Annotated in this window: 73 protein-coding genes and 1 pseudogene (1 of these 74 running past the window's edge); 42 read left to right on the top strand and 32 right to left on the bottom strand. The window is 71.5% G+C overall.

Annotated elements, in window-relative coordinates:
- Positions 1-157: 157 nt before the first annotated feature.
- From ACFYW7_RS04060 to ACFYW7_RS04040, 5 genes are all read left to right on the top strand, one after another.
- Positions 158-1078, top strand: coding sequence for a DUF6891 domain-containing protein (locus ACFYW7_RS04060; RefSeq protein ID WP_389497546.1), 921 nt, complete (start codon positions 158-160; stop codon positions 1076-1078).
- Between the two features lie 162 nt (positions 1079-1240).
- Entirely contained in the window at positions 1241-1363 is a 123-nt protein-coding gene (locus ACFYW7_RS04055) for a hypothetical protein (protein WP_389497544.1), read from the top strand.
- Between the two features lie 118 nt (positions 1364-1481).
- The gene (locus tag ACFYW7_RS04050; RefSeq protein WP_389497542.1) at positions 1482-2075 is read left to right on the top strand and encodes a winged helix-turn-helix domain-containing protein; all 594 of its coding nucleotides are present in this window, start codon (positions 1482-1484) and stop codon (positions 2073-2075) included.
- Between the two features lie 149 nt (positions 2076-2224).
- Positions 2225-3229 carry an NAD-dependent epimerase/dehydratase family protein gene (locus tag ACFYW7_RS04045; RefSeq protein ID WP_389497540.1) on the top strand — a complete coding sequence of 335 codons (1005 nt, stop codon included), beginning with the start codon at positions 2225-2227 and terminating at the stop codon, positions 3227-3229.
- 594 nt (positions 3230-3823) lie between these two features.
- Positions 3824-5386 carry a DUF1996 domain-containing protein gene (locus ACFYW7_RS04040; protein ID WP_389497538.1) on the top strand — a complete coding sequence of 521 codons (1563 nt, stop codon included), beginning with the start codon at positions 3824-3826 and terminating at the stop codon, positions 5384-5386.
- 123 nt (positions 5387-5509) lie between these two features.
- Here the strand turns inward: ACFYW7_RS04040 and ACFYW7_RS04035 are convergent, their stop codons facing one another.
- A complete protein-coding gene (locus ACFYW7_RS04035; protein ID WP_389497536.1) occupies positions 5510-5974 on the bottom strand; it encodes a hypothetical protein in 465 nt (154 codons plus the stop codon).
- A 156-nt stretch (positions 5975-6130) separates the two neighbouring features.
- On the opposite strand from ACFYW7_RS04035, the gene ACFYW7_RS04030 reads away from it, so the two are divergent.
- The 3 genes from ACFYW7_RS04030 to ACFYW7_RS04020 all read left to right on the top strand — a co-directional run bounded on the left by ACFYW7_RS04030 (position 6131) and on the right by ACFYW7_RS04020 (position 9446).
- Positions 6131-6649, top strand: a complete 519-nt coding sequence (locus ACFYW7_RS04030; protein ID WP_389497534.1) for a tetratricopeptide repeat protein — start codon at positions 6131-6133, stop codon at positions 6647-6649.
- 50 nt (positions 6650-6699) lie between these two features.
- Entirely contained in the window at positions 6700-8628 is a 1929-nt protein-coding gene (locus ACFYW7_RS04025) for a hypothetical protein (protein WP_389497532.1), read from the top strand.
- A 116-nt stretch (positions 8629-8744) separates the two neighbouring features.
- Positions 8745-9446 carry a TetR/AcrR family transcriptional regulator gene (locus tag ACFYW7_RS04020; protein ID WP_389497529.1) on the top strand — a complete coding sequence of 234 codons (702 nt, stop codon included), beginning with the start codon at positions 8745-8747 and terminating at the stop codon, positions 9444-9446.
- Positions 9447-9502: 56 nt separating this feature from the next.
- Here the strand turns inward: ACFYW7_RS04020 and ACFYW7_RS04015 are convergent, their stop codons facing one another.
- The 7 genes from ACFYW7_RS04015 to ACFYW7_RS03985 all read right to left on the bottom strand — a co-directional run bounded on the left by ACFYW7_RS04015 (position 9503) and on the right by ACFYW7_RS03985 (position 22890).
- Positions 9503-9868, bottom strand: a complete 366-nt coding sequence (locus ACFYW7_RS04015) for a 5-carboxymethyl-2-hydroxymuconate Delta-isomerase (RefSeq protein WP_389497526.1) — start codon at positions 9866-9868, stop codon at positions 9503-9505.
- A 139-nt stretch (positions 9869-10007) separates the two neighbouring features.
- Positions 10008-15407, bottom strand: coding sequence for a pullulanase-type alpha-1,6-glucosidase (gene pulA / locus ACFYW7_RS04010; protein ID WP_389498564.1), 5400 nt, complete (start codon positions 15405-15407; stop codon positions 10008-10010).
- A 144-nt stretch (positions 15408-15551) separates the two neighbouring features.
- The gene (locus ACFYW7_RS04005) at positions 15552-16934 is read right to left on the bottom strand and encodes an alpha-amylase family protein (protein ID WP_389497524.1); all 1383 of its coding nucleotides are present in this window, start codon (positions 16932-16934) and stop codon (positions 15552-15554) included.
- Between the two features lie 731 nt (positions 16935-17665).
- Positions 17666-19345, bottom strand: coding sequence for a glycoside hydrolase family 13 protein (locus ACFYW7_RS04000; RefSeq protein WP_389497522.1), 1680 nt, complete (start codon positions 19343-19345; stop codon positions 17666-17668).
- Between the two features lie 246 nt (positions 19346-19591).
- Positions 19592-20500, bottom strand: a complete 909-nt coding sequence (locus ACFYW7_RS03995) for a sugar ABC transporter permease (protein ID WP_389497520.1) — start codon at positions 20498-20500, stop codon at positions 19592-19594.
- Positions 20501-20513: 13 nt separating this feature from the next.
- A complete protein-coding gene (locus tag ACFYW7_RS03990; protein ID WP_389497518.1) occupies positions 20514-21518 on the bottom strand; it encodes a carbohydrate ABC transporter permease in 1005 nt (334 codons plus the stop codon).
- A gap of 94 nt (positions 21519-21612) precedes the next feature.
- Positions 21613-22890: an extracellular solute-binding protein gene (locus ACFYW7_RS03985; protein WP_389497516.1), complete on the bottom strand. Its 1278-nt coding sequence runs from the start codon at positions 22888-22890 to the stop codon at positions 21613-21615.
- A 469-nt stretch (positions 22891-23359) separates the two neighbouring features.
- Between ACFYW7_RS03985 and ACFYW7_RS03980 the strand changes: the two genes are divergently transcribed.
- The gene (locus ACFYW7_RS03980) at positions 23360-24394 is read left to right on the top strand and encodes a LacI family DNA-binding transcriptional regulator (protein WP_389497514.1); all 1035 of its coding nucleotides are present in this window, start codon (positions 23360-23362) and stop codon (positions 24392-24394) included.
- A 109-nt stretch (positions 24395-24503) separates the two neighbouring features.
- Entirely contained in the window at positions 24504-25364 is an 861-nt protein-coding gene (locus ACFYW7_RS03975; protein WP_389497512.1) for a phosphatase PAP2 family protein, read from the top strand.
- Between the two features lie 243 nt (positions 25365-25607).
- On the opposite strand, the gene ACFYW7_RS03970 is transcribed toward ACFYW7_RS03975, so the two are convergent.
- Positions 25608-28604, bottom strand: coding sequence for a bifunctional [glutamine synthetase] adenylyltransferase/[glutamine synthetase]-adenylyl-L-tyrosine phosphorylase (locus tag ACFYW7_RS03970; RefSeq protein ID WP_389497510.1), 2997 nt, complete (start codon positions 28602-28604; stop codon positions 25608-25610).
- Between the two features lie 147 nt (positions 28605-28751).
- Between ACFYW7_RS03970 and ACFYW7_RS03965 the strand changes: the two genes are divergently transcribed.
- The 4 genes from ACFYW7_RS03965 (at position 28752) to ACFYW7_RS03950 (ending at position 32537) form a co-directional block, all read left to right on the top strand.
- Positions 28752-29189, top strand: a complete 438-nt coding sequence (locus ACFYW7_RS03965; protein WP_389497508.1) for a VOC family protein — start codon at positions 28752-28754, stop codon at positions 29187-29189.
- Positions 29190-29309: 120 nt separating this feature from the next.
- Positions 29310-30197, top strand: coding sequence for an alkaline phosphatase family protein (locus tag ACFYW7_RS03960; RefSeq protein WP_389497506.1), 888 nt, complete (start codon positions 29310-29312; stop codon positions 30195-30197).
- 1 nt (position 30198) lies between these two features.
- Positions 30199-31509, top strand: coding sequence for an MFS transporter (locus ACFYW7_RS03955; RefSeq protein ID WP_389497504.1), 1311 nt, complete (start codon positions 30199-30201; stop codon positions 31507-31509).
- Positions 31506-32537, top strand: coding sequence for a TolB family protein (locus ACFYW7_RS03950; protein ID WP_389497502.1), 1032 nt, complete (start codon positions 31506-31508; stop codon positions 32535-32537). The genes ACFYW7_RS03955 and ACFYW7_RS03950 overlap by 4 nt, the downstream gene beginning before the upstream one ends.
- Before the next feature lie 75 nt (positions 32538-32612).
- Here the strand turns inward: ACFYW7_RS03950 and ACFYW7_RS03945 are convergent, their stop codons facing one another.
- Positions 32613-33167, bottom strand: a complete 555-nt coding sequence (locus tag ACFYW7_RS03945) for a YciI family protein (protein ID WP_389498562.1) — start codon at positions 33165-33167, stop codon at positions 32613-32615.
- A gap of 332 nt (positions 33168-33499) precedes the next feature.
- Positions 33500-34861, bottom strand: coding sequence for a type I glutamate--ammonia ligase (gene glnA / locus ACFYW7_RS03940; protein WP_389497500.1), 1362 nt, complete (start codon positions 34859-34861; stop codon positions 33500-33502).
- A gap of 329 nt (positions 34862-35190) precedes the next feature.
- Between glnA and ACFYW7_RS03935 the strand changes: the two genes are divergently transcribed.
- Positions 35191-36396 (top strand): globin domain-containing protein, encoded by a 1206-nt coding sequence (locus ACFYW7_RS03935; protein ID WP_389497498.1) that lies wholly within the window; start codon positions 35191-35193, stop codon positions 36394-36396.
- Between the two features lie 316 nt (positions 36397-36712).
- Here the strand turns inward: ACFYW7_RS03935 and ACFYW7_RS03930 are convergent, their stop codons facing one another.
- A complete protein-coding gene (locus tag ACFYW7_RS03930) occupies positions 36713-37147 on the bottom strand; it encodes an RrF2 family transcriptional regulator (RefSeq protein WP_389497496.1) in 435 nt (144 codons plus the stop codon).
- 159 nt (positions 37148-37306) lie between these two features.
- On the opposite strand from ACFYW7_RS03930, the gene ACFYW7_RS03925 reads away from it, so the two are divergent.
- The 4 genes from ACFYW7_RS03925 to ACFYW7_RS03910 all read left to right on the top strand — a co-directional run bounded on the left by ACFYW7_RS03925 (position 37307) and on the right by ACFYW7_RS03910 (position 43162).
- Positions 37307-37969 carry a DUF3105 domain-containing protein gene (locus ACFYW7_RS03925; RefSeq protein ID WP_389497494.1) on the top strand — a complete coding sequence of 221 codons (663 nt, stop codon included), beginning with the start codon at positions 37307-37309 and terminating at the stop codon, positions 37967-37969.
- Positions 37966-38589 (top strand): DUF305 domain-containing protein, encoded by a 624-nt coding sequence (locus tag ACFYW7_RS03920; protein ID WP_389497492.1) that lies wholly within the window; start codon positions 37966-37968, stop codon positions 38587-38589. Before ACFYW7_RS03925 ends, ACFYW7_RS03920 begins: the two co-directional genes overlap by 4 nt.
- 451 nt (positions 38590-39040) lie before the next feature.
- Positions 39041-40981: a protease pro-enzyme activation domain-containing protein gene (locus tag ACFYW7_RS03915; protein WP_389497490.1), complete on the top strand. Its 1941-nt coding sequence runs from the start codon at positions 39041-39043 to the stop codon at positions 40979-40981.
- 135 nt (positions 40982-41116) lie between these two features.
- A complete protein-coding gene (locus ACFYW7_RS03910) occupies positions 41117-43162 on the top strand; it encodes an NAD(+) synthase (protein WP_389498559.1) in 2046 nt (681 codons plus the stop codon).
- 4 nt (positions 43163-43166) lie between these two features.
- Here the strand turns inward: ACFYW7_RS03910 and ACFYW7_RS03905 are convergent, their stop codons facing one another.
- On the bottom strand, positions 43167-44390 hold the full coding sequence (locus tag ACFYW7_RS03905) for an MFS transporter (protein ID WP_389497488.1): 1224 nt from the start codon (positions 44388-44390) through the stop codon (positions 43167-43169).
- 458 nt (positions 44391-44848) lie between these two features.
- Between ACFYW7_RS03905 and ACFYW7_RS03900 the strand changes: the two genes are divergently transcribed.
- A complete protein-coding gene (locus ACFYW7_RS03900) occupies positions 44849-45907 on the top strand; it encodes a hypothetical protein (RefSeq protein ID WP_389497486.1) in 1059 nt (352 codons plus the stop codon).
- 82 nt (positions 45908-45989) lie between these two features.
- On the opposite strand, the gene ACFYW7_RS03895 is transcribed toward ACFYW7_RS03900, so the two are convergent.
- The 3 genes from ACFYW7_RS03895 to ACFYW7_RS03885 all read right to left on the bottom strand — a co-directional run bounded on the left by ACFYW7_RS03895 (position 45990) and on the right by ACFYW7_RS03885 (position 49548).
- Positions 45990-47027 carry an endonuclease/exonuclease/phosphatase family protein gene (locus ACFYW7_RS03895; RefSeq protein WP_389497484.1) on the bottom strand — a complete coding sequence of 346 codons (1038 nt, stop codon included), beginning with the start codon at positions 47025-47027 and terminating at the stop codon, positions 45990-45992.
- Positions 47028-47226: 199 nt separating this feature from the next.
- Entirely contained in the window at positions 47227-47847 is a 621-nt protein-coding gene (locus ACFYW7_RS03890; RefSeq protein ID WP_389497481.1) for a TetR/AcrR family transcriptional regulator, read from the bottom strand.
- A 99-nt stretch (positions 47848-47946) separates the two neighbouring features.
- Positions 47947-49548, bottom strand: a complete 1602-nt coding sequence (locus ACFYW7_RS03885) for an MFS transporter (RefSeq protein WP_389497479.1) — start codon at positions 49546-49548, stop codon at positions 47947-47949.
- Between the two features lie 238 nt (positions 49549-49786).
- Between ACFYW7_RS03885 and panB the strand changes: the two genes are divergently transcribed.
- The 3 genes from panB (at position 49787) to ACFYW7_RS03870 (ending at position 52887) form a co-directional block, all read left to right on the top strand.
- Positions 49787-50671, top strand: coding sequence for a 3-methyl-2-oxobutanoate hydroxymethyltransferase (gene panB, locus ACFYW7_RS03880; RefSeq protein ID WP_389497477.1), 885 nt, complete (start codon positions 49787-49789; stop codon positions 50669-50671).
- 309 nt (positions 50672-50980) lie between these two features.
- Complete coding sequence (locus tag ACFYW7_RS03875; RefSeq protein WP_389497475.1) at positions 50981-52015, top strand: ATP-binding cassette domain-containing protein; 1035 nt, start codon at positions 50981-50983, stop codon at positions 52013-52015.
- Positions 52012-52887: an ABC transporter permease gene (locus ACFYW7_RS03870; protein WP_389497473.1), complete on the top strand. Its 876-nt coding sequence runs from the start codon at positions 52012-52014 to the stop codon at positions 52885-52887. Before ACFYW7_RS03875 ends, ACFYW7_RS03870 begins: the two co-directional genes overlap by 4 nt.
- Before the next feature lie 49 nt (positions 52888-52936).
- Here ACFYW7_RS03870 and ACFYW7_RS03865 read toward each other — a convergent pair whose 3' ends face one another.
- Both ACFYW7_RS03865 and ACFYW7_RS03860 read right to left on the bottom strand, forming a co-directional pair.
- Positions 52937-56401 carry a BTAD domain-containing putative transcriptional regulator gene (locus ACFYW7_RS03865; RefSeq protein WP_389497471.1) on the bottom strand — a complete coding sequence of 1155 codons (3465 nt, stop codon included), beginning with the start codon at positions 56399-56401 and terminating at the stop codon, positions 52937-52939.
- A 14-nt stretch (positions 56402-56415) separates the two neighbouring features.
- On the bottom strand, positions 56416-56574 hold the full coding sequence (locus ACFYW7_RS03860) for a hypothetical protein (RefSeq protein WP_389497469.1): 159 nt from the start codon (positions 56572-56574) through the stop codon (positions 56416-56418).
- A 189-nt stretch (positions 56575-56763) separates the two neighbouring features.
- On the opposite strand from ACFYW7_RS03860, the gene ACFYW7_RS03855 reads away from it, so the two are divergent.
- Positions 56764-57561, top strand: coding sequence for a site-2 protease family protein (locus ACFYW7_RS03855; RefSeq protein ID WP_389497467.1), 798 nt, complete (start codon positions 56764-56766; stop codon positions 57559-57561).
- A gap of 7 nt (positions 57562-57568) precedes the next feature.
- On the opposite strand, the gene ACFYW7_RS03850 is transcribed toward ACFYW7_RS03855, so the two are convergent.
- The 3 genes from ACFYW7_RS03850 to ACFYW7_RS03840 form a co-directional block, all read right to left on the bottom strand.
- Entirely contained in the window at positions 57569-57763 is a 195-nt protein-coding gene (locus ACFYW7_RS03850) for a hypothetical protein (RefSeq protein ID WP_389497465.1), read from the bottom strand.
- Between the two features lie 62 nt (positions 57764-57825).
- A complete protein-coding gene (gene npdG / locus ACFYW7_RS03845) occupies positions 57826-58530 on the bottom strand; it encodes an NADPH-dependent F420 reductase (protein ID WP_389497463.1) in 705 nt (234 codons plus the stop codon).
- A 68-nt stretch (positions 58531-58598) separates the two neighbouring features.
- On the bottom strand, positions 58599-59774 hold the full coding sequence (locus ACFYW7_RS03840; protein ID WP_389497461.1) for an exo-alpha-sialidase: 1176 nt from the start codon (positions 59772-59774) through the stop codon (positions 58599-58601).
- Between the two features lie 116 nt (positions 59775-59890).
- Between ACFYW7_RS03840 and ACFYW7_RS03835 the strand changes: the two genes are divergently transcribed.
- Entirely contained in the window at positions 59891-60493 is a 603-nt protein-coding gene (locus ACFYW7_RS03835; protein WP_389497459.1) for a hypothetical protein, read from the top strand.
- 62 nt (positions 60494-60555) lie between these two features.
- Complete coding sequence (locus ACFYW7_RS03830) at positions 60556-61872, top strand: MFS transporter (RefSeq protein WP_389497457.1); 1317 nt, start codon at positions 60556-60558, stop codon at positions 61870-61872.
- A gap of 126 nt (positions 61873-61998) precedes the next feature.
- Here the strand turns inward: ACFYW7_RS03830 and ACFYW7_RS03825 are convergent, their stop codons facing one another.
- Positions 61999-62235, bottom strand: coding sequence for a hypothetical protein (locus ACFYW7_RS03825; RefSeq protein ID WP_389497455.1), 237 nt, complete (start codon positions 62233-62235; stop codon positions 61999-62001).
- 58 nt (positions 62236-62293) lie between these two features.
- On the opposite strand from ACFYW7_RS03825, the gene map reads away from it, so the two are divergent.
- Together map and ACFYW7_RS03815 are read left to right on the top strand one after the other, a co-directional pair.
- Positions 62294-63151 (top strand): type I methionyl aminopeptidase, encoded by an 858-nt coding sequence (gene map, locus ACFYW7_RS03820; RefSeq protein ID WP_389497453.1) that lies wholly within the window; start codon positions 62294-62296, stop codon positions 63149-63151.
- 196 nt (positions 63152-63347) lie between these two features.
- Complete coding sequence (locus ACFYW7_RS03815) at positions 63348-64043, top strand: heme oxygenase (biliverdin-producing) (protein ID WP_389497451.1); 696 nt, start codon at positions 63348-63350, stop codon at positions 64041-64043.
- Positions 64044-64146: 103 nt separating this feature from the next.
- Here ACFYW7_RS03815 and ACFYW7_RS03810 read toward each other — a convergent pair whose 3' ends face one another.
- On the bottom strand, positions 64147-64791 hold the full coding sequence (locus tag ACFYW7_RS03810; protein ID WP_389497449.1) for a PhzF family phenazine biosynthesis protein: 645 nt from the start codon (positions 64789-64791) through the stop codon (positions 64147-64149).
- A 388-nt stretch (positions 64792-65179) separates the two neighbouring features.
- Here ACFYW7_RS03810 and efeO point away from each other — a divergent pair, with 388 nt between their 5' ends.
- Genes efeO through ACFYW7_RS03790 form a run of 4 tightly spaced genes read left to right on the top strand, consistent with a single transcriptional unit; the run spans position 65180 to position 69515 of the window.
- The gene (efeO, locus tag ACFYW7_RS03805; protein WP_389497446.1) at positions 65180-66328 is read left to right on the top strand and encodes an iron uptake system protein EfeO; all 1149 of its coding nucleotides are present in this window, start codon (positions 65180-65182) and stop codon (positions 66326-66328) included.
- Positions 66329-66338: 10 nt separating this feature from the next.
- Positions 66339-67667: an iron uptake transporter deferrochelatase/peroxidase subunit gene (efeB, locus tag ACFYW7_RS03800; protein ID WP_389497443.1), complete on the top strand. Its 1329-nt coding sequence runs from the start codon at positions 66339-66341 to the stop codon at positions 67665-67667.
- A gap of 2 nt (positions 67668-67669) precedes the next feature.
- Positions 67670-68545, top strand: coding sequence for an iron uptake transporter permease EfeU (gene efeU, locus ACFYW7_RS03795; protein ID WP_389497441.1), 876 nt, complete (start codon positions 67670-67672; stop codon positions 68543-68545).
- Entirely contained in the window at positions 68502-69515 is a 1014-nt protein-coding gene (locus tag ACFYW7_RS03790) for a hypothetical protein (protein WP_389497439.1), read from the top strand. Before efeU ends, ACFYW7_RS03790 begins: the two co-directional genes overlap by 44 nt.
- 43 nt (positions 69516-69558) lie before the next feature.
- On the opposite strand, the gene ACFYW7_RS03785 is transcribed toward ACFYW7_RS03790, so the two are convergent.
- Positions 69559-70290: a bifunctional DNA primase/polymerase gene (locus ACFYW7_RS03785; protein ID WP_389497437.1), complete on the bottom strand. Its 732-nt coding sequence runs from the start codon at positions 70288-70290 to the stop codon at positions 69559-69561.
- Positions 70291-70631: 341 nt separating this feature from the next.
- Here ACFYW7_RS03785 and ACFYW7_RS03780 point away from each other — a divergent pair, with 341 nt between their 5' ends.
- The gene (locus ACFYW7_RS03780; RefSeq protein ID WP_389497435.1) at positions 70632-71822 is read left to right on the top strand and encodes an NAD(P)/FAD-dependent oxidoreductase; all 1191 of its coding nucleotides are present in this window, start codon (positions 70632-70634) and stop codon (positions 71820-71822) included.
- Positions 71823-71832: 10 nt separating this feature from the next.
- Entirely contained in the window at positions 71833-72771 is a 939-nt protein-coding gene (locus ACFYW7_RS03775; protein WP_389497433.1) for a sigma-70 family RNA polymerase sigma factor, read from the top strand.
- A 42-nt stretch (positions 72772-72813) separates the two neighbouring features.
- Here the strand turns inward: ACFYW7_RS03775 and ACFYW7_RS03770 are convergent, their stop codons facing one another.
- The 3 genes from ACFYW7_RS03770 to ACFYW7_RS03760 form a co-directional block, all read right to left on the bottom strand.
- Entirely contained in the window at positions 72814-73809 is a 996-nt protein-coding gene (locus ACFYW7_RS03770; protein ID WP_389497431.1) for a small ribosomal subunit Rsm22 family protein, read from the bottom strand.
- Between the two features lie 310 nt (positions 73810-74119).
- Positions 74120-75301 (bottom strand): serine hydrolase domain-containing protein, encoded by a 1182-nt coding sequence (locus ACFYW7_RS03765; protein ID WP_389497429.1) that lies wholly within the window; start codon positions 75299-75301, stop codon positions 74120-74122.
- Positions 75247-76689, bottom strand: a complete 1443-nt coding sequence (locus tag ACFYW7_RS03760; protein WP_389498556.1) for a Bcr/CflA family efflux MFS transporter — start codon at positions 76687-76689, stop codon at positions 75247-75249. The genes ACFYW7_RS03765 and ACFYW7_RS03760 overlap by 55 nt, the downstream gene beginning before the upstream one ends.
- On the opposite strand from ACFYW7_RS03760, the pseudogene ACFYW7_RS03755 reads away from it, so the two are divergent.
- Together ACFYW7_RS03755 and ACFYW7_RS03750 are read left to right on the top strand one after the other, a co-directional pair.
- Positions 76573-77133 (top strand): annotated as a pseudogene (locus ACFYW7_RS03755) (Gfo/Idh/MocA family protein); the annotation flags it as partial. The gene ACFYW7_RS03760 and the pseudogene ACFYW7_RS03755 overlap by 117 nt on opposite strands.
- Before the next feature lie 57 nt (positions 77134-77190).
- On the top strand, positions 77191-77838 hold the full coding sequence (locus ACFYW7_RS03750; RefSeq protein ID WP_389498554.1) for a Gfo/Idh/MocA family protein: 648 nt from the start codon (positions 77191-77193) through the stop codon (positions 77836-77838).
- Between the two features lie 10 nt (positions 77839-77848).
- Here the strand turns inward: ACFYW7_RS03750 and ACFYW7_RS03745 are convergent, their stop codons facing one another.
- On the bottom strand, positions 77849-79495 hold the full coding sequence (locus tag ACFYW7_RS03745) for an alkaline phosphatase D family protein (protein ID WP_389497427.1): 1647 nt from the start codon (positions 79493-79495) through the stop codon (positions 77849-77851).
- Positions 79496-79640: 145 nt separating this feature from the next.
- On the opposite strand from ACFYW7_RS03745, the gene ACFYW7_RS03740 reads away from it, so the two are divergent.
- Complete coding sequence (locus ACFYW7_RS03740) at positions 79641-80426, top strand: SDR family oxidoreductase (RefSeq protein ID WP_389497425.1); 786 nt, start codon at positions 79641-79643, stop codon at positions 80424-80426.
- A gap of 272 nt (positions 80427-80698) precedes the next feature.
- Here the strand turns inward: ACFYW7_RS03740 and ACFYW7_RS03735 are convergent, their stop codons facing one another.
- Positions 80699-81895 (bottom strand): D-alanyl-D-alanine carboxypeptidase family protein, encoded by a 1197-nt coding sequence (locus tag ACFYW7_RS03735; RefSeq protein ID WP_389497423.1) that lies wholly within the window; start codon positions 81893-81895, stop codon positions 80699-80701.
- Positions 81896-82277: 382 nt separating this feature from the next.
- Between ACFYW7_RS03735 and ACFYW7_RS03730 the strand changes: the two genes are divergently transcribed.
- Both ACFYW7_RS03730 and ACFYW7_RS03725 read left to right on the top strand, forming a co-directional pair.
- The gene (locus ACFYW7_RS03730) at positions 82278-83741 is read left to right on the top strand and encodes an ABC transporter permease (protein ID WP_389497421.1); all 1464 of its coding nucleotides are present in this window, start codon (positions 82278-82280) and stop codon (positions 83739-83741) included.
- Between the two features lie 91 nt (positions 83742-83832).
- Positions 83833-84603, top strand: a complete 771-nt coding sequence (locus ACFYW7_RS03725; RefSeq protein WP_389497419.1) for an ABC transporter ATP-binding protein — start codon at positions 83833-83835, stop codon at positions 84601-84603.
- 109 nt (positions 84604-84712) lie between these two features.
- Here ACFYW7_RS03725 and ACFYW7_RS03720 read toward each other — a convergent pair whose 3' ends face one another.
- A complete protein-coding gene (locus tag ACFYW7_RS03720; protein WP_389497417.1) occupies positions 84713-85720 on the bottom strand; it encodes an aldo/keto reductase in 1008 nt (335 codons plus the stop codon).
- An 89-nt stretch (positions 85721-85809) separates the two neighbouring features.
- Positions 85810-86136, bottom strand: coding sequence for a nuclear transport factor 2 family protein (locus ACFYW7_RS03715; protein WP_389497415.1), 327 nt, complete (start codon positions 86134-86136; stop codon positions 85810-85812).
- 133 nt (positions 86137-86269) lie between these two features.
- Between ACFYW7_RS03715 and ACFYW7_RS03710 the strand changes: the two genes are divergently transcribed.
- The 3 genes from ACFYW7_RS03710 (at position 86270) to ACFYW7_RS03700 (ending at position 88978) form a co-directional block, all read left to right on the top strand.
- Positions 86270-86815: a DoxX family protein gene (locus ACFYW7_RS03710; protein ID WP_389497413.1), complete on the top strand. Its 546-nt coding sequence runs from the start codon at positions 86270-86272 to the stop codon at positions 86813-86815.
- A 164-nt stretch (positions 86816-86979) separates the two neighbouring features.
- Entirely contained in the window at positions 86980-87441 is a 462-nt protein-coding gene (locus tag ACFYW7_RS03705; protein ID WP_389497410.1) for a MazG-like family protein, read from the top strand.
- A gap of 184 nt (positions 87442-87625) precedes the next feature.
- Entirely contained in the window at positions 87626-88978 is a 1353-nt protein-coding gene (locus ACFYW7_RS03700; RefSeq protein ID WP_389498552.1) for a hypothetical protein, read from the top strand.
- 181 nt (positions 88979-89159) lie between these two features.
- Here the strand turns inward: ACFYW7_RS03700 and ACFYW7_RS03695 are convergent, their stop codons facing one another.
- A protein-coding gene (locus ACFYW7_RS03695) for a hypothetical protein (RefSeq protein WP_389497407.1) crosses the window boundary here: on the bottom strand, positions 89160-90784 show its 3' portion. The gene runs 49 nt beyond the window's last position; the window shows 1625 of its 1674 coding nt (coding positions 50-1674); its start codon lies off the right edge, out of view — the gene reads right to left on this strand; the stop codon is at positions 89160-89162.

The raw sequence follows: 90784 nt of genomic DNA, 5'->3' as shown, positions 1-90784 counted from the left end.
CAAGCCCCAACGTGTTGTGTGGCCGGCTCCACTTCCACCACCCCGGCCCCCCCCCAGTCGTTCCGCCGGCCCCCCCCCCCCGGGGGCCGGGGGGGGCCCCCCCCCCGCCGGGGGGCCCCCCCCTCGCGTTGTCGGTGGGTGGTGTCACAGTGGGGGCATGGAGATCGACGAGAGCCTGGCCGTCAGGATCGAGACGGAGAACGGGCGGACCCACACACGGATTTCGGCACCGGCCCTGCGCGAGCTGGTCGCACGGATCGGGGGCCGCGATGACCGGTTCCTCGTCGTACAGCGGATACCCGACATCCCCGACGTGTTCGCCCAGGTCTGGCACGAGACGGACGGGGACTACCGGCTGGAACACCGCCTGGGCGAGGAGGAGTTCTCCGGTACGAACCTCATGGACCGGGAACGGGTGGCGGACCTCCTGACCGGCTGGGCGCTGCGGCGCGAGGGCTGGGACGCGGGCGTGGACTGGCGGCCGGTGGACCTCGGACCGCGCGAGGAGGTGCCCGAACTGCCCGACGAGGTACGCGAGAAGGTCGAGGAGCGGGTACGGCTGTCGCTGCGCTGCGGCTACGACTCCCGGAAGGCGCTGGCGGAGACCGCCGAGGACTTCCTGGTCACCGCGGAGGAACGGCCGGTGTCGGGAGCGCAGGCCCGGCGGTTGACGGACCGGCTGTGGCGGGAACGGCTGGCCGAGCAGGAGACCTGGCAGGGGGTCACCGACCCCGAGCGGCTGACACTCGCCTTCGGCGCCCTGGAGGAGACCGGCATCACCGCCCGCGAGCACTTCACCTGCTGTCACAACTGCGGCATGACCGAGATCGGCGCCGAGCGGGAGGACGCCCGCGGTTTCGTGTTCTTCCACCGGCAGTCCACGGAGTCCGCCGCCGAGGGGCACGGACTGAGCCTCCACTACGGCGGGTTCGACGGCTCGGCGCGGACCACGACGGACGTCGGACACGAGGTCGTCGCCGCCCTCGTCGGCGCCGGACTGTCCGTGACCTGGGACGGCGACCCGGACCAGGCGATCGACGTGGCGCCCCTGGTCTGGCGCAGACGTCTGACGGGCTGACGGGGGCGAGGTCCTGTCGTCACCTTCCCGTCGTCGCCCGGAGGGCGGTCGCGGGGCAGGCGGGAAAGTGACGACAGGGCCTGGGCCGACTTCCCGCCAACGAGGTGTCCGAGCAGTGAGAGGAGGCTCCTGTCACGGGGCCTTGTCTGCTTCAATGGGGTCATGGCCATCTTCCAGAAGTGCACCGCGACGGGTCGCCATGACCTCGAGCCCTTCTGGCCCTCCCGTCAGCACCACGACTTCGACCGGGTGTGTTGCGGCGCGACGAACGCGCCGGCCCTCTAAAGCCGTACACCCCGGCCTTCGGCCAGCGCGCACGACGTACGTCCTCGACGGCTCCGACCACGAACTCGCGGTCGTCGAACCTCCCGACGAACTCCTCGCGCGAAAGAGCTGACCTCTCATGGCGATCACTCGTTCCCTGTCCTCCGTCCAGACAGCCTCCACCCCCGTGTCCTCGACCGCTCCGGGACGGCACCGACTGCGTGCCGTCGACCGGGACGAGGTGGTGGACGTCTCCGCCTTCCTGCCCCCCGGCGCCACGTGGCTGCCCGCGCCCCAGAACACGCTGCCCGTCCTGCCGGGGCAGCCGCCGATGATCGGCTACCTGGTGCTCGTACCGGCGGACCAGCAGTCCCTGGTACCGGTCGCCGTGACGGACCGGGCCGAGCCGCCGACCGCCGGAGCCGGTGACGACGGCGCCGAGCCGCTGGTCCGCGTCGACACCGTGCAGCGCACCGCCGAGGTGGACGGGCAGCCGCTGGACCTCACCTACCTGGAGTTCGAGCTGCTCGCGCATCTCGTCCGGCATCCGCACCGGGTGCACAGCCGCGACCAGTTGGTCTCCACCGTGTGGGGCTACGGACACGTCGGGGACGGGCGGACCGTCGACGTCCATGTCGCGCGGCTGCGCCGCAAGCTCGGCGCGCGACACCGGCAGGTGATCCAGACGGTCCGCCGCGTGGGCTACAAGTACACGCCCCCGACAGGCCGTTGACACCCGCGGACCTCCGCTGAACTCCCCGCCCGGCCACAGGACGACACCCGCGGCCGGGCGGCCGCGTTCCCGGCGGGCGCGCACCCGGCGGATCTTCTGTCAGCAGATTCCCGTGCGGCCGGACGGGTTTCCCGTGCAGAGTCGTCCCCATGACACGGAGACTTCTGATGCTGGGCGGTACGGAGTTCGTGGGACGCGCGGTCACGGAGGCGGCGCTCGGCAAGGGGTGGGAGGTCACCGTCTTCCACCGCGGACGGCACGAACCCCCGCCCGGCGTACGGTCGTTGCTGGGCGACCGCACCACGCCGGACGGGCTCGCGGCGCTGGCCGACGGCACGGGCGAGTGGGATGCCGTCGTGGACACCTGGTCGGGGGCGCCGCGGGCCGTCCTGGACGCGGCACGTCTGCTGGCCGGGCGGGTGGCCCGCCATGTGTACGTGTCCAGCAGTTCCGTGTACGCGTGGCCCGCCCCCGCCGGGTACGACGAGAACACGCCGCTCGTGGAAGGCGCGTCGGCCGAGGCGGACGGGACCGACTACGCCAGGAACAAGCGGGGCGGCGAACTGGCCGCGCTCGACGCCTTCGGCACCGGACGCTCGCTGTTCGTGCGGTCCGGGCTGATCCTCGGACCGTACGAGAACATCGGGCGGCTGCCGTGGTGGCTGAACCGGATCGCGGCGGGCGGACCCGTGCTCGCTCCGGGGCCGCGGGATCTGCCGCTCCAGTACATCGACGTCCGGGACCTCGCGGACTGGACGCTCGGGGCGGTGGAGGCGGAGCTCGACGGGGCGTACAACCTGGCGAGCCCCTCGGGGCACAGCACGATGGGGGCGCTGCTCGACGCGTGCGCGCGGGTCACCGGGGCGCGGGCCGATCTCCGCTGGACGGAGCCCGAGACCGTCCTGGCCGCCGGGATCGAACCGTGGACGCAACTGCCGGTGTGGGTACCGCCGGGAGGCGAGTACGCGGCCGCGCTGTACTCGGCGGACGTGTCCCGGGCCGTGCGCGCGGGGCTCCGGTGCCGGCCCGTCCAGGAGACCGTCGCCGACACCTGGAGCTGGCTCCGGTCACGCGGCGGCGTGGCGCCCGTGCGGGCCGACCGGCCGACGGTGGGACTGGATCCGGCGGTGGAGGCGAAGGTTCTGGGGATCTGAATTCCGGCAATTCCCGGCCCTGTCGACGTTCCGGCCCCCGAGCCCGCCCGCGCCCTGCGCGAGGGCCCTGCGCCGTGAGCGGCTTCTCCGGCCGGCGGACCCTTTCGCGGGTGCGCCGGCCGGCTCCGCACACCGGGGACGTACGACGCCGGGACCGTCTCCGTCAGCGGCTGCCACCCTCGCGGGTGGAGGCGCCCGGCGGGCCGCTCCGGGAGCGGGCCGGACCGGCGCCGGATCGACGGTTCCGCTCCAACTCCCTTGGCAGAAAAGGGCGATCGAGGTACACACCCGTCATCGGCCTCGGCAGGCGGGAGGTCCCGGACGAAGTCGGCCCGAGCGCCCCGGCGGCGGCTCGGGATGTCCGCCCGTCCGGCTTGCTGAATTTCAGTCAAAAAGCGCCGTCAAACCTGAATTCCGAGATCAACTCTCGTGAATTCGCGGGCTTCTGAGCCTATTGTGCCCGAATTGCTCTCATGGACTTCCAAGTTTTTTTCTGAGGCCCCTGAACACCCCACCCGCCACGTGCGTATGGAACGGAGCCGCTTCACTCCTGTCGGGCGCCTCGCTGCCCCGCAAGGAAGTCAGAGGAGTTCCATGGGACGCAACATACGAAAACGACGTTCGCCGCTGGCCGTTCGGGCCATTGCCGCGTCGGCAGCGCTCGCGATCGGTGGGGGTGGGCTTGTCTGGGCGAATTTCTACGCCTCGGCACACGAGAAGAACTCGACCACCAACACCACCAAGGCCGCCGGCGCACAGGTGGCGACCATCACCTGTCCGGACGTCGGGCAGAAGCTGTCCAACGTGCCCAAGCAGGCACGGGGTGAGGTCGACGGAGAGCTGGCGACGCTCGACCAGCAGATCACCGCCGCCTACCAGCGGCTGGCCACCACCCGGGACGCGCAGACGAGGGACGCGAGTTTCGTTCAGAACTCCATCCTCACGCCGCTGAAGCAGAACCGGTCGGTGATCCTCGACCGGATCAAGCTGGAGATCAACCGGGTCGGCGGAAAGGCTCCGGGCTGGCTCGACGGTCTCTCCAACTGCACGGGGACCCCCGCCGACCAGACGAACGCCGGTGGGCAGAACAACGGCGGCGGCGCCGCGGCCAGTCCGTCCGCCAGCGCGTCCGCCGGTGCGGGTGCCGGAGCGGGTGCGGGTGCGGGTGCCGGAGCGGGTGCCGGCGCGAGCGCGAGTGCCCCCGCCGGTGGCGCTCAGGCGGGCAACGGCGGCCAGGCCGGCAACGGTCCGGTGGCGGCCGACTTCGTGGACATCACGAAGGTCCAGGCGAACGTGCCCGCCAAGGCCCGGACGCAGGCGGCCGGTTCCGCGGGGACGTTCACGTCGTCCTGCGGTGTCAACGCCAACAAGAAGTTCAACACCGACAACGTGATCGTGGCGCCCGGTGTCACCAACGGCGCGCACCACCTGCACGACTACGTCGGCAACCAGTCGAACGACGCCTTCGCCAACAACGACAAGTTCGCGGCGGCCCAGACGTCCTGCGCCAACCAGGGCGACAAGTCGTCGTACTACTGGCCGGTCGTGCGTATCCAGAACGGTACGCAGGACTTCGACCAGAACAACGACGGTGGCGGCAAGGAACTGAACGTCGGCCAGATCCAGCAGGTCCGGCAGGCGCAGATCAAGTTCGTCGGCAACGCGAAGAGCAAGGTCGTCGCGATGCCGAAGTTCCTGCGGATCATCACCGGTGACGCGAAGACCACGACCAACGGTCTCGCCAACGCCAACGCCCACTGGAGCTGCACCGGCTTCGAGAACAAGGTGCAGCTGACGGCGCAGTACCCGATCTGCCCCCGCGGCAGCAACGTGGTCCGCACCTTCGCCTTCCAGAGCTGCTGGGACGGCGTGAACGCCGACAGCGCGAACCACCGTACCCACGTGGCCTTCGCCGACGCCCAGGGCAACTGCGCGAACGGCTTCAAGGCCATTCCGCAGCTGACGATGAAGCTGGTCTACGGCTTCCGGGCCCCGACCCTCACCAACGGGCAGATCAAGAACGCCTACGCGGTGGACGGTTTCCCGGAGCAGCTGCACAAGCCCACCACCGACCACGACGACTTCATCAACGTCTTCGACGACGCCCTGATGAACAAGATGGTCACCTGCATCAACAGCGGCAAGCGCTGCAAGTAGCCCCCATGAGAAAGGCCGGTGGCGGGATCTCCCGCCACCGGCCTTTCTTTTGTCTCCTCTTTCGTTCCCGGTCCTCCGGCTCCCCGGCTCCCCGGCTCCCCGGCTCCCCGGCTCCCGCCCGGTCTAGCCGCTGTGGTGACCCGAGTGCCCCGTCTCGGTTCCCGCGCCGTCGCCGCCTCCCGCGTGGTGCGAGACGCCCTGCTCCAGGTTCCCGCCGAGCCGGCCGCGCAGGCTCGTCACCATCTTCTGGTCCCCGACGGCGACCCACTTGGCGCCCACCAGGTACGACCCGCCGTAGTCCTTGGCCCCGTCGAGCCACTCGCGCTGGCCGCGGTCGGTGGCGAACGTCGCCAGGATGAACTTGCCCGAGCTGATCTTGCAGACGCCCTGGCGGATCTCGTCCGCGTCGGTCTGGATGTCCGGCTTGCACTTCACCTCTGCCGCGAGGTCCTCCAGGCTGCCGGTCGCCGTGGCCGGGACGGTCTCCTTCGCCGCCCCGCCCTCGTCGTCCGAGCCTCCGCAGCCGGTCAGTGCCAGCAGGACGGCCACGGCCGCCCCGGCCAGAAGCTTCTCGCGTGTCAACCTCATACGTTCCTCCGGTACCTGTCGGCGTTCACGCCGAGGAGAGCCCCGGCGAGGGCTCTGCCTTCGATACGGCTCCCGGCGGCGCCGTGCTCAATCGGCCACCGCCCCAGGCGGTGAACCCGATACCGCGAGGGGCACAGCCGTGCGAGGGTGTCACCCGTGAACGAAGACTGGGAAGAGCGTACGACGGCGGCCTGGGCCCGCTTCGACGACTACGAGGAAGAGCGGGCCGCGGAGTTCCGGGCGGTGATCGACTCCCTCGTCTCCGAACTGCCCGCGGACAGTCCGCTGGCCCCCTTCGAGCGGGCCTGCGCCTGGGACTCGACGGGCCACTCCGACCTCGCCGTGCCGCTGTACCGGGAGGCGCTGGCCCGCGGCCTGAGCGGGTACCGGGGCCGGCGCGCGAAGATCCAGCTCGCCAGCTCGCTGCGGAACCTCGGGCAGCCGGACGAGGGCGTCAAGCTCCTCGCCCCCGAACTGGTCGCCCCCTCGGACGAGTTGGACGACGCCGTACGGGCCTGTCTGGCGCTCTGTCTCGCCGACCTCGGCCGTGAACGCGAGGGCCTCTCCCTGGTGATCGGCGCGCTCGCCCCCCATCTGCCGCGCTACCAGCGGTCGATGGCCAACTACGCGCGGCTGCTCGTGGAGCCCCGGGACCCGGAGGACCCCGGGCACTGAGCCGCCGGGGCGGCCGGTGACCATCCGACGATTCGCTCGTTCTGCTGAACGTGCAGTCACAGGATGTAGCCCCGCGCCCCGCAGCCTCCTCCGGAGCGGTCGTCGACGTCGAGCAGGCCGAGGCCGCGCTCGTCGAGCACTACCCGCGGCTGGTCCGGCTCGCCTATCTGATCCTTCCGCCGAGCCTCGGCCGCAACCGCCGGGTGCTGACCGCGCACGCCCTCACCCAGCGGGCGCTGCCGCGCGGCCGGACCTCGGGCGACGCCTCGGTCATCCCGGCGCAGCAGAGCGGCGGCGGCCGCGAGAGCGACCCGGGCTACGCCTTCGTACGCCTCCAGGTGGTGCGTACGGCGCTGGAGGCGGGACTGCCGTTGCGGCGGCGGGCCTGGCCCAAGCGGTCCCAGCTGCCGCCCCTGCTCCCCCACGTGTGGGGTCTGCGGCTCTTCCCGCGCTCGGGCGGAGCCGACGAACTGGCCCTGGACCAGCGGCTGTCCGCGCTCTCGGGGCCGGCCCGCGCCGGGTACGTGCTGCGCGGTCTGGAGAAGCTGTCCGACGCGAACCTGTGCAGGATGCTGGCCGCGGCGGGTGTCGCGAACCCGGCCGCCGCGCTGAAGGAGGCCTCGGCCGTCGAGCCGCGGGACGCCCTGCTCGGATCGCCCGAGTTCGACCCTTGTTCGCTGCACGCCCGGCCCACCGACCTGATGCGGCGCAGGCAGCATCTGAAGGCGGCACTCGCCGCCACCGCGGCCGTGGTCGTGTGCGGCGCGCTGCTCGGGCTGCCGGGCGACGGCTGGGGCCCGGACGGCGCGGCGGCGCCCTCCTACGCGCAGAACCCGGCTGCCGAGGCCGCCCTCGACCCGGCCCGTCTCGAGCGGGTGCCGGCCACGGCCTGGGAGTCGTCCGCGCGCACCGACTTCTCCGTGTGGCCGGCCCGCGGCGGCCTCGTCAAGGACACCGCGCTGCTGCGCCGCGCGCTGGCCGTCTGGGCCAGGCCCGGCGAGTCCGTGCAGGTCTCGGCGACGCCCGGGACCCCTTCGGGCGCCCCGCCCGGACCGCCCCAGCTGCTGTACGCGGGCGAGGTCGACCAGGCGCGGGTGGTGCTGCTGCACGACGGTCTGCGCATCGCCCGCTACGCCGAGCCGAAGGACGGCACGGGCGGCGCCGCCCTCGACTTCGCGCGGGTCGACGGGGCGCGCGGGGCCGAGGCGAGCGCTGTGGTGCTGGGACGGGCCGACGGCAACGTCCGTTATCTGACCGCCCCCTGGGTGAAGCGGGCCGCCGAGCGCGATCTGCTGAAGCCGTCGGCGGGGGCGATGGACCTGACCCTGTCCGCGGACGGCGCCACCTCCCCGCTGGCCGGCCCGCCGCAGTCCGGCACGTGCACCTCGTGGAACGTGCTCCAGATCAAGGACGGTTCCGGCAGCCGTCTGCTGACCGACCTCGGCGAGCTGATCCCGGCCCACCTCACCTCGGGTCGGCCCGGCGCGCCCCGGGAGGCGGCGGGCGCCGCGGATCTGCGCGACTGGGCACCGTTCGCGTGCTCGCTGGCCTCCGTGCGTTCGGGGGGCGTGCGCACCGTGAACGCCTGGCGGTTCGCGCGCCAGCCGCTGCCCGACGGGAGCGGACCGGCGGACTGGGTGTGCACCCGGGCCGACACCTGGCGGGGCGGCGGCACCCGGGTGCAGGCACAGTTCCGCACTCCGGGCGGACCGTACGGGGCGGTCGCCGCGAAGGCCGAGAACTCCCCGGCGTGCGGCTCCCGCGATCCCCATGTGCTGGCCGGGGTGCTGTGGAAGTCGGGTGCGGGGGCCTGGTACCTCCTCGCGGCCGGGAGCGCGGACACGGCGTCGGTCGACGCGACGGGCGGGGTGCGCGGGTCGGCGCGGGGCCCCCTCCTCACCGTACGGACGAAGCAGGGGGCGCAGGCCGAACTGAAGGGGACGCTGGAGGACGGCCGGGGCATCACGGGGCTGCGCTGAGCGGTGCGGCCGTTCCGTGTTCCGCGGAGGTCCTGTGGGCGAATCGTGCCCGCCAGGTGAACATCGACCCTCGGGCCGGCCCGTTCGGGGCCTGATCCGATCGGTAAGGTGTTCGCATGACTACCGGGGTTCGCCGCAGGATGGGTGTCGAGGAGCGACGGCAGCAGTTGATCGGCGTCGCCCTCGATCTGTTCAGCCGACGCTCGCCCGACGAGGTCTCCATCGACGAGATAGCCTCGGTCGCGGGCATCTCACGACCACTCGTGTACCACTACTTCCCCGGCAAACTCAGCCTGTACGAGGCCGCGTTGCAGCGCGCCGCCGACGATCTCGCGGGCAGGTTCGTGGAGCCCCGCGAGGGGCCGCTGGGGGCCCGGCTGCTGCGGGTGATGCGCCGGTTCTTCGACTTCGTGGACGACCACGGCCCCGGTTTCGCCGCGTTGATGCGGGGCGGCCCGGCCGTCGGCTCGTCCACCACCAACGCCCTCGTCGACGCGGTGCGGCAGGCCGCGTACCTCCAGGTCCTGTCGCACCTGGAGATCGAGGAACCGCCCGCCCGGCTGGAGCTGGTGATCCGCTCCTGGATCTCGCTCGTCGAGTCGACCGCGCTGATCTGGCTGGACGGGCGGCGGATTCCGCGCCGCGAGCTGGAGGTGCAGCTCGTGCAGGACTTCGCGGCCCTGGCGGCGGTGAGCGCCGCCCACGACGCGGAGGTCGCCGAAGTGCTGCGCGGGGGTCTCAGGAACGAGCCGGGCGACGGGCCGTTCACCGACCTCGCCGTCCGGCTGCTCGCGCTCGCCTCGCCGCCCGCGCCGTAGGAACGGTCGCGGGCCCCGGCCCCGCACGGTCCGCGCCCCGTCCCCGGGCCGGGGGACTACGCCACGAACTTGCGGTACGACGGGTCGAGGTCGCGCACCTCGGCGGACACGTACAGAGTGACCCCGTCCGTGGGCTCGATGTGTTTGCGCAGCAGGTCCAGCGTGGCCTCGGAGAGCTCAGCCTTGGTCTCCTCGCTGCGGCCGGCCAGCAGTCCGATGGTGACGTGGACGATGGCGGGACCACCCGTGCCCGTGGCCACCGCATCCCCCACAGCCTCGTACTCGCCCCGCAGGGTGAGCAACTTGCACGCCTCCAGCCGCGCGTCCGCGATCTCGACGATCAGGGGGTGCAGCGCGAGCGCGAACGCGCCCCATTCGACGTGGTCGAGGGCTGGGGAGGTCTCGACGATGATCTGCGGCATGGGCGCTCCTGTTCCCTGGAAGGTCCCGGTCAGCCTAGCCGCAGGGCCGGAAAGACGGCGGGGGCGGATCCGGTCCCGAATGTGTTCCGGGTGTCCGGCTCCGCCCCCACCGGGTCAGGCCGCTGTCACGGGGTCGCTGTCACGAGGTCCGGGTGAACACCGCCACCGTGCGGGCCGGGACGGTGAAGGAGCCCGTGCCCTTCGTGTAGGACGAGGACTTGACGACCGGGTCCGCGCCCGCCGCCTGCACCGGGTGCAGCTTGTACCCGGTACCGGCCAGGGAGCCGACGGCCTGCTTCTGCTTCTCCGGGGTCGCGTTGAAGACGATCACGAGGTCGCCGAGGCGCACGGTGATCACTCCGGCCGTCTCTTCCTTCCCGGACAGCGGGAAGGAGAGCTTCGACTGCACCTCGCCTGCCGTGGAGAGCGAGAAGACCTTCTCGTTCGTACGGATGCGCTGCAGGTCCTGGTACGCGGCCGAGGCGCCGCCGATCTGGGCGCAGCCCACCGAGACGGTCGTCAACAAGGGCTTCGCGTAGGGCCACTTGGAGGTGTTGTCGGCGGCCGGCGGCAGTCCGCGACCGAATCCGTTGCCGTCCTGGCAGTTCCAGTGGATGGCGTTGAACCAGTCACCGCTGTCGAAGGAGTTGCGGTCCAGGGACTTGGAGCGCAGCAGGTCGGAGCCCGCCTGGGAGAGGGACGGACCCTGCGAGAGGGTGGCCGTCGCCATCGCCAGGACCTGCATCCGGGCCCGGTCCGCGGCGCTCGTCGTCGCGGGCAGCTTGTACGTCAGCGCGTCGAAGAGCGACTCGTTGTCGTGGGCGTCGGCGTAGGCGAGCGCGTCACCCGGCGCGGCCGCGTAACCGGCGGGCTGTCCGTTGTAGTCGACCTCGGAGCCCTTGACCTCCTTGCCGGCGGAGTCGGTGAAGCGGTACGCCGCCAGGTTGCCGCTCAGGCCGACCTTGATGAGGTCCTGGTAGTGCAGCAGGCGGGCCTTCTGCTCGGCCGTGGTGCCGTTGGCCGTGGAGGAGTTGGGGTCGGTGTACAGGCCCGAGGCGAAGCCCTGGACGCCGGGGTCGGAGTCGAAGGGGCCGCCGCCGCGGACGGCGTCGCGGGCGCGGTCGGAGAAGGTCGCGATGCCCGTCCCCGCCATGTTCTTCTGGGTGGCCTGGACGAACCGGGCGTCGTCGGCGACCTCACCGAAGTTCCAGCCCTCGCCGTACAGGATGATCTTCTTGCCGTCGACGCCGTCCTTCGCGGGGGTGAGCCCGTCCAGGGCCTTCCGGACCGCGAGGATGTTGGCCTTGGGGTGGTGTCCCATGAGGTCGAAGCGGAAGCCGTCGACCTTGTACTCCTTGGCCCAGGTGACGATCGAGTCGACCACCAGCTTGCCCATCATGGCGTTCTCGGTCGCCGTGTTGGAGCAGCAGGTGGAGTTGGCCACGCTGCCGTCGGCGAGGAGCCGCTGGTAGTAGCCGGGGACGACCTTGTCGAGGACGCTGGTGTCGGCCTGGCCGCTGGCGGCGGTGTGGTTGTAGACCACGTCCATGACGACCCGCAGGCCGTCCTCGTTCAGCGACTTGACCATCCTGCGGAACTCGACCGTGCGTCCGGTGCCGTCGGGGTCGGTGGCGTAGGAGCCCTCGGGGACCGTGTAGTGGTACGGGTCGTAGCCCCAGTTGTAGGCGTCCTTGGCGGCGGTCTTCGCCACGCACTCCTGCTGCTTCTCGGAGTCGGCGGCGTAGGAGGCGAGGTCGCAGTCGGTGGACTGCTGGTCCGCCTTCTTCTCGGGAACGGTGGCCATGTCGAAGACGGGCAGCAGGTGCACGTACGAGGTGCCGGACGCGGCCAGCTTCCTCAGATGCTTCGAGCCGTCGCTGTTCTTGTCGGCGAAGGCGAGGTAGGTGCCCTTGTCCTTCGCGGGGACGGTCTTGTCCGCCACCGAGAAGTCGCGGACGTGCAGTTCCTGGATCTGCGCGTCCTTCAGCGCCACGGCCTTGGGCTTCTTGAGCGAGGACCAGCCGGACGGGGCGAGGGACTTGGCGTCGAGGTCGACGACCAGGCTCTGCTTCGAGTCGGTGGTCAGGGCCACCGAGTACGGGTCGGTCACCTTGTTGGTGACGATCTTCCGGGTGGTCGGCGCCCACACCTTCACGGTGTAGCGGTAGGGCTTGCCCGTCCAGGACTTCTTCCCCGTGACGGACCAGACACCGCTGGTGCCGTCGCGCTTCATGGCGACGGTGGAGCCGTCGAGGTCGAGGCTCACGGACTGGGCGGTCGGGGCCCACACCGAGAGGGTGGGGACACCGTCGCGGAAGACCGGCCCGAGGTGCGCCTTCGACGCGGGGTACAGGTCGTCGAGGGCTCCGGCGATCTGCACGCCGGTCGCCGCGAGCACGGCGCCGTTCGCGGCCCGCTGCGAGGCGACGAGCTGGCCGCCGAGCGCGGAGCGCACCCGGTCGCGGTCGCGCGGGTCGACGGTCCAGGCGGTGTACGCCTTCAGGTGCGGGTACTTGGCCTTCTGGGCGTCGGTGAGGGTGGTCTTGGACAGCCGCAGCCAGCGCTCGTCGTCGCTGGTCAGCCCGCCGCCCTTGACGGCGATCGAGCCGTCGTGGGAGGAGAGGAGCTGGGTGGACACCGCGGCGTCGGAGCCGTTCCAGGCGACCGTGTACCGGTCGATCCAGACGGCCTTGGACGTGGTCAGGTCGAGTGCGGCCGCGCTGCCCTTGGGCTGCGGCAGCAGGTACTTCTCCTGGCCGCCCAGCAGCCACACCTCGTGGCCGTTCGCCGTGATGTCCAGCGACTGGTCGGTGGGCAGGTCCTTGTCGTCGCCCTTGTGGAGGATGTAGCTCAGGCTGGTGGCACCCTCGGCGAGCGGCACCTCGTACACGGCGCCGTAGGCGTCGGTGCGCACCGGCTCCAGGGGCTTCGTCCAGTCCGTGGGCGCCGCGGCGCCGGTCCAGGTGTGCAGACCCCAGCCGGCGTAGTCGCCGTCGGCGCGGTGGTAGTGCAGGACCGCCTTGGTCCTGTCCTGGGCGGGCAGGTCGGGCTGCTCGGTCAGGACGGTGTCCTTGCCCTGCTCGACCCAGATCTCGCCCGTCTTGGTGACGTCGATGGTGCGGTCGGACGAGACGTCCTTGTTGCCGTCCTTGTCGATGACCAGGAAGCCGACGCTGGAGGCTCCGGGCTTCAGCTTCACGTAGGCGAAGGAGCCGTAGGCGTCGCGGCCGACGAAGTCGTGTCCGGCGGGCCAGGTGGTGGACTCGCCGTCGGCGAGGTCGCCCCAGGCGTAGAGGCGCCAGTCGGTGTAGTCGTCGTCGGTGCGCTTGTAGTGGACGACCGCGTAGTCGCGCGAGGAGGCCGTCGGGATCTCGGCGGCGGGCACGGTGCCGGTGGTGGAACCGGCCGTGGCGCTCGCGGTGCGGCCGGCCGAGTCGACGACGACGGCCTTGTAGCGCAGGGCGGTTCCGGCCGGTACGTCCGCGCCGATGGCCTGGGTGACCTTGTACGGGGCGTGGTCGGCGGAGCCGAGGGTGCGCCAGGAGCCGTTGCCGACCTGGGCGGCGAAGACGACCCGGTCGAGCTGTCCGCCGGAGACGTCCGCCGAGAGTTCGACGGTCCCGGTGGCGCCCGCCTCGGGGGCCTTCAGGGTCAGGGTCGGCTTCGAGGCGGGGGTGCCGAGCCGGCCCGCGGCCTTGAGGACGATCGACGAACCGGCCGGGACGGTGACCGTGACCTTCTTGTCCGCGTCACTCTTGACCGAGGGCGAAGTGCCGTAGACCGTGCGGAAGTCCATGTTCGCCGAGCCTGTCGCGAACGTCGCCTCCTTCGCCTCGTCGGCGTTGTTCACGGCGACGACGTACTCGGTCCCGGTCTTCGCGTCCGTGCGGGAGAAGGCGTACACACCGGCGCCGTCCGCGGCGTACCGCTCCGTCTGGACGCCGTCCGCGAGGGCCGGGTTGTCCTTGCGGAGCTTGGAGAGAGCGCTGATCTGCCGGTAGAGCGGCGCCTTCGTGTCGTAGGCGTCGCTCGCGTGGGTGCGGGCGGTGCCGATCTCGTCGTCGTCGAGGTAGTCGGCGATCTTGGAGGCGAACATCGTCTGCCGGGCGTCCTTGTCGCCGCCGGAGCCGGTGAAGCCCTGCTCGTCGCCGTAGTAGACGACCGGGTTGCCACGGCTGAGGAACATCAGCTCGTTGGCCAGCTCGTCCTTCTTCAGCAGCTCGGCGTCGCTCGCCTTCGGGTTGTCCTGGTTCAGGAAGTACCCGATGCGGCCCATGTCGTGGTTGCCGAGGAAGTTGACCTGCTCGTAGGCGTTGGCCTTGTCGGTCGTGTACTTGTAGTCGTCGCCGAAGACGGACGCCAGCTTCCGCGCGCTGCCGCCCTGCGAGGCGTAGCTGCGGGCCGCGTCCTGGAAGGGGAAGTCGAGCGTGGCGTCGAGACGGCCCTGGGTGACGTAGGGCGAGGTGATCGAGGTGTCGGCGGAGTAGACCTCGCCGAACATGAAGAAGTCCTTGCGCCCGTGCTTGGCGGCGTACGCGTCGAGGGCGGTCGCCCACTGCGTCCAGAACTCCATGTTCACGTGCTTCACGGTGTCGATCCGGAAGCCGTCGATGCCGAAGTCCCTGACCCACTTCTCGTAGATCTTCTCCATGCCGCTGACGACCTCGGGACGCTCGGTCCACAGGTCGTCGAGGCCGGAGAAGTCGCCGTACGTGGTGGACTCACCGGCGTAGGTGGAGTCGCCGCGGTTGGTGTACATCGTCGAGTCGTTGAGCCACGACGGGACCTTGACGTTCTTCTTCGCGGCGGGAACCGCCGGCGTCCGGGGGAAGGAGCCGGAGCCCACCGACGGGAATCCCTTGGCACCGGCCGCGTAGTCCGCGTCGTCGAACGGCCTGCCGTCCTTGGTGAGGTACGGGAAGGCGCCCTTGGAGAGGTAGTTGTAGGACTTCTCCTCGTAGTCGACGACATCGGCCGTGTGGTTGGTGATGACGTCGAAGAAGACCTTCATGCCCTTGCCGTGGGCCTTGGAGATCAGCGTCTGAAGGTCCTTGTTGGTGCCGAAGTGCGGGTCGACCTTGGTGAAGTCGGTGATCCAGTAGCCGTGGTAGGCCGCCGAGGCGTCCTTGCCGGTGCCCTGGACGGGCTGGTTCTTGAAGATCGGCGCCATCCAGATGGCGGTGGTGCCGAGGCCCTTGATGTAGTCGAGCCGCTTCGTCAGGCCCTTGAGGTCACCGCCCTGGTAGAAGCCCTTGTCGGTGGGGTCGTACCCGGTCGACATCCTCGAACCGGTCAGACCGCCCTCGTCATTGGACGTGTCGCCGTTGGCGAAACGATCCGGCATCACGAAGTAGAACTGGTCACGGGTGACGTCGTGCCGCGTCGGCGCGGCGGCGAGCTTCGCGTCCGACGGCGGTGCGGGCGGGGTCTGGGCCCGCGCCACAAGGGGTTGCGCAAGCGATACGGCCAATGCGGCGGCGAGGACGGCTGCTCGCAGCCTGGGACGGCTGGTGCGGCCTGCCGTCCCTCTCGGTATCAGGTCCACAGTCGTGAACTCCTAGCGATTACGGCGTACTCGGGTCCGACCCCGCGCAGCGTTTCGGCCACGATGCCGAACGCCCGCGTGACCGTATCGCTCACGCAAGGTTTACAGCAAGAGTCTTGCAATGTGCAGAAAGGCTTTTCAGCAGCTGGACTTGCCCGCGTAGATCGCGAGGGCCGTGTTGGCGCCCAGCGTCGCCGTGAACTGGCCCGAACTGTTCACCGTGATGCTGGTGTTGTTCTGGACGTTGCAGTACGTGCCCGCGGCGAGCGAGGTGCTGTACGTCCGGCTCAGCGTGGAGGTCTCGTGGTTGATGGCCACGAAGCCCTTGCCGCCCCGGCCGAAAGCGATCGCGTCGTTGCCGTTGTCCCACCAGTTGGAAAGGGCTTGCCCTCGGGTGGCGTTGCGGAAGGCGACCATCGACCTGATCTCCGGCCAGGCGTGCTGACACTTCCAGCCGTCCTGCCAACAGGCGTTGACAGTACCGCCGTTGGGCGGTCCGGCGTCGATGTTCGACCACTCGTAGCCCGAGTTGACGTCGGGGGCGCCGTACGGGTAGGCGAGCATGAAGACGTTGGCGAGGGTGTAGTTCGCCCCGTCCTTGTAGTTGAGCGTCGAGCCGTTGCGCTCGGTGTCGTGGTTGTCGACGAAGACGGCGGAGACCGAGCTGCTCATGTAGCCCCAGCCCTCACCGTAGTTCTTGAGGTAGGCGAGGTTCTCGTTGTTGAAGACCCGCTTGAGGTCGTAGGCGTAGCGGAACTCCTGGACGTCGCCGTTTCCGGTGTACTCGGTGGGCTGGACGGCCTCGCCCGCGCCGTAGATGGCCTCCTGCTTCCAGTAGACGGACGGATTGCTCAGCCGGGACTTGATGTTGGCGAGGTCGGCGGCCGGCATGTGCTTGGCCGCGTCGACCCGGAACCCGTCGACGCCGTAGCCGAGCAGGGTGTTCATGTAGCCGGCGATCGCGGACCGGACGTAGTCCTCGCCGGTGTCCAGGTCGGCGAGACCGACGAGTTCGCAGTTCTGGACGTTGGCGCGGTTGGTGTAGTCGCTGATGCTGGACGTGCAGTTGTCCATGTCGGCGGCCGAGTAGAGGCCCGGGTAGTTGTACTTCGTGTACGAAGAACCTCCCGTGCCGGTACCGGATCCGGCGGCCATGTGGTTGATCACCGTGTCCGCCACGACCTTCACACCGGCCGCGTGGCAGGTGGTGACCATGTTCTTGAAGGCGGTGGCGTCGCCGAGCCGTCCGGCGATCTTGTAGCTCACGGGCTGGTACGAGGTCCACCACTGCGAGCCCTGTATGTGCTCGGCGGGCGGGGACACCTGGACGTAGCCGTAGCCGGCGGGGCCCAGCGTGTTGGTGCATTCCTTGGCGACCGAGTCGAATTTCCACTCGAACATGACGGCGGTGACGTCCTTGGTGCCGGGCGGCGAGGCCGCCGCCGTACCGGGAGGAACGGTCACGGTGACCGCCAGGCCCGCCACGAGGGCGAACGAGGCCGCTAGCGATTTCCTTGCCATGTGGGGTACTCCTGCACTTCGTCGTGCGGGTGGGGGAATCGGAAGGTACCGCTTACGACAAAGTTTCAGCAAGATGTCGAAAGAACTTTCAACTTCCTTATTGACGTGCCCCCTTGGGCGGTCCCACGCTCCACACGGGTCGGCTCCCGCGCCCCGCGGACGTGCCGACCGGCCCCGAGAGGAGCCGCACCCCGATGGCCTTACGACGAAGAAGGGTCCCCCGGCTGCTGGTGACCGTCGCGCCGGCACTCGGCGGACCGCCCGCGATTCCGGCCCGGCCGGCCCGCCGCTGCCGACACCGGCGTCCCCGACGGCGACGTCATCGCCAGCCTCCGGGACGGACATCCTCCCCCTGCCTGAAAGAGGGGGATTCCAACCCGGCCGGGTTGAGGTTCACGGACACTCGACCACTGTTCCCGCGGTGTCGTCCCTCCGGCACCGGCTGAGCGCCGGGGGGCGGGGAATCCCGCCCCGTCATGCCGCGGCGTCGATCGCTGCGTTGCTGTCCGCGTTGCAGGTCAGGCCACAGAAGGAGCAGACGAACTCGGCTTGGCTCTTGCGCGAGTTCTTGTCGATCCCTGTGAGGGAAACGGGGTGGGATGAGGGAGCGCGCGCAGAAAAGCGGTGCTCCGGTCGTCAGGAACCGGAGCACCGCTCTCGCATGGGTTACCCCACCCATGGGACGAACGGTGCTCCGGTGGTCAGGACCGGGAGCACCGCTCACGTGTGGGTCAGACCGCCCACCACACAGTCGTGTCGGCGGGCAGCTTCGCCTCGCCGTCCTGCGACAGGGTCACCTCGCCGCTGGTGACGAGCACCCGGCCGTACGCCGGGACGGTCACGGCCTCGCCCCCGGTGTTCGCGGTGCAGACGAAGTCGCCGCGCCGGAAGGCGAGGACGCCCTCGGGTGCCGTCAGCCATTCGACGCTCTCCCCCGCGCCGAGGTCGGACCGCTCGCGCCGGACGGCGAGCGCGGCGCGGTACAGCTCCAGGGTGGAGCCCTCCTCGCCGGTCTGCGCCTCGACGCTCAGTCCGGCCCACTCGGCGGGCTGCGGCAGCCAGCTGCCGCCGTCGCCGAAGCCGTACGAGGAACCGGTGCGGGTCCACGGGATCGGCACCCGGCAGCCGTCGCGGAAGCCGTCCTGTCCGGCGCCCCGGAAGTAGGCGGGGTCCTGGCGCACCTCGTCCGGCAGGTCGACGACGTCGGGCAGGCCGAGCTCCTCGCCCTGGTAGACGTAGGCGGAACCGGGCAGCGCCAGCATCAGCAGGCTCGCCGCGCGGGCCCGGCGCAGACCGAGCTCGCGGTCGCCCGCGGTGCGGATCTGGGTGCCGAGGCCGGCCTCGTTGGCGAACCGGGTGGCGTGCCGGGTGACGTCGTGGTTGGACAGCACCCAGGTGGAGGGGGCACCGACCGGACGCATCGCGTCGAGCGTGCGGTCGATCACCGCGCGCAGCTCGGCCGCTTCCCAGTGGGAGCCCAGGTACTGGAAGTTGAAGGCCTGGTGCAGCTCGTCGGGGCGCACGTAGTTGGCGGTGCGCTCGACGGTGGGCGTCCACGCCTCGGCGACGAAGATGCGCTCGCCGGAGTACTCGTCGCAGATCGTGCGCCACTGCCGGTAGATGTCGTGCACGCCGTCCTGGTCGAAGAACGGCATGACATCGTTGCCCAGCAGTTTCAGCTGCTCGCGGTCGCCGAGGTCCGGCAGTCCCTCGGCCTTGACCATGCCGTGCGCGACGTCGATGCGGAAGCCGTCGACGCCCATGTCCAGCCAGAACCGCAGGATCGAGCGGAACTCGTCGCCCACGGCCGGGTGTTCCCAGTTGAAGTCGGGCTGCTCGGGCGCGAAGAGGTGCAGGTACCACTCGCCCGGGGTGCCGTCCGGCTCGGTGACCCGGGTCCAGGCCGGGCCGCCGAAGATGGACTCCCAGTCGTTGGGCGGCAGCTCGCCGTCCTCGCCCTTGCCGGGACGGAAGTGGTAGCGGTCGCGCAGGTCGGAGCCGGGGCCCTCGCGCAGGGCGCGCTTGAACCACTCGTGCTGGTCGGAGGAGTGGTTGGGCACCAGGTCGACGATGATGCGCAGCCCGAGTCCGTGGGCGTCGCGGATGAGCGCGTCGGCGTCCAGCAGGTTGCCGAACATGGGGTCGACGGCCCGGTAGTCCGCCACGTCGTAGCCGGCGTCGGCCTGCGGCGAGGCGTAGAAGGGGCTGAGCCACACGGCGTCCACGCCGAGGTCGCGCAGGTACGGGAGTCGGGAACGTACGCCCTCCAGGTCGCCCATGCCGTCGCCGTTGCTGTCGGCGAAGCTGCGCGGATAGACCTGGTAGATCACCGCGTCGCGCCACCAGTCGCGGTGCGCGGCGACGGTGGCGAGAACGGAGTTCGGGGCCTGGTCGGCGGAGTGCTGGCTCATGGCGTCCTTGATGCGATGAGGGTCCCCGTGTCCGAGCGCGGTCGGGCGTGGGGAGGAATTCGGCTGTGGGGGCAGACCCGTGCTCACGCGAGGCCGGGAGCACGGGGGAAAGACGTCGACGCAGGGCGGGGAAATGAGGCGGCCGCGGTACCGGCGGGGTCGGATGGGCACCGCGGCCGCCACCCGCGCGCTTGGAGCGCGCGGGAGCCCTGGGCGTACTGGGCGTGCTGGGCTGTCCTGGGTGGATCAGCCCTTCGTGCCGCCCGAGGTGAGTCCGGTCACCAGGTTCTTCTGCACGAGGTAGAAGAAGGCGGAGACGGGTATCGCGATCAGCACGGCCGTCGCGGCCGCCAGGTTGCGCTGCGAGTCGTGCTCGCTGACGAAGGTCTGGAGTCCGACGGCGAAGGTGTACTTCGAGTCGTCCAGCATGAACGTCGAGGCGAAGGCGACCTCACCGAACGCGGTGATGAAGTTGTAGAACGCGGCCACCGCGAGACCCGGCTTGGCGAGCGGCAGGATCAGCCGGAAGAAGGTGCCGAAGGGGCTCAGCCCGTCGACCCGGCCGGCCTCGTCGATCTCGAACGGGATGGTGTCGAAGTAGCCCTTGAGCAGCCAGGCGCTGTAGGGCACCGCCGTCGAGCAGTAGACGAGGATCAGGCCGAGGTAGGAGTCGATGAGCTGCAGGTCCGAGAGGATCTGGTACATCGGCACGATCAGTACGGCGATCGGGAACATCTGGGTGACCAGCAGGACCCACATGAACTTCTTGTAGCCGGGGAAGCGCATGCGCGAGACCGCGTAGCCGGTGGTGGCCGCGATCATCACGCCGACGACCGTGGTGCCGAGCGAGACGATGAGCGAACTCTTCATCCACTCGAAGAAGTTCGTCTGCTGGAGCACGAAGGAGTAGTTGTCGAACGTCATCGTGTCCCAGATGCGTCCGGGGTGGAGGTAGTCGTCCTGCTCCGGGCCGAGGGACAGGAAGACGAGCCAGGCGATCGGGAACAGCGCGACCAGGCTCGCGACGATGAGGATGCCGTGGGAGACGAGCGAGCCGACGAGGCCGCGCCGAACTCGCTTGCGGGCCGGCTGGGGCGCCTCCCCGTTCCGGGAGGTCTGCTCGACCGGAGGCGTCTGAAGTGTGGTGGTGCTCATGGAGACTCCTGCCTCAGATCGCGAGCTGCTGGTCATTGCGGTTCAGCCAGCGGCGGTAGAAGGAGGTGAAGACGATCAGGATGGCCAGCAGCAGCATGCCGTAGGCCGCCGACTGCGCGAAGTCGCGCGGTTGCTGGCCGAAGCCGAGGTAGTAGGCCCAGGTGACGAGGATCTGAGCGTCCGGCGCGGTGTTGCCGAAGAGGATGAAGATCACCGCGAACTGGTTGAAGGTCCAGATGATGCCGAGGAGCACGACGGTGGAGCTGACCGACCGCAGGCCCGGCAGGGTCACGAAGCGGAACTGCTGCCACTTGTTCGCGCCGTCCATCTCGGCGGCCTCGTACAGCGTGCCGTCGATGGACTGCAGTCCGCCGAGCAGCGAGACCATCATGAACGGGACACCGCACCAGGTGTTGACCATGATCGCCGCGAACCGCTGCCAGAAGGTGTCCTCCAGCCACGCCGGCGACGGCAGGTGCACCGCGTCGAGCATGGAGTTGATGATGCCGCTGTCGGCGAGCATGAAACGCCAGCCGAAGACGGTGACGAAGGTCGGCACGGCCCACGGCAGCACCAGGACCAGCCGGTAGAGGGTACGGCCGCGCAGCTTCTGGTTGAGCAGCAGCGCGAGGCCCAGGCCGATGCAGTAGTGCAGGGCGACGCACAGGACGGTCCAGGCGATGGTCCAGATGAAGTGCGACCAGAAGCGGTCGTACGACGTCGGACCCCACAGGATGTCCTTGTAGTTGTCCAGGCCGATGAACTTGTAGGTGGCGTCGATGTGGTTGACGCCGATCGTGCGGGCCGAGTTGAGGCTGTTGGCGTCCGTGAACGTCAGATAGATGCCCCGCACCAGCGGATAGAGCACCAGTCCACCGAGTACGACGACGACCGGAGCGATCATCGCGTACGCGTACCAGTACTTCTGGTACGCGTGCTTGAGACGCTGCTTCCGGCCGGAGCGCGGTGCTCGGTCACCGTGGCGCTTGCCGGTTGCTCGATCGATGGCGACTGTCATGGTTCGACACCTTCTGCAAGATCAGGATTTGGACGCACACAGCCGGTGGCCGCCGGGTCCTTCCCTCTCGGAAGGACCCGGCGGCCACACGGGCTCACTTGCTGAAGTCCGGGACCAGCTTGGCGATCGCCAGCTCGGCGTTGCTCAGGCCCTTGTTCAGGGACACCTTGCCACCCGCGATCTTCGGCAGCTCGGTGTCGAGCGGGCCCCACAGGGAGCCGTACTCGGGCAGCGCCGGGCGCGGCTGGGCGGCCGGGAGGACCGTCTGGTAGCCGGCGATGCCCGGGTTGGCCTTGACCTCGGCGGTGTAGGCGTCGTCACGCGTGGGCAGCGTGGAGTTCTTCAGCGCGATGGTCGCCTGGGACTTCGCCGACGTCATGAAGTTGACGAACTTCAGCGAGGCGGCCTGGTGGGCCTTGTCCGAACCCGCGTACACGGAGAGGTTGTGGCCGCCGGTCGGGGCGCCCGCCTTGCCGGTGGAGCCCGCCGGGACGGTGGCGATACCGAGGTTCGCCTTGTCCGAGAACGCCGAGCCCTTGTAGAAGTTGGTGATCTCCCACGGGCCCTGGATGATCGAGGCGACCTTGCCGTTGACGAACGCGTCCTGGATGTGGGCGTACGCGTCGGCGGTGGTGTCGGCCTTGTGCAGGCCCTTGCCGGAGAACAGACCCTGCCAGGTGCCGAACGCCTTCTTCGCCTCGGCCGAGTTCACCGTGATCTTCTTGGCCTCGGCGTCGACGGTGTTCGTGCCCTCGCCGTACAGGAAGGACTGCGCGTAGTAGGCCTGGGTCGAGCCCCAGTAGCCGTCGACGCCGGTCTTGGCCTTGATGGTGGCCGCGTTCTTCTTCAGGTCGGCCCAGGTCTTGGGGGCCTCGGTGATGCCGGCCTTCTTGTACAGCGCCTTGTTGTAGACGAGCGCGAGGGTGTCGGTGACGAAGGGCACACCGTACGTCTTGCCGTCGAACTTGGCCTGCTCGATCAGGCTGGGCTGGAACTTGGCCTGGTCCGTGAGGGCGTCGGTGCCGTCCAGCGGCAGGAAGTAGCCCTTCTTGGCGAAGGCGGGGGTCCACCCGACCTCGGAGCGCAGGATGTCCGGGGCGCCGGAGGCACCGGCAGCCGTGTCGAACTTGTTCTGCGCCTTGTCGAAGGGCACGTTGACGTACTTGACCTTGATGGTCGGGTTGGCCTTCTCGAATTCCTTGGCCAGGGCCTTGTACGTCGGCGCCTCATTGGTGGCGTTGGAAGTGTCCCACCAGGTAATGGTGGTGGGGCCGTCCGCCTTGTCACTGCTGCCGCCGTCACTACCGCCGCAGGCCGTCGCCGCGAGGGCGAAGGACGCCACCAGCGCGGTGGCCGCTATGCCACGCCGCATGAGATCTCCTTGAGGGTGAAAGCCCGAGTAGGTGGGGAATCGGTCCCGCCCGATCCCCTTGCCGACTTGCCGACTGCGCCGTTGCGTCCGCCGGGCGACTGGAACGTAACAGCCATGTAAGCGGCGCGAAAGGTCTTGCAGCAAAAAAGTGAAAGAGCTAACGACAGTTATGCGGCCGTGACCTCGTGGCGGCCGTCTCGAAACCCTGCTACCAGGCCGCTCAGCGGACATACGGACGTCTGTGCAAGACTCTGCAAGCTCTTGCCACGGGGGTCGTGTACGGGGATCATCGGCCGTCAACGCCTTGCAGGAGCCACCCCTTTCCCGCGCGGCGCACGCACGGGACACCGAGCCGACCAGAACACGAGGGAGCGCGATGACGCAGCAGCCCGGAGCGGGCCGATCGATCGCCCGCACACGGCGTCTGGTTGGTGGGCAGGGTGAGATGCGACCGGTACAGTCCAATCCTGTGACCACACGGCTTGCCGACATCGCAGCCCAGGCGGGGGTCAGTGAGGCGACCGTCAGTCGCGTCCTGAACGGGAAGCCGGGCGTCGCCGCTACCACTCGCCAGTCCGTCCTCGCCGCGCTCGACGTCCTGGGCTACGAGCGCCCGGTGCGCCTGCGACAGCGCAGCGAGGGCCTGGTGGGCCTGATAACCCCCGAGCTGGAGAACCCGATATTCCCTGCCCTCGCGCAGGTCATCGGGCAGGCCCTGACGCGTCAGGGCTACACCCCCGTCCTCGCGACCCAGACCCCGGGCGGCTCCACCGAGGACGAGCTGACCGAGATGCTGGTCGACCGCGGGGTCGCCGGCATCATCTTCGTCTCCGGCCTGCACGCCGACACCTCCGCCGACATGCAGCGGTACGAGCAACTGCGCGGCCGAGGTGTCCCTTTCGTCCTGGTCGACGGCTTTTCGCCGAAGGTGCAGGCGCCGTTCATCTCGCCGGACGACCGCGCGGCGATGGCCCTCGCGGTCACCCACCTCGCCTCTCTCGGGCACACCAACATCGGGCTCGCCCTCGGGCCCAAGCGCTTCGTTCCGGTGCAGCGCAAGATCGAGGGCTTCGTGCGCTCGATGCAGGAGCAGCTGAACCTGAACGCCTCGGACGTCGAGGAGCGACTGGTCCAGCACTCGCTGTACACGCTGGAGGGCGGCCAGGCGGCCGCGAGCGCCCTCATGGACCGTGGCTGCACGGCGATCGTCTGCGCCAGCGACATGATGGCGCTCGGCGCGATACGGGCGGCGCGCCAGCGCGGCCTGGAGGTTCCCACGGACATCTCGGTCGTGGGATTCGACGACTCGCCGCTGATCGCCTTCACCGACCCGCCGCTCACGACCGTCCGCAAGCCGGTCCCCGCGATGGGGCAGGCCGCGGTGCGCACGCTGCTGGAGGAGATCGGCGGGACGCCCGCGCCGCACAGCGAATTCGTGTTCATGCCGGAACTGGTGGTGCGGGGTTCGACCGCTTCCGCCCCCGGGGACCGGAATCGTCCCTGAGCCAGGAGCGCCCGGGGGTCCCCTGCCTCCCCCGGGTGCAGAACGTGCGACCGGGACCCGACCAGGGGATGATCGGTGGGCGAAGGCTTTTCTGGCAGACTCTGCGCCTATGGGTGAGACGACCGTGACGACACTGGAAGGCCGGGAAGAGGCCACTCCACAACCCGTCGCGGAGGAGAAGGCGGGGAACAGGCTCCTGCGCCGTTTGCGAACCCCGCGTCGCCCCCGCTTCTGGTTCGAGATCCTGCTCATCGCCGTGAGTTACTGGACGTATTCACTGATCCGGAACGCGGTGCCCGAGCAGCGACGCGAAGCGCTGCGCAACGCGGACTGGATCTGGCAGGCGGAACACCATCTCGGTGTCGCCTTCGAGGAGTCGGTCAACCACGCCGCCGACTCGGTCACCTGGCTGATCATCGGCATGAACTACTACTACGCGACGCTGCACTTCGTGGTGACGCTGAGTGTTCTCGTCTGGCTGTACCGCTGTCATCCCGGCCGCTACGCGGCGGCCCGTCTCGTCCTTTTCACCACCACGCTGGTGGCCCTCGTCGGCTACTACCTGTTCCCGCTCGCGCCACCCCGCCTGATGAACGGCAGCACGTTCATCGACACGGTCATGGTCCACCAGACCTGGGGTTCGATGGCTTCCGGCGATCTCAAGCACATGTCCAACCAGTACGCCGCGATGCCGTCCATGCACATCGGCTGGTCCCTCTGGTGCGGCCTGGCCGTCTTCGCGCTGGCCTCGGCCCCCTGGGCGCGCGTCCTCGGCCTCCTCTACCCGGCGGCCACCCTGCTGGTCATCGTCGCCACCGCCAACCACTTCTGGCTGGACGCGGTGGGCGGCATGCTCTGCCTCGCCTTCGGCTTCCTGGTCGCCCGCTTCTGGTACGGCGCGCTGCCGTACGCGCTGCCGCGCTGGGTGCCGGGGACGCGGGGCGTGCCGACCCTGTCGGCGAAGACCTGACCGGCGTCCAGCCGTCACGTTCGGTGACCAGTGGCACCCCTCGGGACATCGCCGGCCTCCCTCGGGACCGGTCGTCGGCCTCCCCCCAGAGATGATCGCCCCCCCCAGGGGCCAGGCGTCGGCACCCCCCGGAGCGAGGCGCCGGTACCCCTCCGTCACCACGGCGGGCCCCTCCGACCCGACCGCGCGCGGTGACCCACCGGCCCGACCGCAAGGTCCCTCGCGTGCGACGGCACGCGTCCCTCAGGCGCCGTAGAACAGTTCGTCCACCACGGCCCGGGCCCGCCGGGTGGTCCGCCGGTAGTCGTCGAGCATGTCCCCGACATGCCCCGGGTCGTACCCGAGATAGCGGCCCACGGCGGCGAGCTCGCGGCCGTCCGAGGGGAAGGTGTCCCCGGCCCGGCCCCGTACGAGCATCACGGCGTTGCGCACCCGGGTGGCCAGGACCCACGCCTCGTCGAGCGTCGCCGCGTCCTCCGTGGACAGCAGGTCCGCCGAGCAGGCCGCGGCCAGCGCCTCGCGCGTCCGGGTCGTCCGCAGGCCGGGCTCCACCCAGCCGTGCCGGAGCTGGATCAGCTGGACCGTCCACTCCACGTCGGACAGACCGCCGCGCCCGAGCTTGGTGTGCAGGGTCGGGTCGGCACCGCGCGGCAGCCGCTCCGTCTCCATCCGGGCCTTCAGCCGCCGGATCTCCCGCACGGCCTCCTCGCCCAGGCCCTCCGCCGGATACCGCAGCGGGTCGACGAGCTCGATGAACCGGCTCCCCAGTTCCACGTCCCCGGCCACGACCTCCGCGCGCAGCAGCGCCTGCGACTCCCAGACCAGCGACCAGCGCCGGTAGTACGCCTCGTACGACTTCAGGGTGCGCACCAGCGGCCCGGACTTCCCTTCGGGCCGCAGGTCCGCGTCGATCAGCAGCGGCGGATCGGCACTGGGCAGCTGGAGCAGCCGCCGCATCTCGGCCACCACCGCGTTCGCGGCACGGGCGGCGTCCTGGTCGTCGACCCCCTCCCGGGGCTCGTGCACGAAGAGGACGTCCGCGTCGGAGCCGTAACCGAGCTCATGGCCTCCGAAGCGGCCCATCCCGATCACCGCGAACCGTGTGGGCAGGGTGTCCCCCCAGCCGTCCCGCACCACGGCCCGCAGGGTGCCCGCGAGCGTCGCGGCCGTCAGATCGGACACGGCGCCGCCGACCAGGTCGACCAGCGCCCCCTGGTCGGCGACGGCCGGCGTCTCCTCGGTCCCGTAGGAGGCGACGATGTCCGTCGCGGCGATGCGGAACAGCTCCCGCCGCCGCACGCCGCGCGCGGCGGTCACGGCCTGCTCTCCGCCGTCCGCCCGCCGCACCGCGGCGAGGATCTCCTGCTCCAGGTGGGCCCGGCCGCGCGGTCCGAGGCCGCCGCCCTCCCCGTCGCCCAGCAGCGCCACCGCCTCCGGCGCGCGCATCAGCAGGTCGGGGGTGAGCCGTCCCGCCGAGAGCACGCGCGCGAGGTTCTCCGCGGCGGCGCCCTCGTCCCTCAGTAGCCGCAGGTACCACGGGGTCTTGCCGAGCGCGTCCGACACCTTCCGGAAGTTGAGCAGGCCTGCGTCGGGGTCCGCGGAGTCCGCGAACCAGCCGAGCAGCACCGGGAGCAGGGTCCGCTGGATGGCGGCCTTGCGGCTGACCCCGGACGCCAGCGCCTCCAGGTGGCGCAGCGCGGCCGCCGGGTCGGCGTACCCGAGGGCGACGAGCCGCTCGCGGGCCGCTCCGGGGCTCAACCGGGTCTCCCCCGGAGCGAGTTGGGCGACAGCGTCGAGCAACGGCCGGTAGAAGAGCTTCTCGTGCAGCCGTCGCACGACGGCCGCGTGCCGCTTCCATTCCCGGTTCAGTTCCTTGACCGGGTCGACGCGCAGTCCGAGCGAGCGTCCGATCCGCCGCAGATCGCCCTCGCCCTCGGGCACCAGATGCGTGCGCCGCAGCCGGAAGAGCTGGATGCGGTGTTCCATCGAGCGCAGGAAGCGGTAGGCGTCGTCGAGTTGTACGGCGTCGGCGCGTCCCACGTATCCGCCCGCAGCGAGCGCCTTCAGCGCGTCCAGGGTCGTACCGCTGCGCAAGGCGGTGTCGACCCTTCCGTGCACCAACTGCAGGAGCTGTACGGCGAATTCGACATCCCGGAGCCCTCCCGGAGCGAGCTTGAGTTCCCGTTCGATCTCGGCGACCGGGATGTTCTCCACGACCCGGCGCCGCATCTTCTGCACGTCGGGGACGAAGTTCTCCCGTTCGGCGGCCTGCCACACCAGGGGGGCCAGGGTGGCGACGTACTTCTCGCCCAGCTCCAGGTCCCCCGCGACGGGGCGGGCCTTGAGCAGCGCCTGGAACTCCCAGGTCTTGGCCCACCGCTGGTAGTAGGCGAGATGGCTGCTGAGCGTCCGCACCAGAGGCCCGTTGCGGCCCTCGGGACGCAGGTTGGCGTCGACCGGCCAGATGCTGCCCTCGACGGTCGTCTCGGAGCAGATCCGCATCATGTGCGAGGCGAGCCGGGTGGCCGCCTGCACGGCCTTCTGCTCGTCGGCCCCGTCGACGCTCTCCCCGACGAAGATCACGTCGACGTCGGACACGTAATTCAACTCGTGGCCACCGCACTTGCCCATCGCGATGACCGCGAGCCGGCACAGGGCGACGTCGTCGGGCGCCGCGGCCCCGGCGATGGCGAGGGCCGCGCGCAGGGTCGCGGTGGCGAGGTCGGCGAGCTCGGCCGCGGTCTGCGCGAGGTCGGTGGTGCCGCACACGTCGCGCGCGGCGATGGAGAGCAGACAGCGGCGGTAGGCGACGCGCAGCGCGACGGGGTCCGTCGCGTCCCTCAGTCCCCGTTCGAACTCCTTGACCCCGGGATGCAGGTCCCGCGCCTCGTAGGTGACGAGGGCCTGCCAGTCGTGCGGGTGCCGGGCGAGGTGGTCGGCGAGCGCGGCGGAGGCGCCGAGGACGCCGAGCAGCCGGTCGCGCAGCGGCTTGGCGGCGATCAGGGTGTCGAGGAGTTCCCGTTGGGCGGGGCGTCCGTCCTGCGCCTCGACCAGCCGGACGAGTCCGAGGAGCGCGAGGTCCGGGTCGGCGGTGCCGCCGAGCGCCTCCAGCAGGACCGGGTCGGACCTCACCGGTTCCAGTTCGGGCCCCTCCAGGAGCCGCTCGGCCGCCGACGGATCGGTGAAGCCGTGCCGCAGCAGCCGAGTGAAGGTACTGCTCCTGCGCCCCGGCGCCGTCATCCCGGCCTCCTGTCGGTCGGACTAGCACGGACTGTCGGATCAAGGTCGTGCGAGTCCGAGCGTAACCCCGCTCCCCAGGGTGGCGCCCCGCGCCGGACTGGGCTTGTGTGGACAGAGTCATGAGCCCCGCGACAAGGGAGTCGAACCATGGACATGACCCTCGAAGTGATCCTGCTGCCGGTCTCCGACGTGGACCGGGCCAAGGAGTTCTACCGGGACAAGGTCGGATTCCATGTCGACCTGGACGGCGAGGTGATGGAGGGCGTGCGGATCGTCCAGCTGACGCCGCCGGGGTCCGGGTGCTCGATCGCGCTGGTCGACGGGCTGAAGATCCCGACGGGGACGCCGCAGCCGGGGACGTACCACGGGATGCAGTTGTGCGTGCAGGACGCCGCGGCGGCGTACGAGGAGCTGACCGCCCGCGGACTCGACGTCAGCGAGCCGGTCGCGTTCGCCCCGCGGGACGGGGCCACCTTCATGTACTTCAAGGACCCGGACGGCAACGGCTGGGCGATCCAGGAGTACCGCAAGCGGGCGACGGAGCCGCTGCACCAGGTGCTGGGCCAGCTGGCCCGCGATCGCTGAGGCCAGCAGTTCATCCGCTCTTCATCCCACCGGTTGGGGGACGTGAGCCCCGGGAATATTGGCGTGAGCATGCTCTGTCCGCACCGCCACCGTCGCCTTCCCCCCACCGGAGGTCCGAAAGTGTCCGGCAGAAACGTGTACACCCGCGGTCGTGCCGTCGTGGCATCCGCCCTCGCCTTCACCGCGGCCGCGGCCGGGCTGTGGACCGGGCTCGCCGGTTCGTCGCCCGCGAGCGCCGCGGCCGCGGTCCCCACCCCCGACCACGTCGTCGTCGTGGTCTTCGAGAACCACGCGTACAGCCAGGTGATCGGCTCCTCCAGGGCGCCGTACATCAACTCGCTCAGGACCGGCGGGGCCAACCTCTCCCAGTCGTACGCCGAGACGCACCCGAGCCAGCCCAACTACTTCGCCCTGTTCTCCGGATCCACCCAGGGCATCACGGACGACAGCTGCTACACCCCCGGCTTCTCCTCCGCGCCGAACCTCGCCTCCGAGCTGATCGCCGCCGGCAGGACCTGGGGCAGCTACAACGAGACGCTGCCCAGCCAGGGTTCGACCACGTGCAGCAGCGGGGACTACGCGCGCAAGCACAATCCCTGGTTCGGCTTCAGCAACGTGCCGACGTCCAGCGCCAGGACGTTCGCCCAGTTCCCGACGGACTACACGACGCTCCCGCAGGTCTCCTTCGTCGTCCCGAACCTGTGCAGCGATATGCACGACTGCTCGGTGTCCACCGGTGACACCTGGCTGAAGAACAAGCTGGGCGCGTACGCCGGCTGGGCCAAGACCCACAACAGCCTGCTCGTCGTCACCTTCGACGAGGACAACCGGCTCGCGGGCAACAAGATCCCGACGGTGCTGTACGGCCAGCAGGTGACCGCGGGTTCCTCGTCCACCACCACCTACAACCACTACGACCTGCTGCGCACGCTGGAGGACATGCACGGCCTCCCGCACGCCGGCAACGCGGCCTCCGCGAAGGACATCACGGGTATCTGGACGTCCTGACGTGTACGTAGCGGACAGCCGCGCCCGTACCCCGGAATCCCCGGTGGCGGCGTCCGCGGAAGGCGCCGCCCGGCCCCGGGCCGGGCGGCGCCGGGCCGCGGTCGCGCCCACGGTGCTGGCACTCGGCACGGTCAGTCTGATCACCGACGTCTCCTCGGAGATGGTGACGGCCGTCCTACCCCTGTACCTGGTGGCGGGCCTCGGCCTGTCCCCCCTCGGTTTCGGCCTCCTCGACGGGATCTACAACGGCTTCTCGGCGCTCGTCCGGCTGATCGGCGGGCATCTCGCCGACCGGGGCGGCGGCCGCCACAAGTGGGTGGCGGGTGCCGGATACGCCCTCTCGGCCGCCTGCAAACCCCTCCTCCTCATGGCCCAGACCCTGACGCCGATCGGTCTCGTCCTCGCCGCCGACCGCACCGGCAAGGGCCTGCGCACCGCCCCGCGCGACGCCCTGATCTCCCTGTCCAGCACCCCGGAGACCCGCGGCCGCGCCTTCGGCGTCCACCGCGCGATGGACACGGCGGGCGCCCTGCTGGGCCCGCTGGCCGCCTTCCTGATCCTCCGGGCGACCGTCGACGGCTACGACGCGGTGTTCACGGTGAGCTTCTGCGTGGCCGTGGCCGGCGTCCTGGTCCTGGTGTTGTTCGTGCCGGGTGGTTCGGCGGCGCGGGCCGCCGCCCCGCCCGGCCCGTCTGCCGCCCCCCGCGCCACCCTGCGCGCCGCCTTCGCCCTGCTGCGCCGTCCGGAGCTGCGCCGCATCGCGCTCTGCGCGACGCTGCTCGGCCTCGCCACGGTCAGCGACTCGTTCGTGTTCCTGCTGCTCCAGCGCCGGCTCGGGGTGGCGGACCGCTGGTTCGCGCTGCTGCCGCTCGGCACGGCCGCCGCGTTCCTGCTGCTCGCCGTCCCGCTCGGCCGGCTCGCCGACCGGACCGGCCGGTGGCGGGTGTTCCTGGCCGGCCACGGCGCCCTGCTGCTCGCGTACGCCCTGCTCCTCGCCTCCTGGCACGGCGCGGCGCTGCCGTACGCGGTCCTGCTCCTGCACGGCGGCTTCTACGCGGCGACGGACGGCGTCCTCATGGCCGCGGCCTCGGACAGCGTGCCGGCCGAACTGCGCTCGTCCGGGCTCGCGCTGGTCCAGACGGGGCAGTCGCTGGCCCGGTTCGTCTGCTCGCTCGGCTTCGGCGCGGCGTGGACGGCCTGGGGCGACCGTACGGCGCTCACGGCGTCAGCCGTGGCACTCACCCTGTGCGCCCTGTTCGCGCTGAGCCTGCGCCCGGCCGCCCGCCGCACCCCCTCGGAAGGACTCGTATGACGCCGCGAACCCGCATCCTGGTCCTGGTCTGCGCCCTGCTCGCACTGGCGGGGATCGCCACGGCGTCCGTGCTGCACGCCTCGGCCCGCGCCGAGCGCAGGAACGAGGCCCGGCCGGGCGGCCCGCGGATCACCGCCGGGCGGGTCTCGCTGGCCGACTCCCGGCGGCTGGTGTTCCGGAACATGGCGTGGGGGCCGCACCGTGACGAGCTGACGGCCGTCCCGGCCTCCGACCCGTCGGGCCCTCGCACGGCCTCCGCGGTCAAGTGCCTCCGCTTCTACGCGGCTTCGGGCACCGGGGTGTGTCTCCAGGCGGTCCACGGAACGGTCCGGGACACCTACCGGGCGGTGGTCCTCGACGCCGAGCTGCGCGAGAGGGCCCGCTACGACGTGCCCGGCATCCCGTCCCGGGCCCGTGTCTCGCCCAACGGCCGGTACGTGGCCTGGACGGCGTTCGTCGGCGGAGACTCGTACGCGGGCACGAACTTCTCGACCCGGGCAGCGATCGTCGACACCCGCACGGGCGAGCTGACGCCGTCCCTGGAGGCGTACCGCGTGGTGAAGGACGGCAGGACCTACCATGCGGCCGACGTCAACTTCTGGGGCGTGACGTTCGCGGCCGACGACCGCACCTTCTACGCCACGATGGCCACGCACGGCACGACCCACCTGGTCCGCGGCGACCTGGACGCCCGCACCGTCACCACCCTGCGCGCGAACGTCGAGTGCCCGTCCCTCTCCCCCGACGGCACCCGTATCGCCTTCAAGAAGCGCGTCAAGGGCCTTCCCCGGGACGCCCCTTGGCGCCTGTACGTCCTCGACCTGCGCACCGGGCGCGAGACCCCGCTCGCCGAGCCTCGCAGCGTCGACGACCAGGCCGTCTGGAGCGACGGCCACACTCTCGTCTACGCCCTCCCCGGCGACTACGGAGCCGACCTCTACGCGGTCCCGTCGAACGGCACGGGAGAGCCGCGGCGCATCAGCACCGCGGCGGTGTCCCCCGCGTACGTGGGCCGCTCGTCCCGGTAGCCCCCGCAGTCCCTGGCCCTGGTAACCCCCCTGGTCCCGGCGGCCCCGACAAGAGCTGCGGGCCGCGGGCCCGGTTCACGACGGCCGCCCGCCGAACTGCCAGTTGTGGACCTCGATGTCGGCGTACCGGCCGGGAGTGAGCAGGACCGCGCGGGCCGTCTCCGGGTCCGGCGCCCGCACCAGCGCCGCCGTACCCAGCCACGCGGAACCGTCGTCGGACAGCAGCGGCCCGTAGGCGATCAGTTCGTCGGACCCGGGCGGCACCGCGAGGTCGGCGGCCCGTCCCCCGCCGAGGCCGAGCACCAGGTACCGGTCGCCGTCGGTACGGCCGCCGGGGAACTCCCACATGGTGCGCCCCAGCGTGTTGTGCCACCGGCGCACCAGGACGTCCCGGTACACGCCCGCCTGGTACCCGGGCTCACCGAACGCGAACGCGTGGGCGGCGGCGGGACCGGGCAGGTCGAGGATGTGCAGACTGCCGGTGGCGGCGTCCCGGTCCCCGTCCAGGGTCGGACCGCGGGCGATCATCTCCGCCGCGTACCCGTCCATGTAGGACCAGTGCTCCTCCAACAGCTCGTCGCGCAACGCCGACGAGCCGGGCCGGTCATGGTGGTAGCAGAAGAACTCCATGCCCACAGTCTTCATCATCGACGCGCTCACCCGGTCAACACCCCCTGCGAGAAAAGCAGTTGGCGCTAGATCGCGACACGCGCACCGCAACCGCCGCGTGATCGCCCGTTCCACGACCCCGCCCCGTCACGTGATCATTCCTTGCCGGACGGGATCCAGCCGCGCGGGAGCACCGGGCGCCAGCAGGGCATCCGTGACCGCCCCGAAGAGCGCCGGGCCCCCTCCGGGCCCTCGGCGCCGGCGCCGAGGGCCGGTGCGGACGGAGGCGGGGCCCACGGTCACCGACCGTGGGCCCCGCGTGCCGAGCAAGAGGGAACGTCCCTGACCTGGGCTTACAGCACCGGCAGGTTCTTCCTCAGCTCGAAGGCCGTGACCTCGGAGCGGTACTCCTCCCACTCCGCCTTCTTGTTGCGGAGGAAGAAGTCGAAGACGTGCTCGCCCAGGGTCTCGGCGACGAGTTCGCTGCGCTGCATGATGGCCAGGGCCTCGCCGAGGTTCTGCGGGAGGGGCTCGATGCCCATGGCGCGGCGCTCGGCGTCGGAGAGGGCCCAGACGTCGTCGTCGGCGCCCGGCGGGAGTTCGTAGCCCTCCTCGATGCCCTTCAGGCCCGCGGCCAGGAGCAGGGCGTACGCGAGGTACGGGTTCGCGCCCGAGTCGATCGAGCGGACCTCGACCCGCGCCGAGCCGGTCTTGCCGGGCTTGTACATCGGCACCCGGACGAGGGCGGAGCGGTTGTTGTGGCCCCAGCAGATGTACGAGGGTGCCTCGCCGCCGGCGCCCGCGGTGCGCTCCGAGCCGCCCCAGATGCGCTTGTAGGAGTTGACCCACTGGTTGGTGACGGCGGAGATCTCCGCGGCGTGCTTCAGGAGGCCGGCGATGAAGGAGCGGCCGACCTTGGAGAGCTGGTACTCCGAGCCGGACTCGTAGAACGCGTTGCGGTCGCCCTCGAAGAGGGAGAGGTGGGTGTGCATCCCGCTGCCCGGGTACTCCGAGAACGGCTTCGGCATGAAGGTGGCCTGCACGCCCTGCTCCAGCGCGACCTGCTTCATGATCAGCCGGAAGGTCATGATGTTGTCGGCCGTGGAGAGCGCGTCGGCGTAGCGCAGGTCGATCTCCTGCTGGCCGGGGGCGCCCTCGTGGTGGCTGAACTCGACCGAGATGCCCATCGACTCCAGCATCGTGATGGCCTGGCGCCGGAAGTCCTGGCCGACGTTCTGCGGGGTGTGGTCGAAGTAGCCCGAGTTGTCGGCGGGGGTGGGCCGCGAGCCGTCCAGCGGACGGTCCTTCAGCAGGAAGAACTCGATCTCGGGGTGGGTGTAGAAGGTGAAGCCGAGATCCGAGGTCTTGGAGAGGGCGCGCTTGAGGACGTACCGCGGGTCCGCGAAGGACGGGGAGCCGTCCGGCATGAGGATGTCGCAGAACATGCGGGCCGTGCCGGGGGCCTCGGCGCGCCAGGGCAGCACCTGGAAGGTGCCCGGGTCCGGCTTGGCGATCATGTCGGACTCGTAGACCCGGGCGAAGCCCTCGATGGCCGAACCGTCGAAGCCGATGCCCTCGTCGAAGGCCTGTTCCAGCTCCGCGGGGGCGACGGCCACCGACTTGAGGAAGCCGAGTACGTCCGTGAACCACAGACGTACGAACCGGATGTCACGCTCCTCCAGCGTCCGGAGCACGAACTCCTGCTGCTTGTCCATCTTCCGCTTCCACCCATCCTTGCTGGTCAGGCCGCCTGCTCCCACGCCTCGAAGACGATCGGCGCACCTGAGCATCCCACCACAACACCATTTCGTGCGCGTTGCGGACCATGATCGACCGGGCGACCACGTCCTGAACGCCTCGCGTACGGAAGGTGTCCTGCTCTGCCGCCCATCCTGCCTGCTCAGGCGCGCTCCCGTAAGACACGCCGGACACTCTCTCGCCGCATCGGCTCTTAATTTGCATCTCAGATGCAAGTTTAACTAGGGTGTGGCCCGTACAAGGCGGCCACAACCCACCGTTTCCGCCCTGGCCTTGAGGAGTCCCGATGCTGTCCGACCAGTCCGCCACGACCGTGCGCGCCACGCTTCCCGTCGTCGGCGCCGCCATCGGTGAGATCACCGAGCGCTTCTACACCGGACTGTTCACCGCCCGCCCAGAGCTGCTCCGCGACCTGTTCAACCGCGGCAACCAGGCCGCGGGCACCCAGCGGCAGGCACTGGCGGGATCGATCGCCGCCTTCGCCACCCATCTGGTCGAACACCCCGACGAGCGGCCCGACGCGATGCTGAACCGCGTCGCGCACAAGCACGCCTCCCTGGGCATCGCGCCCGACCAGTACGAGATCGTGCACGAGCACCTCTTCGCCGCGATCGTCGAGGTGCTGGGCGACGCGGTCACCCCGGAGGTCGCCGCCGCCTGGGACGAGGTCTACTGGCTCATGGCGAACGCCCTGATCGCCATCGAGAAGCGCCTGTACGACGAGCGGTCGGACGCCGGGACCCCGCGCCCCTGGGTGGTCACCGAGCGCGTCGAGGAGACCGCCGACGTCGCCACCTTCCGGCTCCGCCCGGCCGACGGCGGCCCCCTGCCGGACTTCCGGGCCGGCCAGTACGTGTCGGTCCGCGTCGAACTCCCGGACGGCGCACGCCAGATACGCCAGTACAGCCTCTCCGGCGCGCCCGGTTCGCCGGTGCGGCAGATCAGCGTCAAGCGGATGCGCGCGCGGGAGGACACCGGGATGCCGAGCCCCGAGGGCGAGGTCTCCACCCATCTGCACACGCACGTCCGCGAGGGCAGCGTCCTCGACGTCTCCGCGCCGTACGGCGACCTGGTCCTCGACGCCACGGACGCCCCCGTCCTCCTCGCCTCCGCCGGCATCGGCGTCACCCCGATGATCGCCATGCTGGAGCAGCTCGCGGCCACCGGCCACAAGGCCCCCGTCACCGTGGTGCACGCGGACCGCTCCCCCGCCGAGCACGCGCTGCGCGCCGACCACGAGGCGTTCGCGGACAAGCTCGCCGACGCGGAGACGCACTTCTGGTACGAGCACCCGGAGCCGGGCCACCCCGCCGACCGGACCGGTCTGGTCGATCTCTCGGGTGTGACCGTCCGGCCGGGCACCCGCGCCTACCTGTGCGGGCCGCTGCCCTTCATGCGCGCGGTACGGACCCAGCTCCTCGCCAAGGGCGTGCCGGCCGCCGACATCCACTACGAGGTCTTCGGACCGGACCTCTGGCTGGCCCGCGACTAGAACCGGCCAGGTCCACCGGGACCGGCCAGGTCCCGGCGGTACCGGCCAGGTCCGTCCTGGCGGTACCGATCGGATCCGCCGGGACCGTCCAGCCCGTTGATGCCGGTCAGATCCCGGCGGGGAGCATTCGCTCCCCCGGCGGCACCTGCCTGCCCCTGCGCGACCCGTCCCGGTCGAGCAGGGGCTCGTCCGGCTCCGGCCGGTGTACCGCCAGGTGCCGTCCGGCCGGGCGGCCCGGTGGAGGCACCCGGGCCCACGGGCCCGGATCGGCCGGACTCCGGAAGCGGCCGGACGCGAGAAGCGGTCCGACGCCGGATCACGGTCTCCGGGTGATGTCCAGCAGCAGCGGCCCGGTCGGTGCCGCGACGACGTCGGCGATGGTCAGCGGGTCCAGCGAGGCGTAGAACGCCTCCTGGGCCAGCCGCAGGGCACCCCGCAGCCGGCACGCGGCGAGCAGCGGGCACGGTGTGTCGCCCTCGCACTCGACGACGTCGCCGTCCCCTTCGAAGGCGCGCACGACCGCGCCGACGGAGGCGCCGCGCCCCTTCTCGGTGAGCGCGAGCCCGCCTCCCCGGCCGCGCCGGGCGTCGACCAGCCCGAGGTGCTGGAGTTCGGCGACGACCTTGGCGGCGTGCGAGTACGGGACGCGCATGTCGGCCGCGACCTCGCGCGTGGTGGGTGTCGGCTCGCCGACGACGGCCAGGCGCATCAGGAAGCGCAGGGCCAGGTCGGTGGATCGCAACAACCGCATGCCCGACAGCGTAGGTAATGCGCATCTTCGGTTCAAATTTTCCCCGCCCCGCTCCCGGCCTCCCCTTCTTCGGCCAATCCCGGGCCCACCCTGCCGACACCCCTCCCTTCCCGATTACGATCGGCGGACCCGCCCGTCCCATCCCCATAAGGACTCACCATGGGTTCCGCCAAGAACACCAGCACCGGATCGCGCCAGGCACGCATCGAGGAGCTGCGCCGCGTCGAGCGCAACCGGGAGCGGCGCAACCGGATCCTCATGGCAGCGGCCGGCGTCGTCGTCGTCGCCGGTCTCGTCGCCGGTGGTGTCGTCCTCGTCCGGTCCCAGTCGGACAAGAAGGACACGGCGAGCGACGCGAAGTCCTCGGGACACTTCGTCACGGGCGCGGACGGCGTGAAGACGTGGAAGGGCACGCTGGGCCGCAACCACGTCACGAAGACCGTGACCTACCCGATGGAGCCGCCGGTCGGCGGTGACCACAACCAGGTCTGGATGAACTGCAACGGGGACGTCTACACCAAGGCGGTCGGCAACATGAACGCCGTGCACTCCCTGGAGCACGGCGCCGTCTGGATCACGTACAACGACAAGGCGTCGGACGCCGACGTGAAGGCGCTCGCGGCGAAGGTGAAGAAGACGCCGTACACGCTGATGAGCCCCGTCGCCGACCAGAAGGACCCGATCGTGCTGAGCGCCTGGGGCAAGCAGCGCACGGTGACCGGCGCGAGCGACAAGAACGTCGACGCGTTCCTCTCGGAGTTCGTGCAGGGCAAGCAGACGCCCGAGCCGGGCGCCGCCTGCACCAACGGTCTGGCGCAGTGAGGCCGACCGGCTGGATCGCGGGTGCCACGGCGGCCGTGCTCGTCGCGGTCGGGGCGATCACGTACGCCGTCGCCGACGGCGACGCCTCCGGGACGCGGGCGCCCGCCGCCGACTCGGCGGACGCGGGCTTCGCCCGGGACATGGCGGTCCACCACCAGCAGGCCGTCGAGATGTCGTACATCGTGCGCGACCGGACCGAGGACGTGGAGGTGCGGCGTCTCGCGTACGACATCGCGCAGACGCAGGCCAATCAGCGCGGCATGCTGCTCGGCTGGCTCGACCTGTGGGAGTTGCCGAAGGTGTCCCCGGACCCGCCGATGACCTGGATGGGCATGGGGGACATGGCGACCGGCGAGGACGGCTCGCTGATGCCGGGCATGGCCACCGACACCGAGATGAAACGGCTCGGCACGCTGAACGGGAAGCGGGCCGAGGTCCTCTACCTCCAGTTGATGACCGAGCACCACAAGGGCGGCATCCACATGGCCGAGGGCTGTGTGGCCAAGTGTTCCGTCGGCGTGGAGAAGCGGCTCGCGCAGGGCATGGTCGACGCGCAGCAGTCGGAGATCAAGCTGATGGCCGACATGCTCGCGAAGCGGGACGCGACGGCGCGCGACTAGGTCCCCGCGCCCGCTTCCCTGTCCGACGAGTACCTTGCCCCGTAAGGGAGTTCACGTGGCGCCGCGACCGGCCGGTCGTGGCGCCCGGCGGTGCGAGGACCGGGCGGCGCGGGGACCGGGCGGCGCGCAAAGCAACGGCATTGCGCGGAACCGCAGTTCGGTGTTCGGGACCTGTCCGTCCGCCCAAGAAGGGCGCCCTCCACGAGATCTCGGGACGAGATAGAGGGAAAACCCTCGATTATGGGCAAGGGCCCCCTCCAAACCATCCCAAACGGGCACCGATCGCGGCCACTTGGCGTTTCCTTGGCTTGTTCATTCCCCTGGCATGAACGGTTCATCGCAAGAGTGATCCCCATCCGTGATCCACTCCTCGCACCCTGACGGGGCGTGAGGGTTTCACGTGGGTCACGACCAACCACTACATGCGACGAACCGCATCGCAGGGGGTTCTATGAGATCCAATCGCGCCACCGCGCGCGCCGGAGTGAGCATGGCGGCGACACTGCCCCTGCTCGCCGGCGCGCTGGCGCTCGGCATACCCGCGGCCCACGCCGCGGACGGCCCGAGCCGGGACACCCTCGCGGGCACCAAGCCCGCCTGGGCGACCGCGAAGGCGGACAAGGGAGCGGCGCCCGACAGCTCCCAGGTCTCGGCCCGGGTGTACTTCGCCGGACGGGACGCCAGGGGTCTGGCCTCCTACGCCAGGTCCGTGTCCGACCCGCACTCGGCTTCGTACGGGAAATACCTCAGCGCCAAGAAGGCACAGGCGCGTTTCGGTGCCACCCCGGCCCAGGTCGCGGCCGTGCGCTCGTGGCTGAGGTCGGCCGGCCTGACGGTCGGCGGCACCACGCAGCACTACGTCTCCGTGACCGGTGACGTGGCCGCCGCCGAGAAGGCGTTCGGCACCCAGCTGCACAACTACGGCAAGGGCAAGAAGACTTACCGGGCGCCGTCGAAGGCGGCTTCCGCGCCCGCCGCGCTGAACGGCGCCGTCCTGACCGTCACCGGCCTGGACAACGCCCCGCACAAGGCGCGGCACGCCGATCAACTGCCGCCTCCGGACGCGGTGTTCAAGAACTCCGGGCCGTTCTCCTCGTACTACGGCTCGAACGTCGCGAGCACCCTGCCGGACGCGTACGGAACGAAGATCCCGTACGCCGTTCAGGGCTACACCGGCAAGCAGCTCCGCGCCGCGTACGGGGCGGGCAAGCGCACCGGCAAGAACGTGCGGGTCGCCATCACCGACGCGTACGCCTCGCCGACCATCGCGTTCGACGCGGCCACCTACGCCGCGAAGCACGGCGACGCCAAGTACACCAGCGGTCAGCTGCGTCAGGTGCTGCCCGCCAAGTACACGAAGACCGAGGAGTGCGGGGCGGCCGGCTGGTACGGCGAGGAGACCCTCGACGTCGAGGCCGTGCACGCGGTCGCGCCGGGCGCGAGCATCACGTACGTGGGTGCCGCCTCCTGCTACGACGACGATCTGCTCGACTCGCTGAACAAGATCGTGGACGGTCACCTGGCCGACATCGTCTCCAACTCGTGGGGCGACATCGAGGCCAACCAGACCCCGGACCTCGCGGCCGCCTACGACCAGACCTTCCAGTTCGGCGCGGTCGAGGGCATCGGCTTCTACTTCTCCTCCGGCGACAACGGCGACGAGGTCGCCAACACCGGTACGAAGCAGGTCGACACCCCGGCCAACTCGGCGTGGGTGACGGCGGTCGGCGGCACCTCGCTGGCGGTCGGCAAGGGCGACAAGTACCTGTGGGAGACCGGCTGGGGCACCGAGAAGGCTGCGCTGTCCGAGGACGGCAAGAGCTGGACCGGCTTCCCGGGCGCGTTCACCTCGGGTGCGGGCGGCGGCACGAGCAGGACCGTGGCGGCGCCGTACTACCAGAAGGGTGTCGTCCCGAACGCGCTGGCGAAGGCGAACAACGCGGCGGGCAACCGGGTCGTCCCGGACATCGCGGCGATCGCCGACCCCAACACCGGTTTCAAGGTCGGCCAGACGCAGACCTTCCCGGACGGGACCGAGCAGTACAGCGAGTACCGGATCGGCGGCACCTCGCTGGCCGCGCCGGTGATCGCGGCCGTCCAGGCGCTCGCCCAGGAGGCGCGCGGCGGCAAGGCGATCGGTTTCGCCAACCCGTCGATCTACGCCAAGTCCGGCTCGAAGGCGTACCACGACGTGACCGACACGCCCGGCGGCAAGCACTACGCCGTCGCCCGCGTCGACTTCGCCAACGGCTTCGACGCCGCTGACGGCCTGGCCACCTCGGTCCGCGTCCTCGGGCAGGACAGCTCGCTGAAGGCGGTCAAGGGCTACGACGACGTCACCGGTGTGGGCTCCCCCGCCCCGGGCTACGTCGAGTCGTTCAGCCGTCGCTGACCGGCACCGTACGAACGACGCGCCCGTCTCCCCCGGGGAGGCGGGCGCGTCGCGCGTCCCGGGAGGCGGCCCGCCGGGACACCCCCGCACCCCCCATCGCGTCGCACTGACGATTACACTGGCCGGGTGCCTTCTCTGAACTTCCGGTCGCTCTATCAGCACGGCTTCGCACGCGTCGCCGCCTGTACGGGCCACACCGTCATCGCGGACCCGCTCGCCAACGCCGAGGCGGTCCTGCGCCAGGCGCGCAGGTGCGCCGAGGAGGGCGTCGCCGTCGCCGTCTTCCCGGAGATGGGGCTGTGCGGCTACTCGATCGAGGACCTGCTGCTCCAGGACGCGCTGCTCGACCAGGTCGAGGCGGCGCTCCAGGAGGTGGTGACGGGGTCGGCGGAGCTCCTGCCGGTCCTGGTCGTCGGCGCCCCGCTGCGCCACCGCAACCGGGTCTACAACTGCGCGGTGGTCGTGCACCGGGGCCGGGTCCTCGGGGTCGTGCCCAAGTCGTACCCGCCGAACTACCGGGAGTTCTACGAGCGTCGGCAGATCGCCGCGGGCGACGACGAGCGCGGCGGCACGATCCGGGTCGGCGGTGAGTCCGTGCCGTTCGGCGTGGACCTGCTGTTCGCCGCGGACGACGTGCCGGGCCTGGTGCTGCACGCGGAGATCTGCGAGGACATGTGGGTGCCGGTGCCGCCGAGCGCCGAGGCGGCCCTCGCGGGCGCCACCGTCCTCGCCAACCTCTCCGGCAGCCCGATCACCGTGGGCCGGGCCGAGGACCGCAGGCTGATGAGCCGTTCGGCGTCCTCGCGCTGCATCGCCGCGTACGTCTACGCGGCGGCGGGACTGGGCGAGTCGACCACCGACCTGTCCTGGGACGGCCAGACCATGATCTACGAGAACGGGGCGCTGCTGGCCGAGTCCGAGCGCTTCCCGCTCGACGACCAGTTCGCCGTCGCGGACGTCGACCTCGACCTGCTGCGTCAGGAGCGGAGCCGGACGGGCAGCTTCGACGACAACCGGCGTACCCACACCACCCGCACCGCCGATTTCCGCACGGTGTCGTTCCCGCTCGACCCGCCGACCGGGGACCTGGGCCTGCGCCGCCGTGTCGAGCGCTTCCCGTTCGTGCCCGCGGACCCCGACCGGCTCGCCCAGGACTGCTACGAGGCCTACAACATCCAGGTCGCGGGGCTCCAGCAGCGGCTCGCGGCGATCGGCGGCCCGAAGGTGGTCATCGGGGTGTCCGGCGGTCTCGACTCCACGCACGCGCTGATCGTCGCCGCCCGCGCGATGGACCGGGCGGGCCGCCCCCGCAGCGACATCCTCGCCTTCACCCTGCCGGGCTTCGCGACCAGCGACCACACCAAGGGCAACGCGCACGAGTTGATGCGTTCCCTCGGCGTCACCGCGGCCGAGCTGGACATCACGCCGACCGCCCGGCTGATGCTGAAGGAGATGGAGCACCCCTTCGCCTCCGGCGAGCCGGTGTACGACGTCACCTTCGAGAACGTGCAGGCGGGTCTGCGCACCGACTACCTCTTCCGGCTCGCCAACCAGCGCGGCGGCATCGTGCTCGGCACCGGTGACCTCTCGGAGCTGGCGCTCGGCTGGTCCACGTACGGCGTGGGCGACCAGATGAGTCACTACAACGTCAACTCGGGCGTGCCGAAGACGCTGATCCAGCATCTGATCCGCTGGGTCATCGCCAGCCGGCAGTTCGGCGAGGACACCGACCGGACGCTCGCCGCGATCCTCGACACCGAGATCAGCCCCGAGCTGGTCCCGGGCGAGGAGATGCAGTCCACCGAGTCGAAGATCGGCCCGTACGCGCTGCACGACTTCACCCTCTTCCACGTGCTGCGCTACGGCTTCCGGCCGTCGAAGATCGCCTTCCTGGCCTGGCACGCGTGGCACGAGGCGGACGGCGGCGCCTGGCCGCCCGGCTTCCCGGAGGCCGAGCGGGTGGCGTACGACCTGCCCGAGATCCGGCGCTGGCTGGAGGTGTTCTGCCGCCGCTTCTTCGGGTTCGCGCAGTTCAAGCGCTCGGCCATGCCGAACGGGCCGAAGGTCTCGGCAGGCGGTTCGCTCTCGCCGCGCGGCGACTGGCGCGCGCCGTCCGACAGTTCGTCCCGCACCTGGCTGCGCGACCTGGCCCGCTTCGACGTCCCGGAGCCGAAGGACTGACCCTTCAACGGCGCAGCGCCTTCGGCCGGTCGGGGACGTGGCCGGCGATCAGGCGGCCGGTGGTGACCGTTTCGACGGCGGCGCGGCGGCGGTCGACCGCGTGGGCCGTCGCGGCGACGGCCAGGCCGAGCACGGCGAGGGCGGCTCCGGCGAGCGCCGGGGAGGTGGCTCCGAAGCCCGCCGCCAGGGCGAGCCCGCCGATCCACGCGCCTCCCGCGTTGGCGAGGTTGAACGCGGCCTGGTTGGCGGAGGACGCCAGGGAGGGGGCGGCGGAGGCCTTCTCCATGACCATCAGCTGGAGGGGCGAGCCGGTGACGAAGGCGGCCGTGCCGAGGAGGACGACCGCGACGGCGGCGCTCCACTGGGCGCTCATGAGGGCCGGGAACAGCGCGAGGACGGCGATCAGGGACAGCAGTCCGCCGAAGAGGGTGCCGCGCAGGGAGTGGTCCGCGAGGCGTCCGCCGAGCAGGTTGCCCACCGTCGCGCCGACCCCGAAGAGCGCCAGCAGCAGCGTCACACTGCCCTCGGCGTACCCGGCGGCGTCCGTGAGCATGGGCGCGATGTAGCTGTACGCGGAGAAGAGCGCCCCGAAGCCCGCGACCGTCGTACCGAGGGCGAGCCAGACGGGCAGCGAGCGCAGGGCGGCCAGTTCGCCGCGCAGGCCCGCGGAGGGGGCGTTCGCGGGTGTGCGCGGGATCAGCAGGAACAACGAGGCGATCGCGACCAGGCCGATCGCGCTCACCCCGAGGAACGCGGCCCGCCAGCCCAGGTGCTGCCCGACGAGGGTGGCCGCCGGGACACCGGCGATGTTCGCGACGGTCAGTCCGAGGAACATCAGCGACACGGAGCGGGCCTTGCGCTCCGGGGCGACCAGGCCGGTGGCGACGACGGCGCCGACGCCGAAGAAGGCGCCGTGCGGCAGACCGCTCAGGAAGCGGGCGGCGAGCAGCCAGTGCTCGCCGGGGGCGAGGGCGGAGAGCGCGTTGCCCGCCACGAAGAGGCCCATCAGGGCGACGAGGACCGTACGGCGGGACATCCGGGCGGTGGCCGCCGCGAGCAGCGGGGCGCCGATGACGACGCCGAGCGCGTACGCGGAGACCAGGTGTCCGGCGGCCGGGATGGATATGCGCAGGTCGTCCGCGACGTCGGGCAGCAGGCCCATCATGGCGAACTCGGTGGTGCCGATGCCGAAGGCGCCCACGGCGAGGGCGAGCAGGGCCAGAGGCATGAGGAGCCTTTCCGAGAAGCGGGGCGGGTGGAGACGCCCGGGGACGAGCGGAACCCCGTGCGGAGCGGGCGGGAACGCTCGCGTGCCCGGACGCGCCCGCGCACGGCGATGTGCGCGGTTCACGGGTCGATCAAACATTAAGTTCAGCTGCTAAACAAATCACGCCCCGGCCGATGTTCCCGCCCGCGGGCCCGGTTCCCGCCCGCGGGCGGACTGCCGCCACGACCGGCCGCACAGGGCCGGACGCCTCCCACCGGCCCGCGAGCCCTCCGGCGCTCGAGTGAGGATCGGCACAGCGGCTCATCAATGTCGATTTAGCGATTCACGGATAAAATTCCCGGGTGAGCGGCACCGTCCGCCGATACCCCCTCCCCGTCCTGGAGTAACTGGTTTTGTTCCGAGCGCAGAAATCACCGGCGAAGTTCCTGTCCGGCTCCCGTCCCGTCTCTCGCAGATCGGTGTTGTCCCTGATCTCCGCCGTCCCCCTGCTGGCCGCGGCGCAACGCCTTCCCGGCGGCGGCAAGGGCGACGTGCTCGTCAAGGACCACCCCACGCTCCAGCGGGCGGCCGACGCCGCCGCGGGCAAGCGTCTGGTCTTCCCGGCGGGACGGACGTACACGGTCACCTCGCTGTCGATTCCCGCCGGCTGCCACGTCGAGGGCAACGGTTCGACCTTGCGGTTCCCGGACAACTCCACGAGATCCACCACCCACAGCGACGAGATCCTGACCGTGCGTGGATCAGGCGTCACGATCGAGAATCTCAACTTCGACGGACGCGCGTCGAAGCAGGGTGCCACCTGGTCCCAGTACCGGCACTGCGTGAGAATCCAGGGGAACCTCAGCGGCGTCGTCGTCAAGAACTGCAAGTTCGGCGACATCATCGGCGACGGTGTCTACGTCAACCTCGGAAGTTCCGGCAAGAACTGCGTCATCGGGCCGGACAACACGTTCACGTCCGACCATTTCAATCGGAACGGTGTCTCCGTCGTCAGCGGCACCCAGATCGAGGTGCACCACAACCGGTTCGTCAACTGTTCGCGCTCCGGAATGCCCGGGCCCATCGACCTCGAACCCAATTCGTCCGCGGAGACCCTCTCCGACGTGTTCATCCACCACAACACGATCGTCGGCGGTTCCGAGAGCGGCACGGGCACCTTGCCGGCCATCGTGTACAGCGGCTTCCAGAACGCGGCGGCCGACAACATCAACATCCGCGACAACGACATCAGCGGAACCCGGTTCACGGACGGCATCCTGATCATCGGCATCAGTGGCGGCCCGTTCAACGCGGCGAAGAATCTGAACGTCTACGACAACCACATCCACGACATCGGCAGCGCCAACAGGTTCGGTGTGGGCATCAACCACTACATCGGCGCGAACGTGTACGGCAACACGTTCAACGGCATGCAGTGGGCCATCTACAACTACAAGGGCGCGCTCGGCGTTTCGGCCGGCAACACCTTCATCGGAGTGGCGGCGGACATCACGAACGACGATCCGCACCTCGCGTAGCCGAGGAAATGGTGACGACCCCGGCCGGGTCACCCGACGGAGCAGAGGATGTCGGTCGATCCGGCGGGGTTCGTCGGTACGGTCAAGAAGCGGTTGCGTCCAGCCTGACGCGGGCCGCGATCGGGAGATGGTCGCTGCCGGTCGCGGGCAGGGTCCACGAGGCCACCGGCTCGACGCCCTTGACCATGATCTGGTCGATCCGGGCCATCGGGAACGACGCGGGCCAGCTGAAGCCGAAGCCGCTGCCCGCCGCGCCCTGTGTGGAGCGCATCTGCGCGGTGACGGCGTTGAGCGCCCGGTCGTTCATCGTGCCGTTGAGGTCACCGAGCAGGACGACCTGCCCGATGGGCTCGTCGACGATCGCCTCGCCCAGCGCGTCCGCGCTCTTGTCGCGCTGCCGGGCGGTGAAACCGGCCTTCATCTTCACCCGTACCGAGGGCAGATGGGCCACGTAGACCGCGACCCGGCCGTCCGGCGCCGACACGGTCGCCCGCATGGCGCGTGTCCAGCCCAGCTTGATGTCCACCGGCTTGGTGGCGCTGAGCGGGTACTTGCTCCACAGCCCGACGGTCCCCTGCACCGAGTGGTACTTGTACGTCGACGCCAGCGCCCGCTCGTACACCGGAACCGCCGAGGCCGTCAGTTCCTCCAGGGCCACCACGTCGGCCCCGGAGGCGGCCACGTCGACGGCGGTGCCGGACGGGTCCGGGTTGTCCGCGTTGACGTTGTGGGTGGCGACGGTCAGATCGCCGCCGGTGCCGGTCTTGTCGGTGAGCAGTCCACCGAAGAGGTTCAGCCAGACCGCGCCGGTCAGCAGCACGGCGATCAGCGCGACGGCGGACCGCCGTACGAAGGCGAGCACCAGCAGGACCGGGATGAACACGCCGATCCAGGGCAGGAACGTCTCCGTGAGGCTGCCGAGGTTGCCGACGCGGTTCGGGATCTGCGCGTGCGTCAGCATCACCAGGGCGAGCAGGAGCGCGAGGGCGGCGAGGATCAGTCCGCGGCGCCAGATCCCGCGGTCGCCTCGCCAGCGGTCGAGCAGGCGCCGAAGCCGGGGCTGTCTGCGGTCCGGCTCCTTGCCGTCGCTGCCCGTCTCCGTCATATACGCCTGCGCCATACCGTCGCCTCACAAAATGCCGTGCGCACCGTCCACCCCGCACGTACGACCCTAGGGGATGTTCGGTGTCGTTCTCGCCGTCCTGGACGGCCGTACAGGCAAGGGGACGTCCAACTCCCGGCCCGGAGTTCCGGGCAGGGGCACGCGATGTGCCCTCTGTGACGAAACGCGCACATTCACCCCGTCAGAAACCGGCGCGTCAGGGCCGGGCGGGGCGCAGGCCCTCCAGCAGCGTGTCGACGATCTGCCCGGCGAGGTCCTCGGGAAGGTCGCCGTCGGGGCGCATGATGCTCCGGAAGAGCATCGGACCGACGAACATGTCGTTGAGCAGCTCGATGTCGACGTCGCAGCGGAGTTCGCCGTTCTCCTGCCCGCGGCGCAGCACCTCGTAGCCCAGTTGGCGTCGCGGGGCGATGACCGTGGCGTCGTACGCGGCCCACAGTTTGGGGCTGCTCTTCATCTGCGCGTACACGTTGTGCAGGATCGCCGACGAGCGGCTGACCAGGCCGCGCCGGCGCAGCGTCTCCAGCAGGACGACGAGGTCGTCGCGCATGGAGACGCCGGGGAGTTCGGGGTCCGGGGGCTCGGCGGCGCGCAGCACGTCGACGAAGAGTTCGTCCTTGCCGCTCCAGCGGCGGTAGATGGTCGCCTTGCCTACGCCGGCGGTGCGGGCGAGCCGCTCGATGGAGATGTCCGCGAGCGGGACGCCTTCCTCCAGGAGCTTCATCACGCCCTCGATGATGGCGCGCTCCACGGCCTCGCTCCGGGGACGTCCCCGGGCCGGGCACCCCTGCCTGTCGCGGCTGTCGGCGAGGCTCACGTCGAACTCCGTTCCCTTCGTTGACCTGACGCCATTCTCCCTGGTGCACGGCGACGGCGGGCACCCGGTGAGGGGTGCCCGCGGTCCCGGACGCCCCCCTCAGTCCTGTCCGAGGTCCGCGGTCACCAGTTCCGCCTCCTCCTGGTCCTCGCGCGGGGCCGCCGGACGGCCCGGCAGGAACAGGGCGACGACCACCGCGCCGATGACCGCGACGCCCGCGCCGCACAGGGCGGTGACGTGCATGGCGTGCAGGAACGCGTCGTTCGCCGGGGTGACGAGCGCCTTGCCCTGCGGGCCGAGCTTGGCGGCGACACCGAGGGTGGCCTCGATGGACTCGCCCGCGGTGTGCCGCAGGGGCGCCGGGACGATGTCCAGGTTGTCCTCGATGCCGTTGCGGTAGGCCGTGGAGAGGACGGAACCGAGGACCGCGATGCCGAGGGCGCCGCCGACCTGGCGGAAGGTGTTGCTGAGCGCGGACGCGGAGCCCGCCTTCTCGCGGGGCAGCGCCTGCATGATGACGACGCTGGTCGGGGTCATGATGTGCGCCATGCCGGTGCCCATGAGGAAGAAGATGACCTCGAGGAGCCAGATGGGCGTGTCGGCCTCCAGCGTCGCGAACGCGGCCAGTGTCCCGGCGATGATCACGAGACCCGCCGTGCAGGTGGCGCGGTTGCCGAAGCGGTCGACGACCAGCCGGGCGCGCGGCGCGAAGATGATCTGGGCGACGGCCAGGGGCAGCATCAGCAGGCCGGTCTGCAGCGCCGAGTAGCCGCGCACGCTCTGGGTGTAGAAGACGGAGAAGAAGGTCACGCCCATCAGCGCGAAGAAGACCAGCGCGATGGCCGACATCGCGGCCGAGAAGACCTTGTTCTGGAAATACGTGACGTCGATGGACGGGTGGTCGCTGCGCTTCTCGAACCACACGAAGCCGATGAGGACGAGGAGACCGGCACCGACCGTCGCGAGGACCTTCGGGTCGGTGAAGTCGGCGAGCTGACCGCCCTTGATGATGCCGTAGACGAGCAGGACCAGGCCGATGACCGAGAGGACGACGCCGACCGGGTCGAGGCGGCCCGGGTTCGGGTCGCGCGAGTCGGGGACCAGCCAGATCATCAGGGCGATCGCGAGCAGCACGATCGGCACGTTGATGAGGAAGACCGAGCCCCACCAGAAGTGGTCGAGCAGGAGGCCGCCGGTGATCGGGCCGATCGCGATGGCGAGGCCGACGCCGCCGGCCCAGATGCCGATGGCCTTGGGCTGCTCGTCGCGCTCGAAGACGTTCATGAGGACGGCGAGGGTGGCGGGCATGACGAAGGCCGCGCCGAGACCCATCACCGCGCGGAACACGATGAGCTGGACCGGCGAGCCGGACTCGGCGGCCAGCGCGGACCCGATGCCGAACACGGCGAGACCGCCGAGCAGCACCTTCTTGCGGCCGAGCCGGTCACCGAGGAGACCCGCGGTGAACAGGAGCCCGGCGAAGACGAGGGTGTAGGCGTTGATCGCCCACTCCAGCTCGCTCTGGGTGGCGCCGAGGCCGGTGGGCGCCGGGGTCGAGATGGTCTTGATGGCGACGTTCAGGATGGAGTTGTCGAGCACCACGATCAGCAGGCTCAGCATGAGCACGCCGAGGATCGCCCAGCGGCGCCGGTGCACCGCCTCGGGCACGCGTCGGACGGACGACGGAGCGGAAGTTGTCATGACGACCACCCTAGAAGCTATTCGATACGGAACCGTCTCGTATCGGAAATGCTTTACGCAGAACTTACGAAGGGACCTGGGTCTCCGGTCGCGGAGAGGTGCGCCGGGTGGCGGGCGTGGCGAGGGCGACACGGCGGTCACCGGGCCCGGTCTAGCCGCGCCGGATACGAGGTGCCACCATGGAGGTGATCCGGGGACGCCGTGAGGGCGCCTCGAGATGACAGAAGGAGCCGTTGCGATGACGCAGCTTCCGGCTGCCCCGAAGCAGCCTGCCGAGGGTGGCCTCAAGGTCACCGACAGCAAGGCGCTCTACGGGGGCAAGAGCACCCGCCGCATCACGGTGCGGGACATCACCGCCGCCAAGGAGCGCGGCGAGAAGTGGCCCATGCTCACCGCCTACGACGCGATGACCGCGTCCGTCTTCGACGAGGCCGGCATCCCGGTCATGCTCGTCGGCGACTCGGCGGGCAACTGCCACCTGGGCTACGAGACGACCGTCCCCGTCACCATGGACGAGATGACCATGCTGTCCGCCGCGGTGGTCCGGGGCACCAGCCGCGCGCTGATCGTCGGCGACCTGCCCTTCGGGTCCTACCAGGAGGGTCCGGTGCAGGCGCTGCGCTCGGCCACCCGCCTGGTCAAGGAGGCCGGGGTGGGCGCGGTGAAGCTGGAGGGCGGCGAGCGCTCGCACCGCCAGATCGAGCTGCTGGTCGAGTCCGGCATCCCGGTGATGGCGCACATCGGCCTCACCCCGCAGTCCGTGAACTCCATGGGCTACCGCGTCCAGGGCCGGGGCGAGGAGGCCGCGCAGCAGTTGCTGCGCGACGCCAAGGCGGTCCAGGACGCGGGCGCCTTCGCCGTCGTGCTCGAACTGGTCCCGGCGGAGCTCGCCGCCGAGGTCACGCGCGTCCTGCACATCCCGACCGTCGGCATCGGCGCCGGCCCGGAGACCGACGCGCAGGTCCTGGTGTGGACCGACATGCTCGGACTGACCGGCGGCAAGGTGCCGAAGTTCGTCAAGCAGTACGCCGATCTGCGCCGGGTCATGGGCGACGCCGCGAAGGCGTTCGCCGACGACGTGGTCGGCGGGACGTTCCCGCTGGAGGAGCACTCCGTCCACTGACGCCTCGCCTCCGCCGGGCCTCTGCGGCCACCGGGACTGCCCCGGCACCAACGAGGACCCCTGAACCACTGCGGCACCAGGACAACCCGCCGATCTTCCCCCGTCGGCGGGTTGTCGCCGTTCCACGCCCCGACCGCTCCCCGCGCCCCGCCGCCCGCCCTCGGCACGGCGGCCCGCTCGCCCTGCCGCTCTTCTCCCCGCCGCCTTTCTCGTCCCTGTCGGCCGACCGTCGGCGACCTGTCGGCAGCGGCTCGGGGGTGTAGGCGGCCTGTCGGTCGTTTGTCGGTGGCGGCTGACACCTTGATGGACATGACGCGAATCGACAACACGCTCCGACGAGCTGCGACCGGCCGCAGCGCCGTCACCGTACGGGGGCTGGTCAAGCACTACGGCAAGACCAAGGCACTGGACGGGGTCGACCTGGATGTGCGCGAGGGCACCGTCCTCGGTGTACTGGGCCCCAACGGCGCCGGCAAGACCACCCTCGTCCGCTGCCTGTCCACGCTGGTCACCCCCGACGCCGGACAGGCCACGGTCGCCGGCTACGACGTGCTGAAGCAGCCCCGCCAGCTGCGCCGGGTGATAGGGCTCACCGGCCAGTACGCCTCGGTCGACGAGAAGCTCCCCGGCTGGGAGAACCTCTACATGATCGGGCGGCTGCTCGACCTGCCCCGCAAGGACGCCCGCCTCCGGGCCGACGAACTCCTGGAGCGCTTCTCCCTCACCGAGGCCGCCAAGCGCCCGGCTTCGACGTACTCCGGCGGTATGCGCCGCCGGCTGGACCTGGCCGCCTCGATGATCGGCAGCCCGGCCGTGCTGTACCTGGACGAGCCGACGACCGGCCTCGACCCGCGCACCCGCAACGAGGTGTGGCTGGAGGTCAAGCGCATGGTCGCCGACGGCGTCACCGTGCTGCTCACCACCCAGTACATGGAGGAGGCCGAGCAGCTGGCCTCCGAACTCACCGTCATCGACCGCGGCAAGGTCATCGCGAGCGGCCGGATCGACGAGCTGAAGGCGCGGGTCGGCGGCCGTACGCTGCGCATCCGCCCGGCCGACCCGCTGGAACTGCGCCCGCTGGCCGCCATGTTCGACGAGCTGGGCCTCACCGGCCTCGCCACCACGATCGTGGACACCGAGACCGACAGCGTGCTGGTCCCGATCCTCAGCGACGAGCAACTCACCGCCGTGGTCGGCGCGGTGACCGCGCGTGGCATCACGATCGGCTCCATCTCCACCGAACTGCCCAGTCTGGACGAGGTGTTCCTGTCCCTCACCGGCCACAAGGCCAGTGCCCCGCAGGACGAGACCTCCGCCCACGCCTACGAGGAGGTCTCCGCATGAGCGCCAACCCGTCGCCCACCGCCACTCTCGCGAAGAACGACTCCGCCGACCTCCCGCCGGTCACCGAAGCCCCCGTCGCCCCGCAGGGGGACGCGCGGATCTCGCCCCGTGCGCACGCCCGCCACATCGGCGCACTGGTCCGCCGCAACCTGCTCTGGATCCGCCAGGACCCGGAGTCCATGTTCGACGCGGTCCTGATGCCGGTCGTCTTCACCCTGCTGTTCGTCTACGTCTTCGGCGGGTCCATCGGGCAGTCGCTCGGCGGCGGCCAGCAGGAGTACGTGCAGTACGTGGTGCCCGGCCTGATGGCCATGATGGGCATGAACATCGCCACGGCCGTCGGGACCGGCTTCAACGAGGACTTCCAGAAGGGGGTGATGGACCGCTTCCGCACCCTGCCGATCGGCCAGGGCTCCGTGCTCTTCGCCAAGATCGTGGTGGAGTTGATGAGGATGCTCGTCGCCACGACCATCCTCATGATCGTCGGCGTGCTGGTCGGCTTCGACATCGAGAGCTGGACGGGTCTGTTCGCGGCCGTCGGACTGGCCACCCTCTTCGGCTCGGCCCTGATGTGGATCTTCCTGGTCCTCGGCGTGACGATGAAGAACGCCCAGTCCGTGCAGGCGATGGGCTTCCTCGTCCTGATGCCCCTGCAGTTCGGTTCGTCGATCTTCTCCCCGACCGGCACCATGCCCGGCTGGCTGCAGAACTTCACCGACTACAACCCGCTGTCCGCGCTCGCGGACGCCTCGCGCGGCCTGATGGTGGGGGGCCCGGTCGCCCACGACCTGTGGGTGACCCTGGGCTGGACCGCGGTGCTCACGTTGGTGATGGCGCCCATCGCCATCCACAAGTTCCGCACCAAGAGCTGAAGTCCCAGGGGGCCGGCCGCACGGCCCGGCCCCCGGTTCGCGTCGCGTCTCAGATGAGGGCGGCGGCCTCCTCCGCGGAGAGGCCGCCGCCCTCCGCGTACGCCGCCTCGAACGCCGCGTCGTCGAGCACGGCCCGCACGCCCGCCTCGGCCCGCCTGCGCACCTCGACCTCCATGGGACCGGCGAAGTGACCCGGCGGCAGCAGGCCGTCGGCCGCCCCCAGGAGCCGGGCCGCGTCACGGACACGGCGGCCGCCGTCCAGCCGGGCGAGGGCGATGGCGGCGGTGGTCAGATGGGCCGAGGTCATGTGCGGCGCGATCATCCTCAGGAACGGGTCGGAGGACTTCTCCAGCGCCTGGGACGCCTTGTCCAGCGCGCTCTCGTCGTATCCCTCGATCGCGTCCAGCCAGGCCTCGACGCCGACGATGAACCCGTCGAAGGCGATGAAGGAGCCGTTCCCGAAATCCCTGCGGAGCAGGTGCAACTGCTCCCGGGCCTCGGCGATCCGGTCGCTGCGGCCGAGCCAGGTCGTGAGGAAGAGCCGGGCCGCGGGCATGGCCTCGTTGTGGGCTCCGTGCCCGTCCGCCAGGACGTCGCGCAGCATCCGCTCGCCCCGCTCCGGCTCCCCCAGCTCGATGTACATGCCGCCGAGCCGGACCTCGAGCACCGCCGTCTGGGCCCGCGCGCCCAGCCGCTCGGCGTACTTCCCCGCTTCCGCGTAGTCCGCCGCGGCGGCCCGGTAGTCACCCTTGCTCTCATGGGCCTCGCCGCGCGCGGAGAGCGACTCGGCGGCGCCCCAGGCGTCACCGATCCGGACGAACAGCTCCAGTGCCTCGTCGGCGTCCGCGGTGGCGCTGGACGCGCTGTCGGCGTGGTTGGCGAGGACGTTGGCGCGCATCTGGAGGGCCATCGCCAGTTCCCAGGTGTAGCCGAGTTCCCGGCAGGTGCTGACCGTCTTGTTGATCACCTCGGTGAACCGCTCCATCGAACCGGTGAGCAGCACGGCGTAGAACCAGAGGTAACCGGGGGTGCGGCAGGTCTGCGGCAGGCCCGGCTCGTAGGTCTCGCTGATGATGCGGAGCTTCTCCTGCGCCTGCGGGGTCTGCCAGGCCCCCATGTCCATGTCCATGTAGGCGAGATGGACGAGGTGGACGCTGCGCCAGGCCTCCTCGAGGACCTCGGGGCGCATGGGCGGCGGGGCGTCCGTGCAGCGCTCGTACAGCGGGGCGACCCGGCGCGCGGGCGGCAGGAAGGGGTCGGGGCCGAGGGCCATCACCTCACGGCACCAGGCACGGGCGTCGATGCGCTGGTCGCGGATCTGCCAGTACCAGGTCATCGAGAGGACCATGCACAGCGCCTCCTGCTCGTCGCGCTCGGCGACCGCGTGGCGCAGGGCGGTGCGCAGGTTCTCGTACTCGCGCTCGATGAGGTCGATCGCGGAACGCTGCTCGGGGCCGCGCAGCAAGGGGTCGGTGGTGCGGGCGAGTTCGCGGTAGTGGGTGAGGTGGGCGCGCTCGGCGGCGGGCCGGCCGCCGGACTCCTCGAGGCGCTCGCCCGCGTACTCGGCGACGGTCTCCAGGAGCCGGTAGCGCATCTCGCCCTCGCCCGAAGGGGCCGCGACGACAAGGGACTTGTCGACGAGCGAGCCGAGGACGTCCAGGGCGGCCGGGCCGCAGACCGCCTCGGCCGCGGCGAGGTCGCAGCCGCCCGCGAAGACGGACAGCCGCCGCAGGACGTCCCGTTCGGTCATGTCGAGCAGGTCCCAGGACCAGTCGACGACCGCGCGCAGGGTCTGCTGGCGGGGCAGCACGGTGCGACTGCCCGAGGTCAGCAGCCGGAAGCGGTCGTCGAGCCGGTCGGCGATCTGTCGCGGGGTGAGCATCCGCAGGCGGGCGGCGGCGAGTTCGATGGCGAGCGGGAGGCCGTCGAGCCGCCGGCAGATCTCCGCGGCGGCCTCGGGGTCGTCCTCGGCGCGGAAGCCGGGCCTGGCCGCCGCTCCCCGCTCGGAGAGCAGCCGCAGCGCGACGGGCTCCGGCAGCGGGTCCACGGGACGCAGCAACTCCCCCGGTACGCCGAGGGGTTCACGGCTGGTGGCGAGAACGGTCAGGCCCGGGCAGCGCTCCAGCAAGGCCTCGGCGAGGTGCGCGGCGGCGTCGACGACATGCTCGCAGTTGTCGAGGACGATCAGCATGCGGCGCTTGGCGCAGTGTTCGGCGAGCCGGACGAGCGGGTCGTCGTGGCGTTCGGACACGGCCCGCATCTCCTCGGCGCCGGCTCCGCGCAGCACGGTCTCCCGGGCGCCGACCGCGGTCAGCACGGCCTCGGCCACGGCCTTCGGGTCGTCCACCGGGGCCAGTTCGGCCAGCCACACCCCGTCCCGCAGGGTGGGGGCCAGGGCCTCGGCGACCTCCTGCGACAACCGCGTCTTGCCCGCCCCGCCGGGCCCGAGCAGCGTCACGAGCCGGGCTCCCGCGAGATCGCCCCGGATGGCATCGATGTCGGTCTCCCGTCCCACGAAGGACGTGAGCCGGGCGCGGAGGTTGCCGGGCGAGGCGGACGCGGCGCGGTCCCGGTGGGCGGACGCCGGGCCCGGGACGGCGCGGGCGGCCTCGCCTTCGGCGGGGAGTGCCGGGGCCGGGTGCCCGGCCGCCGCGACCGGACGACCGGCGCCGGGTGCGGGACGGTCGGGGCCCGGGGCGGTGCCGGCCGCCCCGGGCCCCGCGGCCGCGGCGTCGGGCACGTGAACGGGCGCGGAGCCGGCACCGGACGCCGGTCCGAAGGCCGGGGCAGGGGCCAGCAACTCCGCGTGCAGGGCGCGCAGTTCCGGCCCCGGGTCCGAGCCCAGGCGGTCCGCGAGGAGGGAGCGTACGGATTCGTAGGCGGCCAGTGCCTCGGCGGACCGGCCCGCGTCGCGCAGGGCCCGCAGCCGCAGGACGTGCATCGGCTCGTCGAGCGGATACAGGTCGCACAGGGCGGTGAGCTCGGGCAGCGCCTGTTCGGCCTGGCCGAGGACGAGGGCCGCGGTCAGGCGGGCGCGGCGGACGTCGAGACGGCGGGTCTCCCAGCGGGCCGACTCCGCGGCGCGGTCCGGGAGGTCGGCGAGGGCCGGTCCGTGCCACAGGGCGAGGGCGTCCTCCAGCGCGACGGCCGCCTTGGCCGCGTCGCCGTCGGCGAGGGCGCGCACGCCCTCCCCCGCGAGCCGCTCGAAGCGGTGCAGGTCCACGTCGTCGGACGACGCCGCCAGCCGGTACCCGCCGTCCACCGAATCCACCGCGTCCGCCCCGAGCGCCCTGCGCAGTCGCCCGACCAGCGCCTGCAGCGCGCCGGGCGCGTCCGCGGGAGGATCTCCGTCCCACACCTCGTCGACCAGGACGGCCGCGGAGACGGTCCGTCCGGGCCGCAGCGCGAGGACGGTCAACAGGGCGCGCAGCCGCGCCCCGCCGACCGGGACGGGCGTGCCGTCGGGGCGGACTGCCTGGGTGGTACCGAGGATGCGATAGCGCACGGGGTCCATTGTCTCTGCTGACGTCAGGTGCGGGGATCGGGTGTGCCGAGTTCGGCGGGGACCGGCCCCCGGCCGGGGCCGGGCCGTTCGGGGCCGCCGTCCACGGCCTCCGACGGCCGCGACGCGGGCGTCGGTTCCCGGCCGCGCGAGCCGGGCGGGATCCCGGCGAAGTCCTGGTGCACCCGGTGGATCGTACGGACCGTGCCGGTGGTGCCGGGCCACCGGGCACCGCCCTGTCGCGCGACCCCGCCGTCGGCCGCCCCCAGCCTCGCGGAACCAATGCCCGTTGGCGAGACGTTTTCCGCGTGGGCCCGGTACGGTCGGGCAGGCCCGCGCACACGGGCATCGGTCCAGCGAGTCCAGGGAGCCCCATGACCACCGCCGCGACACGCCGCAGCGACCGGAGGATCAGCCCCGTCTTCGTCGGGATCGTGGCCGTCACGGCGGTGACCGGCTGGGCGGCCTGGACCGGGTTCGCCGAGCAGCCCGGTGTGGCCGTCTTCCTGTTCGTGACCGCGGCCTGGGTCGTCTCACTCTGCCTGCACGAGTACGCGCACGCCCGCACCGCGTTGCACAGCGGGGACATCTCGGTCGGCGCCAAGGGCTACCTGACCCTGAACCCTCTGAAGTACACCCACGCCCTGCTGAGCATCGTGCTGCCGGTGATCTTCGTCATCATGGGCGGCATCGGGCTGCCGGGCGGCGCGGTCTTCATCGAGCGGGGCCGTATCCAGGGCCGCTGGAAGCACAGCCTGATCTCGGCGGCCGGCCCGCTGACGAACGTCCTGTTCGCCGTCGTGTGCACGGCGCCGTTCTGGCTGCACGCCCTGGACGGCGTCCCCGACGCCTTCCGCTACGCGCTGGCGTTCCTCGCGCTGCTCCAGGTCACCGCCGCGCTCCTGAACTCCCTGCCGGTCCCGGGCCTGGACGGCTACGGCGTGATCGAGCCCTGGCTGTCGTACGGCGTGCGCCGTCAGGTCGAGCCCTTCGCGCCGTTCGGTCTGCTCGCGGTGTTCGCGGTGCTGTGGATCCCGTCGGTGAACCGCGAGTTCTTCGACCTCATCGACACCCTCCTGAGCGGCCTCGGCATCAGCCAGGGCGACGCCGACTGCGGACAGTGGCTCTACCGCTTCTGGCAGGAGAACAACGACATCTGCCTGAAGGCCTGACCGGCGGCTAGGACAGGCTCTGGCGTCGGCCGGGCGCGCCTTGGGCGCGGCCGCGCCGCGCGTAGTACCAGGCCATGTTCGACGACAGTCCCGCCATCAGCACCCACACGACGCCGAGCCAGCTGCCCTGGACGAACGAGACGACGGCCGCGGCCACGGAGAGGACACAGACGGCGAGGGCGTAGAGGGCGAGGCGTGGCATGGGGTCGGCTCCTGTCGGGGGGACACTGCTTCCCACCAGTGTCCCCCACCCGGCCACGCGCCCTACACGTCCGTCACCCGCAGGCCCGCGTGGGCCTTGTAGCGCCGGTTCACCGAGATCAGGTTGGCGACCAGGGCCTCGACCTGATGGGCGTTGCGCAGGCGGCCGGAGAAGACACCGCGCATCCCGGGGATGCGGCCCGCCAGGGCCTGGACGATCTCGACGTCGGCCCGCTCCTCGCCGAGGACCATCACATCGGTGTCGATCTCCTCGATCGCCGGGTCGGCGAGCAGCACGGCGGAGAGGTGGTGGAAGGCCGCGGTGACCCGGGAGCCGGGCAGCAGGGCGGCGGCCTGTTCGGCGGCGCTGCCCTCCTCCGGCTTCAGCGCGTAGGCGCCCCGCTTGTCGAAGCCGAGCGGGTTGACGCAGTCGACGACGAGCTTCCCGGCCAGTTCCTCGCGCAGCGATTCCAGGGTCTTGCCGTGGCCCTCCCACGGTACGGCGACGATCACGATGTCACTGCGCCGCGCGGTCTCGGCGTTGTCGGCTCCCTCGACGCCGTTGCCGAGCTCCTCGGCCGCGCTCACCGCGCGCTCGGCGGCGCGCGAGCCGATGATCACCTTCTGTCCGGCCCGGGCGAGCCGGTAGGCGAGGCCCTTGCCCTGCGGACCGGTGCCGCCGAGCACGCCGACGACGAGCCCGGAAACGTCCGGCAGGTCCCAGGGGTCCTTGGCGGGGGCCTTCTGTGCACTGTCAGTAGAGGTCATGAACCGACCTTACGTGCGCGCGTCGCGGCCGGGCGGCCCAGGTGACCGCGCTCCCCGGGTGACCGGTGTCACCCGAGCCCGGCCACCGGGACGCGGCGGAAGGTGATGGTCTCGTAGGCCCCGAAGTCGCCCGTCTCGTAGAGGAGTCCGACGGTCGTGGCGTCGACACGGACGAGGTCGGAGTACGCGGCGGGCAGCCCGTCCACGGTGTGGGCGGTGCGCCAGGTGGTGCCGCCGTCGGTGGAGGCCCGGATGGTCATCAGGGCGCGGAACGCGGGGTCCGCGGGCCCGGAGTACAGGAGCAGGTCGGGGTCGCGGAGCTGGAGCAGGCTGCCCTGGACGACGGGGGTGACGAGGCCCGCCTGCGGGCGGAACGGCTTGACCAGGGTCCTGCCGCCGTCGCGGGAGTGGGCGTCGGCGCGGTTGCCGGGCGACGGGGAGTCGTTGCGGCTGTTGAAGTAGACGCGGCCGTCGGGCAGTTCGGCGGCGGTGGTCTCGTTGACGTTGACGTGGCCGTCGGTGTTCTCGTCGAGGTAGCCGAGGTACCAAGTGGCGCCGCGGTCGTCGCTGAGCAGGCAGTGACCGCTGTTGTACTTCGCCTCGGTGCCGTTGTCCGTGCCGGTGGGCGCCACGGTGTGGTTGCCGGGGACCACCACCCGGCCGGAGCCGAGCTGGAGCGCGTGCCCGGGGGTGGTGGCGTACCACCGCCAGCCCGGCTTCTTCACCTGCGCGGTGATCTCCTTCGCGGCCGACCAGGTCAGTCCGTCGTCGTCGCTGTGCTGGACCCACACGCGCCGCCCGTCGGCGGCCTTCACCTTGCCGCGCAGCAGGGCGTCCTCGGAGGCGCCGGCCGCGCTGCGGACGTGGACGAGCAGGACGCGGCCGGTGTCGAGGACGACGGGCGCGGGGTTGCCGGCGAGGCCGGCCCCGTTCTTGGCGACGGCCTGGAGCGGGCCCCAGGTACGGCCGCCGTCCGCGGACCGCTTGAGCACGATGTCGATGTCGCCGTGGTCGTGCGCCGAGTCGACCCTGCCCTCGCAGAAGGCCAGCAGGGTGCCGGCGCCGGTGGCGACGACGGCGGGGATGCGGAAGCTGGCGTAGCCCTCCCGCCCCGCGCGAAAGGGAACGCTCACCCCGGCCCCGGCCGCCGTCTCCGGTCCCGCGCCCGTGTCCGCCTCCGGTCCCGTGCCCGTGTCCACCTCGGGGCCCGTGCCCGTGCCGGGTTCGGCGCTCGGATCCGTCATGCTCACGCTCCTTGCCACGGTTGCGCATGGGGTCAGTGGTGCTGTCTTCTGCCCGACTCGGGCGAATTCGTGGTGAACTCCGGGTCAAGAGTGGCTGGTTGCGGGAGGATGCGGCCATGGATGCCGTACGGGTCGCGTTGCTGCGTGAAGTGCTCGCCGGGACCGAATGGCTCGACGCGACACGGCGGTTCGGGGGGACGCTGCGGGGGTCCGTGGTCTCGCACGGCGGCGGGCTGCTGCTGGTCGGTTCGCAGGAGTACGAGCCCTGGCACCTCGCGGCGCACCTGGTGGACGAGGCGGCGTGGTCGGGGACTCCGGAGCTGTCGCCGACCCTGGTGCGGCACGGGGCCCGGGAGTCCGATCCGGCTCATCTGGCGGTGGGGCTGGGGCGCATCGAGGCGGCCCGCCGCGGCGAGACGCTGCTCGTCGTGGCGCCGGACGCGCCCGGGGCCCCGCTGCTGGAGCGGGTGCACGACGCCCGCCGGGCCGGGGCGACGGTGCTGTCCCTGTCCCCGGAGGGCGGCGAGCTGCCGGCGCTGGCCCACGAGTCGCTCGTCGTGCCGCCGGACCCCGAGCTCGACCTCGACACCGTGCAGCACCTGGTCAGCGCGGCGGCCGGCGAGAACGCGCTGCCCTCGCCCCGCGGGCGGCGCCGCTTCCGAGACCGCCTGTCCCGCTTCGCGGACCGGCTGACGGCCCCGCCGTCGTACCGCTGGTAGCGGACGGTTCCTCCCGGTAAACCGGTTGCCCCGCGAGCCCGCCCCGCCGAGCATGACCCGTCGTGAACGACGACGCCCCCGCCTCCCCCCTGCGCAAGCTGCTGCCCGATCTCGCGCCCTGGCGGACCTCCGCCGACTTCCGGCGCCTGTGGGTGGCGGGGCTCGTCACCAACTTCGGGAGCTTTCTGACGTTCGTCGCGGTGCCGGTGCAGATGAAGGTGCTCACCGGGTCGGCGGCGGCGGTCGGCGCGATCGGCGCCGTGGAACTGGTCCCGATGGTGGTCTTCGGGCTGTACGGCGGGGCGCTCGCCGACGCCCTGGACAAGCGGAGGCTGATCCTCTGGACCGAGGCCGGGCAGGGCCTGCTGTGCGCCGTCCTGCTCGTCGACGCGGTGGTGCCGCACCCCGCGGTGTGGCCCCTGTACGTGGTCGCCGCGCTGTCCGCCGCGCTCGGCGCGGTCCAGCGCCCCGCGATGGACTCGCTCACCCCGCGGATCGTCGCGCACGAACACCTGACGGCCGCGGGCGCGCTCAACTCGCTGCGCTGGACGGTGGGCGGGGTCGCCGGCCCGGCGGTGGCGGGCGTCGTCGTGGCGTACGCCGGACTGGGCTGGGCCTACGCCGTCGACCTGGTGACCTTCGCCGTGTCGGTGGCCCTGATGACGGGGATCGCCGCATCGCCCGCCTCCCACGAGGCGGCGAGGCCGTCCCTGCGCTCCATCGCCGAGGGGGCGCGCTACGCGTGGAACCGCAAGGAGCTCCTGGGTACGTACGCGATCGACCTGGCGGCGATGTTCTTCGCGATGCCGCTCGCGGTGCTGCCGTTCCTCGCGGACGAGCTGCACGCCCCCTGGTCGCTGGGGCTGATGTACGCGAGCGTCCCCGCCGGCGCGCTGCTCGTCAGCCTCACCAGCGGGTGGACCTCGCGGGTGCACCGGCACGGGCGGACGGTGGCGCTCGCGGCGGCCTGCTGGGGGCTGGCGGTGGCCGGCGCGGGTCTGGTGCGCGACGTCTGGCTGGTGCTGCTCCTCCTCGCCCTGGCGGGCGCCTGCGACATGGTGAGCGGCATCTTCCGGGCCGCGATCTGGAACCAGACGATCCCGGACGAGCTGCGCGGACGGCTCGCCGGGATCGAGCTGCTGTCGTACTCCGTCGGACCCCAGCTGGGTCAGGTGCGCTCCGGCGGCATGGCCGCGCTGACGAGCGTGCGGACCTCGGTGTGGGCCGGTGGCGCGCTCTGCGTCGGGGCGGTGGGGCTGCTCGCCCTCGGCCTGCCGAAGCTGATGGCGTACGACGACCGCACCAACGAGCACGCGCTGCGGATGCGCTCCGCGCGGGCGGGCGACCTCCCGCCCGTCCCCCCGGTCACCGCTTCCTGACCGCCCCGGCCGCCCGGTCCGTCACCCGCCGGGGCGCACCTTCACCCCGGCCCCCTGTGCCTCCATGGCCCCGGCGCCCCGGCTGTCCTCACAGCGAGGGAACCCGGAAGCCCAGCGGCCGGCGCCTCAGCCCTCCTGGGAGTCCGGTGCCTTGCCCGACGCGTCGTGCCACTTCGGGTCCGTCTCCCATTCGAGGTTCCGTTCCCGCGCGGTCTCCATCGCGTGCTCGGCCTCCGCCCGGGTCGTGTAGGGGCCGAAACGGTCCTTGGCCGGACACTCCGGTCCTTCCTCGACCTTCTTGTGCTCCAGGCAGTAGTACCACTCGCCGGGCTTGCCGGCCGTCCGCTTCTTGAACAGGGCCATTACCAGCTCCTCTCGCCTACGACATGTTCCCCCATGCCCGCTGGTTAGACTCGCTGGCATGTCTGGCCAGTCGCTGCTCGTACCAGGGGAGCTCTCTCCCACCCGTCCCGTGCCGGGAAACATCAGGCGTCCCGAGTACGTGGGGAAGCCCGCTCCGACGCCGTACACCGGACCGGAGGTGCAGACACCCGAGACGATCGAGGCGATGCGGACCGCCGGGCGGATCGCCGCGCAGGCGATGGCCGAGGCCGCGAAGCTCATCGCGCCGGGTGTGACGACGGACGAACTGGACCGGGTGGCACACGCGTACATGTGCGACCACGGCGCCTATCCGTCGACCCTCGGCTACCGCGGTTTCCCCAAGTCGCTGTGCACCTCGGTCAACGAGGTCATCTGTCACGGCATCCCCGACTCCACGGTCCTGCGTGACGGCGACATCATCAACCTCGACGTGACGGCGTACATCGGCGGTGTGCACGGCGACAACAACGCGACCTATCTGGTCGGCGCCGTCGACGAGGAGTCGCGGCTGCTCGTCGAGCGCACCCGTGAGTCCCTCGACCGCGCGATCAAGGCGGTCAGGCCGGGCCGCCAGATCAACATCATCGGGCGCGTCATCGAGTCCTACGCGAAGCGGTTCGGCTACGGCGTCGTCCGGGACTTCACCGGGCACGGGATCAACTCGTCGTTCCACTCCGGACTGATCGTCCCGCACTACGACAGCCCGCACGCCACCACCGTGATCCAGCCCGGGATGACCTTCACCATCGAGCCCATGCTCACGCTCGGCACCCACGACTACGACATGTGGGACGACGGGTGGACCGTCGTGACGAAGGACCGGAAGCGCACCGCGCAGTTCGAGCACACGCTCGTCGTCACCGAGAGCGGCGCGGAGATCCTCACCCTGCCGTAGCCGTCCGGAGTTCCCGCGCCCACCGAGCCCGCCCTGTCCACAGGGCGGGCTCTCCCATGTGGCGGGGGCCGGGAAGCCGGATACGGTTTTACCGACAGGACGTCGGGAAGACTGTCGGCTTAGGCAAGCCTAACCATGGAAGATGCGATGGGCCCCGCACCGTCCCTCGCCCTTCCCCAGCGGCTCCGGAGGCCTCATGAACGCGTCGGACACGGCCGGCACGTCGGACACGACGAACACGGCGGGCACGCCCTTCTCGACGCTCATCCGCACCGCGTCGCACGAGCAGCACACCGAGGCGGAGACCTCGACGTTCATGAGCGATCTGCTCGGCGGCCGGCTCGGCGTCGAGGCGTACGCGCGCTACACCGAGCAGCTGTGGTTCGTGTACGAGGCGCTGGAGGCGAACACCGGGCGGCTGGCCGCCGATCCGGTGGCCGGGCCCTTCCTGCGGCCCGAACTGCCGCGCCGCGCCGCCCTGGAGCGCGATCTCGCCCATCTGCGCGGTCCCGACTGGCGCGCCACGCTCACCGCGCTGCCCGCGACCCGGGCGTACACGGACCGGGTCACGTGGTGCGCCCGCGCGTGGCCGGCCGGCTATGTCGCCCACCACTACACCCGGTACCTGGGCGATCTCTCGGGCGGCCAGATCATCCGCGACAAGGCGGAGCGGACCTGGGGCTTCAGCCGCAAGGGGGACGGCGTCCGCTTCTACGTCTTCGAGGACATCTCCAACCCGGCGGCGTTCAAGCGCGAGTACCGCGAACTGCTGGACGGGGTCCCGGCCGACGACCTGGAGAAGCAGCGGATCGTGACGGAGTGCAAGCGGGCGTTCGCCCTGAACACCGGGCTCTTCCGGGCCCTCGGCGAGGAGTTCCCGCTGAGCGCGTGATCAACCGCTGCCGGGCCCCGGGGCGTCCTGGGCCCGGCATGTCTTCCCCCGCACCGCCCCGCACCGCCGTGCCCGGTGCTCACCCCTGCCCCCGTCCGCGCCCTCAGCGTTCCAGGTGGACCCGGCCGCCGACCTCGACCCAGTCGTTCGGCTGGGGAGCCGTGAGGATCTGGGAGCCGCTTCCCTGGGTGATGTTGAGCGCCCGGCCCAGTTGCTGGGTCAGCAGGAGCGCCGCGGCTCCGGTGGCCTCGTCCTCCTCGATGCCGTCGTCGCGGCCGGGGAACGCACGGGCCCGCACCCGTCCGCCGGCCTCGTCCTCCCAGGCCCAGGCGTATATCCACTCCCCCGGCTCCGGTATCGCCAGCGCGTCGACCTCCGCGGCGGACGGGTACCGCTTGAGCGTCCGCGGCGGCGCCCACTCGGCCCGGGCCTCGATCCAGCTGAACTCGCCGTCGAGCCGGACCCCCACCGCACCGGCGGGCGTGACCAGTTCGGGCACGTCGAGCAGCCAGCCCACCCCGACGCACGGGTGCCCGGCGAACGGCAGCCGCAGCGTAGGGGTGTAGATGTCGATGATCCCGCGCTCGGGGTCGTCGACGAACACGGTCTCGCTGAAGCCGAGCTTGGCGGCGAACTCCTGCCGCTCCGCACGGTCCGGCATCACCGAACCCTCGCGGACGACACCGAGTTCGTTGCCGTACCCGCCGCCCGGTCCGCAGAAGACCCGCAGCACGTCGTAGTCAGTCACTCCGGCATTCAACATCACCCGCGCGGCCAACGCTTCCCAGGCGGCGGGACCGCCGGACGGCGGGACCGCCCCTCGACGGTCCCCCGCGCGCGCTCCCGCCCCGGACCGCTCCCCTTTTCACGAGGGCGGGGCCAGGGAGGGGCGGCACGACACCCGAGGACCGGCGCCGCCTCGATCACCCCGGAACGCCACACTTGACCAATACTTGACCATTTCATGGGGCGCGATTTGAGTCACCGTGATCAAGCCGTTCCTGTACGCCGCCTGTGAGAGCTGAATCACCGGACGGAGGGGTATCACTGAGGCAAGCCTCAGATAAGTTAGGCCAGCCTCACCATGCCGACGCGGGCCCTGCCGTGCGGTTTGTCCGACTTCTCTTGGAGCATGAATGCGAGCCGTCCGACTCTCCGTTGTCACCGCAGCCGCCACCGCGGCCGCTCTGGCCGCCGTCACGGGTTGCACCGAGAAGAGCGACGCGAAGAACAGCGACGCGATCCAGGTGACCGCCGCCGACTCCACGTGCAAGACCTCGACGAAGACGGTGCCGGCCGGCCAGGTCACCCTGAAGATCGAGAACAAGGGGTCCCAGGCCACCGAGGTCGAGATCGTCTTCCCCGACGACCGGATCGTCTCCGAGAAGGAGAACATCGGCCCGGGCACCAAGTACACGCTGACCGCCGAGGTGAAGGCCGGCTCGTACGAGATCGCCTGCCGCCCCGGCATGAAGGGCCACGGCGTCCGTCAGAAGCTCACCGTCACCGGCGGCAAGGTCGCCAAGCGCGACCCGCGCCTGGACAAGGCCGTCGCCTCCTACCGCGAGTACGCCCAGGAGCAGGCCGACGCCACGATCCCGAAGGTGCAGGCGTTCGCCGACGCCGTCAAGTCCGGTGACCTCGAGGCCGCGAAGAAGGCGTTCGCCGACTCGCGCCTGGGCTGGGAGCGCACCGAGCCCGTCGCCGAGTCCTTCGGTGACATCGACCCCAAGGTCGACGTCCGCGAGGACGGCCTCGAGGAGGGCCAGGACCCGGTCAAGGACTGGACCGGCTGGCACCGCCTGGAGAAGTCCCTCTGGCAGGACAAGAAGATCGGCGACCGCGAGAAGCAGCTCGCCGACCAGCTGGTCACCGACCTGAAGGACTGGCAGAAGCGCGTCGGCAAGGCGGAGATCACCCCGACCTCCATGGCCAACGGCGCCAAGGAGCTGCTCGACGAGGTCGCCACCGGCAAGGTCAAGGGCGAGGAGGACCGCTACTCCCACACCGACCTGACCGACTTCAAGGGCAACGTCGAGGGCGCGCAGCAGGCCTACGAACTGCTCAAGCCCGTCGCCTCGGAGAACGACGCCGCGCTGACCACCGAGCTGGACAAGCAGTTCACCGCGCTGAACACGCTCCTCGACAAGTACCGCACGGACAAGACCTCCTACGTCTTCACCTCCTACGACAAGGTCGGCGGGGCCGACCGCAAGGAGCTCTCCGACGCGGTCAACGCCCTCGCCGAGCCCCTGTCCAAGCTCGCCGCCGCCGTTGTGAAGTAGGAGACCCACCATGACGGACACCCCGGACCTCACGAACCCGACGGACGGCACGGACGGCACGGCCGGCGCTGATGCGGTCCGGGCCACCGCCGAGGGTTCCGCTCCGTCGCGGCGTTCGCTGATCGGCTGGGGCGGTGCCGGGCTCGCGCTCGGCGCCGCCGCGGCCGGCGGCGCCGTCGCGATGACCCGTACCGGCAACGACGTCCAGCCGGCTGCCGCCGAGGCCGGCGCCGCGATCGCCTTCCACGGCACGCACCAGGCGGGCATCGCCAGCGCGGTGCAGGACCGGCTGCACTTCGCCGCGTTCGACGTGAAGACCGACGACCGGGCCGCGTTCGTCCAGCTCCTCAAGGAGTGGACGCTGGCCGCCGCCCGGATGACCGCCGGGCACGCCGTCGGTGAGGGCGCCTACGGGGGCCTGGCCGAGGCGCCGCCGGACGACACCGGTGAGGCCCTGGGCCTCAAGCCCTCCCGGCTGACGCTGACCATCGGCTTCGGCCCGTCGCTGTTCGACAGGTTCGGCCTGGCCGACCGGCGCCCCGACGCACTCGTCGACCTGCCCACGTTCTCCGGCGACAACCTGGACAAGGCCCGCAGCAACGGTGACCTGTGCATCCAGGCCTGCGCCGACGACCCCCAGGTCGCGGTCCACGCCATCCGCAACCTCGCCCGGATCGGCTTCGGCAAGGTCGCCATCCGCTGGTCCCAGCTCGGCTTCGGCAAAACCTCCTCGACCACCCCGGACGCACAGACCCCGCGCAACCTGATGGGCTTCAAGGACGGCACCCGCAACATCGCGGGCACCGAGACCGAACGCCTCAAGAAATTCGTGTGGGTCGACGGCAAGGACCTCGACGAGAACTCCGCCTGGATGACGGGCGGTTCCTACCTCGTCGCCCGGCGCATCCGGATGAACATCGAGACCTGGGACCGCACCCCGCTCCAGGAGCAGGAGGACATCTTCGGCCGCGACAAGGGCGAGGGCGCCCCCGTCGGCAAGGCCAAGGAACGCGACAAGCCGTTCCTGAAGGCGATGAAGCCCGACGCGCACGTCCGCCTCGCACACCCCGACACCAACGACGGGGCGACGATCCTGCGCCGCGGCTACTCCTTCACCGACGGCACCGACGGCCTCGGCCGCCTCGAGGCGGGCCTGTTCTTCCTCGCCTACCAGCGTGACGTGCGCAAGGGGTTCATCCCCGTCCAGCGCAACCTCTCGCGCTCCGACGCCCTCAACGAGTACATCCAGCACGTGGGTTCGGCCGTCTTCGCCGTCCCGCCCGGCGTCCGCGACAAGGACGACTGGTGGGGCCGGACGCTGTTCTCCAAGGAGGCCTGACCGTGTTCTCGAACTACCTGATCGGTCTGCGCGAGGGCCTGGAGGCCAGCCTGGTCGTCTGCATCCTGATCGCCTACCTCGTCAAGACCGGCCGCAGGGAAGCCCTCAAGCCCATCTGGGCCGGCATCGCCGTCGCGATCGCCGTGGCCCTCGGCTTCGGCTGCGCCCTCGAATTCGGCTCCCAGGAAATGACGTTCCAGGCCCAGGAGGCACTCGGCGGCTCCCTGTCGATCCTCGCCGTCGCCCTCGTCACCTGGATGGTCTTCTGGATGCGGCGCACCGCCCGCCACCTGAAGTCCGAACTGCACGGCAGACTCGACGCCGCCCTCGCCATGGGAACCGGCGCCCTCGTCGCCACCGCCTTCCTCGCCGTGGGCCGCGAAGGCCTGGAGACCGCCCTGTTCGTCTGGGCCTCCGTCCACGCCGCCAGCGACGGCACCCCCCGTCCCCTCATCGGAGTCGCGCTCGGCCTGGCCACCGCCGTCCTCCTCGGCTGGCTGTTCTACCGCGGCGCGCTCAAAATCAACCTCGCCAAGTTCTTCACCTGGACGGGCGGCATGCTCGTCGTCGTCGCCGCCGGCGTCCTCGCCTACGGCGTCCACGACCTCCAGGAAGCCGACTTCATCCCCGGCCTGACCAGCCACGCCTTCGACATCAGCGACACCGTCGAACCCACCAGCTGGTACGGCACCCTCCTCAAGGGCGTCTTCAACTTCCAGCCCGACCCCACCGTCCTCCAGGTCACGGTGTGGGCCCTCTACCTCGTCCCGACACTCGCGATCTTCCTCGCCCCGGTAGGGTTCGCCTCCGGGAAGGGGAAGGTGAAGGCACCTGATGAGCAGGGATCGCACGGGGCACAGCCCACGAAGGCCTCGTAGCCTCAGCCGTTTCGCCCTGGTGACGGGCGCGTTGACCGCGCTGTCCATGGCGGCGAGCGGCTGCGTGGTCGTGCACGGGGAGCGGAGGATCGTGCCCGCGGCGACCCCCGGGGAAGCCGCCCGCGCGCTCAAGGACTTCACCGTCGCCTACAACAACGCGGACCGGACGTACGACCGTTCGAAGGACGCGGACCGGGTGACCGGTCCGCTCGCGGACATCGACGGCGCCAGGCTGAAGGCCGGACGCACGAACAACCCGGGCGGGAATCCCTCGCATTCACCGCTGGAGTTCGACGACGCCGAGTACGCGATTCCGGCGAAGGCGGGCTGGCCGCGCTGGTTCGTGGCGAACACGACGGCCAACAAGGGCACGCCGGGCAGCCGTTGGCTGCTCGTGTTCACCCGGGGCAGCGCCGCCGAGGTGTGGCAGGCCTCGTACCTGACGGTCCTCGGGGCCGGTGACGTACCGAAGTTCCCTCGGGACGAGAACGGCTGGGCCGAGCCGGTCACGGCCGACGACGCGGCCCTCGCCGTCGAGCCCGAGCGGCTCGGCCGGACGTACTCGGCCTACCTGAAGGCGGGCGGCGACACCTTCGCCTCGGGGATCCACACCTCGCAGTGGCGGGCCCAGCGCGAGAAGTTCGCCAGCAAGCCCGGCCTCGCCCGGCAGTACATCGACGAGCCGCTGGTCTCGGGCGACTACGCGCCGGTGGGTCTGCGCACCGCGGACGGCGGGGCGCTGGTGTTCTTCGCCACGCACCGCTTCGAGAAGCAGACCGCCGCCGCGGGCACCTCGATCCCCGACCCGAGCGCGGACGTCCGGGCCCTGACGACCGGCGAGATCAAGCAGTCCCTCACGCTGGAGTTCGTCTCCAACCAGGTCGTCCTGGACCCGGCGAAGGGTTCGGGCGACCAGCGGGTGTCCGTCCTCGGACGGATCGAGGGACTGACCGGAGCCAAGGGCGACTGACCGGCCCGGCGCCCGCACGGCGGGCCGGGCGGCGCACAGGCGCTCAGCTCCGGTGGGGCCAGGCGGCGAGCCGCTCCGCGCCGTTCTCCCCCGCGTAGCGGGCGCATTCGTCGGTGAGGATCTCCAGGACGGTGAGCGGATCCGGCAGCGGATGCTCGGGCCCGCGCACCCAGTCGACGCTCAGACCGCCGGGCAACTGGGCCGGCGGCACCAGGACGTACGAACCGCGGCAGTGCCAGCGCAGGCCGGGGTGCTCGTCCATGGTCTCGGGGTGGCAGTCCAGCTCACAGGGCCACCACTCGTCCTCGTCCTCGGGCGTACCGCGCGTGAGGGTGAAGAAGAGCATGCGGCCGTCGCCGGTCTCGGCGACCGGTCCGACCTCGATGCCGGCGGCCAGCAGTCGCCCCAGCGCCTCGCGGCCCGCCTCCAGAGGCACGTCCAGGACGTCGTGCACCATGCCGGTCGCGGTGATGAAGTTCGCCTTCGGCTGGTGCCGGGCCCAGCGCTCGATCTGCGCGGGGTCGGTCGTCGACTGCGTCTGCCAGGCGAAGGAGACGGGGTGGCGCGCGGGGGTCGGACAGCCGACTCGGTCACAGGAGCAGCGGTAGCCGGCGGGGTGGGCGGCCTGCGCGAGCGGCAGCCCCGCGGCGGCGGCGGCCAGCAGCAGGGCCTCACGTCCGTCGGCGGACGTCTCCGCGGAAACCTTCGGGCCGCGTCCGCGCAGCCACCGGGAGATCCTGCCCTGCGCGCCTGAGCGGCCGAACCCTGCGCTCATCTATCGCCTCGCCTCGCCGTAGTGCACGTTTCCTCGCCCCATGGTCCCACCATCCTGCGCCCCGGGTGGCCGGAGCCGACAACCGGGGTAGCTGGGACGATGCGTTCACCCCACCCACATCAGGTGTTATTAGATGATGTGAGGGGATTTCCTCTCGTCTCGTCGGAGAGCGAGACCATACCGGGCGTACGCGATGGGCGCCGCCGTGGCAGCGCCTCGGCCCTAAGGCTCGGAGGCTCGGCCGCCGTCCCGGCCCGGTGACCCGCGTCACACCCGACTCCTGTCAGCGATCGGGGCGCCGTCTCGTTCAAGGCGTACGCGAACGAGACAGGAGCCACACCATGAAGCACCGCATCGTCGTACTGGGCGCCGGGTACGCCGGAGCCTTCGCCGCCGGAAACCTGGCCCGTCGGCTCTCCCCCGCCGACACCGAGATCACCGTCGTCAACGCCGAGCCCGACTTCGTCGAGCGGATGCGACTCCACCAGCTCGCGGCCGGCCGGGACCTCACGTTCCGCGGACTCGCCGACGTGTTCGCCGGGACCGGGGTGCGGCTTCGGCTGGCGCGCGTCACCGGCATCGCCCCCGCCCGCCGAACCGTCGCCGTGACCGGCGAGGACGGCGACGGCGAGCTCGGGTACGACACGCTTCTCTACGCACTCGGCAGCTCCGTGGCCCACCACGGTCTCCCCGGTGTCGCCGAGCACGCCTTCCACGTGACCGGCCTGGCCTCGGCGCTGCGACTGCGCGAGCGCCTGGCAGCCCTGGGCTCCGGCGGCACCGTGCTGGTGGTCGGCGAGGGCCTGACCGGCATCGAGACCGCGACCGAGTTCGCCGAGTCCCGGCCCGACCTCTCGGTCGAGCTGGCTGCCCGCGGCGAGCTCGGGGCCTGGCTCTCGCCGAAGGCCCGCCGCCACCTGCGCCGGGCCTTCGACCGGCTCGGCGTCACCGTCCACGAGCACACCGAGGTCGAAGCCGTCGAGGCCACGCACGTGGTCGCCGTCGACGGCACGTCCGTCCCGGCCGACGTGACCGTGTGGGCGGCCGGGTTCGCCGTGCACCCCATCGCGGCCGCAGGCGGCCTGGAGGTGTCCGGGGCCGGCCGGATCCTCGTCGACCGCACCATGCGCTCGGTCTCGCACCCGGACGTCTACGCGGCCGGGGACTGCGCCCACGCGATCGGTGACAACGGCCGCCCGCTGCCGATGTCCTGCGCCTCGGCCGGCTTCACCAACATGCAGGCGACCGCCGCGATCATCGCGCGCCTCACGGGCGGCGAGGTCCCGGCCACCGGCCTGAAGTACTACGGCAACCACATCAGCCTCGGACGGCGGGACGCGATCTTCCAGATGGTGGACGACGACGCCAGGGCGAAGTCCTGGTACCTGGGCGGCCGGACCGCGGCGCGGCTCAAGTCGGGGGTGCTCGAGGGAGCCGGGTTCGGCATCGCCCATCCGACCTTCGGCATGCCGAAGCGCAAGCGGCGCCTGGTCACCGCACCCGACCGGGCCGGTGCGAGGGCCGCCGCATAGGTTGTTCCGCATGGACAGCGCAGCCATCGATCGGTTCGAGGCCAGCCGGGGCCGGCTGGCCTCCCTCGCGTACCGTCTGCTGGGCTCGGCCGCCGACGCCGAGGACGCCGTGCAGGACACGTTCCTGCGCTGGCAGACCGCGGACCGCGAACGCGTCGAGGTCCCCGAGGCGTGGCTGACCCGGGTCGTCACCAATCTCTGCCTCGACCGGCTCCGCTCGGCTCAGGTGCGCCACGAGCGCGCGGCCGGTGCCTGGCTGCCCGAACCGCTCCTCGAGGGCGACCCGATGCTCGGCCCGGCCGACACGTTCGAGCAACGCGAGTCGGTGTCCCTGGCCGTACTCACCCTCCTGGAGCGCCTCTCGCCGGTCGAACGGGCCGTCTACGTCCTGCGCGAGGCGTTCTCGTACAGCCACGCCGAGATCGCCGGGATCCTCGGCATCACCAGGTCCGCCAGCCAGCAGCACGCCCATCGGGCCCGGCTCCGGGTCACCGCCGAGCGCCGCCGGGGCGAGGAGACGGACCCCGCGTCCGCGCGCCGGGTCGTCGAGGAGTTCCTCGCCGCCGCCACGTCGGGGCACACCGAACGGCTGGTGGCGCTGCTCACCGACGACGTGACGGTGGTCTCGGACGGCGCCGGACTGGGCAAGCGGCTGCTGCGCTACCGGACCCGCGAGCGGGTCGCCTCCTTCGTGCGGGCCGGCTTCAGGCCCACGCCGGCGAAGCGGCGGCTGGCCGGCGGCTCCCCCGCGTTCCACATCGCGCCGGTCAACGGATGCCCGGCCGTCCTCGCCGTGGTCGAGGGCCGGATCGTGGGCGCCGTCGCCTTCGAGGTCAGGGACGGCAGGATCGCGTCCCTGTACGGTGTCGCCGCCGCCGGCCGGCTCGATCGCCTCGGCGAGGCCTGGCGGCAGCGCGAACCCGACGCGCCGGTCATCGACACGTGGTGATCAGGGCCGCCGGCGTCCCCCGACCCGGGTGGGAGCGAGTGCTCAGAGCGGGTCCCCGGGCGGCGGCCACGCGTCGCCCCAGTCGGCGTCGCGGGCCGACCTGTACAGCGGTCCGTGGCGCTTGGTCACCGTCTCCCGGCGCAGCGCCTCGTCCGGCTCGCACAGGTCGAGCAGGACCTGCCCCTTGCGGATCTGCGGCTTGCGCACGATGCGGGAGGGCGCCGGGGCGCAGGGGAGGCGGGTCGCGGCGACGTAGCTGAACTTCTCGTCCTCGTAGGGCAGGGAACCGCCCTTGACCTGACGGTGCAGGGAGGAACGGGCGACCCGCGCGGAGAAGTGGCACCAGTCCTGGCCGGGGACGATGGGGCAGGCCGCGCTGTGCGGACAGGGGGCGGCGACGTGGAAGCCGGCCCCGATCAGGCGCTCGCGGGCGGCGAGGACCCGGGTGTAGCCGTCGGGGGTGCCGGGTTCGATGATCACGACGGCCTGCGCGGCGCTCGCCGCCGCGTCCACGACGGAGACGCGGTCGGCCTCGGTGAGCTCGCCCAGGACGTACGAGACGGTGACGAGATCAGTGCTCTCGATGGTGAGCGCCGCTCCGATACGAGAGCGGCGCCACTCGGCGTCCTTCAGTTCCGGGTTGGCCGCGGCGATCTCCCGGCCGAGCGCGAGGGCGGGCTCGGCCCAGTCGAGCACGGTCACCGGTCGGGCGCCCTCCCAGACCGCGTTCACCGCCCAGGTGGCCGCGCCGGTACCACCGCCGACGTCCACGTGGCTGCCCGGCACCCAGCCGGGCACCGCGTCCGCGAACGCCTCCAGCGCCGCGCACACCGCCTCGAAGGTCGCGGGCATCCGGTACGCGGCGTAAGCGGCCACGTCCGAGCGGTCCCGGAGGATCGGCGCGTGGGTCGGGGTGGTCCCCCGGTAGTTCACGATCAGCCGCTCGACGGCCTGTGCGGCGGCCTTCGGCGGCAGGCCGTCGAGCAGGCCGGCCAGGGCGCCGCGCAGGGTGTCGGCGGAGGGTACGGGGGCGTTCACGGCCCGATTCTCTCAGGTGCCGGACCTCTGCCTGCCGCGCCCACCGCTCACGGGTGCCCCGCGCGGAACCGGGGCACCCGCCGACCGCCCCCACGTTCAGGTGCCGGGCCCCGCCCACCAAGGCAACGTTCAGGTGCCGGGTCCCCGCTCGGTGCCGGGTCCCCGCTCGGTGCCGGGTCCCCGCTCGGTGCCGGGTCCCCGCTCGGTGCCGGGTCCTCGCCGACCGCGGCCGGCGCTGCCACCGCTCAGGTGCGCGCGCCCGCCCGCCGCCGGGACCCCGGCCGCCCCGCGCCGGGGCCGCCGCCACCGCTCAGGTGCCCCGCACCGCCCGTCGCAGTCGGGTGGCCGCCGCCGCCCGGGGCGCGTTGTCCGCCGGGCGGCGGACGGGGTGGACCGTGTTGGCGAGCAGCACCAGGAACGTGTCCGTCGCCGGGTCCAGTACCAGGGAGGTGCCGGTGAAACCGGTGTGGCCGGCCGCGCCGCGGCCCGCGAGGGCGCCCATGAACGAGGGCTGGTCGAGGGCGAATCCGAGGCCGGGCGGGGTGAGGAGGAGCTCGACGAAGTCGGGGCCCAGGATGCGGGCGGGGCCGTACGAGCCGCCCGCGAGCAGGGTGCGGCAGAACACGGCCAGGTCGCGGGCGGTGGAGAAGAGACCGGCGTGGCCGGCCACCCCGCCGAGCGCCCAGGCGTTCTCGTCGTGCACCACGCCTCGCAGCATCCCCCGGTCGGCCTTGGCCCACGGCCGCCGCTGGTCCTCCGTGGCCGCCGCGCCGGGGCAGGGCCCGAACGCGGTGGCGTTCATCCCGAGCGGGCGGGTGATGCCGTCCCGGACGAGGACGTCCAGTGTCCGGCCGGTGACGCGCTCCAGCACGTACTGGAGGAGGATCAGGTTGAGGTCGGAGTACAGGTGGACGCCCGGCTCCGACGAGGGTGCCTCAGCCCGCAGCAGCGCCAGCCGGGCCTCGGCGTCCGGGCAGTCGTACAGCGGGAGTTCGGGGCGCAGCCCGGAGGTGTGGGTGAGCAGCTGCCGTACGGTGACGCCGTGCTCGCGGGCCGCGTGGAACTCCGGGAGGTACGCGCCGACCCGCGCGTCGATGCCCAGCGTGCCGCGCTCGAGCTGCTGCACCGCGGCGACCGCCGTGAACAGCTTGGTGAGCGAGGCCAGGTCGAAGGGCGTGTGGACGGTCGCCGGCACGCGCGCGTCCGGCGGCAGCTCGACCCCTCGGCCGGTCTTCTCGTCGTGGGCCGCGTAGCGCACCGCCCACCCCGCCGCCTCCTCGACGGCGACGACCGGGCCCCGTCCGGCGACCAGCACCACGCCCGCCGCCCAGGGATCGGCCCGGCGCGTCAGGGCGCGGACCTCCTGGGTGAGTCGCCGCAGCTCTCCGGTGTCGAGTCCGGCCCGTTCCGGTGTGCCGATCCGCAGTCGTGGAGCGCTCAGCTGTCCGCCGCCTTTCCGTTCGTCGTGTGTCCCGGCCGCCGGGGACGGCACAGTCCCACGAAGCAGGCGACGGCGACCAGTGCCGCCGCCAGTTGGACGACGGCCATGGGGACGGCGGTGTGTTCTCCCGCGATGCCGACGAGGGGCGAGGCGACCGCGCCGATGAGGAAGGAGGAGGTGCCGAGCAGCGCGGAGGCGGAACCGGCCGCCTGCCGCACGCGCATGAGGGCGAGCGCCTGGGTGTTGGGCAGGGCGAGGCCCATGGCGGACATCAGCACGAAGAGCGCGGCGGCCACCGGTGCGAGCCCGACCGTGCCGAGGAGGCCGGTGGACATGACCAGCAGCGCGGTCGCGGCGAGCACGACGAGCGTGAGGCCGGTGGCCAGCACCTTCTCGAGGGCGACCCGGCCGACCAGCAGCTTGCCGTTGATCTGCCCGGCGACGACCAGGCCGACGGAGTTCGCGCCGAAGAGCAGGCTGAAGGTCTGCGGGGAGGCTCCGTGGATCTCCTGGATCACGAAGGGCGAGGCCGCGACGTAGGCGAACAGCGCCGCGAAGGTGAAGCCGCCGGTCAGCATGTACCCGGCGAAGACCCGGTCGGCGAGCAGTCCGCGCATGGCGCGGAGCGCCTCGCCGACACCGCCGCCGTGCCGCTCCGCGGGAGGGAGGGTCTCGGGGAGCTTCGTCCAGACGAGGGCGGTCAGCGCGATGCCGAGGGCGGTGAGGACCACGAACACGCCCCGCCAGTCGGTGACGCGCAGGATCTGTCCGCCGATGAGGGGCGCGACGACCGGGGCGACGCCGGAGATCAGCATGAGGGTGGAGAAGAAGCGGGCCATCGCCATGCCGTCGTAGAGGTCGCGGACGACGGCGCGGGCGATCACGATCCCGGCCGCGCCCGCGAGGCCCTGGACGAGGCGGAAGGCGACGAGGAGCCCGACGGTGGGCGCGAGGGCGCACAGCACGGTGGCGACCACGTAGACGGCGAGGCCGGTGAGCAGCGGTCGTCTGCGGCCCCATCTGTCGCTCATCGGCCCGACGACGAGCTGCCCGAGCGCCATGCCCGCGAGGCACGCGGTGAGCGTGAGCTGCACGGTGGCGGCGGAGGCGTGCAGCGATCCGGTGACCTCCGGCAGCGCGGGGAGGTACATGTCCATCGCGAGCGGGGTCGTGGCGGTGAGGCCGCCGAGGACGAAGGTGACGAGGAGGCCGGTACGGCCCCGGGCGCCGGGACCGGCGGGCGGTCGGAGCGGGGCGCCGGACGCCGGTTCGGCGGATGCCGGTTCGGCAGATGCCGGTTCGGCAGATGCCGGTTCGGCAGATGCCGGTTCGGCAGATGCCGGTTCGGCAGATGCCGGTTCGGCAGATGCCGGTTCGACGGGCGTCCGTACGGCTTCGGCGGCCGTCGGCGCCGTGGCGGTGACCTCCGCGCCCGGTATGTGCCCTCGCGGGCCTTCCTGGTCCCGCGTGCCGCGGCCACGCTCGGGCATGTGCCCCCCCTCTCCCGAAGATGCGCACCCTATGCTCTCAGTTCGAACAGTGTGTTCGGGGTCACGGATCAAGGGGCGGTCATGACGGGCGAGCGGGAACGCGTTCGGTGGGGAATTCTTGCGACCGGCGGGATCGCCGCGGCGTTCACGGCGGACCTCGTGGACATGCCCGACGCGGAGGTGGTGGCCGTCGCCTCACGGTCCGAGGCCTCGGCGAAGGCGTTCGCGGAACGGTTCGGGATCGCGCGGGCGTACGGGGACTGGGCGTCGCTCGCGGCGGACGAGGACGTCGACGTCGTGTACGTCGCCACCCCGCACTCGGCGCACCGGGTGGCGGCCGGGATGTGTCTGGAGGCGGGGCGCAATGTGCTGTGCGAGAAGGCGTTCACGCTGAACGCGCGCGAGGCCGCGGAGCTGGTCGCGCTCTCCCGGCGGCACGGCCGTTTCCTCATGGAGGCCATGTGGATGTACTGCAATCCGCTGGTCCGGCGTCTGAAGTCGCTCATCGACGACGGCGTGATCGGTGAGGTGCGCACGGTGCAGGCCGACTTCGGTCTGGCGGGGCCTTTCCCGCCCTCGCACCGGCTGCGGGACCCGGCGCAGGGCGGCGGGGCGCTGCTCGATCTCGGGGTCTATCCGGTGTCGTTCGCGCAGCTGCTGCTCGGGGAGCCCTCCGACATCGCCGCGAGAGCGGTGCTCTCCGACGAGGGCGTCGATCTCCAGACGGGTGCGCTGCTCTCCTACGAGAGCGGCGCTCTTGCCTCGGTGCACTGCTCCATCAACGGCGGCACCCCCGTCGTCGCGTCCGTCACCGGCTCCCAGGGCCGTATCGACGTGCCGGACGGCTTCTTCTTCCCGGACCACTTCGTCCTGCACCGCGACGGCCGCGAGCCCGAGGTCTTCCGCGCCGACCCGGCCTCGGGACCGCGCAGCAGCCTCAAGCACGAGGCCGCCGAGGTGATGCGCGCCCTGCGGGCCGGCGAGACCGAGTCGCCGCTCGTCCCGCTCGACGGCACGCTCGCCGTGATGCGGACGCTCGACACGATCCGGGACCGCGTCGGCGTCCGCTATCCCGGCGAGCTTTCCGGCGGGGCGTAGGCGGCGGACGTCAGGCCGGCTCGAGCCCCTGGTTCCCGACCTCGGTGACGAAGGACGCGGCCGTGGTGACCGGGGCCCCCGGGGTGGTCACCGCGGGCACGGTCCTGAAGTCGGCCCGTGCCGCCTCCTGTCCCAGCTCGACGGTCACGTAGCCGCGCCGTCCGTTGTAGAACTTCAGGTGCGGGTTGGCCTGGGTGTAGGTGGCCCAGTTCGCGGGCCTGTCGGCGCCGTCCTTGCCGCTGGACACGGAGGTGGCGACGATCTCCGTGCCGAGCGTCGCCGACGCCGGGTCGTCGAAGTCGTCCAGGATGTCGAAGGCGTACCCCACGTGCACGTCACCGGTGAGCACCATCAGGTTCTCGATCCCGGTGGACTTCGCGCCCTCCAGGACCCGCTGCCGCGAGGCCCGGTAGCCGTCCCAGGCGTCCATGGACACCTTGGCGACCGGGTTGAGGTCGAGCTTGCGCTGGGAGAAGGTGACCTGCTGCGGCACGACGTTCCACAGGGCCCGTGAGCGGTGCCAGCCGTCGATCAGCCAGCGCTCCTGCGTCGGCCCGGTGATGGTGCGCGCCGGGTCGTCCGACTCGGGCCCGGGGATGTGCGACCCGTCGCCGTAGGCCTGGTTGGAGCGGTACTGCCGGGTGTCGAGGATGTCGAACTGCGCGAGCCTGCCCCAGGTCAGCCGGCGGTAGAGCTGGGCGTCGGGTCCGTGCGGGAGCTGCCGGCGGCGCAGCGGCTGGTTCTCCCAGTAAGCGCGGTAGGCGGCGGCGCGGCGCAGCAGGAACTCCTCGGGCGGGTCCTCGTGCTCGTCGACGTCGTCGGCGTAGTTGTTCTCGGTCTCGTGGTCGTCCCAGGTGACCGCGAAGGGGTGCGCGGCGTGGGCGGCCCGCAGTTCGGGGTCGGACTTGTAGAGGGCGTACCGCAGCCGGTAGTCCTCCAGGGTCACGGTCTCGTGGTTGAAGAGGTCGGGGAGCGTGCGGTCGGTGTACTTGCGGGCGCCGCCGACGGAGTTGACCGCGTACTCGTACAGGTAGTCCCCGAGGTGGAGGACCACCTCGACGTCCTCCTCGGCGAGATGGCCGTACGCGGTGAAGTACCCGTCGTGGTAGGCCTGGCAGGAGACGGCGGCGAGCCTGAGGGCGGACACCCGGGCGCCGGGGGCGGGCGCGGTGCGCGTCCGGCCCGTCTCGCTGACCCAACTGCCCACCCGGAAGCGGTAGTAGAAGACGCGGCCCGGGCCGAGGTGCTCGACCTCGACGTGTACGGCGTGGTGGAACTCGGGGTGCGCGGTGGCCGCGCCGCGTCTGACGACTCTGCGGAAGCGGTCGTCGTGCGCCAGTTCCCAGTGCACGGTGACGCGTTCGGCGGGCAGACCGCTGTCGGCCTGGTACGGGGTCGGCGCGAGCCGCGTCCACAGGAGTACGGAGCCGGGCAGCGGATCACCGGACGCGACGCCGAGGGTGAAGGGGTCGTCGGTGATCCTGGCCGGGTCGAGTTCGGCGGCGCTCGCCACGCCCGCGGCGGGCAGGTCGACGGCGAAGGCGAGCGCGGCGGCCGCGCCGGTGACGGTGAGAAATCGACGGCGCCCGATGTGGCGTGCTACGGCCCGGAGTTCGGGGGCGTGCTGCGGCGGACGGTCGTGGGCTGCGGGTGTCATCTGGCCCTCCCCTGACGGTGGTCGTACAGAGCATTCGAGTGGCCAGGATCAACGTCTGTTTGGCGCGTACACAACAGCGGGATGACGGATGGGTGAGATCCGGACGCCGGACCCGCACGACGCCCCTCCCGTACGCTGCGGGCCCATGGACGCCACACACACCCCGAACCCCACGGATCCCGCGCCGACGAGAATCGCGGTGGTGACCGGGGCGGGGTCCGGCATCGGCCGCGCGGTGGCCGTCGAACTGCTGCGCACCGGCTGGTCGGTGGCGCTCGCCGGACGCCGGACCGAGCCCCTGCGGGAGACCGCGGCCCTCGTTCCCGAGGGGCCCTCGATCGCCGTCCGCGCGGACGTCTCGCGCCCCGACGAGGTGGCGGACCTCTTCGCCGCCGTGGACGACCGGTTCGGGCGACTCGACCTGCTGTTCAACAACGCCGGGACGTTCGGGCCGGGCGGCGTGCCGCTCGAGGACCTGCCGTACGACGCCTGGCGGCACGTCGTCGGCACCAACCTCGACGGGGCGTTCCTGTGCGCGCAGGCGGCGTACCGGCGGATGAAGGACCAGGACCCGCAGGGCGGCCGCATCATCAACAACGGCTCGATCTCGGCGCACACGCCCCGCCCCCGCTCGATCGCGTACACCGCGACCAAGCACGCGCTGACCGGCCTGACCAAGTCGCTTTCCCTGGACGGACGTCCGTACCGGATCGCCTGCGGCCAGATCGACATCGGCAACGCGGCCACGGACATGACCGAGGGGATGCGGACCGGCACGCTCCAGGCGAACGGCGAACAGGCGGTCGAGCCGGTGATGGACGTGGCCGACGTGGCGCGCACCGTACGGCACATGGCCGAGCTGCCGCTGGAGGCGAACGTGCAGTTCGCGACGGTACTGGCGACCGCCATGCCCTACGTCGGGCGCGGCTGACCCACGTACGGAACGGCCGCACGGTTCACCGGCAAGTGGTCAACAGCTCAACCTGCACAAACGGAAGCTGAACATCCGGACCATATAAGCCGTTAGTGCGCTTATGCTCAGCATCTCCCTCATCAGAGCTTCACACTTGGAGCACCAGGCTTCGGTACGACCACGGTCCACACCGAGGGGGGAGGCGGCAGTCGCTCCGCGGCCCGGGTGGGGGCGGACCTCGCGGGGGATCGCGAGGTGTGCACCGGCCCGCGGAGCGGCTGCCACCGAAATCAGTGAGATCGACCGTCGGCCGGTTCGGCCGCCTCCGGCGTCTCGGCCGGTTCGCCCGCCGCCGTGGCCCTGCGGCGGCGCAGCGCCAGCGCTCCGCCCGCGAGGAGCGCGACCGCTCCGCCCACCCCGCCGATCAGCCCCCACGAGGGGCCGTCCGACGTCGCGGCCGCCGTCCGCGGAGCCCCGGCGGCCGGCTTCGCCGCCTTCCGCGTGGGCTTCGTGCTCGCGGCGCCCTCGCTGAGCGGATCGACCAGCGTGCCGACCGGCTCGGCGTCCGCGCCCTTCCCGAAGCCCCAGTCGAGGAGCCGTGCCGTCTCCTCGTAGACGCCGTTGCCGCCGCTCTTGGGGTGCATCACCGTCACGAGGAGGGTCCGTCCGTCGCGGGTCGCCGCCCCGGTGAAGGTGTTGCCGGCATGGCTGGTGTAGCCGTTCTTCACCCCGATCAGGCCGTCGTACGTCTTCAGGCCCCACGCCCCCGTCAGCAGACGGTCGGTGTTCTGTATCTGGAAGGTCTTCTTGCCGCCGGCCGGGAAGTCCGCCGTCCTCGTCGAGCAGTAGCCGCGGAAGTCGGCGTCCGCGAGGCCGTGCCGGGCGAAGAGCGTCAGGTCGTACGCGGACGACAACTGGCCCTTGTGGTCGAAGCCGTCGGGGCTGACCACGTGGGTGTCCAGGGCCTGCAGGTCCTCCGCCCTGGCCTGCATCTCGGCGACCGTCTTCGCGACGCCGCCGTTCATGTGGCTGAGGACGTGCACCGCGTCGTTGCCGGAGCGCAGGAAGACGCCCTGCCACAGCTGCTCCACGGTGTAGGTGATGCCGGGCTTGATGCCGACGAGGCTGGAGCCCGCGGGGACGTCCGCGAGGTCGGCGTCGGTCACCTTGTACGTCTCGGCGCGCTCGAACTTCTTCAGCACGGTGTCCGCGAAGAGCATCTTCAGGGTGGAGGCGGGGGCGAGGCGCCGGTGCGCGTTGTACGAGGCGAGGACCTCGCCGGTGGTGTGGTCCGCGACCAGCCAGGCGCGGGCGGTGAGCCGCTTGGGCAGTCCCGGCGCCCCGCCCGCCTGGACCCCGGGGCGGGCCAGTCGCGCCCCGCCGATCGTCGTCGCGGCGTACGCGGTCGTGGCCGTGGTGGCGGCGAGGGGTACGGCGGCGGCGAGGCCGAGAGCGGCACGTCGGGAGAGCACGGAAGAATCACGCATCCCGGGACCGTACAAAGCCTGTCCGGGCCGCTTGACAGCGGGGTGACAAAGAGAAGGCACGCCGCGTCCAAAGCGACGGCAAAGGAGCCCGGGAACACGGGCCCCGCCTCGCCGCCCCCACCGCCGCCCCGCCGGGAGACGCGCCCGGAGACGCGCCCGGAGAAACCTCCGAACCGGCCCGCCGGTCTTCGCCGAGGGGCCACTCAACAGGTGTTTCCTGGCAGAAGACCCTTGAGAGCCCAGGAATCGGCTGTCTGACGGAATTCTGATTCCGGAGTCCGGATTCTCAGCCCGCGCACATCCCTTACTCAGCCCGGCTCAAAGGTTCCTCCATAGCTTGTGGCCGCGCCCACAGGGGCGCCAAGAACCTTTGAGGAACGGGATGTTTGGCATCTATCTCAAGCGTGAGCTGAGCCGGCGCAAGAAGGCGGCGCTGGTGATCGCCCTGGGTCTGGCGCTCGGTATCGCGCTGGTCATCACCGTCAACTCGGTGTCGGCCGGCATGCAGCAGGCCCAGGACAAGGTCCTGAAGTCGCTGTACGGGCTCGGCACCGACATGACGGTCACCAAGGCCCGGACGGCACCGACGGGCAGCTCCTCGGGGCGGCCGAAGTTCGACTTCGACGCCAAGTCCGACAGCAGCAAGACGCAGAGCTCGGACCGGGTGACGACCCAGGGCGGACAGGCCCTGAAGTCCTCGCTCGTCACCGAGGTCGCGGCGCAGAAGGGCGTGTCGAACGCGGTGGGCGCGCTGAGCCTGAACGTCACCAAGGTCGACGGCTCCTTCACCCAGGGCAAGGCGAAGTCCTCCACCTCGGACTCCGGCCAGCAGGGCGGTCCCGGCGGCCAGAACGGCGGCGGCACGGACGCGCCGCAGGTCCAGGGCGGCGGCGCCTCCTTCGACGTGAACTCCTACTCGGTCGCCGGCGTCGACGTGACCCACCAGGACCTCGGTCCGCTGGCCACCTCGAAGATCAGCACGGGCAGGACGTTCACGGCCGCGCAGACGAACGCGAAGGTGGCGGTGCTCAGCAAGTCGTACGCCAAGGAGAACAAGAAGACGGTCGGCAAGACCATCACGATCTCCGGCAAGAAGTACACCGTCATCGGGATCGCGACGCCCGACAGCAGCGAGTCGACCACCGACGTCTACCTGCCGCTGAAGCAGGCCCAGACGCTCGGTGACGCGAAGAACAAGGTCACCACGATCTACGTCGAGGCGGCCGACTCGAAGAAGATCGACACGGTCAAGGCGGCCATCCAGAAGAACATCTCCGGGACGACGGTCACCACCTCCGCCGACCTCGCCGACACCGTCTCCGGCTCGCTGTCGACCGCCTCGAACCTCGCCACCAGCGTCGGCAAGTGGCTGTCCGTCGCGGTTCTCGTCGCCGCGTTCCTGGTCGCCGCGCTGCTCACCTCCTCCGCCGTGTCCCGCCGGGTCCGCGAGTTCGGCACCCTGAAGGCACTCGGCTGGCCCTCCCGCAAGGTCACCCGGCAGGTCGTGGGCGAGTCCATCGTCAACGGGCTGCTCGGCGGCGCGCTCGGTATCGCCCTCGGCCTCGGCGCGGCCCACACCGTCACCGCGATCAGCCCGAAGCTGACCGCGGAGCTCGGCTCCACCGGCGGCGGCATGGGCGGCGGACCCGGCGGCGGCGGACCCGGCCAGCAGGCGGCGTCCGCGGCCAAGAACACCATCGACATCGCGCTCACCGCGCCGGTCTCGATGACCACCATCGCGCTCGCCGCGGGCCTCGCCATCACGGGCGGCCTGATCGCCGGCGCCATGGGCGGCTGGCGCGCCTCCCGGATGCGCCCGGCGGACGCGCTCCGCAGCGTCTCGTAGCCCGCCCCCGGGCCACACCCCCCTTGAGCCGGGGCGCCGCGTCACTCCCCCGGGCCGCGGCGCCCCACCCCCTTCATCCTCGGAGAACCACATGTACAAGCTCACCGGCGTCACCAAGCGCTACACGCGGGGCAAGGAGACCGTCGAGGCGCTGCGCGGCGTCGACCTCGCCATCGAGGACGGCGACCAGCTCGTCATCCAGGGCCCCACCGGCGGCGGCAAGTCCACGCTGCTCCAGATGATCGGTGGCCTCGACCGGCCGTCCTCCGGCAGTGTCGAGCTGGACGGCGTGGACCTCGCCTCCATCAGCGAGGCCAAGCTGACCCGGCTGCGCGCCGAGAAGATCGGCATCATCTTCCAGTCGTTCAACCTCATCCCGACGCTGACCGCGCAGGAGAACGTCGAGACCGCCCTCGTCCCGCTCGGGGTGAAGCCCGCCGAGCGGCGCGAGCGGGCCGCCGAGGCACTCCGCTCCGTCGGCCTCGGCGAACGGCTCACCCACGTCCCGACCGAGCTGTCCGGCGGTCAGCAGCAGCGGGTCGCCATCGCCCGGGCCCTGGTCAAGAAGCCGAAGGTGCTGCTCGCCGACGAGCCGACCGGCAACCTCGACGAGGGCACCCGCGACGACATCATGGGCCTGCTCGAAGGGCTGTGGCACGAGTACGGGCTGACGTTCGTCATGGTCACCCACGACTCGTCCATCGCCCGGCGCGCGCCGCGCCTCGCGACGATCAAGGCGGGCCTGATCACTCTCACCGAGCAGGGCGGCGCCGGCCGCGCCGCCCCTCAGCAGTCCGACGAGCCGCAGTACGCGCAACAGCGGTACGCCCAGCAGCGGTACGGCTCCGCCCAGGGCTACTGAGCCCGCAGCGGCCCCGACCGCCGTCGCGCACCTCCGTACGCGTCCCCCGTCCCTTCGGTACGTCCGGTACGCGCCTCCCGCACGCGTGTCCCGTACGCCCCCGGACCGCTCACCGTCCCAGCAGACCGTCGACCTCGGTCAACTGTGCGGCGGTGAGCGGTCCCTTCGCGATCGCGCCCGCGTTCTCCTCGGCCTGGGCGACCGAACGGAAGCCCGGGATCGGCACCGTGCGCGGGCTGCGGGCCCACAACCAGGCGAGGGCGCCCTGCGCGAGGGTGCGCCCGCCGCTGGTGAGGATCTCCCGAAGGGCGTCCACCCGGGCGGTCCACGCCGGGTCGGCGCCGCCCCCCGCGGTGAAGCCCTCCAGCCAGGCGGGCGGCGCGCTGCGGATGTCTCCCGCCTCGAGGGTGTGCCCGGCCGCTCGCCGGCCGGTCAGCAGTCCCATGGCCAGCGGACTCCGGTTGACGCTGGCGAGCCCGGACTCCTCGCAGAGGGCGACGAGTCCGGGCGCGTCCTGGAGGACGTTCAGCCGGTGCTGCACCGCCGCGCAGTGCTCGCCCGCCGCGAAGACCGCCGCCCGCGCGGGGTCGTCGGTGCTCCACGCGTACGCCCGGATCAGCCCTTCCCGTACGAACTCCTCGCAGGTGTCGCGGAGTTCGGCGGCCCTTCGCGGATCGGCGTCGGAGAGGTGCAGTTGGTAGAGGTCGATCCAGTCGGTGTCCAGGCGCCGCAGCGAGGCCGTGAGCGCGCGGCGGGCGTACTCCGGGGAGTCGTCACTTCCGGTGGCGACCCGCCGCTCCTCGTCGAAGACGTTGCCCCATTTGGTGGCGACGACCACGTCGGCCCGCCGGTTGCCCAGGGCCCGCGCGAGCACCCGTTCACTGTGTCCGGCGCCGTACGCGTCCGCCGTGTCGAAGAAGGTCACGCCGAGGTCGAGGGCGTGCCGGACGGCCCGCACCGACTCCTCGTCGTCGACCTTGCCCCAGCCGAGCGGCTGTCCGTCCGGCGCCGACCACTCGCCACCGATGGCCCAGCAGCCGAAGCCGAGGGCGCTCACGTCGATCCCGCTGTCGCCGAGGGTCCGGTTCCCGAGGCTCGTGTTCCCGATGTTCCGCATGCCCGCGGACACTAGGAGTCGGAGTGCGCGCGAGGGCAAGCCCTCGGAGTCCGGACGGTGCGGTCACGCCCCGACGGTGTGCCGGAGGGTCACGCCTGGCCGGTCTCGAAGCGGCTGATCCTGCCGCTGTCGTCGACGGTGAAGCTCCACTTCGTCCTCATCTCGCCCCAGGTGTCGTTGCTGTACCGCACGATGAGGGAACGCCCGCCCCTGGACTCGTTGTCGACGTCCATGTGACCGCGGGAGGAGAAGATCTCCCGGTCGGTCCAGTCGTCGAGGTCCCGGTCCGAGCCGTCGTCGGACATGGTGGCCCCGGGCGCCAGAACCGCCTCGAACGCCTCACGGTCGTGGGCGTTCACCGCGGCGACGAAGGCCCGGACGGCCGGATCGCTCAGTTTCACTGCCTGGATCGTCATGGCAGCCAGCCTCACACCGGTACCCGGAACCCCGCCACCCGAACGGCGGCGCGGGCGCGCCGGACCCGTCCGATCGGTGCGACGGTGGGCACCAGGGAGGGAACCGTTGCCGCTGTCCGCACTGGGAGTCATCGTGACCTGTATCGACCGGCGTGATCTGGGACTGCTGTTGCTCCGTCTGAGCACGGGCGGCGTACTGGCCGCGCACGGAGCGCAGAAGCTGTTCGGCTGGTTCGGCGGAGGCGGCATCGAGGGCACCGGAGCGGCCATGGAGGCCATGGGCTACTCGCCGGGGATCACGAGCGCCAAGGCGGCCGGCCTCGCGGAGGCGGGCGGCGGCACCCTGCTGGCGCTGGGCCTCGCCACCCCCGCGGCCGGCGCCGCCGCTGCGGGCGCGATGGCGGGCGCGGCGGCCGTGCACGTACCGAACGGGTTCTTCGCGCAGGGCGGCGGCTACGAGTACACGGCGTCCCTCGGCCTGGCGGCGGCCGGCCTCGCGGTCACGGGTCCCGGCCGGCTGTCCCTCGACCATCTGATGGGTCACGCGGTGAACCGCGGCTGGATGGTGCCGGTCGCGCTCGGTACGACGGCGGCGGTCACCGCGGTCGTCGTGGGCCTCCGGAACAACCGGGTGCGCAAGGCGCGGGAGGGCGAGCAGGAGCCCCTGTTCGAGGAGTAGGACGCCTGGGGTTCGAGGTGTGGGACGCCGGGGCCCGGGCCCGGGACGGACCGGAGGACCTCGGCGACGCGTCGCCGGCGGACCGGGCGGGACAGGGACCTCCGGGACGGGAAAGGAAGCGGGGGCGAGGAGTCGACCTCCCGGCGGCGGGGGAAGCTGGCCCCATGACCGACCACCGCACGGACGGCCCGGCCGGACACGCCGGCCCCGGAAAAGGGACACCCGCCCCCGGCGGTCCGGTGGCGCACCCGGCCCCGGACCCGGCCGCGTCCACGACCGCGTTCACGCCCGCCGAGAACACCGAGGACACCTGGGACACGGTCGACCGGCTCCACGCCTGGCTGGACGCCGAGCGGGCCCTGCACGGCCGGGAGGGCCTGCTGCTGCGGGTGCTGAAGCTGTCGGAGGAGGTCGGCGAGGTCGCCGAGGCGGTGATCGGCGCGACCGGCCAAAACCCGCGCAAGGGCGTGAGCCACACCTGGGACGACGTCCGCTCGGAACTGTGCGATGTCGTGATCACCGCGATGGTGGCGCTGCGCACCCTCGCACCGGACGCGCGCGAGGTCTTCGCCGCCCACCTCGCGTCCGTCGCCGAACGCTCGCTCGGTCCGACCGCGACTCCCTGACCGGGCAGGGGACTGTGCCGTCCGGTCCGGAGCCCGCCCGCGACGACCTGCAGTGTTCACTCCGCGGACGGGTCCGCGCGGCCTGGAGTTGGTGGGCGGCGCTCAGCCTTCTCGTCGACACCGAGCCGACGAAAGGGTCCCCGTGCAGGACTACGTTCTCCCCTCCGGCCGCAGGACGGCCGCCATGCTCGGCGGCGTACTGACTCTCGCGACCATGGGCATGGGAAGCCAGGCACACGCGGCGAGTTACGGAACGCCGAGCCTCTCCCTGTCGGCCACGTATCTGTCGGGCGCGGTGGGCGCGACCGCCGATCCGGCCGTGGACGTGACCGTCGCGCAGAGCGGGGCCGACGCCGGCGCGCTCACCGTCACCGTCACCAAGAGCAGCAGGACCGCGGTGGCGACGGCGACGGACGCCGGCGTCACCGGCACGGGCGCCACCCGCAAGGTCGTCGTCGCCGCGCGCGCCAAGGGGTACACCGACCTCACCGTCCAGGTGACCGGCGTGGACGGGAAGACGGCCACCAAGACGCTGCACTACGCCGCGTCGGCCGCCGTCCAACCGGCCTCCGACAGCCGGTACTTCACGGGCTCCAGCGACGCCTCGGCGGCCGTCGACGCGGGCGACGGCTACACCGTCGTCGCGGACGACGAATCCAACACCCTGCGCCTGTACGACCGTTCGACGTCCGGTGCGCCGGTCAAGACCTGGGACCTCGCCTCGAAGATCGGCGCCTCCAAGGAGGTCGACATCGAGGGCGCCACCCGCGTCGGCAACACCATCTACTGGACGGGCTCGCTCGGCAACAACAAGGACGGCGAGTACAAGGCGGACCGCAACACGGTCTTCACCACCACGGTGGCCGGCTCCGGCGCCTCGACCGTCCTCACGTACGGCCGCTCGTACAGGAAGCTGCGCGACAACCTCGTCGCCTGGGACGAGGCGAACGGCGACCGCTACGGCTTCGCGGCGGGCACCGAGGACGGCCGGACACCCAAGGAGATCGACGGGTTCAACGTGGAGGCCCTGGAGTTCGCGCCGGGCTCGACGACGACGGCCTACCTCGGCTTCCGGGCGCCGCTCGCCCCCGCGGTGACCGGCGGCAAGGCGCTCGTCGTGCCGGTCACCAACTTCGACAAGGTGATGGGCAGCGGCACCGCGGCCACGTTCGGGACACCGATCGAGCTCGACCTCGGCGGTCTGGCGATCCGTGACATCCGCAAGAACGCGTCCGACCAGTATCTGATCGTGGCCGGTTCCTGGGCCGCCGACGACAACTCCGACCCGTACGCCCTCTTCTCCTGGGACGGCGTGGCCGGGCACGCGCCGGTCAAGCGCCTCGACCTGCCGACCTCGGACCCCGGCGGCTGGGAGGCGATCGTCGACGTCCCCGACCTCACCGTCCCGGGCGCCCGCGCCCAGCTGATCACCGACGACGGCTCCGCCGACCTGTACGGCGACGGCACGGAGGCCAAGGACCTCACCCACGCGGAGTGGAAGAAGTCCCGGGCCACGTGGTTCACGGTCACGAGGTGACCAGGAGCCGACTCGACGGCTCCCCGAACGCGGGCACGGGCCGCGGCGGGTCCTGAACCAGACCGCGGTGCCGAGGACGCTCACCGAGCGTCCTCGGCACCGCGGCCCGCGGCGGGCCGGGGCCCGGAGGGTTCCCGCCCGGCACGGCACCCGCCGTTCGCGGCGGGGGCGAACGACCCGTCTAGCCGCGCCACCCCCACACGCGCACCAGGTCCGTGCCGCCGACCGCCGCGAGCAGGTCGCCGTCGGGATGGACGGCGAAGTCGTCGTAGCGGCCCGGCTGTTCCAGGTGCCGGACCTCCCTGCTGTCCGTGATCTGCGACAGGAGTCCGCGCCTCAGCCACAGGAGTCTGCCCTCGTCCGCGCACACCAGACGCATGCCGCGGGCCCCGGCGGCGTCCCGGCTCTCCCGCGGGCTGAACTCGCGGTGGAGCACGACCGTGTCGTCGGCGATCCGCCAGACGATCGCCTCCCGGAAGGTCGCGCAGGCGACGTACCGGCCCGACGGCGAGACGGCCAGAGCGCAGCCCGGCCGCAGGAACTCCCACCGGTTGCGGATCCGCTTCTCGACGGGTGGCGCGCCGACGCGGTGGACGTGGACCCGGTTCGTCGTCGCCAGGGCCACCACCGAACCGTCCGCGCTGATCGCGGAGGCCGCCGGCCCCGGCGGACAGGGCACCTCACGGAGGATCGCGCCGTCGTCGAAGCCGCGCAGCGCCAGTCGTGATCCGTTGTGGGTCGCGAGCACCTCTCCCCCGCTGGTGACCAGGAACTCGTCGCCGCGCAGCGGTACCGATCGACGCCGGTGCTCGCCGGACCTGCCCGCGAAGTGGACGAGGTCGAGGCTCCTGGGGCGGGCGACCGCGACGCTGTGCCGGGTCGGGGACACGATGGCCTGGTGGCCCGGGCGCAGGGCGGCTCCGCCGGGCACGCCCGGCAGGCTCTCGCCGGATTCCAGGTCCCAGCGCTCCACCGATCCGTCTCCCCCGACGACGACGGCGGTGTGTTCGGGGCCGAATCCGATCGTCGCCTGCCCGGTGGCCGGACGGGGGCGCCGCATTTCCCGCAGGCGGTCGCCCATCCCTTCCTCCGCGGCCGGCGGGAGGGCGAGGTCGTGGAGCACCTCGAAGGTGAACGCGGCCGCGTGCCGGGCGGCGGCGGGCTGCCGGACCTGGTCGTTGTCGTCGCCCTTGTCGCAGAGGCGGTCGGAGATGCCGCGGACCACGAGGGCACCCACTCCCGCGTTGACGTGGGCGCCCTGGAGGAATCCGTGGCCCTCCATCTCCACCGCCACGGCGTCGCCGCAGTGCTCCCGCAGCAGCAGCGCCGTGGCGGAGCGCTGGTCGGCCACCACCTTGGAACCGGCGGCCAGGGGTTTCACGTGCGCCCGCGGGACACGGTCCGTCGGCGGTGTCCGGATGCGGTCCCGCCAGGCGTCCCCTCTGGCGACCGCCTGGGCCCGCTGCACGAGACCGAAGGACGACAGGTACGTGATCATCCGCGGCCGGAAGCCGTCCCGCAGGTCTTTCCCGCTCTCGTAGTCGTAGATGAAGCGGGCGGCGACGACATCGCCCAGCTCGACGTCCTTGAGGGCTCCGGCGATACCGACGAAGAAGACGTGCCGGGGCCGGAACGCCGCCACGGCGCGTTCGAGGAGGGCGGCGGTGGCGAGTCCGCCCGGACCGGTCTCGTGGCACACCACCTTCCAGGTGCCGTGCCGGCCGGGGAACGAGCCGAGTTCGAACAGGGCCTCCCGGACGACGTGTTCGGTGAACGGGCCGTCCAGATGCTCGCGCACCGCGCTGT

This window comes from Streptomyces sp. NPDC002580 (assembly GCF_042889485.1).
In the GTDB taxonomy this organism is placed as follows: domain Bacteria; phylum Actinomycetota; class Actinomycetes; order Streptomycetales; family Streptomycetaceae; genus Streptomyces.
The sequence above is the reverse complement of the archived record's forward strand: the minus strand, read 5'-3'. Positions and strand labels throughout refer to the sequence as shown.

Excerpts from the sequence above, each read along its gene's own strand:
- ACFYW7_RS04060 (WP_389497546.1), top strand. The coding sequence starts at position 158 with ATGGAGATCGACGAGAGCCTGGCCGTCAGGATCGAGACGGAGAACGGG.
- ACFYW7_RS04055 (WP_389497544.1), top strand. The coding sequence starts at position 1,241 with ATGGCCATCTTCCAGAAGTGCACCGCGACGGGTCGCCATGACCTCGAG.
- ACFYW7_RS04050 (WP_389497542.1), top strand. The coding sequence starts at position 1,482 with ATGGCGATCACTCGTTCCCTGTCCTCCGTCCAGACAGCCTCCACCCCC.
- ACFYW7_RS04045 (WP_389497540.1), top strand. The coding sequence starts at position 2,225 with ATGACACGGAGACTTCTGATGCTGGGCGGTACGGAGTTCGTGGGACGC.
- ACFYW7_RS04040 (WP_389497538.1), top strand. The coding sequence starts at position 3,824 with ATGGGACGCAACATACGAAAACGACGTTCGCCGCTGGCCGTTCGGGCC.
- ACFYW7_RS04035 (WP_389497536.1), bottom strand. The coding sequence starts at position 5,974 with ATGAGGTTGACACGCGAGAAGCTTCTGGCCGGGGCGGCCGTGGCCGTC.
- ACFYW7_RS04020 (WP_389497529.1), top strand. The coding sequence starts at position 8,745 with ATGACTACCGGGGTTCGCCGCAGGATGGGTGTCGAGGAGCGACGGCAG.
- ACFYW7_RS04015 (WP_389497526.1), bottom strand. The coding sequence starts at position 9,868 with ATGCCGCAGATCATCGTCGAGACCTCCCCAGCCCTCGACCACGTCGAA.
- ACFYW7_RS04005 (WP_389497524.1), bottom strand. The coding sequence starts at position 16,934 with ATGGCAAGGAAATCGCTAGCGGCCTCGTTCGCCCTCGTGGCGGGCCTG.
- ACFYW7_RS04000 (WP_389497522.1), bottom strand. The coding sequence starts at position 19,345 with ATGAGCCAGCACTCCGCCGACCAGGCCCCGAACTCCGTTCTCGCCACC.
- ACFYW7_RS03995 (WP_389497520.1), bottom strand. The coding sequence starts at position 20,500 with ATGAGCACCACCACACTTCAGACGCCTCCGGTCGAGCAGACCTCCCGG.
- ACFYW7_RS03990 (WP_389497518.1), bottom strand. The coding sequence starts at position 21,518 with ATGACAGTCGCCATCGATCGAGCAACCGGCAAGCGCCACGGTGACCGA.
- ACFYW7_RS03985 (WP_389497516.1), bottom strand. The coding sequence starts at position 22,890 with ATGCGGCGTGGCATAGCGGCCACCGCGCTGGTGGCGTCCTTCGCCCTC.
- ACFYW7_RS03975 (WP_389497512.1), top strand. The coding sequence starts at position 24,504 with ATGGGTGAGACGACCGTGACGACACTGGAAGGCCGGGAAGAGGCCACT.
- ACFYW7_RS03970 (WP_389497510.1), bottom strand. The coding sequence starts at position 28,604 with ATGACGGCGCCGGGGCGCAGGAGCAGTACCTTCACTCGGCTGCTGCGG.
- ACFYW7_RS03965 (WP_389497508.1), top strand. The coding sequence starts at position 28,752 with ATGGACATGACCCTCGAAGTGATCCTGCTGCCGGTCTCCGACGTGGAC.
- ACFYW7_RS03950 (WP_389497502.1), top strand. The coding sequence starts at position 31,506 with ATGACGCCGCGAACCCGCATCCTGGTCCTGGTCTGCGCCCTGCTCGCA.
- ACFYW7_RS03945 (WP_389498562.1), bottom strand. The coding sequence starts at position 33,167 with ATGGAGTTCTTCTGCTACCACCATGACCGGCCCGGCTCGTCGGCGTTG.
- glnA (WP_389497500.1), bottom strand. The coding sequence starts at position 34,861 with ATGGACAAGCAGCAGGAGTTCGTGCTCCGGACGCTGGAGGAGCGTGAC.
- ACFYW7_RS03935 (WP_389497498.1), top strand. The coding sequence starts at position 35,191 with ATGCTGTCCGACCAGTCCGCCACGACCGTGCGCGCCACGCTTCCCGTC.
- ACFYW7_RS03930 (WP_389497496.1), bottom strand. The coding sequence starts at position 37,147 with ATGCGGTTGTTGCGATCCACCGACCTGGCCCTGCGCTTCCTGATGCGC.
- ACFYW7_RS03925 (WP_389497494.1), top strand. The coding sequence starts at position 37,307 with ATGGGTTCCGCCAAGAACACCAGCACCGGATCGCGCCAGGCACGCATC.
- ACFYW7_RS03915 (WP_389497490.1), top strand. The coding sequence starts at position 39,041 with ATGAGATCCAATCGCGCCACCGCGCGCGCCGGAGTGAGCATGGCGGCG.
- ACFYW7_RS03905 (WP_389497488.1), bottom strand. The coding sequence starts at position 44,390 with ATGCCTCTGGCCCTGCTCGCCCTCGCCGTGGGCGCCTTCGGCATCGGC.
- ACFYW7_RS03895 (WP_389497484.1), bottom strand. The coding sequence starts at position 47,027 with ATGGCGCAGGCGTATATGACGGAGACGGGCAGCGACGGCAAGGAGCCG.
- ACFYW7_RS03885 (WP_389497479.1), bottom strand. The coding sequence starts at position 49,548 with ATGACAACTTCCGCTCCGTCGTCCGTCCGACGCGTGCCCGAGGCGGTG.
- panB (WP_389497477.1), top strand. The coding sequence starts at position 49,787 with ATGACGCAGCTTCCGGCTGCCCCGAAGCAGCCTGCCGAGGGTGGCCTC.
- ACFYW7_RS03875 (WP_389497475.1), top strand. The coding sequence starts at position 50,981 with ATGACGCGAATCGACAACACGCTCCGACGAGCTGCGACCGGCCGCAGC.
- ACFYW7_RS03870 (WP_389497473.1), top strand. The coding sequence starts at position 52,012 with ATGAGCGCCAACCCGTCGCCCACCGCCACTCTCGCGAAGAACGACTCC.
- ACFYW7_RS03865 (WP_389497471.1), bottom strand. The coding sequence starts at position 56,401 with ATGGACCCCGTGCGCTATCGCATCCTCGGTACCACCCAGGCAGTCCGC.
- ACFYW7_RS03855 (WP_389497467.1), top strand. The coding sequence starts at position 56,764 with ATGACCACCGCCGCGACACGCCGCAGCGACCGGAGGATCAGCCCCGTC.
- ACFYW7_RS03850 (WP_389497465.1), bottom strand. The coding sequence starts at position 57,763 with ATGCCACGCCTCGCCCTCTACGCCCTCGCCGTCTGTGTCCTCTCCGTG.
- npdG (WP_389497463.1), bottom strand. The coding sequence starts at position 58,530 with ATGACCTCTACTGACAGTGCACAGAAGGCCCCCGCCAAGGACCCCTGG.
- ACFYW7_RS03840 (WP_389497461.1), bottom strand. The coding sequence starts at position 59,774 with ATGACGGATCCGAGCGCCGAACCCGGCACGGGCACGGGCCCCGAGGTG.
- ACFYW7_RS03835 (WP_389497459.1), top strand. The coding sequence starts at position 59,891 with ATGGATGCCGTACGGGTCGCGTTGCTGCGTGAAGTGCTCGCCGGGACC.
- ACFYW7_RS03825 (WP_389497455.1), bottom strand. The coding sequence starts at position 62,235 with ATGGCCCTGTTCAAGAAGCGGACGGCCGGCAAGCCCGGCGAGTGGTAC.
- map (WP_389497453.1), top strand. The coding sequence starts at position 62,294 with ATGTCTGGCCAGTCGCTGCTCGTACCAGGGGAGCTCTCTCCCACCCGT.
- ACFYW7_RS03815 (WP_389497451.1), top strand. The coding sequence starts at position 63,348 with ATGAACGCGTCGGACACGGCCGGCACGTCGGACACGACGAACACGGCG.
- efeO (WP_389497446.1), top strand. The coding sequence starts at position 65,180 with ATGCGAGCCGTCCGACTCTCCGTTGTCACCGCAGCCGCCACCGCGGCC.
- efeB (WP_389497443.1), top strand. The coding sequence starts at position 66,339 with ATGACGGACACCCCGGACCTCACGAACCCGACGGACGGCACGGACGGC.
- ACFYW7_RS03790 (WP_389497439.1), top strand. The coding sequence starts at position 68,502 with ATGAGCAGGGATCGCACGGGGCACAGCCCACGAAGGCCTCGTAGCCTC.
- ACFYW7_RS03785 (WP_389497437.1), bottom strand. The coding sequence starts at position 70,290 with ATGAGCGCAGGGTTCGGCCGCTCAGGCGCGCAGGGCAGGATCTCCCGG.
- ACFYW7_RS03780 (WP_389497435.1), top strand. The coding sequence starts at position 70,632 with ATGAAGCACCGCATCGTCGTACTGGGCGCCGGGTACGCCGGAGCCTTC.
- ACFYW7_RS03775 (WP_389497433.1), top strand. The coding sequence starts at position 71,833 with ATGGACAGCGCAGCCATCGATCGGTTCGAGGCCAGCCGGGGCCGGCTG.
- ACFYW7_RS03750 (WP_389498554.1), top strand. The coding sequence starts at position 77,191 with ATGGAGGCCATGTGGATGTACTGCAATCCGCTGGTCCGGCGTCTGAAG.
- ACFYW7_RS03745 (WP_389497427.1), bottom strand. The coding sequence starts at position 79,495 with ATGACACCCGCAGCCCACGACCGTCCGCCGCAGCACGCCCCCGAACTC.
- ACFYW7_RS03740 (WP_389497425.1), top strand. The coding sequence starts at position 79,641 with ATGGACGCCACACACACCCCGAACCCCACGGATCCCGCGCCGACGAGA.
- ACFYW7_RS03735 (WP_389497423.1), bottom strand. The coding sequence starts at position 81,895 with ATGCGTGATTCTTCCGTGCTCTCCCGACGTGCCGCTCTCGGCCTCGCC.
- ACFYW7_RS03730 (WP_389497421.1), top strand. The coding sequence starts at position 82,278 with ATGTTTGGCATCTATCTCAAGCGTGAGCTGAGCCGGCGCAAGAAGGCG.
- ACFYW7_RS03725 (WP_389497419.1), top strand. The coding sequence starts at position 83,833 with ATGTACAAGCTCACCGGCGTCACCAAGCGCTACACGCGGGGCAAGGAG.
- ACFYW7_RS03720 (WP_389497417.1), bottom strand. The coding sequence starts at position 85,720 with ATGCGGAACATCGGGAACACGAGCCTCGGGAACCGGACCCTCGGCGAC.
- ACFYW7_RS03715 (WP_389497415.1), bottom strand. The coding sequence starts at position 86,136 with ATGACGATCCAGGCAGTGAAACTGAGCGATCCGGCCGTCCGGGCCTTC.
- ACFYW7_RS03705 (WP_389497410.1), top strand. The coding sequence starts at position 86,980 with ATGACCGACCACCGCACGGACGGCCCGGCCGGACACGCCGGCCCCGGA.
- ACFYW7_RS03700 (WP_389498552.1), top strand. The coding sequence starts at position 87,626 with ATGCTCGGCGGCGTACTGACTCTCGCGACCATGGGCATGGGAAGCCAG.